Raw genomic sequence first — 105279 nt, 5'->3', positions numbered from 1 at the left:
GGCCGGATATAAGCGTGCAGTCCTCATCCGTGTCCATCTCATGGCTTGCTTGCTCAACGGGACGGGTCCATATAAGGTGGCTTTAGCCCGCGACCATTCCAGCGTGCAGCGGTAGCGTGGAAGTGATGGCTCACCTTCCTCCCAAAGCATCCATGATCGACTAAAAACTAAGCTTTCGAGGTAGGCTTAACCCATGTTTGCTGCTAGGCTCAAAGTATTAGAGCGAATAACGCCGCAGGGACAACATAATGCAGAATGCCCGCATAACGCTTCACCTAAGCAAGCAGCGCATGCAAGTGCGGGTGGATGGCATTCTGCTAGCCGACTCCACCAATACGCTGGAACTCCGCGAACAAGGCTACCCGCCACGCCACTACTTCCCACGTGAAGACGTGCGTATGGACTTGCTTACCACTTCGGAAACGATCACCCATTGCCCGTTTAAAGGGCATACGGTGTACTTTTCGCTGTGTGAGCGACGGGATATTGCTTGGAGTTATGAGGCGCCGATTGAGGGGATGGAAGCTATTGCGGGTAGGGTGGCGTTTTATGAGGAAGTGAGCTGGTGAAGCTTTTCGGCCCGGAGAGGTCAGAGAAATAATTGTCTTTACCATACTTTTTACCGTTGGGCTGTCAAAGTCGTACTATGCTCGGCCACAGAACTACTTAAGTGTGGTGGTAAGTAAGGCATGAATAAGGTCTGAGAGAAAGGTTACTCACCACCAGAAAAAATTTAATGAATTGTAGGGTTATATGGAAATCAAAGAAGCAATTATACATGGTTTTGAGAAAGAGGCACAAAGCTATCAGGTCGAGGTTAAGCCAAGGCTTGAAAACTCCCCTTTAGATGACATGATGAACCATCTGGGTGAAGAGGTTTTAAAAGCATATGGGCGCCGCTCAAATAGCAATGGTACCTTTGATGCAAATGAGACGGCATACCCATTCTCTAAACTTATGAGGGAGTACCATCAAGAAAATTCAGGGTTGGTAGAGTTTTCATTGGAGGCCTGTGAACTTATTGCCGCCCAAATGAGACAGTCATATTTATCAACAGGTGGCTACGCATTTTTTATTCGTTATGAAAACCAAGGCCAAGACTGGCTGCTTGTGTTGATGCTCAAGCTTAAGCCAGGGACTAGTATCAACCCTGATACACTTGAGCTTCTTACAAGCCTTTCTTTTGATATTAGTCATTTGCATGAAGCTGCCAGGATTAATCTTGAAAAATGGGCTGAAGAAGAACAGCCATATCTCTCTTTTATAAAGAAGAGTAATGGGAAAGAGGATGTTACAAAGTATTTTCGTTTGGCACTTGGCTGCACAGAGTATACAGATTCAAAGTTCAATACTGAGCAAGTTGTGGAAGCTCTGGATGCATACTGCCAAGAAAATGATATTGTTGGTGAGGCAAGGCAGGAGGCTAGAAGAAAACTACATGATTATTTTGATGAAAAATATAATTCAGAGGACAAGTCAGTAAATCTGGTCGCGTTATCTGCGATGATTGACGACATTAATCCAGAGAGTTTTTATCATTATATAAAAGATAATGATGTCCCAGTTAGTGATGTTTTTACTCCGACGAAATCTGTTTACGGTAGGCTAAAAAGAATTAAGAGAAAGTTTGGCAATGTTGCAGTAAGTTTTGACGTTGAGGATGTTTTGCGGGATAATGTTGATTATGATGAAGAAAATGAAGTTCTTTATATTAGAAATATTCCTGAATCGCTGATTCAAGAAGTACGCCGGGCTAAGGGCGATGAGTGACAGATTGAAAGACTTACAGCTTGCTGTTAGTGCTGTTCGGCAAAGCGTTGAGCCTGTCAGGTTTGACGCTGCATTTTTGGTACTCTCTCTCTGCCCTGAGAGTAATGGGCAGCTACTTAGAGATGTTAAAAAGAGTGATTTGTGGTCGCGCAGTATAGATGATAAAGAAACGGTGGAGATTTCAAAGCCACCATTGTTTTTCACGAGTATTGATGAACTGCTATTGAAACCGCAGTGGAGAATTAAGCCGCCTTCTAGTGCATATTATTTTCATAATATTGATTGGTTAAGCTCAGAAGAAGAAAAGCACGAAGTTGTAGAGATGTGGAGGTTAGCATCTCGTCTACTTAAATTATTAGGTTCTGTTGCTGATCATTGTGTTAATAAAAGCAATGATATAGAGTTAGTTTTTCTTCACCAAGAAAAGCTAGTTGTGGGTTCCTTTTTTACGTCTGAAGACTTGGTTCGCATCGATTGCTTAGATAGGTTAGAGAGTGATTTTTTAAAATCGGATACACATCGCGATAAAAAAATACAGATCTTTAAGTCTGTTTTGGTTGAGAGGTATAAAGGGCGAGGTCGTGTAGAGTTGGGAGAGTTGCTGAAGAATTTCTCTAATATTTTTAAAAACTTAGAGAACGGATACGATCTTTTTGTTTCTGAGTTTTCGTTTGAGAATGTCAAGTCTGAAGTTGAAAGAGACAAGTTAGAATTTACAACAAGGCTGAATAAGGTTTTTTCTGACATACAGAACCAGTTGTTAGCTGTTCCTGCGGCTTTGCTTTTAGTTGGCAGTCAGATGGAGAAGTTAGATCCCGTTGAGTGGGCTTTGAAAAATGTTGTGATATGGCTTGGCGCAGTTGTTTTTTCTATTCTTATGGAGCTGCTGATTAGAAATCAGAGGAATACCCTTCAAGCCGTTAAAAATGAAATGAATTTGCAAGAATCAATTTTTAAAGAGCATCATATGGCAGTTTATGACAAGTTCAAAGATGTGTACGTTGATCTTTACGGTAGGTTCAGGCATCAAAGGAACCTATTGTGGTTTATCCGTTGCCTAGTGGGAGGAGCATTGGGCTTTACAACCTCAATGCTGTTCGTCTACTCAACAGAAATATCAGTGTCTCTAGCAGTGCTGATTGGCATTGGTGTTAGTCTTATACCGATTGCTTTAGCAGTTATGACTTCAGATCTCCGCTCTCTTAGGAAAAATCAGGTTTAGCGCCATGTGAGAGCTTTAATAGCTACCCCACTGCTGATGCCTACTAGAGCCAGACAAGACGATAAAATATTTACAAAGCATAAAGAATCGTTCTTCTGCCCGTTGAAGAAAAAGTCTAAATATTAATGTTCTAGAATAATCCACTGGAATATAAGGGGATCTGTTAATTGTTATTGGTCTGCATACAGTCTTGTTCTACGTCCTGTCCGTTTTGGCCGAAGGCTGGCACCACTAGAACCAATGGTTTTAACCCCCAACCCCACTAACCCTAACCACCTCCCTCACCACCGCCTCATTCAACACCCCGCGCTTGGCTTCCACCACCGTGAGCCATTCGCGGGCACGGGTGATGCCGGTGTAGACCAGCTCGCGGGTCAGAATGGGGTTTAGGGTGGGCGGTAGCAGTAGGGCGGTGTGCAAGAACTCCGAGCCTTGGGATTTGTGCACCGTCATCGCAAACACGGTTTCCACCGCGTGCAGGCGGGAGGGCAGCACCCAGCGGATGGGCTTTTCGGGGTCGCTGGCGGCACTTGATGAAGGAAAGGCGACTCTCAATAACTTCTGCTGCGGGTTGCGCGGGTCGGGCACGGCCAGGGTGATGCCGATATCGCCGTTCATCAATTTCAGGCCGTAGTCGTTTTGGGTGACCAGTACCGGGCGGCCCTCAAACCAGCCTTTCTCCAGCGTGTAGTCGCTGCCGAACAGCAGCTTTTCGCCGCGCAGCGTGCTGGCGATGCGCTGGTTCAAGCCTTCTACGCCCCAGGGGCCTTTGCGCAGCGCGCACAGCAGTTGGAAGTGGCTGTAGGCGCTGAGCACCTCGCTGGCCCAGGCGTTGTAGACGGCGGGGCTCTCCTCGAAGGATTCCCCCCGTGGACGCTGTGCTTGCAGCACCTTGAGGTAGTGGCGGTAGCCCGTGGGCGGGGCGATGGGCTGGCCCTGGTGGTCGGTGCGGCCTTCGCCGTTGCCTGTAAAGCCGCTGGGGCTGCCGTGAATTACCAGCTTATCCAGCGCGGCGTCGTCACTCATCACCAAATGGTGAATATCCGCGTAGCCGTGGCGCAGCACGGCGGTGACGGCCTGCTGCTTTTCCCGTTCGGTTTGGGCATGGCCCGGCTGGTTGATGGCCTTGGCGAGCTGGCCGATTCCGCTGTGTTCATTGAAGCGGTGGCTGACCCGCAGCATGGTAATGGCCTGGTCCAGCGGTTGGCCTGCGGGGTCGATGAACTCCGCTGGCAGCGGTTGCCCGGTGGCCTGGGCCAGCCATTCGGCGGTGGCCGGGGTGTAGTGGGCGGCTTCCGCGCGGCGGCACAGGTCGCCGAGTACCGAACCGGCCTCTACCGAGGCGAGCTGGTCTTTGTCCCCCAGCAGTATGCACTGGGCATGGGCGGGCAGGGCGCTGAGGGTGGCGGCCATCATTTCGATATCCACCATCGAGGCTTCGTCGATCACCAGTACGTCCAGGGCCAGCGGGTTGGCGGCGCTGTGGCGGAAGTGGCGGGTGTCGGGGCGTGCGCCAAGTAGGCGGTGCAGTGTCGTCACTTCCGTGGGAATCACGATCTCGCTAGTTGCCGCAGAAGGTGAGTGTTCACTTAACAGCGTTGCCAACTCAGCGAGCGGTAACGCATTCACTTGCCCGGCGATGGATTCGTTCAAGCGGGCAGCGGCTTTGCCGGTGGGGGCGGCCAAGCGGATGCGCAGCGGCTGGCTGGGCTGCTTGTCGAGTCGCAGGGTTTGCAGCAGGGCGAGCAGGCGCACCACGGTGGTGGTTTTGCCGGTGCCGGGGCCGCCGGTAATGATGCCGAAGCGGCTGCGGGCGGCCAGGGCGCAGGCGGTTTTTTGCCAGTCCAGGGCGTTGCTTGGCTTGAACAGAATGCTCAGGGCTTGGGGGAGTAACCCAGGGTGACTGGCGTCACCCATCGCCCAATGAATTGGCCTCCCACTTTGGCTTTCTGAGCCTGTGCTTGCTGTGTGGCTAGTGGTTGGCTTGGCTGTCAGAGGAACTGGCCTCCCACCTTGGTTTTCTGAGCCTGTGCTTGCTGTGTGGCTAGTGGTTGGCTCGGTTGTCAGATGAATTGGCCTCCTACTTGTGCTTTCTGTGCCTGTGCCTTCCAGGCGGGCGGCGATGTGTTGGTGCAGGCTTTGTTCGTACTGCCAGTAGCGACGCAGGTAGAGCCGCGTACTGGGCGTGCCGCTGGCTGAGTGAGTGGTTACTACTACCAGCGGCGTGTTGCCGGGGCCTTCGCTGGTGAGCAGCGGGTGGTGCAGGGCGGCTTGCCATTCGCTGAGCGTGAGCGTGGCCAGCACGTCGCTGGGCAGCGGCGGCGGGTCGGTGAGGTCGTCGCCTTCGGGCGGTAGCGAAAGGGCGAAATCCGGCGCGTTGAGCGTGGCGTTGATATCCAGGCACACGTGGCCCCGGCCTAGCTGGTGGCTGGCCAGCGCTGCCGCCAGTAGCAGCAGCGTGGGGGCATCCGGTGCTTCGCTGGCGAGAAAACGCACCAGGGCGCGGTCCAGGTCCCGCAGCCAGCCGCGTGCTACCCAGCGTTCGCATAGGGCCAGCAGTTCCGGGGTGCTGCTCAGTGCAGGGTGAGCGCTGGCGGTGGGCGCATCGCCGAACATGTCGAAGGTGTGGGTGTCGTGCTGGCGGCTCATGCCGTGGCCTCCTGCTGGGTGGCGTGGGGCTCGCCTGCAAACAGGCTGTCCAGGGCTTCGATGAGTTCAACCGGGGCGGGCTCGCCCACCACGCCACGCCCAGGGCTGCGGCTGCCGCGCAGGAATACCGTCATCGAACCGCCCAAGTGCTGGTGCGGGTCGTAATCTGGCAGGCGCGCTTTTAACAGCCGGTGCATGGCGAGCAGGTAGAGTGCGGCCTGCAGGTCGTAGCGTTTGGCGAGCAGCGCGTGGCGCAGGGCCTCGGGTTCGTAGGCGCTGTCGTTGGGGCCCAGGTAGTTCGATTTCCAGTCCAGCACGTAGAAACGCCCTTGATGCTCGAAGGCCAGGTCGATGAAGCCTTTCAGCATGCCGTTGAGGGTGTCGGCATCCAGCGCGGGGCGTTCGATGCCTGGCAGTAAGTGCTTGCTCACCAGCGCATCGATGGCCTGGGTGTTCACCCGCTTGGCGGCAAACCAGAACTCCAGCTCTACCTGGTAGCTTTCCAGCTCATTCAGTGCCACGCTTTGCGGGGTGGGCGCGGCCAGCGGCAGCGGCGTGGTGAGCAGGGCGCTTAGCCAGCCCGCCAGCGGCTCTTGCCACGCCTGCCAGCCGCGTAGCTGTACCCGCCGCCACAGCATGTCGTTGAGGGCTTCTCTATCCTTTGCGGCAGCATCGAAACCTTGCTTGCCTGCCCACTCCAGCAGCCCGTGTAGAAAGGTGCCGGGGCCGGGGCCACGGGGGAATTTGTGCAGGTGATACGCTTCCGGTTGGGATCGTTCTTGAGATAGTTCTTGAGATAGTTCTTGAGGTTCATCCAGCACTTCGAAGGCGGTGGCTTCCTGGGCGGTGGTGGGCTCCAGCGGTGGCAGCACCGGGGCGGTGAGCGTGCCGGAAAGCCGCAGCGCGGAGTAGCTGGCAATCCACCAGTGCTCTTTGGCCGGGCGCGTGGGCGTGCGGGCGTGGCCCAGGGTGGTGCTTTCCGCCACTGGCGTCACGCGATCAGCGGTGGGCTCGGGCGGCGTGCCGAGGTGGATGTCGCTGCCTTCCACCAGGGCATCGAGCGCCTTGGGGAGCGCATCGGGGGAAAGGGCGCTGCCACCGGTCAACAGGTAGCCCAGCGCGCTGTTTTCCAAGCCTTTTAGCGGGGCCAGCCCCAGCCAGGTGGCGTGGCGGGAACGGGTGAGCGCGACGTAGAGTTTGCGCAGGTCTTCCCCCAGCCGTTCGCGGTCGGCGGTGGCGAGTATCGTGTCATCGGCGTCCAGGCTGAGCTGCAGGTTGCCCTCGCTGTCGTGCCAGCGCAGCGGTACGTCTTCGGCTTTCACCGGCCGGTGGTTGGCGATGAAGGGCAGGAACACCAGCGGGTACTCCAGCCCTTTGGATTTGTGGATGGTGACCACCTTGACCAGATCCGCGTCGCTCTCCAGGCGCAGCTTGTGGCTGTCGCCGTGGCTTTCCGGGTCGGCAATGGCATCAAACAGAAAGCGAATCAGCGCGTGTTCGCCGTCCAGCTCGGCGCTGGCCTGTTGCAGCAGTTCGCCCAGGTGCAGCAGGTCGGTAAGCAAGCGCTCACCCTCTTCGAACTCTGCCAGCAGGCGGGCGGGAATCTCGAAATCCACCATGATGCGGCGCACCAGCGGCAGCACGCCCTGGCGCTGCCACAGGCGGTGGTAGTGGCTGAACTGCTCGACCCGCGCTTCCCAGGCCAGCTCGTTCTGCTGCAGGTGGTCCAGCTCGGCAAGGCTGAGCCCCAGCACTGGGGTGGCCAGCGCGGCGCGCAGGTGCGCTTCGGCCTGGCGGGAGCTGGCCAGCGGCTCGGCGCAGGCGCGCAGCCAGCGCTCTACCTGGGCGGCCATGGGCGAGCTGAACACCTTGTCGTGGTCCGACAGGTACACGCTCTTTACCCCTCGGCTGGCCAGCGCCTGACGTATGGCGCGGGCTTCCTGCAGGCCGTTCACCAGCACCGCCATATCGGAAGGCTTGAGCGGGGTGAGCGCGTCGTCGGTCTGAAAGCCGCTTTTGACGTGTTGGCCTGCGTTGAGCAGTTCCGCCATGTACGAGGCGCAGCGTTCGGCCATCTCGGTCTGGTAGGCGGTTTTGGAGAGCGGCTCGTCGGCGGCGAGTGGCCAAAGCGTCATGGCGGGCAGTGGTTGGCCCTGGTGAACGAGCTGTTCACTTCGGCCTTTGGCGTCTACCGGCAGAAACGGCAGCGGGTTGTCGCCGCCTTCTTCGCGGAATAAAAACGCCCCTGCCGGATGTTCATCGGCATAGCGGAAGCAGTGGTTCACCGCCGCTACCATGGCGCGGCTGGAGCGGAAGTTGGTGCCCAGCGTCACGTGGCGGCCTGCGGTGTCTTCGCGGGCTTTCAGGTAGGTGAAGATATCCGCGCCGCGAAAGGCGTAAATGGCCTGCTTGGGGTCGCCGATCAGCAGCATGGCGGCGTCGCGGCGGGGCCTGGCGACTTCATACACCGCGTTGAAGATGCGGTACTGGATGGGGTCGGTATCCTGGAACTCGTCGATCAGCGCCACGGGGAACTGGCGCAGTATCTGCGCGGCCAGCGCCTCCTTGTTGGGGCCTTGCAGGGCGCGGTCCAGGTGGGTGAGCAGGTCGTTGGGGCCCATTTCGGCGCGGCGCTCCTGCTCCCGCTCCAGGCGCACTTTGCACCACTGCACGGCGTGAATCAGCAGGTCGTTGCGTGGCTCGGGCAGCGTGTTGAGCGCGGCGGGCAGCTCGGCCAGCGCTTGCCAGGCTTTCGGGCAGGGTGGCGCGCCCTCTTTCCATATTTCCGCCATGCCGTCCGGGGTCAGGCGTTTCCAGGCGGCGGGGGTGAGCGCGGGGCGCTCTAGGTCGCTGTCGCTCCACTCCCGCAGTGCGCCTAGCCAGTTGGCGCGGCTTTTGGCGTTGAAGCTTTGGCCTTTGAAGGCTTTGCGCTGGGCGGCGTCTTCCAGCGCGGGCACCAGGTCGTCCAGCCATTCGGGCCAGGGGGCTTTCAGGGTGCTGAGCAGGGCGCCGCGCTCGGCGGCGGCGGTGCTCAGCGTGTGGGCTGGCTCGGGGCGTAACGCGCCCAGCGCATCGCTTTCGTGGAGCAGCTTGCGCACGTCCTGGTGCAGGTGGTCGGGGGATTTCCAGTAGCCGGTGATGCTGCCCAGCGCCTCGGCGTCCAGCGGGTAGTAGAAGGTGCGCCAGTAATCGCGCACCACTTCTTGCTCCAGTTCGTGCTGGTCGTTTTCCAGGTTGAGCGAGAACAGGCTGCCGCTATCGAAGGCGTGTTCCCGCAGCATGCGGTAGCACCAGCTGTGGATGGTGGAAACCGCGGCTTCGTCCATCCACTCGGCGGCCAGCTCCAGGCGGCGAGCGCAGGCGGGCCAGGTGGCCTCGGGGTACTGGCTGCGCAGCGCCAGAAGAAGAGAGTCTTCACCCTGATCACGAAATACGGCAGCCGCCTCTACCAGCCGATGGCGAATGCGTTCGCGCAGTTCCTGGGTGGCGGCGTTGGTGAACGTGACCACCAGAATTTCCGGCGGGGTGAGCGGGCGCACGAAGGCGGTGTCGTCCTCGCCGTGCTGCCCGCCCAGCACCAGGCGCACGTAAAGCAGCGCGATGGTGAAGGTTTTCCCCGTGCCCGCGCTGGCTTCGATCAAACGGCTGCCGTGAAGCGGCAGCGTCAGCGGGTTCAGCGGGGCGGGCTGGCTCATTCTTCTTCTCCGAACATCACGGCAGGCGGAAAGCAAAGCGCCTTGGGTGGGTGACCCAAGGCACCGGCACTATATCGCGTCGCCGGGTGCTGGGCAAAAGAGCAAAGCAGCGTTAGAGGCTGGTTTGAAAGACGCTATCGAACTCGCTGGAGAAGTCTTGGGTGGCTGGAAAAATCCCTAATTGTTCAGCGCTCCATGTCACGAGTCTTTTTGACGTCATGAGAAGAACGTCAGAAAGTTCGTTCAACAGGTTAAAGTGCTCTGCTATTTGTGCGTAGTGCGTCGAGTAATCATGAGCGGCAATATTGCGAATGGCACGACAACGCTGCCAGTCGCTGGTGGCGTCCACGACGCCTTGTTTTTCAAACAGCGAAAGGACTTTGAGAAAGCTGTCAGTCGATTCACCTGCCAACAGAGCGCTGTGCCTCATGGCAGACGCAATGGAGTCCTGGAGTTTGGCAAAGCGCTCATTGATAGCGGCCAGGGTTTCAAAAAGGTCGACGTCTTTTTTATGGTCGGCTAACCAATCACCGTCCAAAGGCCATGTAACTTTTTTGCGTGACTGGTGAAGAAACCAAGCGCAACGCTGGATGGCTTCAAGCAGCTGCGACAGATAACGTTGCTGTTCGCTAAGGACATCCTGGCTCATGCCGCCTCCTCGAGCGTTATTGGGCGTGACTGTGCGAGCGCCATGGCTTGAAACGGGGTGGGTTCCGCTGTTTTAACGTAGGTCACGAGATCGAACGGTAGCTGGAGGCGCTGTTCAAGCGCCATTTTGAGTTCAGCGCAGGCAAGTAGCGAAATAGCGGTGGGTGAGATAAGCAGTAAATCGACATCGCCGCCTCGCTTACCATCGTCTAGTCGCGAGCCGAATACATGCACGGCCACCGAAGGCCCAGCAAACTCACGGACGGCTGCCAGAATAAGCTCACGCTGTGATTGAGAAAGACGCATGGGGTCTGCTCCTCGCTGAACGCCAATGTTTTAAAGGTTAGCACTCTATTCCCGATGGCGGATAGTCGCTCACCTGCCCGCAAGTTAGGGCAAAAGAGGGCAGGGTGTGAGGTATCGCTGCCAACTGCTAATCTAGTGGGCTAGCCGCTCTTGGCGATCTGTTGACGCTGGTGAAGGGATCTCATGCTGACCTCGCTTCTGGATAACGATTTCTACAAGATCACGATGCAGAATGCCGTGATCAAACGCTTTCCCTATGCTCACGCCCGTTACGCGTTCATCAATCGCGGGGAGCATGCCTTTCCCGAGGGCTTTGGTGAGGCGCTACGCGGGGAGGTAGACCGCATGGTGGTGCTGTGCTTGACCGAGGAGGAGAAGCGCTATCTGGAAACCACTTGCCCTTACCTGGACCCCACCTATCTCGATTTTCTGGCGGGCTTTCGTTACGACCCCCGCGAGGTGACCATCGAGCAGCAGGGCGGCGAGCTGTCGGTGGTGATCGAAGGGCCTTGGTACCGCACCATTTTATGGGAAGTGCCGCTGATGGCGCTGATCAGCGAGCTTTGGTATCGGCTGCGCGGCGTGGTGGTGTCGGAAGAGGATGAAGCGCTCATCGAGCAGCGCACCCGGGAGAAGATCGAACTCTACCGCCAGCACGGGCTGAAGATTGCCGAGTTCGGCACTCGTCGGCGCTTCTCGTTTGCGGTGCATGACCGGGTGGTGGAAGCGCTGCGCCACTACGGCGGGGAGGCCTTCAGCGGCACCAGCAATGTGCTGCTGGCCATGCGCCACGGGGTGAAGCCCATCGGCACCCACGCCCACGAGTGGTTCATGTTCCACGGGGCGCGTTTCGGTTTCAAAATGGCCAACAGCCTGGCGCTGGAGCACTGGGTGGATGTGTACCGGGGGGATTTGGGCATCGCGCTGACCGATACGTTTACCACGCGGGCATTTTTCGAGAGCTTCGACAAGAAGTTCGCCAAGCTGTTTGACGGGGTGCGCCACGATAGCGGCGACCCGATCGAGTTCGCCGATGCCACCATTGCCCATTACCGGCGCCTGGGAATCGACCCGCTGAGCAAGACCATCATCTTCTCCGATGCGCTTACCCCTGAAAAAGTGGAGCGCATTCGCGCCTTCTGCCAGGGGCGCATTGGCATGGCCTTCGGGATCGGCACCAACTTCACTAACGATATCGGCGTGGCGCCCATGAACATGGTGATCAAGATGGTCGAGGCCCGCCCCGAAGGGCAGGGCTGGCTGCCGGTGGTGAAACTGTCCGATGTGCCCACCAAGAACACCGGCGACCCTGAGATGATTGCGTTGGCGAAGAAAGTCCTCAGCATGGGCCGTTCATAGCCGTGTGGCTTTACTCCTTTTTGCCCTTAACAGCGAAAAAGAGCGGCGCGTAAAGTGATTCGGTCAGTGTGGCAAAAGTGTGCCCGTTGGCCTGCTCGAAAAACAGCCGCTCGAAGCGGGGCCACTGGTGGCTCAAGTACGCGCTTTGCGCGGCTTCGCCGGTGACCTTGTAACCCCCTTCATAGGCGGCTTCGGCGGCAGCAAAGGCGTCGCTGTCTCGGCCTTTCTCCTGCGCTATCTCCGGCGTGCCTTGCTTGGCCAGCCAGGCAAAACCGGCCTGTGGGGCCAGCGGCAGCGGGGTTTGCAGGCCCGCTTGCCAGGCGGCGAGCTGGGTTTCCAAGTGCTGGCGGGCGGTGTCGGCGGCTACGGGTTCCAGCGTGACATGACCGGCTTTGGAAAGTAGCAGGGAGGTCATCGGGCCGCTGAGGTTGCCTGCCAGGTGGGCAACCCAAGGGCGCAGCAGGTGGCTCCAGCGGTACTGGCCGCGCCCGCTGCCCTGGCTGATCAGGCTGCTGCTGAGCAGCAGCAGGCGGCAGCGCTGGCCTGCCTCATCCTGGCGCAGCTCGCCCAGGGGTTCTTCCAACGTGAGGCCGTGGGCCTCGAACTGCACCTGTGCGTCTGGCAGGGCGTGCGGCCACGCCGTGAGCGCTTCTTCGTAGGCGTTGAACAGCTCTTCCATGGGGTCGGCTAGGGCATCGCGCATGCGCTTGCCGAAGGCACCCATGGCCAGTACCCCCTGGCCTTGAAAGCGCTCCAACGCGTCGTGCAGCGCCTCGATACGCGGCTGGCCGTGATCCACCGCGTGGCGCTGGGCGGCAATCAGCTGGTCCTGGAGCTGCCAGTTTTGCAGGCCATCCAGCGCGAAGGGCTCGGCATCCAATTCGGCGATTGCCTCTTGCTCGAAATAGACCCCCAACCGGGTATTGAAGAAGCTGCGCACCGGCTCGCGCAGAAAGCCGCCCAACTGCGCCAGCGAGAGGCTGGTGGGGGCGTTTTCCGGCGCGGGTAGCATGCGCTCCACCGCGGGCGGCGTGCGGGGGGCGTGCACTTCCCGCCATTCGTGGGCGTAGGTGAACAGGCGGCTTGCCGAGTGGTTGAAGTAAGCGCGGCTGAACGGCTGCAGCGGGTGTTCGGTGGTGAGGCTTTCCAGCAGCGGCGGGCCGGTGTGCGTTTGCCAGCCAGTCTCCAAATGATCGCGCAACTGGCCCACCAGTACCGAGGGGGGCAGCGGGGAGTTGTCGATCTGGCTGCGGCCCATCCAGCTGATGTAGAGCTGGTCCCGGGCGGAGAGCAGCGCTTCGAGAAACAGGTAGCGGTCGTCTTCCCGGCGGGAACGGTCGCCGGGACGGTAGTCGCCGCCCATCAGGTCGAAATCCAGCGGCGGCTGGGAGCGGGGGTAGTCGCCGTCGTTCATGCCCAGCAGGCATACCCGCTTGAAGGGGATGGCACGCATGGGCATCAGGGTGGCGAAGTTGACCGCCCCGGCCAAAAAGCGCTGGGAAAGGCTGTGTTCATCGATTTGTGCCAGCCAGTGTTCGCGCACCATGGAGAGCGGCAGCGGGTCGTTGAGTTCCGCCTCCTGGCTGCTTTCCAGCATCTGCTGCAAGCCGTTTTCCAGCCTGGTGAGCATGATGCTTTCCTGGGCATCGTCGGTGAGGAAGAAGGTTTCCAGCAGTGCCCGCAGCCGCGCGACCCAGGTGGCGGCATCGGTGGGTTGGCAGAAGGTTTCCCAGGTGGCGTCGAGCTTCTCCAGCAGCGTGGCCAACGGCCCTGCCAGGCCCGCTTCCAAGCCGCCAATATCATCGAACGGCTCGATGCCTTGCCAGGCGTGTCCGTCGCCCACGGTGTAGCCCAGCAGCAGGCGGCGCAGGCCGAAGGCCCAGGTGTTCTGGCTCAGCCCGCCGGGCAGCTCTAGCCGCTGGCGCTGCTGGGCGTTCAGCCCCCAGCGGATGCCCGCGCCTTCCATCCAGCGCTCCAGCACCGGCAGGTCGCGCTCTTCCAGGCCAAAGCGCTGGCGCAGGGCGGGCACTTCCAGCAGGTCGAGCACATCGCTGACCGTCAGGCGCAGCTCTGGCAGGCGCAGCAGTTTTTCCAGCGCGATCATCAGCGGCAGGCGGTGGCGGCTGGCCTGGTCGGAGAGCGTGTAGGGAATATGCCGCGGGTCGTCCGTGGGCAGCTGGCCAAATACCGCTTCGATGTGCGGGGCGTAGCGGTCGATGTCCGGCACCATGACGATGATATCGCGCGGACGCAGGGCGGGGTCTGCGCTGAAGGCGGCCAGCAGCTGGTCGTGGAGAATCTCTACTTCCCGCTGGGGGCCGTGGGCAATATGAAACACGATGGAGTCATCGGTGGCGGCCAGCGCTGGCCACTGGCCTTGGGTTTCTGCCACCGGGCGCAGCTCGCGGATATCGTCTTGCAGCTGGCTGAGCAGGCAGTGGCGCTCCTCGCCGCTGAACGGCTCGAACATATCGATGCGCAGCGCCTGCTGCTCGAAAAGCGTTTGGTAGTTGCCCGCGTCGTCGTGCTCATCGAGTAGGCGTAGATAGTCGCGGCCCTGCTTGCCCCAGGCGGCCAGCAGCGGCTGGGCGTGCAGGTGCAGGGCATCATCGGCATCGCCGGTGCCCAGTACGTCCAGCGTGTCGGGCATGCCGGTCTTGCGCCGCTGGCGATAGCGCTGGGCGCGCAGCAGGTCTTTGTGTTCGATGATGTCCGCCCAGTAGAACTGGCAGGGGTTGTGCACGCACAGCACGATCTGGCAGCAGCGGGAGAGCGCCGCCAGCGCTTCCAGGGTTTGCTGAGGCAGCGACGAAATACCGAAAATGATCAGCCGACGGGGCAGCCCTGGCGGGCAGGCCTGGCCTTCCAGCTGTTCGGTGGCTTTCAAAAAGCGCTGGTGTACCTGGGCGCGGCTGCTGTTCAGCCCGGCATCGCCTTGGGTGGCGGCCACATCGTCACGCAGGATGCGCCACAGCGCAGGCTGCCAGCACTGGTGCTCTTCCAGCGGGCGGTGTTCGCCTCGGGCGGTAATCAGCACATCGTGGCCGTTGGCCCAGGCGTCCAGCCAGTCGGCGCGGTACACCTGGTACTGGTCGAAGAGATCCGCCAGCCGCTCGGCCAGCTGGTAATGCTTGCGCTGGTCGCGGTCGGTTTCCAGAAACTGCGCCAGTGGTTCGAACACCGGCTGCCCGGCCAGGGTAGGCAGCAGACGCAGCAGCCGCCACACCAGGCGCGATTTATCGAACGGCGAGGTTTCCGGCACGGCGTCGGCATCGTGGGAAACGTGGGTGAGCACCCGGCGGTAGGCCTGCCATAAAAACCGCGCGGGCAGCATCACGTCCAGCGCTGCTGCAATGCCCGCGCCGCCGTTGCCGGGGTCTTCCGCCAAGGCAAGCTTCAGCCACTGCCCAATGCCGTTGCTCTGGACCAGAATGGTTTCGTTCTCCAGCGGCCCCAGCGGGTGCAGGCGCATCCACTCCACCGCCAGCCCCCGCAAGTCCTCCAGCCGATTGGCGTGCACCACCATGAACCCGGGGGTGAGCGAAGTGGGAGAGAGCAGGGCATTGGCAGGCATACGGCGGCGTTCCTTCACGGCAATCGGCGTCACGGGGATGCGGTCACGCTATGGTGCCATAAGTTGGGAGTGCTCGCGTGCATCTGGAGTAGGAACTTTTATATGCCTTGGGTTATCATAAAAGATAACTTTGATGGGGCGGGCTATGGACTGGCAGGTTGAGTTTTACCCAGGTGTGGAAAAAGAAATTCTAGGCATGCCGCCTAAAATACAGGCCAGAATGCTCCGGTTGCTGGAGATGGTAGAGCAGCATGGTGCTCACTTAGGGCCTCCTCACACGGAGTCCATGGGTGACGGCCTGTTTGAGATTCGAGCAAAGGCACAAGAGGGGATTGGCCGTTCCTTGTTCTGTTACGTGCATGGGGAACACATCGTCGTCCTGCACGCATTCGTCAAGAAAAGCCAGAAAACGCCGCGTCAGGCGTTAACATTAGCGCGGACAAGACAGCGCGAGGTGCAGTCATGATGAACTTAAAGGCACTAAAAGAGCAGGCGCTTCAGAACCCTGAGGTGAAGGCGGAATATGAACGTCTGGCACCGGAGTTTGCATTGGCCTCCACGCTTATTTCAATGCGCCAGCGTGCCGGGCTGACTCAGGAAGAGCTTGCCAAACGTCTGGAGACGCAGAAAAGTAACATTAGCCGCCTGGAGCGAGGAAGTAGTAACCCCGGTTGGAAAACGTTGCAGCGCTATGCAGATGCCTGCGGCTTCGAGCTGACGGTACATGTGGAACCACAAAAACAACCCTCCCACTAAACAACCAATCGCTCCCATGACGGCGGCCTTTCGTGCGTCATTGGTTCAAGCCGAAAGTCACCGGAGTCTTCTAAAGCTGCCGATGGGAGGGCGAGCATCATTACCAAAAGGAGCGGCTTACGGCGCTTCTTCTTCCTTGAACGCCTTCAATCCGCCTTCGATATTCACGACTTGGGTATAGCCCAGTTGCTGCAGGGTGTCGGCGGCCAGGGCGCCGCGATTGCCGCCTGCGCAGTGGCACACAATGGGCGTATCTTTATCGGGAATCGCTTCCTGAATGCGCATTTCCAGCGTGCCTCGGCTGATGTTGAGGGCGTTTTCGATATGCCCCTGCTCGTACTCTTCCTTGTCTCGCACGTCCAGCACCACGTGGCCCTGGGCGATGCGCTGTTTGGCATCGCTAGGCGATACCTGGGTGGTACGCTGTTTGGCGGCTTCTGCAAGGCGTAGAAACTCTTCTGAATGATGGGCCATGGGGTGCTCCTGGTAGGTGGCGTTGGAAGGAGTCTCAACGTTGCTCAACCGTCATGGGCATGTCAATAAAATCGTGTATGGTTATTGGCTGCCTGTTGTTCAACGTTGCAAGGAGCTGAGCTTATGTCGGAACCCCGTCCTTCCTCTGATACTGCCGTATCGCCTGCTCGCATTCGAGAGGTGTTCTGGGCCTTTTTGGCGCTGGGGCTTACCTCGTTTGGCGGGCCGGTGGCGCACCTGGGCTATTTTCGCACGGAGTTCGTGGCCCGCCGCCAGTGGCTCAGCGAGAAAGCCTATGCGGATTTGGTGGCGCTGTGCCAGTTCTTGCCGGGCCCGGCCAGCAGCCAGGTGGGGTTTGCCCTGGGCCTGCTGCGGGCAGGCCCCTGGGGGGCGGCCATGGCCTGGCTGGCCTTTACGCTGCCTTCCGCGCTGGTGCTGGCGCTGTTCGCCATGGGGGCGGCGGTGCTGGATGGGCCGATGGCCAGCGGCATCATCCACGGCTTGAAAATCGTCGCGGTGGCCATCGTGGCCCATGCCGTATGGGGCATGGCGCGCAATCTTTGCCCGGATAAAACCCGGGCAGGCATTGCCCTGGCGGCGGTGTTTGCCGTGGCCATGGTCAGCGGCCCGCTAGGGCAGGTGAGTGCGATTGTGCTGGGGGGTATGGCAGGGCTGTTGCTCTGCCGCGAAAGCGCTCAGGGCGAGCTGGCGGATTCGCTGCACTTTGCGGTGTCGCGCAAGGTGGGCTTGATCTCTCTGGGGCTGTTCGTGGCGCTGCTGGTGCTGTTGCCGCTGCTGGCGGGCGGCGCCATGTGGCTGGCGGTGGTGGATGCCTTCTACCGCTCGGGGGCGCTGGTGTTTGGGGGCGGCCACGTGGTGCTGCCGCTGCTGGAAGCCGAAGTGGTGCAGTCGGGCTGGATCACGGCGGATGAGTTCTTGACGGGCTATGGCGCCGCACAGGCCGTGCCGGGGCCGCTGTTCACCTTTGCGGCTTACCTGGGTGCACTGCTGCCTGGGCTGCCCAGCGTGGTTGGTGCAGTGCTGGCGCTGCTGGCGATTTTCATTCCCGGCTTCCTGCTGCTGGTGGGCGTGCTGCCGTTCTGGAACCGTTTTCGCCAATGGGGCAGTGCCCAGGCGCTCATGCGCGGTGCCAACGCGGCCGTCGTGGGGATTCTGGGGGCTGCGCTCTACGACCCCGTCTGGACCAGCGCGGTGGTGGGCCCGTATGAGTTTGCCCTGGCGCTCACGGGCTTTTTGCTACTGACCGTGTGGAAGCTGCCAGCTTGGCTGGTGGTGATCGTGGTGGCCTTGGGTGGGATGGTGATTGCGGCGTGAAGCGCGGCACCTGACATGAACGATTCGCCCCACGAGCGTGGGGCGATCAGGCATTACCTACGTGCACTGCACGCCTATGGTGCAGTGCAGGTGTCGTGCCGAGGTGTGATGGGGAAGTGACGTCGAGGCTGCGGCTATGGCGCCTCCAGCTCTAGGGTGCGACGCAGAACATTGAGTTCGTCAATATTCAGATGCTCCAGCCTTCCGGCGAGCAGGTCGCTGATCTTCTGTACTGGCAAGCCTGCCCGGCGGGCAATTTCTCGGCTTCCCAAGTCTGATACGGCGATCAGACGTGTGATGATGCGCATGAGGCGCGTGCGTTTTTCCAGTTCCCTGACATCGAGGTCAGGGCTGCTTCGCGGAGGATCCTGCACTTCTGCGTGAGCAGTCGAGTATGCCGTACTCATGTGACTCCATGGGTCTGAAATGACAAACACACAATGCCGCCAACTCACGCGCTTTTCAATGCCTATTTAGATGAAAATTTCACGACCATGAGACAGCCCGCAAACGCGCTGGCTCTGGTAAACTATGCCCCTTCCCATTTTTTCAATGAGCCGCAGCCTGCACGCGGCTCGTTCCACTGTTTTTCGCTAGAACAGGCCATGGGCCGAGGAGTTATTGCATGTCGAACAGCGCACCCAAGGTGGGCGTGATCATGGGGTCGAAGTCGGATTGGCCGGTCATGGAGCACGCGGTGGCGATGTTGGAACGGCTGGGTGTTGCCTACGAAACCCGCGTGGTCTCGGCACACCGTACCCCGGACCTGCTGTTCGACTATGCGAAAAGCGCAGCGGAACGTGGCCTTCAGGTCATCGTGGCGGGCGCTGGCGGCGCGGCGCACCTGCCGGGCATGGTGGCCTCGCAAACGGCGCTGCCGGTGCTGGGTGTGCCGGTAGAGTCCAAGGCCTTGAAGGGGCTGGATTCGCTGCTCTCCATTGCACAAATGCCGGGTGGCATTGCCGTGGGCACGCTGGCCATCGGCAAAGCCGGGGCCACCAATGCGGGGCTGCTGGCGGCGCAAATCGTCGGCTTGCAGGACAGCGCCGTGCGTCAGGCCATCGAGGCCTTCCGAGCAGAGCAAACGCAGCTGGTGCTGGATAACCCGGACCCCCGTCCGGATGCGCCTGCGGCCAGCGAATCGGCACAATAGGAAGCCCATCATGAGCGTGCATAGCAATCGCGTAAAACACATTGGCGTACTGGGTGCCGGGCAACTGGGCCGTATGCTGGCGTTGGCGGGCTACCCGCTGGGCAACACGTTTACCTTTCTGGACACCACCGGCAACCCCAGTGCCGGTATCGGTGAGGTGGTGGTCGACCCGGATAATCAGCATCTGGCGGCGTTCCTCGACAAGGTCGATGTGGTGACCTACGAGTTCGAGCACCTGCCCGTGGCGCTGGTGCAGCAGATCGAACAGCACAAGCCGGTCTACCCCAGCAGCCGTGCCATTGCCGTGTGCCAGAACCGCGTGGAAGAGAAGGCGCTGTTCGACCGGCTGGGCATCCCGACGCCGGCTTACCGGGTGGTAGAGAGCGCTGAGCAGCTGCAGGCCGCTGCCACTGAGCTGGGTTGCCCCGTGGTGGCCAAATCCGTCACCGAAGGGTACGACGGCAAGGGCCAGGCGGTGCTGAGAGCGCCAGAGCAGGCCCAGGCCGCCTGGGAGTCGATTGGCCATTCCCGGTTGATCGTGGAAGCCTTCGTCGATTTCGTGCGGGAAGTGTCGCTGATTGCCGTGCGTGGCCGCGATGGGGAAGTGGTGTTTTACCCCATGGCAGAGAACCAGCACGTAGACGGCATTCTGCGCTATTCGGTGGCGCCGCTGCCCGACCTGGACGACAGCGTTCAGCAAACCGCCGATGGCTACATTCGTGCGCTGCTGGATGAGCTGGATTACGTGGGCGTGCTGGCGCTGGAGCTGTTCCAGACCCGCGACGGTAGCCTGCTGGCCAATGAGATGGCCCCGCGGGTGCATAACTCCGGCCACTGGACCATGGACGGCGCGGTGACCAGCCAGTTCGAAAACCATCTGCGGGCCGTACAGGGCTTGCCGCTGGGCTCGACTCAGGCGATTGGCCCCACCTGCATGGTCAACGTGATTGGGCAGGAGGGCGACAACCCCGCGCTGCTGGCGATTCCCCATACCCACCTGCATCGCTACGACAAGGCCGAGCGGGCGGGGCGCAAGCTGGCCCACGTGAACGTCGTGGCGGCCAGCCATGCCGAGCTGCTGGAAAAAGTACGCACCTGCCAGGCACTGCTGCCGGGTGCCCCGGCGGTCGAGTGGAGCTTTGCCGACACGCTCTGAGCCGTGCGTTCGATGGCTGTCATGCTCTCTTCAAAGCCGCCCTTCGAGGCGGCTTTTTCATGTTCGAAGGCTACTTTTGCTGCGTAAACATGCTAAAAGATAAGGCGTGATAAAACGTTTGTATTAATCAATAAGATTGGCCCATAGGCCAACGAAAACGGGGGTTCTATGTCGCCCAGCAAGCCAGCGGCGCCGACAGCAACTGCGTCAGGGTTACGCAGCGGCTACCAGCGCGATCACCATCTCACCCTGCAACAGCTGCGCGGAGAAAAAGTGCGGATGTTGTATGACAACCTTTGGCAACCGGTGCTCAGTAGCGTTTTGGCGGGCGGGTTGCTGGTGGCGGCGATGTGGCCCGTGGTGGAAGGCTGGGTACTGTTGGGTTGGTACACCGCCTTGGTGGTGGTGTCGGGATTGCGTTTGGCGTTGGCTCACCGTTTCAAGCGCTTGCCGATTCAGCAGCAGCAAGGGCACCGGTGGCTGCGCTGGTTTGCCTTGGGGGCCATCGTTTCCGGGGTGGTGTGGGGCAGTACGGGAGTACTGCTGTTCAGCCCTGAATATCCTGGGCAAATTGCGGCGCTGTCGATCGTGCTGGCCGGTATCGCGGCGGGGGGCGTCACGACGCTGTCGTCGGTGTGGTGGGTGGCCACTGGCTTCGTATTGCCCATCCTGTTGCCTTTGAAGTTCCAGTTCATGCTGATGGGAACCTCGCTTTCCGTGTTGATCGGGCTGATGCTGGTGCTGTTTCTGCTGCTGATCCTGATCACCAGCCGCCGCTTGAGCCGAACCATCCATGACAATATCGCCCTGCGCGTTACCATGGCGGCCCGTGAGGCGCAGCTTCGGGAAAGCGAAAACCGCTATCGCTCGATTTTCCAGCACTCCCCTCTAGGTGTTTTGCACTTTGACGACCAGGGGCAGATCACCGACTGCAACAACAAGCTGCTGGAGATCCTGGGCGTCGAGCGTTCTCGGCTGCTGGGCTATCGCATGCTGGACCGTTCAGCCGATCGATACGTCGCCAAGGCTGTGTCGGCAGCCCTGGAAAAAGGCACCGGCTACTACGAGGGTACCTATCGGCTACCCAAAGCCAGTGAGGGAACGCCACTGCGGGCGTTCTTCAACGGTGTGCATGGTATGGGCAACCGGATGGTCGGCGGCGTGGCGATCGTCGAAGACTTCACCGAGCGCAAACGTAGTGAGGAGATCATTTATCGTCAGGCGTACTACGATGCGCTGACGGACCTGCCCAATCGGCGTCTGTTCATCGAACGCATGGAAACGCTGTGCCAGGAGGAGGGCCATGCGCAGCGGGGTGGTTTGGTAATGTTCATGGACATGGACCGCTTCAAGCTGATCAACGACACCCTGGGGCATGCCGCGGGCGATGACCTGTTGGTGCAAGTGGCGCGGCGCTTGGAGTCATGCCTGCGTGACGGTGACATGGCGGCCCGGTTGAGTGGCGATGAGTTCGTGCTGCTGGCGCAGTTTTCAGAGCCTGATCTGGACAAGCTGAGCGCCCTGGCCGAGCAGTACATGCAGCGAGTGAAGCAGGCGCTGTCGGGGGAGTATCGGCTGGAGAGCCGCTGGGTAGAGGTGACCCCGAGTATGGGGTACACCTGCTTTGAAGCGTCTACCTGTGACCATGCCGAAGTGCTCAAGCAGGCCGATACCGCCATGTATCAGGCCAAATTGGCGGGCCGTGCTCAGCTATGCCGCTATCAGCCCTGGATGCGAGAAGCAGTGAATAAACGAGCGGCCGAGCAAACGCCTAACTGGCCAGCTGACCGCTAAGCAATAGCCACAGCGCAATCAGGGCGAAGTGCCCCGGGTACCAGGCCAGCCACAGGCGGCGGGGCATGGCCAGCGCCACGGGCGGTACGCGCTGGGCGGCGCCTGCGGCCAGCATCAGCACCAGAACACAGGTGCCGACGGTAAAGGATTTGGCCATGTCCGATGCGTTCATCTGCCCGGCGATCCAGAGCACCGGAAACGCCGCCAGACCCGCCCACAGCCTTGATTTGAGAGCATCGCGGGTCTCGCTGAGGGCCTGCATGGCAAACATGAACAGCGGAATCAGCAGCAGGCCGTTGTGGCCATACTCCACCCAGAAGCCCAGCAGATACCAGATGGTGACACACACGGCGGCCCCCAGCATCAGCCAGCCCAGGCCCAGCGTCTGTGCCTGATAGTGCTGCCACCCCTGGCGTACCAAGGCACCGAGTGCCAGGCCGCTGGCCAGCGTGAAGCAGACATTCAGGATAAATGCATCCGAGGCCCTAGGCATCATCATGTAGGGCACTTGTGCCGCGATACCGATGATCAGGATACGGCGTGCGTAGCGCAGCGGGTTGCGGGTGTTGAACAGGCCGTGCCAGGCCACCATGGCAGCAAACAGCGGAAAGGCAATGCGCCCAATCGAGGAACCCGCCCAGCCCAGATCCCAGGCATCGGGCAGTACGTAGCGGGTCAGGTGGTCCACGGTCATGGTGAACAGCGCAAGCCACTGACCCCAGGCGGTCCAATGGGACGAGGGGCGCATCGTCTCGGGTAGGCCCGTGGAGGGCGTTGCGTGTGCCGCTGAGTGTTCTGCCATGTTACCTCCTTGTAAAAGCGCATTATGCCATTAAAGACCCGCATTGGCTGAGCAAGTTCGCTGGGCGGCCTCGGGCGCTCAGGGAGCGCTGAAAATCGGTTTGCCCAGTGCCCACACGTGGTCAATGGCCCAGCGCCCTTCGCTCAATACGATGAAATCGGCATCCGAGCCGGGTATCAGGCGGCCTTTTTGGGGAAGCTTCAAGGCATCGGCGGCGGTGGTGGTGGCACATTGCAGGGCGTGCTCCATGCGGATCTGGTGGTCGTTGACACACTCGCCCAACACGTCGAACAGGCTGCTGAGTCTGCCGGGTTTCAGGCCCACGAAACGGCGCTGGTCATCGAACTCCGGCAGCGAAGCGTTGGCATCCGAGGAGAGGCTGAGCTGGCTCGGATCGATCCGCGCTTTCAGTGCCCGCGCTACCGCCTCGGAGGCGGGCACTTCGCCACCGGCCAGCAGCTCGGGGGTGGTGCTGGTGGTGAAGTCGATGCGTCCGCCTTCACGGGCAAAGCGCAGGCCGTCTGCGAACAGTGCGCCGGTACGGTTGATGTGGGTCGGGTAGAACTGCGTGATGGGAATGGCGCTGGTGCTGGACACCTGACGCAGTGGTTCCAGGTGGGAGTCGGCGTCGCCGGTATGAATGAACACGATGCCGGATTTGCCTGCCAGCAGCCCGGCCGTGCGGGCGTCGGAAGCCAGTCGCGTCAGCTCCTGGGTAGTGGGCTGGGAGCCACGGTGGTCGCTGATGGCCACTTCGCCCACCCCGATGAATTCCGGCACGTAGAGAATGTCGCTGGCCACCGTGCCGGTCAGCGTGACCGGAGGCAGCTGATAAGAGCCGGTGTAGGCGTAGGTGCTCAGCCCACCGGCAGCGAGCTCCCGCGCCTTGCCGATCAGGTTGGCGGGGGTGCGGGTAAGGGCATCGGTGCCCAGAGCGCCAATCAGGGTGGTCACGCCTGAAGCGCAGGCGTCTGCCAGGCTGAGTTCTGCAGTGCGGTTGCCAAACCCGCCTTCACCGCCCCCGCCAATGTAGTGCACCAGCGGGTCGACCAGCCCCGGAATCACCCGACGGCCCTCCAGGTCGATGGTCTTGATCAGCGTGCCCAGTTGGTACGCTTCGTTGGCATCCAGCACGGCCGCGATGCGCTGGTCGGCGATCAGCAGGTGGCACAGCCCGCGGGGTTCTGGGGCAAAAAGCTGGGCGTTTTTGACAAGTGTCAGCATGGGCTTTCCGGAAAAGTGATGAGCAAACGTTACGCGCCGACCAAAGGCCGGCGCGTGTAGGCGGGGTGGCGCGGTTCAAGCGCGGCGACCGCCGATCTTACAAGCGTACATCGTAGTTGAAGTAACGGTTCATGATTTCATCATAAGTGCCGTTCTCTTTCACCGCACGCAGGGCGTCGTTGAAGCGTTCGGCGAGGGCCTCGTCACGGGGGCGAAATGCCATGCCCACGCCTTGGCCCAGGATTTCCGCGGGCTCTTTGATGAAGTCGCTGATGCGTTGGAAGTCGCTTTCGGGCGTGTCGATGTCGATGGCGGCTTCGGCAATCGGGTAGTCCATGAACGTCAGGTCCAGGCGGCCTGCCAGCAGGTCGGTGACCACATCGTCCACACCGGTATAGCGGCGAATTTCCAGCACGTCGCCGTAGAGTTCGGTGACATAGTTATCCTGCAGGGTTGCTCGCTGTACGCCGACCGTGAGCCCTTCCAGGCTGGCCCGGTCTTCGATGTCGATATCGTGGGCGTGGGTCGTGATCCAGGCGCTGGGAGTGGTGTAGTAAGCCTCGGAGAACAGCACACGCTGGGCGCGCTCGTCGGTAATCGCCATGGACGACATGATGGCGTCGTAGTTGCGGGCCAGCAGGCCGGGAATGATGCCGTCCCAGTCTTGTTCTACCCAGGTGCAGCTCACTTCCAGGTAGTCGCATACGGCATTGCCCAGCTCGATTTCAAAGCCGGTGAGAGTGCCGTCGGCTTCCCGGTACATGAAGGGCTCGTAGGGAATATCCACACCCAGACGGATCTCGTCGTAGTCCCGGGCCAGTGCGGCAGTGGATACCATGGAAAGTGAAGCACCAGCCGCCAGCACGGCAGCCACGGACAGCGTTGCATAACGCATGGTCAGTCTCCTGAAGCGATGTTAGTTAGGTATGCAGGTGTTGCTTTATGCCAAGCGCCGAAAGGGGCGGCTACAGCATGGGGTACGCCAGGCGTGGGAGTGCCCTGCGTCGATCACGCATGGCAACATGCACGCACAGGGGCGTGTTTCGGCACGGGCGTGCCAAAGAGGGGGCTATTCGTCGAACCACTCGCTCAGGTAGAAGCGGGCAATGGTGCCACGGGTACCTGGGCGTTGCGCATGGGGCGCAGAGGGGAGTAGGCGGTCTGGAGTCATGGTATTGGCGTGCTGCCATGCCTTCCCTGAGAAAGGCATGGCGAGACGGTCAATGCTTACTCTTCGCCAAAGTAGCGAGTGTAGATTTCATCGTAGGTGCCGTCTTCCTGCAGTTCGGCCAGTGCTTCGTTGAAGCGCTCGGCCAGGGCCTGGTCGCGCTGGCGGAAGGCGATGCCGAAGCCGTCACCGAAGTACTCCTTGGGCTCGCTGATGCGCTCGCCTACGACCACGTACTCGGTATCTTCGTTGTTCAGCAGGGTGGACTGGCCGATCGGATAGTCGAGGAAGACGATATCCAGGCGCTGTGCCTGCATGTCCAGCACCATGTCGTCAGCGGTGGAGTAGCGGCTGACGCTGGCGATACGGCCGTATTGGTCGGTCACGTAGTTGTCTTGCAGGGTGCCGCGCTGTACGCCGATGGTCTTGCCGGCCAGTGTCTCTTCGTTGGCGTCACTGAGTTCCAGGCTGGCGGGGGCAAACCAGGCCGACGGCATGGTGATGTAGGGGTCGGAGAACAGCACCTGCTGACGACGCTCGTCGTTGATGGTCATCGACGACATGATGGCATCGTAGTTACGTGACATCAGGCCCGGAATGATGCCGTCCCACTCCTGCTCGATCCACTCGCAGGTCACGCCGATGCGCTCGCACAGAGCGTTGCCCAGGTCGATATCGAAGCCGGTCAGCTCGCCCTCGGGGGTGCGGTATTCCATGGGCTCGTAAGGTACGTCCACGCCGATACGCACGTGGTCGTAATCACGGGCTTGAGCAGAAGACGCAGCAGCCACGGCCAGGCCCAGCAGAGAAACGGTCAGCAGTTTTTTCATTGTAGACTCCAAAGGAAGCAGGTTCACCGGAGGTGATCCCCTTTAAGCTACCCCAGCTTGCGGTTGGCGAAAAGGGGGGTGACCTGAATTAAACCAACGCTTGTTTTACGTTGGCGTACGTTGGATTTTTCGTCATGCTCAGGTTTGTGGCCGCAAATGTGCCAGCAGCCGTTTTTCCAGGTAACGGAAAAAATACAGGATGGCAAAGGTGAGGCACAGATAAATGGCCGCCACGAACAGGAACGCATCGAAGGGGGCATAGAAGCGCGCATAGACGAAGCGTGCGGCCCCGGTCAGGTCCATCAGGGTGACGACGCTGGCAATGGCGCTGGCATGCAGCATGAAGATGACTTCGTTCCCGTAGGCGGGCAGGGCACGGCGAAAGGCGCTGGGCAGGATGATACGGCGCATCATCAGGCTGTTGGACATGCCATAGGCCTTGGCGGCTTCGATTTCACCCCGTGAGGTGGCCTTGATGGCACCCCGGAAAATCTCCGTGGTGTAGGCCGCCGTGTTCAAGGTGAAGGCGATCAGTGCCGGGTAGAAGGCTTCGCGCAGCAGCGGCCACAGGAAGGTTTCCTGAATGCCATCGATGAACACCACCCCGTAGTAGATGATGTAGAGCTGAATGAGCAGCGGGGTGCCACGAAACACATAGGTATACACATAGACCGGCAGGCTGATCCATTTGTGCCGTGAGCTACGCATGATGGCCAGCGGGACAGCCAGGATCAGCCCGGCCACCAGCGAGAGGAACACCAGCTGGGTGGTGGTCACCAGGCCTTCCCAATAGTAGCCTAGGGTGGTGGGGGTGAAGATCAGGTTACCCGCCAGTAAATCGTTGAACCATGCAGAGATGTCCAGCATGTCACTGTCCCCCGAAGCCGATGTCGTAACGTTTTTGCAACCGTGCGAAGACCCACTCGGAGACGCTGGCAATCAACAGATAGGCCGCCGCCACCGGAATCAGGAAGACAAACGGCTCGTGGGTGGCCCGAGAGGCTTCTGCCGCCACCCGCACCATGTCCGTCAGGCCGATCACCGATACCAAGGCGGTGGTCTTGAGCAGCACCATCCAGTTGTTGGAGAGGCCGGGCAGCGCATGACGCATCATCTGGGGAAAGCGGATACGCCGAAACACCAGTGCGTTGCTCATGCCGTAGGCCTTGCCTGCCTCGATCTGGCCATTGTCGACGGCCATGAATGCCCCGCGAAAGGTTTCGCCCATGTAGGCGCCGAAGATGAAGCCGATGGTGAGGACACCGGCCGCGAAGGCGTTGAAGTTGATGTAGATATCGATGTCGTAGCGGTCATAGAGCATATCGCTGATCGCATTGACCCCGATCTGCCCGCCGAAGAACAGCAGCATCATCAGCACCAGGTCGGGCACCCCACGAATCACCGTGGTGTAGACCGTTGCGCTACGGCGCAATAGCCAGTTGCGGGACATTTTGGCGCTGGCGGTCAAGAGCCCCAGCACAATCGCCAGGATCAGCGAGAGGAGGGCCAACTGAACGGTTACGCCTGCGCCTTCCAGCAGGCGGGGGCCATAGCCTTGCAAATCAAGCATCGTGCATGCCTCGCAGGTCAGTATTTGGGCGCCAGAAACTGCTTCAGGCGCGGCGATTGCGGGTTGCCCAGCACGTCATCGGGCGTGCCGGCTTCTTCCACGAGGCCCTGGTGCAGGTAGATCACCTTGCTGGACACGTCCCGGGCAAAGCTCATCTCATGGGTCACCACTACCATGGTGCGCCCTTCGTTGGCCAAATCGCGCATGACCTTGAGCACGTCGCCCACCAGCTCAGGGTCCAGCGCCGAGGTGGGCTCGTCGAACAGCATGACTTCCGGGTCCATGGCCAGCGCCCGGGCGATGGCGCCACGCTGCTGCTGGCCACCGGACATTTGCGCCGGGTAGGCGTTGGCACGCGCGCTGAGGCCGACTCGGTCGAGCAGAGCATGGGCGTGTTCGATGGCTTCTTTCTTGGGTTTACCCAGCACGTGAATCGGCGCTTCGATGATGTTTTCCAGCAGCGTCATGTGGGCCCACAGGTTGAAGCTCTGGAAAACCATGGAGAGCTTGGCGCGCATCTGCACGACCTGTTTCCAGTCGGCGGGTTCGCGGCCATGGCGGGTGGTCTTGAAGCGGATCTGTTCGCCGTGGACGATCAGGTCGCCGTCATCGGGCTGTTCCAGCAGGTTCATGCAGCGTAAAAAGGTGCTTTTGCCAGACCCTGAAGCACCAATCAGGGTGATCACATCACCTTTCTGGGCTTCAAGAGAGAGGCCTTTGAGGACTTCTGTATCGCCGAAGCGCTTTTTGATGTTACGCACTTCAAGGGGAGTCGGCGTAGCGGCCATAACTTAGGCTCCAGTACAGGGTTGCCGCAGCAACAACGAATGAGTGTTCGTGTTTCTGTGCGGCTGGCGCGAAAAAAGGGGCGATTCTATCAGGAGTGCGCCGGAGACGCGTACTTTATCAGGGCGACATTGGTCGTGTTGCCTGAAGAGCACTCCTGATGGCCCCTCTACGTTATTGTTATCTAACTGCCTTTTTCATCAACGGGGCTTTCTGTTGGCTAGAGAGCCGTTCGTTCCGGCGCCACCAGCAAGGCGGCTCGGGCACCTATCTCGACCTGAGCGTTGGGAAACACCACGTGTAGCGGCGTCTCTTCCACCACGAAGTCACCGGCGGTGGCATCCTTGGCCAGGCAGGTGCCGGTATCGAAGCGGCTGAAGTTGGGCACGTCTTCATCGAAACAGAGCGTGAAGTCCTCGGAGTGACGCATCAGTTCATGCTGCACCCGGTAGAATGCCATGGTGCTGGCCGACTGGGAGGGGGGCGTATAGCCGCTGCCCAGCGCACTGATCAACGTGAGCATGGGAGCCAGGGCTTCCATGTCGTTGTGGCCGAACGGGGCGACTTGCCCCAGCTCGAAGGTAAAGGCCTGGGCACCATGGTAGTGCTTGCTGTAGTGAGAAAACGTCCAGCTATGCTGATGCTGGTGCAGCACGGCCTGCATGTCGGCGGCGGCCAACCACTCCCATTGTTCAGGGGCGGTCGCCGACTCGGCGAACGGCTCGACCGCGAAGCGGGTATGCAGGCTGCCGCGGATGGCGGTATGCAGGTCGTAATGCAACCGAGGCAGGGCGTGATGGCGGGCATAGAACGTATCCACGGCTTCCATCAGTTGGCGCGCCCGTTCGGGCTCGTCGCCCTGGTCGGCCAGTTCACGCTTGAACAAGCGATTCAAGTTGGTGGTGATGTAGCGCTGCTGGGCCTTGAGGGCGGGAATGTTGCCCAGAATCACCAGCACGGGAGCGCCCAGTTGCAGGGTGCTGGCTTCCAGAGCGGCCAGCCATTCGCCCAGCAGTTCTACCGGAGCGGTCTCGTTGCCATGAATGGCGGCAGAAAAGACACAGGCCCGGGCATCGGGGCGCAAAATGTTGGGCGTTAGCTCCAGTATGCCCGGTCGGTGCAGATGGTAGCTGCCGCTGGCAAAGCGGCCTATGCGTGGCGACGGGCGTTCATCGTCAAGGGTCCAGTCGAGCCATTGGCCTAGCATGAAAGTGTCCTTGTGCATGGGCATCTACTTGTGTTGCCCTACCTTTACCACGCTCAGCTCGTGTCACAAGGGGTGGCGTCGTGCGCGTGAAAATGGTCGGTGCGAGGATGAAAGTAACCCGTAAAAAAGCGCCCATGGCGTGAGCCACAAGCGCTTTGCAATACCGGGCGGGTAAGGCCGGGAGGTCAGCCCGACCGTTGGCGCTGCATTTCGTCCTGATACTCCTTGGCCAGCGTAGTTTTCTGGGCTTCCTGCAAGCCCCGACCTGCCAGTTGAAACACCTCCTGTTCTTCTTCGTCCAGATGGTGGGTCACCAGATGCTGCAGCTGCTTGGCGTGGGTCAGCCAGTGGCTGGCACTGTAGTCGGTGTCGTCCAGCAGCTCGATCAGCTCATCGATCTCGTGGTGTTCGGCAACGCTGTGGCGCGCTTTTTCCTGGGTGAGGTCGAGGTCCATCATCGGAATATACAGAGCCCGCTCTTCGGCGTTGGCATGGTACTTCAGCTCCGCCCGTACCCGTTGGTAAAGAGAGTCGCGGGCGTCGCTGTCACCGTGGGTCTCTACCAGTTGGGCCAACAGGTCACGCTGAATATCGTGGTCTTTACGCAGTGCTTCGAAAATGGTCATGCCTGGCTCCTTGGCGTTGTACCCGAATGAAACGGCAAACAAGTCGAATACAAAAAAATTAGTGCCGAAGTGGCAAAAGTGCAAGGTGCCCACATCGATGAAATCGATTCAGAGCGTCGAAAACTTTCGCTGATAAGTGGCTGGGGCTGGACTATGGTGTAACCAGTCCTTGCTGCCCGTCTGGGGTAGCGTGTCATCACCTGAAAGGAGTGAGCCATGACGAAGGTATTGGTACTGTATTACTCGATGTATGGGCACATCGACACCCTGGCGGCCGCCGTGGCAGAAGGCGCCGAGGGCGTGGAAGGGGTCGAGGTCACCGTCAAACGCGTACCGGAAACCATGCCGGAAGACGCGTTCAAGAATGCCGGTGGCAAGCAGGACTTCACTACTCCGGAAGCCACACCTGGGGAGTTGGCCGACTACGATGCCATCATCTTCGGCACGCCGACGCGCTTTGGCAACATGGCTGGGCAGATGCGTACCTTCCTCGACCAGACCGGCGGGCTATGGGCGAAAGGCGCACTGCGTGGCAAGGTCGCCAGCGTGTTTACCTCCACCGGCACCGGGGGCGGCGACGAGATGACCATCACGTCGACCTGGACCACCCTGGCCCACCACGGCATGGTCATCGTGCCGATTGGTTACGGCATCGAAGAGCAGTTCGATATCTCGAAGGTCAGCGGCGGCACGCCCTATGGCGCGGCGACGCTGGCAGGCGGCGACGGTTCGCGTCAGCCGGACGACCGCGAGCTGAAAATAGCCCGTTTCCAGGGTAAATACGTGGCTGAAGTCGCTGCCAAACTGACCAGCTAACGCTCAGCGCGCACAGTGTGAACGCCTGCCCCGTTGAGGGCAGGCGTTCGCGCTTTTACAACTAATTTTTATCAACTACCGTTTCAACCACCTTTACCAACCACCTTTACCAACCATTTTTACCAACCACATTGATCAACGACATGGCCAGTGGGGCCTGACGCTAGCCGCGCAGGCGCTCGGCAATGGCCTTGCCTAGGCTTTCCGTGGTGCCCTGGCCGCCCACGTCGCGGGTGAGCACCTGCGGGTTCCCTTCACTGAGCACGGCTTCGATGGCCTCGACCATGGCGTCGGCAGCTTCCTTGTGTCCCAGATGTTCCAACATCATGGCGCCTGACCAGATTTGGCCGATAGGGTTGGCAATGCCCTTGCCCGCAATGTCGGGTGCGCTGCCATGAACCGGCTCGAACAGGCTGGGGAACTTGCCTTCCGGATTGATATTGGCGGAAGGCGCAATGCCGATGGTGCCGGTGCAGGCCGGGCCCAGGTCGGAGAGGATGTCGCCGAACAGGTTGCTGCCCACGACCACGTCGAACCAATCGGGGTGCAGCACGAAGTTGGCCGTGAGGATGTCGATATGGAACTTGTCGACGTTGATATCCGGGTACTGTTTGGCCATCTCGGCGACCCGCTCGTCCCAGTAGGGCATGGTGATCGAGATGCCGTTGGACTTGGTGGCCGAGGTGAGCTTCTTGCGTGGTCGCGTCTGGGCCAGGTCGAAGGCGTATTTCAAGACTCGGTCGACCCCGGTGCGGCTCATCACGGTTTCCTGAATGACGATCTCCCGCTCGGTGCCTTCGAACATCTTGCCGCCGATGCTGGAGTATTCGCCTTCGGTGTTTTCACGCACCACGTAGAAGTCGATATCCCCCGGGGCGCGACCGGCCAGCGGGCTCTTGATGCCCGGCATCAGTTTGCAGGGGCGCAGGTTGATGTATTGATCGAACTGGCGGCGGAACTGCAGCAGCGAGCCCCACAGGGAAATATGGTCAGGCACTTTGTCCGGCCAGCCCACGGCGCCATAAAACAGCGCATCAAAGCCCTTGAGCTGCTCGTACCAGTCATCCGGCAGCATCTTGCCGTGCTCAAGGTAGTAGTCGCAGTTACCGAACTCAAAGGTGGTGAACTCCAGCGCGAGGTCGAAGCGCTGGGCCACCGCTTCCAGTGCGCGAATACCTTCCGGCATGACTTCTGTGCCGATGCCGTCGCCAGCGATGACTGCAATCTGATGGGCCATGGGGCCTCCTTTTTTTATGGTCGTGTGAAAGGCGTACCGTTCATGCAGTGTAGCGGCTGTTGGCGATGAGATATTCAGGCTACTATTCAAGCCATTGTTGCTTTCAGGTATAGAATCCCATGGCTCCACTGGACGATCTGGCGTTTTTTCAGCAGTTGGCTCGAGCGGGCAGCCTGACGGCGACAGCCCGGGAGTTGGGTATTTCCCTCTCGGCGGTGAGTAAACGGCTGAAGCAGCTGGAGGCGCGGCTGGGGGTGTCGCTGGCGGCGCGCACGACCCGCCGCCTGACGCTGACCGCCGAAGGCGAGCGCTATCTTGCCCAGGGCAGCCTGATTCTCGATGAGCTGGACGCCCTGGAGAGTGACCTGCGCGATGCGGCCAGCCAGGGGCTGCAGGGGCGGTTGCGGGTCAATGCCACCTTTGGCTTTGGACGACGCCACATTGCGCCGCTGCTGTCACGCTTCTGCGTTCGGCATCCGGGCATCGAGAGTTGGCTGGAGCTGACCAACTTTCCTCTCAATCTCAGCGACCATGGGTTCGATGTGGGGATTCGCATTGGCGAACCGCCGGATTCACGGCTGGTGGCTCGGCGTATCCTGCCCAATCGGCGCATGCTCTGTGCGTCGCCGAGCTACCTTGCCAGCATGCCCGCCCTGCATACGCCGCAGGATCTGGCGCAGCACCGCTGCCTGTTGATCCGCGAGAACGATAGTGACTTTGCGCTGTGGCGCTTCGAGCAGCGCTCCGCAGCGCGGCGCCAGCAATCGGTCAAGGTCAGTGGCCACCTGGCCAGCAACGATGGCGAAGTGGTGACGCGACTGGCGCTGGATGGCCATGGCGTCATGCTGCGCTCCTGGTGGGATGTCAACGAACACCTGGCCAGTGGCGAGCTGCGGCTGCTGCTGCCCGAGTGGCAGGGCGTACGGGCAGACTTCTATGCGGTGTTCGAGCAGCGCCGCCATACCCCGGCCCGCATCCGTGCGCTGATCGATTTTCTCCAGCAGGAGATCGCAGGCCGGGTGCCTGCGCTGCCTGACGCTGAGTAGGTGCTGTGCAGGCGAGCCTGGCAGAGCCTAGCGGCCGGGACAGCGCTCGTCTTGGACTACATCGATCAGCTCGTCGGTGGGGAAGTCCAGCTCGGCGGCTTGCTGGCGCAGGCGTGCTTCCAGCTCGCTATCCAGCGTGGGTGTGCGTGCCAGAATCCATAGGTAGTCTCGGTTCGGGCCGGAGACCAGCGCCCACTGATAGTCATCATCCAGTGCCAGCACGTTGTAGCCGCCGTAGAACGGGCCAAAGAAGCTCACCTTCAGGCGGCCAACGCTCTCATCGTCGATGAAATAGGCCCGGCCTTCGGCTTCGTCCCAGCTGCCTTCTGCCAGGTTGTAGCCCCGGTTGATGACCCGCACACCGCCATCGTCGCGCAGGCTGTAGTTGGCGGTCACGCAGTCCAGACCGCGCTCGAAGGAGTGGTCCAGGCGAGCGATTTCATACCACTCCCCGAGGTACTGATCGAGTTCGAACCCGGTGACGGCCTCGGTGCCATCGGGGATGCCCGTGCATCCGGCCAGCAGCACGCTTGAGACACAAAGCGCCGATGCCGTTGCCAGTTTCCTTGGCGACAGTAGGGAATAGCGCATGACGACCTCCATGTGAACGGTTCCTTGTAAGCGGTGGGAATATCGCCATTCAATTTAACAGCGAGGCGACGCCACCGCTATGGCGGCGATGACCTGTGGTGAGTTTTATGGGTACGCGGCGAAATAGGCTATGGTTGAACGAAACGTTTGGGTTTGACGACACCCATGCTCGTTTGCAGGCCCACCATGACAAAGGAGTGTTTATGTGGCACCAACAAGAGATTCACCTGCCCGACATGCCGAGAGGCTTCCATCTGATCACTGATGAGATTGCTCGGGCACTGCCGTGCCTCGAAGAGTGCCATCAGGGGCTGGTGCATTTACAGCTTCTGCATACCTCGGCCTCCTTGACCCTGAATGAAAACAGCGACCCGGATGTGCGCCACGATCTGAACGCCTTTCTAAGCCGCCTGGTGCCGGAAGGGCTGGACTACTTTCGACATACCCTGGAAGGGCCGGACGACATGCCTGCCCACGTGGTGTCCAGCCTGCTGGGTACCCAGCTTTGCCTGGCCGTGCGGGATGGGCGTTTGGCGCTGGGCACTTGGCAAGGCATCTGGCTGGGCGAGCATCGCGAACAGGGCGGGCCCAGAAGAATCCTGGCGACCATTACGGGCTGCTGAGCATGGCGCAGCGTTTCTTGCCGTGTATGGACTAATTTGCCATTTTTCTTGCCATTTTGGTGCAGCCGTGAAGAATGATGCACCTTCACTTTTCTCAATCAAGGTCAATTAACCATGGATGCGACACTTTCATCCCTGTTGACGGCGGTCGTGGATCGCAGCAACGGGCTGTTATGGGGCAGTGTACTGATTTACCTGCTCATCGGGGCGGGTCTCTACTTTACCGTAATGACACGGGGAATTCAGATTCGCTATTTTGGCCACATGTTCAAACTGCTGCGCACCTCGCGGCAATCCAATGGCGGGATCTCCTCCTTTCAGGCGCTCTCGACCAGCCTGGCGGCCCGAGTGGGAACGGGGAACCTGGCCGGGGTGGCGGTCGCCATTTATTTCGGTGGCCCAGGGGCGATTTTCTGGATGTGGATGACCGCCATGGTGGGCATGGCGACCAGTTTCGTGGAGTCCACGCTGGCGCAGGCCTACAAGACCGACCACGGCGACAATACCTTCCGTGGCGGCCCGGCTCGCTATATCGAGCGTGGCCTTGGGCTGCGCTGGCTGGCGGTGCTGTTTTCGATCTGCCTGATCATTGCCTTCGGCCTAGCCTTCAATAGCGTGCAGGCCAACTCCATTGCCCAGGCCATGGAGCAGGCGTTTGCCATTCCCACCTGGGCCATGGGGCTGGTGCTGATGGCCGTCGTGGCGCCGATCATCTTTGGCGGCTTGAAGTCGATTGCCAAGGTGGCCGAGCTGGTCGTGCCGCTGATGGCCCTGCTGTATCTGGTGCTGGCGCTGATCGTGGTGGCCATGAATATCGCCGATCTGCCCGCCGCGCTGCTGACCATCGTGCGGAGCGCCTTCGGCATCGAGCAGGCCGCTGGCGGGGCCATGGGCTATGCCATTTCCCAAGCCATCATCAACGGTATTCAGCGAGGCCTGTTCTCCAATGAGGCGGGCATGGGCTCTGCTCCCAACGCGGCGGCCACGGCCAGCACTCGGCCGGATCATCCGGCGGCCCAAGGGTTCATTCAGATGCTGGGGGTCTTCCTGGATACGCTGGTGATCTGTACCGCCACGGCGGCCATCATCATCATGGCTGGCCCGGAACTGCTGGCCAGCGAGGAGAGCAACGGCATCCAGCTGACCCAGATGGCGCTCTCCAGCCATGTAGGCGAGTGGGGCGGCATGTTCATTGCGGTAGCGATTCTGCTGTTTGCGTTCACGTCCGTGATTGCCAACTACTCCTACGGTGAGTCCAACATCGAATACCTGGCTGGCCGCCGGGCACCGCTGGCGGTGATGCTGTATCGTCTGGCCGTGCTGGGCATGATCATGGTGGGCTCGGTGGCCAGCCTGGGAGCCATCTGGAATTTTGCCGACCTCTCCATGGGCATGATGGCGATCATCAACCTGGTGGCCATTCTGATGCTGTCGCCCATTGCCTTTGCGCTGTTCAAGGATTACGACGCGCAGTTGAAGGCGGGCAAGGAGCCGGTGTTCGACCCGAGCCAGTTCCCCAAACTGGCCAACAAGGTGGACCCCAAGGCCTGGCCCAAAAAGCCCTGAACGCGTCATGAAAACGCCCCGCCCGTGTTGCCGCCATGGCCACGGAGCGGGGCTTTTTTAAGGTCATTGCATTCTAGCGAGACAGTGAAGCCATTCCCGGAAAAGTGCGATGAACCTTGTTGATGGCGGATTGTGGGAGGCCAATTTCATTGGGCGACTGTCTGAGCAGGCACCCCTATCAAGCTGGGTGCTGGAATCATCGCGGGCTGAAGCCCCCTCCCACAGCCTGAGTGCCTCCAGGCCAGCCTGTGGGAGGCCAATTTCATTGGGCGACTGTCTGAGCAGGCACCCCTATCAAGCTGGGTGCTGGAATCATCGCGGGCTGAAGCCCCCTCCCACAGCAGTGAGTGCCCCCAGGCCAGCCTGTGGGAGGCCAATTTCATTGGGCGACTGTCTGAGCAGGCACCCCTATCAAGCTGAGTGCTGGAATCATCGCGGGCTGAAGCTCCCTCCCGCAGCACTGAGTGCCTCCAGGCCAGCCTGTGGGAGGCCAATTTCATTGGGCGACTGTCTGGGCAGGCACCCCTATCAAGCTGGGTGCCGGAATCATCGCGAGCTGAAGCTCCCTCCCACAACCTGAGCAAGCACCTTGCCTGAATCACCTTGTGGGAGGCCAATTGATTCACGCGAGTCTGCGTAGAACCTTTTTTTATGGAGCACGATTCGATTTTGTCGAATGAACGGCGGAAAACGTTGCGCTTTTGCTTATTGGAAAGCGCCTTAGAATAGCGCCATCTCTTTAATTTTTGGCAAGGAATCTTACGATGGCAACTCGTACTCTGTTAGTCACGTCTTCCGTTCTGGGTGAAAACGGCCAGTCCAATGCGCTGGCGAACCATTTTCAGCAGCAGGCCGCTGCCCGTGGCGGCGTGGAGGTCAGCCACCGCGACGTGGTGGCCAATGCGCTGCCCCACCTGGACATCGAAGAGCTGGGCGCATGGCAAACCCCGGCTGACGAGCGCAGCGACGCCCAACAAGCACTGGCGGCTCGCTCCGATGAACTGCTGGCCGAGCTGCGTTCCCACGACGTACTGGTGCTGGCGGTGCCGATGTACAACCTGGGGATTCCTTCGCAGCTGAAGGCGTGGTTCGACCGCGTGCTGCGCGCTGGTGAAACGTTCCGCTATACTGAAAATGGCCCGCAGGGGCTGCTGGAAGGTAAGCGCGCCATCATCCTCGCGGCCCGGGGTGGTCAATACGCTGGCACCGAGTTCGATAGCCAGACCCCGCACCTGAAAACCATGCTGGGCCTGATGGGCATCAGCGATGTGGACGTGGTGTTTGCGGAAGGCCTCAACATGGGCGACGCCCAGCGTGATAGCGCACTGAAAGAAGCCTTCCAGGCCATTAATCAACTGGTGGATGGCCTGTAAGCCATCTCACCTTGGAGATCCCGCATTCGAGGTAGCCATGCCGCGTCCCGAGCTGTTGGAACAGATCTATACCATCGTCGATCAGATCCCGGCGGGACGGGTGACCACTTATGGGCGCGTGGCCAGCATGACCGAAGGGGCCACGCCGCGCATGGTGGGGTCTGCCATGCGACACTTGCCCGAGGGGCATCAGGTGCCTTGGCACCGCGTGATTGCGGCATCGCTAACGCTGGCCGACCATGGCGGCGCGGCGCGCCAGCACCAGAAGTTGCGTGACGAGGGCGTGGTGTTCGATGCCAAGGGCAGGGTGCCTGCCCATCTGGTATGGCCGGATTAGCGCAGCCGTTTTGGCATCTCATGCCAGTTGCGACGCTAAGCAGGATGTTCAATAAAAAGCCGCTCCCTGAGGTTCTCTCGAGGGAGCGGCTTTTTTTATCCAGCCATCACGGCGGCCGGGGGCTTACTCTTCCCGTTTGGCGCCGGACTTCAGCGACCAGTCCCGCCAGCGCAGGTCGAAGAGATCCTTGCGGCGGTCCTTGAGGTTGGTCACCGAGCCTTCTGCACGCACTACGGTCAGGCGGGTCAAATCCAGGTCCGAGAAGATGATCATCTCGGTATTGGGCGTGGTTTCGGCCAGCACCGCGTCATGGGGGAAGGCAAAGTCGGAGGGGGTGAACACCGCCGACTGGGCATACTGGATATCCAGGTTCTCGATGGACGGCAGGTTGCCGACGCTTCCGCAGATGACCACGTAGCACTCGTTCTCGATAGCCCGTGCCTGAGCGCAGTGGCGCACACGCAGGTAGCCATTTTTGGTGTCGACCCAGAACGGCACGAACAGAATATCCATGTCCTGGTCGGCCAGCAGGCGCCCCAGCTCCGGGAACTCCACGTCGTAGCAGATCAGGATGCCGACACGGCCGGCATCGGTTTCGAACACCTGCAGGTCGTCGCCGCCTTCGATCACCCAGTCGCGCCGTTCCTGCGGGGTGATATGCAGCTTGGACTGTTTCTCCACCTCGCCGTCCCGATGGAACAGGTAAGCCACATTGTAGAGGCGATCATCCTCGCCCACCTCGATCATCGAACCGCCGACGATATTGATGTTGTAGGACACCGCCATCCGCGACAGCTCGCTCTTGAAACGGTCGGTGAAGCCCGCCAAAAAACGGATGGCGGCGGTCTGGTCTTTCTGGGCGGCGCGATCCTGCAGGCCCATCAGCGGCGTGGTGAACAGCTCCGGGAAAACGGCAAAATCACTTTGGTAATCCGAGAGCGCATCGACGAAATACTCGATCTGCTGAAGCGCTGCTTCCACCGAGGCAAACTCACGCATTTGCCACTGGACTGCCCCCACACGAACCTGCGTCGGGCGGGTATCCAGCACGCTGTCGGCGGGTTCGAAGAGGATGTTGTTCCACTCCAGCAGAGTGGCGTAGCCGCGCGACTGCTCGTCCTCGGGCAGGTACTTGCGCAGTAGGCGCTTGACCTGAAAGTCGTTGGCCAACTGGAAGGAGAGGATCGGGTCGTAGATCTCCTTGCGGGAGACCTTGTCGATGTACTGGGCCGGGGTCAGCTCGCCAGCATGCTGGTGATACTCGGGAATGCGCCCACCGGCGAGAATGGCGCGCAGGTTGTGGGAGCGGCACAGCTCCTTGCGCGCTTCGTACAAACGGCGGCCCAGGCGGTAGCCACGGTAGTCGGGGTGGATCAGGACATCCAGCCCGTACATGGCGTCGCCGTCGGGGTTGTTGAGAATGATTTCCCGATGGCCGATCAGGTCGTCGTACTTGTGTGGGTTAGAGAACTCGTCGTAATCCACTTGTACCGTCAAGGCCACGCCCACCAGCACGCCGTCGTCTTCGATGGCAATCTGGCCGTCAGGAAACTCCTGGATCAGCTTGGCGATGGTGTGCTCGGGCCAGGCGCCACCAATATCATGATACACCGCGTCCATCAGCGACTTCAGTTGTTCGTAATCGTCGCTACTCAGGTTACGCAGATTAAGGTGCAGTTCTTCCAAGGACATAGGTCAGGGGTTCCCATTCAGCGAATGATGTTAGCCCATTGTATCATTGCTGGGCGTTGCTCGTTTTACCGGCCGCCACGCGGCTGACCAGGGGGCGGGTCAAGGTCTGCGCCATGATCACGCCTGCCAGGATCAGCAGTCCGCCAATGAAGTGGAAGCCCGCGACCCGCTCACCCAAAAACGCCATGGCAATCAGAGCGCTGAACAGCGGCATCAGATTGATGAAAATACTCGACTGGTTGGCCCCGATTTGACGGACGGCCCGCATCCACAGGAAGGTCGTGATCACCGAGGCCGGAATGCCCGCGTAGAGAATCAGCCAGACGTTGCTACTATCGACTGGGGTCATGGGACCCATCAGGTACGGTGGTAGCAGGAACAGCACGGCAAAACAGACCTGGGCATAGAGCATTACCCAAGGAGGAAGGTTCATGGCCCAGCGTTTCAACATGACGCCGTACAGCGCATAGCAGGTGGCCGCCACCACCATCAGTGCATCGCCCTGGGCCACCTGGAGTTGCAGCAGCGACAGCGGGTTGCCTCGCCCCAGCAGTACCGTCACGCCAATGAAGGCCAGTACGCCGCCCGCCACGCCGCCCAGCGTGGGGGGCTCACGCAGAATCAGCGCGCTGAGCAGCACCGTCAGCAGGGGTACCATGGCCGCCAGAATGCCCATGTTGGTGGCGGTGGTGGTTTCGGCTGCCACGTAGGCAAGCCCCTGCCACAGGCCCATGCCCAGCAGCCCAAGCAGCGCCAGCTTCAGCCAGTTGCGGCGAATCTCGTCGCGGTGACGCAATACCGCAGGCAGCACGAAAGGGGTCATGACCGCCAGCGCCAGCAGCCAGCGTAAGAAGGCGATGCTGCTGGGCGCAATCGCGCCGACCGTCAACTGGTTGATGGTCATGTTCCCCGACCAGATCAGCACGGTGGCCAGTGGGGGCAAGAAGTAGATCAATGGCATAGCGCATTCCCTTAAAACAATCCCTTATCGTTAGCCGGTTAATGTGACGTGCTTTTCCATGATGAGCAAGGGGGCAACGGTGGTAAAAGGCTGTACGCCGAAGGAACTATGTCATACGCTTGTTTGAATATGAGAGGCTTGTCTTTCTAACAACTCCAAAGGAGCGCCGTGATGCACGCTTATCCGCACCTTTTTCGCCCCTTGACCGTGGGCCACCTGACGCTGCCCAACCGGGTGCTGATGGGCTCCATGCACACCAACCTGGAAGAGGCCCCCAACGGCTTTGCACGTTTGGCGGCGTTCTATGCCGAGCGGGCGCGGGCGGGGGTCAGCTTGATCGTCACTGGCGGCATTGCGCCGAATGCCGAGGGTGCGGTGTTCCAAGGGGCACATGCGCTCACCGAGGCCAGCCAGCTCGAAGAGCACCGCCAGGTGGTGGATGCCGTTCACCAGGCGGGCGGACATCTGTGCATGCAGATTCTGCACGCCGGTCGCTACGCTTACTCCCCTGAGCTGGTGGCGCCTTCGGCGTTGCAGGCACCCATCAATCCGTTCGTGCCCCGTGCGCTGACCAGCGACGAGGTCGAGCAGCAAATTGCCGACTACGTGCGCTGTGCCACGCTGGCCCAGCAGGCGGGCTACGATGGGGTCGAAGTGATGGGCTCCGAGGGGTACCTGATCAATCAGTTCATTTGTCGCCGCACCAACCACCGGGACGATGAGTGGGGCGGTGACTTCGCAGGGCGTATACGCTTTGCGGTGGAGATCGTCAGACGCGTTCGTGAAGCCGTGGGCAACCGCTTCCTGATCATCTTCCGGCTGTCGATGATCGACCTGGTGGAGGAGGGCAGCACTTGGGAAGAGGTCGTGCAGCTTGGCCAGGCCATCGAAGCGGCGGGCGCCAACCTGATCAATACCGGCATTGGCTGGCACGAAGCGCGGGTGCCCACCATCGTCACTAGCGTGCCTCGCGCAGCCTTCAGCGAGGTGACCAAACGGATTCGCAGCGCGCTGTCGATCCCGCTGATCACCACCAACCGCATCAATATGCCCGATGTGGCCGAGCGTCTGCTGGCGTCAGGGCACGCGGACATGGTCTCCATGGCGCGGCCTTTCCTGGCAGACCCTGAATGGGTGCAGAAGGCCGAGGCCGACAAGGCCGAAGAGATCAATACCTGTATCGCCTGTAATCAGGCGTGCCTCGACCATACCTTCATGGGCAAGCTGACCTCTTGCCTGGTCAATCCGCGTGCATGCCACGAAACCGAACTGCCTTTGGTGGCTGCCGAGTCTCCCAAGCGAGTGGCCGTGGTCGGCGGTGGGCCTGCCGGGCTTGCCACCGCCGTGGAAGCCGCCCGCCGAGGTCATCGGGTGGTGCTGTTCGAACGGCGCAGCGAGCTTGGCGGGCAGTTCAACTTTGCGCGCAAGATTCCGGGCAAGGAAGAGTTCAACGAAACGCTGCGCTACTTCCGCGTCATGCTTGAGAAGCACGGCGTGGAGGTGCGCTTGAATACCGAGGCCACGCTGGAGGCGCTGGCTGCCTTCGACGACGTGGTGCTGGCCACCGGCGTGACGCCCCGCGAGCTGACCCTGCCCGGCGCCGACCATCCCAGTGTGTTGAGTTACGCCGAAGCCATCGCGCAGCCCGAGCGCGTGGGCCGCCGGGTGGCCGTGATTGGTGCCGGAGGTATCGGCTTCGATGTGTCGGAACTGCTGGCGCATCATGGCCACCCGGCCCTGGATCTGCAGTCCTGGTGTGAAGAGTGGGGCGTGGACCTCACGGTGAGTGAGCCAGGCGGGCTGAGAGCCCCCACACCGCCCGTCTCGCCACGCAGCATCGTGATGTTGCAGCGCAAAAGCTCCAAGCCGGGTAAAAACCTGGGCAAGACCTCGGGCTGGGTGCATCGTGCGTCGCTTAAACAGCGTGGGGTGCGTACCCTGACCGGCTGCGAGTACCTGAAAATCGACGATGCCGGGCTGCATGTTCGCCAAGGCGAAGAGCCGCAGGTGCTGGCGGTGGACACCATTGTGGTGTGCGCGGGTCAGGAGTCGGTGCGGGACCTGCTGGCGCCTCTGGAGCAGGCGGGCAAACGCGTGCATGTGATTGGTGGCGCAGACGAAGCGGCCGAGCTGGATGCCAAGCGGGCGATTGACCAGGGCACCCGTCTGGCTGCCACGCTGTAGCGGCATTGAGCGCGTGACGTTAATGCTCAAATGACGATAGACTGAAGGTCAACCCTAACGACTAAGCCCTGTTAGGGAATTAAGGCGCAGGTGGCACCCGGCCTGCGCTGCACGACCGCCAGAGAAAAAGGATAATCGTCATGCCCTCGGAGTGTACCCCACGATTTTTAGCCAGTGACAACACCTCGGGTATTTGCCCGGAAGCGATGCAGTACCTGCTGGAAGCCAATCAGGCCGATGACCTGGCCTACGGCAACGACCGCTGGACTGCCCGTGCCGCCGACCGCTTTCGTGAGATGTTCGACTACGATTGCGATGTGTTCTTCGTGTTCAACGGCACCGCTGCCAATTCACTGGCGCTTTCCGCGATGGGGCGCAGCTACCACAGCGTGATTTGTCATGAGTTGGCCCACATCGAAACCGACGAGTGTGGCGGTCCGGAGTTCTTCTCCAACGGGGCCAAGCTGCTCACCTCCCCGGGTGCCAATGGCAAGCTGACTCCCCAAGGGATCGAGGCGCTGGTCACCAAGCGTAGCGATATCCACTACCCCAAACCCAAGGTCGTGTCGCTGACCCAAGCCACCGAAGTGGGTACGGTCTACTCCCGTGAAGAGCTGTTGGCGATTCGCGCCATGGCCGACAAGCATGACCTGCGCCTGCATATGGATGGCGCGCGCTTTGCCAATGCCTGCGCCAGCCTGAAGGCGTCACCGGCCGAGCTGACCTGGCAGGTTGGGGTGGATGCGCTGTGCTTTTCAGGCACAAAGAACGGCCTGGCGTTTGGCGAAGCCATCCTGTTTTTCAACCGGGAACTGGCCGAGGATTTCTCCTACCGCTGCAAGCAGGCGGGCCAGCTCGCCTCCAAGATGCGCTATGTCTCGGCGCCCTGGCTGGGCCTGCTGGAAAGCGGCGCCTGGTTGACCAATGCCGAGCACGCCAACGCCATGGCCCGCTATCTGTCGGAAGGGTTGCAGGCGCTGCCTGGCGTCTCGCTGATGTTCCCCACCGAAGCCAACAGCGTTTTCGTTGAATTGCCTCCGCAAGCCATCGAAGCGTTGAAAGCGCGCGGATGGACCTTTTATACCTTCATTGGTGCGGGCGGCGCTCGCTTCGTGTGCGCCTGGAACACTACCATCGAGCTGCTGGACCAGCTGCTGGCCGACGTCAAATCCGTGCTGGAGTAAGCCGCCAGCAAGGCCCGGTTGTGGTCGTCGCGCCGCCTGCTCAGGCGGCGCGTTGCGTTGTTGGAGAGGATTCTTGTCAGCCCGGTGTTTTCAACGCAACTATTTTGCCTCGCCTTTGCTCATAGCCATATAAGACGCGGATCGTTGCGCTGCGTTGAAGGTTTCGTCATCACATTTTGCTAATGCTGACTACGCTGATAGAGCGACACTTCGCACGGCAGGCGGCCTGGGGGTTTGGGTCAGGCGATGGCTGCCGGGGATGGGCCACAGGAGAGTTCCATGAGCATCTTTGATCACGTTCAAGACCGTTTTGCCCGCGTTCAGCAAGAGGACATGAGCCTGGAGGAGTATCTGGCGCTATGCCGCCGTGATCCCAAGGTGTATGCCAGCGCCGCCGAGCGCATGCTGGAAGCCATAGGCGAGCCTGAGGTGATCGACACGGCGAAAGACCCGCGTCTGTCACGTATCTTTTCCAACAAGGTGATTCGCCGTTACCCCGCGTTTGCCGAATTTCACGGCATGGAAGAGGCCATCGAGCAGATCGTGGCCTACTTCCGCCACGCCGCCCAGGGCCTGGAAGAGCGCAAGCAGATTCTCTACCTGCTGGGGCCGGTGGGCGGCGGTAAATCGTCGCTGGCCGAGCGTTTGAAGCTGCTCATGGAGCGTATCCCGTTTTACGCCATCAAGGGCTCGCCGGTGTACGAATCCCCGCTGGGGCTGTTTTCACCGGAAGAGGACGGCAAGCTGCTGGAGCAGGAGTACGGTATTGCCAGCCGCTACTTGCGCAGCGTCATGTCACCCTGGGCCGCCAAGCGCTTGAAGGAGTACGGTGGTGATATCTCCCAATTCCGCGTGGTGCGGCTCTATCCGTCGCGCTTGAACCAGATCACCATCTCCAAGACCGAGCCCGGTGACGAGAACAACCAGGATATCTCCTCGCTGGTGGGCAAGGTGGATATCCGCCAGCTGGAGCTCTACTCCCAGGACGACCCGGACGCCTACAGCTTCTCGGGCGGGCTGTGCCGCGCCAACCAGGGCCTGATGGAGTTCGTGGAGATGTTCAAGGCACCCATCAAGGTGCTGCATCCGCTGCTGACCGCCACCCAGGAGGGGAACTACAACCCCACCGAAGGCATGGGCGCGATCCCCTTCGATGGCGTCATTCTGGCCCACTCCAACGAATCCGAATGGCAGGCCTTCCGCAACAACCGCAATAACGAGGCGTTCCTCGACCGTGTGTACATCGTCAAGGTGCCTTACTGCCTGCGCGTCTCCGAAGAGATCAAGATCTACCAGAAACTGCTGGAAGACTCGTCCCTGAACGCCGCGCCTTGCGCCCCGGATACGCTGCGCATGCTGGCCCAGTTCTCCGTGCTGTCCCGGCTGAAAGTGCCCGAAAACTCCAGTATCTACTCCAAGATGCGGGTCTATGACGGCGACAACCTCAAGGATACCGATCCCCGCGCCAAGTCCATCCAGGAGTACCGCGACGCGGCAGGCGTCGATGAAGGCATGCAGGGGCTGTCTACCCGCTTTGCCTTCAAGATCCTTTCGCGGGTGTTCAACTTCGACAGCCAGGAAGTGGCAGCCAACCCGGTCCATCTGCTGTACGTGCTGGAGCAGGCGCTGGAGCGGGAGCAGCTGCCATCGGAGGTGTTCGAGCGCTACCTGGGCTTCATCAAGGAGTTTCTGGCCCCGCGTTACGTGGATTTCATCGGCAAGGAGATTCAGACCGCGTACCTGGAGTCCTACAGCGAGTATGGTCAGAACATTTTCGACCGCTATGTGACCTATGCCGACTTCTGGATTCAGGATCAGGAGTACCGCGACCCCGAAACCGGCGAGCTGTTGAACCGCCAGTCGCTGAACGAAGAGCTGGAGAAGATCGAAAAACCGGCCGGGATCTCCAATCCCAAGGACTTCCGTCATGAAGTGGTCAACTTCGTGCTGCGGGCGCGGGCGCAGAACAACGGCATGAACCCTAGCTGGCAGTCCTACGAGAAGCTCAAGGGCGTCATCGAGCACAAGATGTTTGCCAATACCGAGGAGCTTTTGCCGGTCATCTCGTTCAACGCCAAGGCATCCAGGTCCGATCAGAAGAAACACGAGGATTTCGTGGCGCGCATGGTGGACCGCGGCTATACCGAAAAGCAGGTGCGGTTGCTTTCCGAGTGGTATCTGCGCGTTCGCAAGTCCCAGTAGCCAGCCGGTTACGGGGGTGAACCTCACGATGGGCGGGCGCGAATGTTCAGCGCTCCCGCCTGAGGCATCAAGGAGGTCGAATGACCTACTTCATTGATCGCAGACCTAACGCCAAGCACAAGAGCGCGGTCAATCGGCAGCGCTTTCTGGAGCGTTACCGCAAGCATATCAAGCGTTCGGTCGAGGAAGCCGTGAACCGTCGCTCCATCACCGACATGGAGCGCGGCGAGAAAATCTCGATTCCAACCAGGGATATCTCCGAGCCGGTGTTCCAGCACGGCAGCGGCGGCGCCCGCACCATCGTTTCCCCCGGCAACAAGGAGTTTCTGCAGGGGGACAAGATACGTCGCCCCGGTGGGCAGGGCGGCGGTGGTGGCGCGGGTGAAGGCGGGGCGTCCAATCAGGGGGAGGGCAACGACGAGTTTGCCTTCACCCTCAGCCGCGAGGAGTTCCTGGAATTCGTTTTCGACGGCCTGGAGCTGCCACACTTGCAGCGCAAGCCCTTGAAGTCGCTGGAGGAGGTCAAGATGGTGCGGGCGGGGCTGGCCCGTGACGGCGTACCTTCGCGCATCAGCATTACCCGCTCCATGCGCGAAGCCTACGCCCGCCGTATTGCCATGCGCGCGCCCATCAAGCGGGCCTTGAAAGAGGCTGAAGAGGCGCTGGCGGCGGAAGAGCGCAAGGACCCGGTGCTGCGCAACCCGGCCCGGGTGGCGGAGCTCAAGGCCGAGGTGGAGCGGCTGGAGAAGCGCATCGAGGCGATTCCGTTCATCGATACCTACGACCTGCGCTATCACCAGCTGGCCGCCCAGCCGCAGCCATCGAGCCAGGCGGTGATGTTTTGCGTGATGGACGTTTCCGGCTCGATGACCCAGAACCACAAGGATATCGCCAAGCGGTTTTTCCTGCTGCTCTACCTGTTTCTGGAGAAGCACTACGAAAAGGTCGAGCTGGTATTCGTGCGCCACCACACCGCCGCTCGGGAGGTCAACGAGGAGGAGTTCTTCTACTCCCGCGAAACCGGCGGAACCATCGTCTCCAGTGCGCTGACGCTGGTGAACAGGATCATCGAAAAGCGCTACCCGGCAGGCCAGTGGAATCTATACGTGGCCCAGGCCTCCGACGGCGACAACTGGGACGATGACTCCAATATCTGCCGCGACCTGCTGGTCAAGCAGCTGATGCCGCAGCTGCAGTATTACGCCTACGTGGAGATCACCCCCCACGATCATCAGTCGCTTTGGCATGAGTATGAAACCGTGGCTGCCCAGTTTCCCGAGCGTTTTGCCATGCGCCAGATCGTCGATGCCGGGGATATCTATCCCGTCTTCCGTGAGCTGTTCAAGCGCCGCCTGAGCCAGGAGCGCTAACGCGCGTTAAGGAGTGGGCCATGAGTGTTGACCGCAACCCCATTGCAACGGGTTCCGACTGGAACTTTGGTATTCTGGAGCGCTTTGACGAAGAGCTGGCGCGGCTGGCTGACGAGTATCGGCTGGATACCTACCCCAATCAGATAGAAGTGATCACCACCGAGCAGATGATGGATGCCTACGCCAGCGTGGGCATGCCGGTGGGCTATCACCACTGGTCGTTCGGCAAGCAGTTTCTGGCCGTGGAACAGGCCTACAAGCGAGGCCAGATGGGCCTGGCCTACGAGTTGGTGATCAACTCCAACCCCTGTATCGCTTACCTGATGGAGGAGAACACGTTGATGATGCAGGTGCTGGTGATTGCCCACGCCTGCTACGGCCATAACTCTTTCTTCAAGGGCAACTACCTGTTTCGTACCTGGACCGATGCCGAGTCCATCGTCGATTATCTGGTATTTGCCCGCAAGTACATCGCCCAGTGCGAAGAACGCCACGGTTCCCACGCCGTGGAGCAACTGCTGGACGCTTGCCACGCCCTGCAGAATTACGGGGTCGACCGTTACAAGCGGCCTTCGCCCATGTCGGCCGAGGAGGAGGCCAAGCGCCAGGAGGAGCGAGAGGCCTACCTGCAAACCCAGGTCAACATGCTCTGGCGCACCATTCCCGAGCCACCGACAGGTGCAGAGCCGCTACTCGGGGCGCTGCACAGCGACGATGACCCGTTAGGGCTGCACAGTGGCGGGCGCTACCCCTCGGAGCCCCAGGAGAACCTGCTCTACTTCATTGAGAAGAACGCGCCGTTGCTGGCCCCTTGGCAGCGGGAGATCGTGCGCATCGTGCGCAAGCTGGCGCAATACTTCTACCCTCAGCGGCAAACCCAGGTAATGAATGAGGGCTGGGCGTGCTTCTGGCACTACACCCTGATGAACCGGCTCTATGACGAGGGCAAGGTGGACGAAGGGCTGATGCTGGAGTTTCTGCAGTCCCACGCGGCGGTCATCAATCAGCCGGGGTTCGATAGCCCTTACTACAGCGGCCTGAACCCCTATGCGTTGGGCTTTTCGATGTTCATGGATATCAAGCGTATCTGCGAAGACCCCACTGCCGAAGATCGCGAATGGTTTCCGGACATTGCCGGCAGCCCCTGGCGGGAAACGCTGGAGTTCGCCATGCGTAACTTCAAGGACGAGTCGTTCATTCAGCAGTTTCTATCACCCAAGGTGATGCGTGACCTGAAGCTGTTCATGATCGTCGACGACGACCAGTCGGAAATGTTGGAAGTGGCGGCGATTCATGACGAGCGGGGGTATCGGCGGGTGCGCGAAGCGCTATCGACCCAGTATGCGCTATCGGTACGCGAGCCCAACATTCAAGTGGTGGAGGCCGCCATTCGGGGGGATCGTTCCCTGACGCTGCATCACGTTCAGGACCATCGTCGTCCGCTGGCCAGAAGCGTGTATCCGGTGATTCGTCACCTTCAGCAGCTGTGGGGGTTTCCGGTGCACCTGGTGTCGCTGGACGAGGGGCGGGTGACTCGCCGCTACCAGTGGCCGGTAGAAGAAGAGAACAAGGAAAACCATCCCTGAAAACAGTGACCCCGCAGCGAGTGCGGGGTCCAGGGTATCAGCCTTGTGCGATCCAGGACTGGCACCAGCCGTCCGGCTCGACACTGTTTTCCGGGAACAGCTGGCAGCCTTCGGTGCCTTCCACGAAAAACATGCAGTTGGAGCACAGTTCACCCTCTTCGAAAGCCGGGTGGTCGCTGGCGTCGCTGGCATTTTCAACGTAGTTCAGTGCCTGGGCCGTCGGTGAGGACGGGTCCAGACGGGGCAGCTCCTGAGCAAAAGCAGTTTTCGACAGGATACCCGCACCAAACGGCAGGGCAGCAAGCCCCAGCACGCTGTTACGCATGAACTTACGACGGCTCTGATTAGCCATGGTGTCTCCTTATCGTCACGGTCTGACGGTGTGCTACGGTGATCGGGTGGTGGGCCACCTCTATAAAACTCCGACAGCGAAACGCTGCTGGAGATCTCTAGTACATGCTAGCGCAAGCGTGAAATTAGTGCGAATAACCTTATGAAAAGCGCGACAATTGACCACGCTGGCCGGCAAGGCTTGGCCCCGCCGGGCAGGCTGCTATACTCGCTGCGTCGTGCAGTATTCATCTTACCGCCACTCATTTGCGAGGACGCCATGCAAAGCGCAGTCATCCTGATCAATACCGAAAAAGGCCAGATCAAGGCCGTGGCCGAACGCCTGGCCGATGTGGAAGGTATCAGTGAGGTGTACTCCACCTGCGGCCGTTACGATCTGGTGGCCATTGCGCGCACCCGCGATTTCGAAAGTCTGGCCGAGCTGGTGACCGAGCGGTTGAATGCCGTGGAAGGCATCAGCGATACCGAGACGCTGAACGCCATGCAGGTTCACTCACGCCATGACCTGGAAACCATGTTTTCCGTTGGTTGGTAACGCCCCAGAAAGTTGACGAAACGAATGATGAAACGCCGCTGATAAGGCGTCTTGAAAGATAGCAGGGGAGTCCTCCGTTGGCTAAATCACTTTTGCGCTGGCGTCGTCAGGGGCGACGCCTGGGCATTGCCGTGCTGTTCGTGCTGGTCGGTACGGGCTTGTGGGAGTATCAAGGGCGCCAGCACCAGCAAGCTTATACCTGGATGGGCGTACCCACCTGGGAAACGTTGCACCCTACCAGCCTGCACCGTGTACTGCGTAACGATGGCTTTTTAGTGGGGTGGTCGGATGTACGGGTGGGGGCCTTGTGGGTCAGCTACCAGGTAGAGGCCGTGCCTGAGGATATGCGCATTGGCCCCAGGCCCAATTTCCAGCCAGACTGGCGCATGCTGTGGCCGGTGAGTACCGATAGCTATTCCGGCAGCGGCTACGACAGAGGACATTTGGCGCCCAACTACGCCATTGCTGCCGTGCATGGGCGCAGCGCGCAGGTGGACACGTTCTTGATGAGCAACATGCTGCCCCAGCGGCCGAATCTGAATCGCCAGCTCTGGCAGCGGCTCGAAGCCTCCGTCATGGATCACTTTGCCCCACGTTTCGATCGCTTGCAGGTGATTACCGGGCCGGTCTACCCCGAGCGTTTCATGGATAACGTCTTCAATCGCGTGGGCTGGGTGGAAGTACCCGAAGCCTTTTACAAGATCATCGTGGCACCCCACGATGAGACGCCCCTGGCGCTGGCGTTCATCATGCCCCAGGACGTGCAGGGCAATGAGCCGTTGAGCGACTACCTGGTGACCATCGATGAGATCGAAGCCCGCACCGGGCTGAACTTCTTCCCGAACCTCTCACCCCAGCTTGAAGCCGTGCTGGAAGGCGAGCTGCGCACCCAGGGGTGGGCGCTGGAGGAGGTATCTCGTCGTCCAGGCCGGTTCCAGTAGTACGATACGCTGCATGCTGGCAGGCCAAGGCGTTGCCCTGGCCTGCCGCTTGAGCCCAGACACGGCAATGCTCGAACGGCATGGGCTCGATACACATGAAATAGACAGGCAGAAGAGAAATAGTGGGGAAGAAAAGATATCAGAGCAAAAGGGTATCAGAGAACAGAAGCACACAGATGAGGGTTTGCCAAAAGAGAGCGACTGATGAGGGACAGCAAACAGATAGAAACACATTAGATGGGATAATACGAAAGCAAGAGCGATACGGGGGCATCGATGGTGCCCAGGAGAGGACTTGAACCTCCACGACCATACGGTCACTAGCACCTGAAGCTAGCGCGTCTACCAATTCCGCCACCTGGGCGTATCGACTCTTTCACTGCGGTACTGCTTTCACAATACATTCGGCCATTACGTCAGTGTTCGCATGGTGCCCAGGAGAGGACTTGAACCTCCACGACCATACGGTCACTAGCACCTGAAGCTAGCGCGTCTACCAATTCCGCCACCTGGGCGAACACAAACGTACTGCCTTTCTTTCACTGCTTTACTTGCCGCCGCACCGTGCTGATTCATGAAAGGGGATAACATGAAACAGTTGGTGCCCAGAAGAGGACTTGAACCTCCACGACCATACGGTCACTAGCACCTGAAGCTAGCGCGTCTACCAATTCCGCCATCTGGGCAAGTGGCGCGTATGATACCGAGGCTGTGGCTAAATGCAAGCCCCTGGGTGTTTTTTTTAATGTAAAAAACCTGGGTTTGCAGCCCCAAGTGGTTGGGTGATTGAACGGGCGGCGCTATACTGCGCCCATGACCAAACAAAACATGACTTATTTCAACTCATCGTTAGTTGAACACGACGCCCTTCGAGGCGCACATGCCTTTCGCCCGCAGTGCACGCTGCCCGCGCTTTTTGTTCGCCTCCCGCAACCGTTATCAAGGATGTTGATCGCATGAAGTACTGGACGTTGAGTGATGATCCGCACGCCGAGCGCGAGGCGAAGAATTACGATAACCCGGCTCCTAGCCGTGAATACCTGTTGGCTGCCCTGGAAAGCTATGGCAAGCCGATCACCCATGAAAACATGAGCCGCATGTTGGGCATCGAAGACGAAGACCATCTGGAAGCGGTGCGTCGGCGTATGGCGGCCATGGAGCGCGACGGCCAGGTGCTGCGCGACCGCCGAGGCGCCTATGCACTGATCGACAAGCTCGACCTGATCAAGGGCAAGGTGCTGGGCCATCGGGATGGGTTTGGCTTCGTGCTGCGTGATGACGGCAAGAAGCCGGACCTGCTGCTGCCGCCCCGTCAGATGCGTCGCGTCTTCCACGGTGACCACGTATTGGTACGCGTCAGTGGGCGAGACCGTCGCGGTCGAGAGGAAGCCACGATTGCCGAAGTGATTGCCCGTAATACCGAGACCATGGTGGGCGTATACCGCAGCAATACGCCGGAATTCGGGATTCTCATTCCCGAAAACCCGCGGATTACCCAGGAAGTGATCATCCCGCACACCGTTAGTGGTGGTGCCAAGGATGGTCAGGTGATCTCAGCCAGGATCGTCCAGCAGCCTGCCACTCGGGTTCAGCCAGTGGGTGAAGTGATCGAAGTGCTGGGGGAGCGTATGGACCCCGGCATGGAAATCGACATCGCCATCCGCAGCTACGACATTCCCGCCGAGTTTCCGCCGGAGGTAGTGGATCAGATCAGCGAAATCTCCGCTGAAGTGCTGGAAGCCGACAAGCAGCACCGCGTCGATCTGCGCGACCTGCCGCTGGTGACCATCGACGACGAATCCGCCAAGGATTTCGACGATGCGGTGTGTGCCTGGAAGACCAAGTCCGGTAGCTGGAAGCTGGTCGTCGCGATTGCCGACGTTTCTCATTATGTGCGCCCTGGTACCGCGCTGGATGACGAAGCGCGCACCCGCGGCAACTCGGTCTACTTCCCGGGGCAAGTGGTGCCCATGCTGCCCGAGCTGCTTTCCAACGGTCTTTGTTCATTGAATCCGCACGTCGACCGGCTGGTGATGGTGTGCGAAATGAACATTTCCAGGACCGGTGCCATCAGCCGCTACTCCTTCTATGAAGCCGTGATGAATTCCCATGCCCGACTCACCTATAACAAGGTGGCGGCCATGCTGGACGGCGAGAGTGAAGAAGGGGAGGCGCTGCGTCGGGAGCACGCCGAGCTGGTCAAGCCGCTCAAGAACCTGCATGAGCTGTACGGCCTGCTGCGCGCTGCCCGGGAGGAGCGTGGGGCGATCGACTTCGATACCACGGAAACGGCGATCATCTTCAATGAAGAGCGCAAGATCGAGAAGATCGTGCCGCGCAGCCGTAACGATGCCCACAAGCTGATCGAGGAGTGCATGCTGGCCGCCAACGTGGCGACGGCGCGTTTCCTCGACAAGCACGACCTGCCGGCGCTGTATCGTATCCACGAGCGTCCAACGCCTGAGCGGCTCGACAAGCTGCGCCTGTTCCTGAGTGAGCTGGGGCTTTCGGTGGGCGGCGGCGACGAGCCGACGCCTCAGGATTACCAGGCACTGCGGGAAGCGATTGCCGACCGCCCGGATGCCGACATCATCCAGACCGTGATGCTGCGCTCGATGAATCAGGCGGTCTATTCGCCGCAGAACGAGGGGCACTTCGGTCTTGCTTACCAGGCCTATGCCCATTTCACGTCGCCCATTCGGCGCTATCCTGACCTGCTGGTGCATCGGGCCATTCGCTCGGTGATTCGCGGCCCGCGTCAGACCGCCACCGTGGTGCGGGTAGAGGGTGCGCCGGTGGATCCGCCGAGCAAGTGGTGCCCCTACACCTTCGAGCAGATGCTGGAGCTGGGCGAACACTGCTCCATGACCGAGCGGCGGGCCGATGAAGCCACCCGTGACGTGGAGAGCTGGCTCAAGTGCGAATTCATGTCGGACAAGCTGGGCGAAACCTTTGAGGGCACCATCGCCTCGGTGACCCAGTTTGGGCTCTTCGTGCGTCTCGATGACTTCTTTGTGGAAGGGCTGGTGCACGTCACGTCGCTGCCTTCCGACTACTACCACTACGAAGCCGAGAAGCATCGTCTCAAGGGTGAGCGCACCGGCACCACCTATCGCCTGGGGGATGGGCTTACCGTCCAGGTGGCGCGGGTGGACATGGATGATCGCAAGATCGACTTCGGTCTTGCCGATGACAAGCCGCGCCCGCAGCGTCAGCCGCGCAAGCGTCGTAGTGACGGCTCGGGTGCAAAGGGCGCTGGGGCAAAGGCGGCAGCCGGTGAGCAGCCCGCCCGTCGCGGCCCGCGCCGTACGCGCAGTGGCTCACGTAAACCATCTCCGAAAAAGGGTTGAGCATGAAATCGGCGTCGTCTCGACGTGGCCCGCGCCCGGCTACACGCACTCCTGTCCGTACGCCCGATGGGCTGGATCACGTCTATGGAGTGCATGCCCTGGAGAGCCTGCTGGCACGGGGCGAGTCGCCCAAGGAGCTGTGGGTGCAGCAGGGCGCAGGTCAGCGTTTGCAAACGCTGGTGGCCGATGCCCGAGCCAGCGGTGCGGCGGTCAAGGAGCAGCCGCGTGACGTGCTCGATCAGTTGACCCAAGGGGCGGCGCATCAGGGGGTGGTTGCTTTCTGTGCCCCCTTGACGGCAGAAGGAGAGGAGTCCTTGTGGCTCAAGCTCCGCGCCTGGCCGTCTGATACGCCCCCCTTGCTGCTGGTGCTGGATGGCGTCACCGACGTGCATAACTTTGGTGCGTGCCTGCGCAGTGCCGATGCCTCGGGTGCCCATGGAGTGATCGTAGCCAAGGACAAGGCGGCGCCGCTCAACGCCACGGTCAGAAAAGTCGCCTGTGGTGCCGCAGAGGTGGTGCCGGTCTATCAGGTCACCAATCTGGCGCGCACGCTGGCCAGGCTCAAGGAAGAGGGCGTGTGGATCACCGGCACCGCCGGTGAGGCACAGGCCAGCGTATTCGATATCGACTTCACCGGCCCGACCGCGCTGGTGATGGGGGCCGAAGGCAAGGGGTTGCGCCGGTTGACGCGGGAAGCGTGTGATCATCTGGCCAAGCTGCCCATGGCGGGGCAGGTATCTAGCCTGAATGTCTCGGTGGCTGCCGGAATCTGTCTGTTTGAAGCGGTGCGTCAGCGGCAGCTTGCAAGTTAGCCTCCGTCCCACTAGAATGCTTGCGCCCGTTTATACATAAGCGGGCGTTCGTATTGGTAACCCTCTACGACACTGGTTTTATCTGCTTGATGTTCTTTTCAGCCATACGTGGCTTGCCAAGGGCATTTCAGTCAACTCCTTGCTTCCCAGTCGCTGCCAGAGCATATGCTCCGGCACACTCAGGAAGCTGCCAAACCGCAAGGAGATTCCATGCGTCATTATGAAATCGTGTTCATGGTCCACCCGGATCAGAGCGAGCAAGTACCGGCAATGGTCGAGCGCTACACCAGCATCGTCACCGAAAGCGGCGGTACCGTGCATCGTCTGGAAGATTGGGGCCGTCGCCACCTGGCTTACCCGATCAACAAGATCCACAAAGCCCACTACGTGCTGATGAACGTTGAGTGCACCGGCGAGACTCTCGAAGAAATCGAGAACATCTTCCGCTTCAACGACGCCATCATCCGCAGCCTGGTTGTGCGCTGCAAGGAAGCCGTTACCGAAGCTTCTCCGATGATGAAGCCGGCAGAAGAAAAGCGTCCGCGTCGCGAAGAAAAGCCGCGCGCTGAAGCTGAAGAAACTGCCTGATTCTATCCACTGCACGTTTTAAGGAGCTAGTCCATGGCACGTTTTTTCCGTCGCCGCAAGTTTTGCCGCTTCACTGCTGAAGGCGTCAAGCAGATCGACTACAAAGATCTCGACACGCTGAAGGCTTACATCACGGAAACCGGCAAGATCGTTCCGAGCCGTATCACCGGCACCAAAGCACGCTATCAGCGTCAGCTGGCGACCGCTATCAAGCGTTCACGCTACCTGGCACTGCTGCCCTACTCCGATAGCCACCAGTAAGCGTTTAACGTGATGCTGGCACTGGCAAGATGGCTGATGCGCGGAACGCCCTATGCCGTAGGCGGGGCGGCCCTGGCATCGCTGGTGCCCTGGCTGTTTTGGCTGGGCGCCGCCATTGCCGCACTGGTGACCTTGCGCAAGGGTTTTGCCCCTGCGCTGCCGGTCATCATCGCCGCTGCTCTGCCTGCCGGTTTCTGGTGGGCACAAGGTGACGTGATACCACTGGCCAGCGTTCTGCTGGTCACGCTGATGTCCGTCATCCTGCGCGAGCGGATGCGCTGGAGCGAAGCCTTGATCGTGGGCACATTGGCTGCCGCCGTCATGGTTCAGCTGGGCATCTTCAGCCCGCCGGGGGGCACCCAGCTCATGCTGGAGCAGCTGCGGGAGAGCTCTACCGAGATCGACCGTATGCTCACCGAGTTTGCCAACCAGGGCGTCGACACGACGGCCTTGGCTGCCATGGTCATCGGTGGTGTCACGGGGCTGGTCGTGCTGCTGGCCGCCATTATCTGTCTGGCGCTGGCCCGCAGTTGGCAAGCCGGGCTGTATAACCCCGGTGGCTTTCGCGAAGAGTTTCATGCGTTGCGCCTGAGCCCCCGTGAGCTTGCCGTTCTGGTGGTGTTGGGAGTGGCAGGCATGGCGCTTGGTGCGCAGGCGCTGGCGATGCTCTGCTGGGTTCCGCTGCTGATTGCCGGTATTGCGTTGGTGCATGGTTTTATTGGAATAAAGGGGATGAACGGGCTGTGGCTGGTGGCATTTTATGTGCTGCTGATCACGACCTGGCCCACGATTCTCATTGTGCTGCTGTTGGGGCTGATCGATACATTTGCGAACGTTCGCGCACGCCTTGCCCGCAGCAACTGACAAGAGGTTTACGAGATGGAAGTCATTCTGCTCGACAAGATTGGTAAGCTGGGCGGCCTGGGTGACAAGGTCACTGTCAAGCCTGGTTATGGTCGTAACTACCTGGTGCCTTACGGCTTAGCCGTACCGGCCACCAAGGACAACATCGAAGCGTTCGAAGCGCAGCGTGCCGAACTCGAAGCGCAAGCCGCTGAGCGTAAGGCAGAAGCCCAGGCGCGTGCCGAGCAACTCAACGACATCGAACTGTCGTTGGTGTCCAAGGCAGGCGACGAAGGCAAGCTGTTCGGCTCTATCGGTCCTCGTGACCTGGCCGACGCGATCTCCTCTGCTGGAATCGACGTCGCCAAGAGCGAAGTACGCATGCCGCAAGGCCCGATTCGTCAAACTGGCGAATACGACATCGACCTCCACCTGCATGCAGAAGTGGACGCCGTTGTACGCGTGGTCGTTGTCGCCGAGTAATCATACTCGCCAACGCTGACGCCTCAAAGGGCGCGGGTTCTCCCGCGCCCTTTGTCTTTTTAGACCCTTTGTCTTTTTAGACCCTTTGTCTTTTTAGGCCCTGTGGCTCTTTTGGCAAAGGGCGACACAGCAGGCTTATAAAGCCCTCACTTTACGCGGGGGCCAGTGGTGTTATCCGAGCCGCACGGCTAAGATAAGCGCCGTTGGCTATCGGGTAATTGTTAAGGAGCTCGCAATGCAGGACCAGCCTTCTGCTGATCAGGAAACGGCAGCGTTAAAACTGCCACCGCATTCATTGGAAGCGGAGCAGTCGGTGTTAGGCGGGCTCATGCTGGACAACCAGGCGTGGGACAACGTCTCCGAGCGTCTGGTGGCTGACGATTTTTACCGCTATGAACATCGGCTGGTGTTCAATGTGATGACGCATCTGGCCGAGTCGGGCCAGCCGCTGGACGTCGTGACCCTTTCCGAAGCGCTGGAAGCCCGCGACCAGCTGGATACGGTGGGCGGACTGAGTTTCCTGGCCGAGCTGGCGCGCAACACGCCTTCGGCCAGCAACATACGCGCCTATGCCGATATCGTCCGTGAACGTGCCACGCTGCGTAAGCTCATCCGGGCGGCCAACCAGATTGCTGAAGGGGCTTTTTCGCCTCAGGGCAGGCCCGCCGACGAGCTGCTCAACGAGGCCGAGCGGCTGGTGTTCCAGATTGCCGAAGAGCGGCCCAAGACCGGTGGCCCCATTGGCATGAGTGACCTGCTCACCAAGGCCGTGGATCGAATCGATGAGCTGTTCAACCTGAAAGGGGAAATGACCGGCCTTTCCACCGGCTTCCGGGATCTGGATGAGATGACTTCGGGCCTGCAGCCTTCCGATTTGGTCATCATTGCCGGACGCCCCTCGATGGGTAAAACTACCTTCGCCATGAACCTGGTCGAGCATGCGGTCATTTCCAGCGACAAGCCGGTGATGGTGTTCTCCATGGAGATGCCCGCCGAATCGCTGATGCTGCGTGTGCTCTCGTCATTGGGGCGTATCGATCAGACCCGCGTGCGTTCGGGCCAGTTGGAAGATGAAGATTGGCCGCGGCTGACCTCGGCGGTGAACCTGCTGAAAGACAAGCAGCTGTTCATCGATGACACGGCGGCCCTGTCACCCAATGAGATGCGCTCACGGCTACGCCGGGTGGTGCGTGAGCACGGCAATATTGCCCTGATCATGATCGACTATCTGCAGCTGATGCAGATTCCTGGCTTTAACGAAAACCGCACGGGCGAGATCTCGGAAATTTCGCGTTCGCTGAAAGGCCTGGCCAAGGAGTTCCAATGCCCGGTGGTGGCGCTTTCCCAGCTGAACCGCTCGCTGGAGCAGCGTCCCAACAAGCGCCCGGTCATGTCGGATTTGCGTGAATGTGTCACGGGAGACACGCGGGTGATGCTGGCAACCGGAGAGCGCTTGCCGATTGGTGATCTGGTCGGGCAAACGCCGGACGTCATATCGCTGGGTGAAGATGGCAAGCTGCGCCGCTCGACGACGGATTTGGTGTGGTCAGTGGGCACCAAGCCAGTATTCGAGGTTTGTTTGGCTAGTGGACGGCGTATACGTGCAACAGCCAGGCATCGATTGAAAGCGCTATGGGATTGGAAAACGGTGGCCGAGCTCAAGGTGGGGGATCGCATCGCCTTGGCCAGACAGTTAGCGCAGCCTGAGCATCCGGTCGTGTGGGAGGAGCATGCGCTTATCCTGCTGGCCCATTTGCTGGGTGACGGCAGCTATGTCAAAGGGCAGCCGCTGCGCTATACCACCGCTAGTGAAGCGAATAGCGACGTTGTGAAGCGCTGCGCAGAGCAGTTTGGCTCGACGGTGACTCGCCATGCGGGACGCGGCAACTGGCATCAACTCGTCATTGCTGGCAATGGCAATCGCTGGCACGCCCAGGGAGTGGGTGCCTGGTTGAAATCGCTGGGTATCTTTGGGCAGCGCTCTGCAGAAAAATATATTCCAGGTGACATCTTCAGGCTGTCCAATCAGCAGCTCGCGCTGTTCATGCGTCATTTGTGGGCCACCGACGGCAGCATTACGACAGATAAAAATGGGCGCACACGCGTCTATTTTTCTACGGTTAGCCGTCGGCTTATCGATGATGTCAGTGCTCTGCTGCTACGTTTCGGTATTGTGACCCGAATCCGCCATGTCGTGTCAGGAGAGGGGAGTGGTTGGTATACCGCCGACGTGTCGGGAAGCGATCAACAGCAGCGCTTTGCACAGAATATTGGGGCTTTTGGGCATCAGGTGGCGTCGTTAGCACCGCTGAAAGCGGCATCCGTCGTGGCGAACACCAATATCGATACCTTGCCCCAGGAGGTGTTCGAGCATGTCAAACAGGCCATGCTTGCTAAAGGCGTGAGTCACCGGAAAATGGCTGCAATGCGTGGCACATCTTATGGCGGCTCGTCCCATTTTAGCTTTGCTCCTTCCCGGGAAACCCTTGGCAGCTATGCAGATGCGCTGGGCGATGTGGCTTTGGCACAGATTGCCTCCAGCGATCTCTTTTGGGACCAAGTCGTCGAGATACGCCCTTGCGGTGAAGAAGAGGTCTTCGATTTGACCGTCCCCGGTGACGCGTGCTGGCTAGCGGATGGCATCGTGAGCCATAACTCGGGCGCGATCGAGCAGGATGCAGACGTCATTGCCTTCGTGTATCGCGACGAAGTGTATAACCGCGATAACCCGGATAACCAGGGCCTGGCCGAGCTGATCATTGGTAAGCAGCGTAATGGCCCCATTGGAACGGTACACATGGCCTTCATAGGCAAATACACGCGCTTCGAAGATCTGGCGCCGGATAGTTACGGTGAAGCCTTCGGCGATTGACTTGAGGCTGAGGGGGGAGCACGTATAATGCGCTCCCCGTTGGCTGAGTCGTCTGGGTAACCCTCACTGGAAGGGCGGGATGAGAAGCGTGGGTCAATCGCATTGGTAGATAGACAGGAGTAACGCATGGCAGGTGGTTTTAGGCGCGGTAACCGTAAGCGGCTTCCCAAGCTGGAAGGTCGGGGTGAGCTCCAGTCGTTAGAGCGTGAAGGTCCCTTCAAGGAGTGGTTGGGCATGCCCGACCTTTACCGCTACCACCTGGTAGTGGAAGGGGAGCAGTACAGCTACCAGACAGAAGATGCGGAATTACCGGTCACCATTGGCGACAAGGTCGTGTTCCGTTACAAGGAAACCAAAGGGGGCAACTGGATCGATCGCAATTCCCTAGGCAAGGCCATCGACCCCTCGGAATATCAGTAACACGACACACATCTTGACGTTTCGGTCAGGAACTCTTTTCTGTTATTGCCCTCTTAGAGAGATAGTGCCAGGGTAATATGATTGTCATGGGGCAAGGGCATGCTGTGCTCCATGGCAATGACCAATAACAGGAGGGAACCATGGAACTTAAAGAGCTTAAACAGTTCGTCGAACGTCATGACAATTTTGAAATTCGAGTAATCACGCACTCGGGCAGCCGGTTTTATCAGGTCGAGCTTGAAGATGTCGAGGGTGAGCGCCATATGCTGACCCAGCGTGGCAAGCCCATGCTGTTTCGTTCGCTGGACGATGTCTACCTCGAACTCAAGCGGGCAGGTATCCACCGGGCGTATCTTGTGCAGCACGTGCCTCAGGATGAAGTCATTGGTCGCGACGCCCACTACAGCGCGCCGCTGACCTCGCGTATGCCGCTGGTATTCTGACGCCCAGGCATCACTGATTGCGCGAGCGTGACCCGCATTTTTCCCACCATTGGCCCAGCCGAATTCGGCGACGGGCAAAGAACCGATAGCCTGCATCCATGACGGCGCGCAGGCCAGGCAAGCAAGACAGTCTTACCAGCCGCCTGTAGCCCAACACGGCATACAGGGCCCGGCTGGCATCCATCCCCACATACCAGTTTCCCTGCTGATCCTGAAGATGCAGTTGCCCCATCATGGCCTCGAAGCTGAGCCCCAATGCGCCGGGATCGAAATCCTCGTGCTGAATATCGACCAGACGAATGCGCTGGTGGTGGCGATGTTTGGCTAGCCAGGCCACTTCGACGCGACAAAAGGGGCAGTGTCCATCGTCGTAGAGCGTGATCGGTGGTGCGGCATGCAGCGTGGCGAAACGGCTCATAAGGAGCGCTCCTCGTGGGTGTATCCTTGGGTGTGAGCGGCTTGCTCGTAACCGGCGGCAGTGGGGGGCGATGCCAGGAGCTGCTCTACCTGCTGGCGCAGAACGCCACCACCGCGCCTTCAGGGGCCTGGCGAAGGGTAGGCAGGGTCAGGGAAAGCTGGTCACCCAGAATGAGTAGCAAAGGCTTGGACATGAGTTCGCCTGTAGTTATACAAATTATGTTGATAGTATAACTTTATTCCGCGTCTTTGCTGAAAAGTGATAAGATTTAGACCATTGTGAATGATCGACAGCCCCCAGGAGTAAGTGAGATGGCCGACAGCGTTGTAAAGGATCAACCCGGTGAAGGGCGCTTGGCCCACGCGCCAAGCAGTCATCCTCCGGTTGCCCCCGCCAAGGTGGGCGTGGTGCTGGCCAATCTGGGGACGCCCGATGCGACTGACTACTGGTCCATGCGGCGCTATCTCAACGAATTCCTGTCGGATAAGCGGGTCGTGGACTATGCGGGTTGGAAATGGCAACCGCTGCTGCAGCTCATCATTCTGACCAAGCGCCCCTTTACGTCGGGCCATGCCTACAAAAGCATCTGGAACACCGAAAAAGACGAGAGCCCGCTGCTGACCATTACCCGTGCACAAACGGAAAAGATGACCGCCCGGCTGAAAGCGCTGTATGGCGACAGTGTCGAGGTCGATTTCTGCATGCGCTATGGCAACCCTTCCACGGAAAGCGTGCTGAATCGCATGAAAGAGAAGGGCTGCGAGCGCATCGTGTTCTTCCCGCTCTACCCGCAGTACGGCTCGCCCACCACGGCTACCGCCAACGATCAGGCCTTTCGCACGCTGATGAAGATGAAGTGGCAGCCCTACCTGCGCACGGTGCCGGCCTACTTTGAACACCCTGCGTACATCCAGGCGCTGGCCAACTCGGTGCAAGAGGCGTACGACGGCTTTGAAAGCCGTCCCACCAAGCTCGTGGCCAGCTACCACGGTGTGCCGGAACGCTATCTGATGGAAGGCGACCCCTACCATTGCCAGTGCCAGAAAACCACGCGCCTGCTGCGTGAGCGTCTGGGGTTGAGCAAGGAGGAGGTCGATACCGCCTTCCAGTCACAGTTTGGCCCGGAAAAGTGGGTAGGCCCGCAAACCGTGGATCATGTGGCCGAGCTGGCCAGGCAGGGCCACAAGCACATTGCCATTCTGTCACCTGCTTTCTCCTCCGACTGTGTGGAAACCCTCGAAGAGATCAAGGAGGAGATTCACGACAGTTTCATGGAGGCCGGTGGCGAGACGTTCAGCTATATTCCTTGCCTGAATGATCGCGATGATCATATCGATGCCCTGTTGGCCGTGGTCAACAATGAGCTGTTGGGCTGGTTGCCCGTGCCCGCTAAGTAAGATTTCTGCTCGCGCTGACGCCGCTTTGGCCACTGGCCGAGCGGCTTTTTATGCCAGCGAGGTGGCTGGAGTTTTTCGAAGGGCTGGTATAAGGTTTGTGCATATAAAATCACATTTATTCAACGTTTAAGCGGCACATGTCGTACCATGCACCGCTCACGGGAATAGTTTGCGCTTATTTTAGGGAGAGAACGCCGGATGCAATTTGCCGTTTTAATAGGCTTCGTGCTGGCAGCGTCGTCACCGCTGCTCAACCTCTGGTGTAGGGAACGAACCAGCCTGGTGCTGGCGCTATTTCCAGCGCTGATGGCCGCGTGGCTGATTGGCCAGGCCCCGGTGGTGCTGAGTGAAGGGCCGCAGCTGCTGGAGTGGGCGTGGGTGCCGTCGCTGGGGATCAGCCTGAGCTTTTTGCTGGATGGCTTGTCGCTGCTGTTTGGCCTGCTGATTTCCGTCATCGGTACTTGCGTACTGATCTATGCTGGCGGGTACTTGAAAGGCCATCCGGATATTGCCCGCTTCCATCTGGCGCTGGTGGCCTTCATGGCCTCCATGATGGGGCTGGTCATGGCCGATGGCCTGTTGACCCTGTTTGTGTTCTGGGAACTGACCAGTATCACCTCGTATCTGTTGATCGGCTTCAACCATAACGATATCGAGGCCAGAAAGTCGGCTCGCCAAGGCTTGTTCGTGACCGTGGCCGGTGGGCTTGCGCTGATGGCGGGACTGGTCCTGCTGGGTGTGGCCAGCGGCAGCTGGTCGCTGAGCGAGATTCTGCAGTCCGACGACAACCTGCGCGAGCATGCGCTCTATACGCCCATGTTGATCTGCCTGCTGCTCGGTGCGTTCACCAAGTCGGCGCAGTTTCCGTTTCATTTCTGGCTGCCGAACGCCATGGCGGCGCCAACGCCCGTATCGGCTTACCTGCACTCGGCCACCATGGTCAAGGCGGGTATCTACCTGCTGGCGCGCCTGCAGCCCGAGCTGGGCGGTACCGGCATGTGGGTGGGTATTCTCTCGGTGGTGGGTGCGACCACCATGCTGACGGGCGCCTTCCTGGCGATCCACCACACCAATATCAAGAAGCTGCTGGCCTACTCGACGATCATGGCGCTGGGCACCTTGACCATGCTGCTGGGCATTGGCTCCGACTATGCCATGACGGCGTTCGTCACCTTCCTGCTGGCGCACTCCATGTACAAAGGTGCGCTCTTCATGGTGGCGGGTATTCTGGACCATGAAACGGGTACCAAGGATGTCACGGCCATGGGGGGCTTACGGCGAGCCATGCCCGTGACGGCGACGATTGCCTTCGTGGCGGCGCTGTCGTTGGCCGGGGTGCCGCCGCTGTTCGGTTTCATTGGCAAGGAGCTGATGCTGGAGGCTGCCCTGGGCGCCGACAGCGTGCGTCTGATGCTGGTGCTGTTTGCGTTCTTCTCGGCCATTCTGACCATTGCCGTGGCGGCCATCATTGCGCTGCGCCCTTTCTTTGGCGTGCAGCATGCCACCCCCAAGGTCGCCCATGAAGCGCCGTTGAGCATGCTGGTGGGGCCAGCTCTGTTGGCCGGTGGCTCGCTACTGCTGGGGCTGGCGCCCGCGCTGCTGGGGGTGGATGCACTGCTGACCGCAGCGGCCACTTCGGTAGTGGGCGATGCGCTGACGGTTACCCTGTCGCTGTGGCACGGTATCAACGTGGCGCTGATCATGTCGCTGGTGAGCATGGCGCTGGGCTTTTTGCTGTTCAAGCGTTGGGACGATGTGCGCAGTCATTTGGCGCGATTGGCACCGGTCATGCGCTATGGGCCGGAAGCAGGCTATGAAGGCTTCATGAATGGCGTCGTACGCTTCTCCGAGTGGCAGACCCACATTCTGCAGAATGGCTACATGCGTAATTACATTCTGGTGATGCTGGTGGTGTTGATCGGCCTGATCGGTAATTCGATTCTGCTGCGCCACTCGCCCCAGCTGGCGCTGACGCTGGACGTGCGTTTCCATGAAATCATCGTGGTCGGTACCATGGCCATGGGGGCAATTTTTGCCACCATCTCGCGCTCGCGCCTGGGAGCCGTGGTGTCGGTTGGCATCATGGGCTTCTCGATTGCGCTGATCTTCATTCTCTTCAGTGCCCCCGATCTCGGCATCACCCAGCTGCTGGTAGAGACCATGACGGTCATTCTGCTGGTGCTGGTGCTGTTCCGCTTGCCGCGTTACTCCAACCTCTCGACCAGCCTCGAGCGCGTGCGCGATGGGGTCGTGGCAGCTGCCATGGGGGTCATGATCTTCCTGTTGATCATGACGGCATGGAGCATCGACCAGTTCGAAACCATTTCCACGTACATGGTCGAGAACAGCGCGCCACTGGCCCATGGCCGTAACATCGTCAACGTGATTCTGGTGGACTACCGCGCCCTGGATACGCTGGGCGAAATGTTCGTGCTGGCGTTGGCCGCCATTGGTGTCATTGCCATGTTGAAACTGCGTCACGATGGCCCTCAGGGCAAATCAGTAGAGGCGGAGAAGAGCAGCGTCAAGGAGCCCTACGATGGTTAAGTCAGGTACGATCATTCTCAATACGGCGGCACGCTTTTTAATGCCGCTGCAATTGATGTTCTCTATTTTTCTGTTGCTGCGTGGCCATGACGAGCCCGGCGGTGGCTTCATTGCCGGGCTGGTGGCGGCTGGGGCGTTTGCGCTTTATCTGTTTGCTTTTGGTGCCAGCGCCACCCGAGAAGTGCTGCGCATGGTCGACCCCCGCGACCTGGTCGGTGCGGGCCTGCTGTTGGGCATGATCTCGGTGGTGCCCGCCTGGTTCATGGGCGAACCTTTCTTGACCGCACAGTGGTGGACGATCCCAGGCATCGACTTCAAGGCCTCTACGCCGCTGATCTTCGATGTGGGCGTCTATCTGGCGGTGCTGGGTTCCGTCATGGGCATGGTCATGGCGTTAATGGAGGTGGACAAGGATGAGCCTTGAGCTGCATACCCCGGATAACATAGGAGGCTCCCCATGGAACCGTTAATGGCCCTGGCGATTGGTTTGCTGTACGCCACTGCCGTATTCATGATGCTGCGACGTTCGATCGTCAAGCTGGTGATCGGTTTGCTGCTGCTTTCCAACGGCGCCAACTTGTTGATTTTTACCACCGCAGGCATGACCCGTGGCGCGCCACCGCTGATTCCCGAGGGCATGCTGCAGCCATTGGGGCCCGTGGCTGACCCGCTGCCCCAGGCAGTGGTGCTGACCGCCATCGTCATCGCGTTTGGCGTACTGGCATTTGCCGTCGTACTGATTCGCCGTGCCTATGAGATCGTGAAGGCAGATGATTTGGACAAGATGAAGGATACCGACACGTGAGGCCTGAAGTTGCACTTCCCGTTCTGTTGCCTCTGCTTTCGGGGGCGATATCGCTGCTGTTCTGGCGGTCGCGGCCCATGCAGCGCTTTGTGGCCGTTGCTGGCAACGTTGCGCTGCTGGGCGTCAGTCTTTGGCTGTTCGTCGCGGTACTGACAGATGGCTATGTCACCATGCAGATGGGTAACTGGCCTGCGCCCTTCGGCATTACCCTGGTGGCGGACATGCTCAGTGCCGTGATGATCCTGATGACCGGCATCATCGGCTTGGCCATGGGCATCTACTCACTGGCCACCACCGGGCGTGGTCATGAAAAGTTTGGCTACTACCCGCTGATGCATCTGCTGCTGGCCGGTGTGGCCGGAGCCTTCCTGACCGGCGACATGTTCAACCTCTATGTGTGGTTCGAAGTGATGCTGGTGGCGTCGTTTGCCCTACTGATTCTGGGGGGAGAGCGTGCCCAGATGGAAGGTGCCATCAAGTATGTGACGCTGAACCTGTTGGCCTCGGTGATCTTCCTGACCGCGATTGGCTTGCTGTATGGCACGGTCGGCTCGCTGAACATGGCCGACATCGCCCTGCGCATGGATGAGGCCGAGCACAGCGGCATGGTAGAAGTGCTGGCCGTGATGTTCATGGTGGCCTTTGGTATCAAGGCGGCCGCGTTTCCGCTGTTCTTCTGGCTGCCCGCGTCGTATCACACGCCGCCCGTGGCGGTATCGGCGCTGTTTGCCGGGCTGCTGACGAAGGTCGGGGTGTACTCGCTGTTCCGCGTCTTCACGCTGATCTTCGATCAGACCATGGGCTATCTCCAGGACATCATGTTGTGGGGGGCAGTCTTGACCATGGTGACCGGCGTGCTGGGGGCGGCGGCGCAGTATGAGTTCCGCCGTATTCTCTCGTTTCACATCGTCAGCCAGATTGGCTACATGATTCTTGGTCTGGCGCTCTATACCCCGCTGGCCATCGCCGGTGGCGTGTTTGCGATCATGCACAATATCATCGTGAAAACGAATCTGTTCCTGATCAGTGGTATCACGCATCGCTTGCAGGGCACCTACCAGCTCAAGAAGATGGGCGGGCTGTATCGCGAGCGCCCCTGGCTCGCCGTGGCGTTCTTTATCTCGGCTTTCTCGTTGGCGGGCATTCCGCCGCTGTCCGGTTTCTTCGCCAAGTTCGTACTGGTGCGAGCAGGCCTGGAAGCGGGCGCCTATGTGGCCACCGGCATCGCTTTGGCCGTGGGCTTGATGACCCTCTACTCGATGGTCAAGATCTGGAACGAAGTGTTCTGGAAAGCCCTCCCGGAAGAGAACAAGGTGCCTGCAACCCAAACGCCCACGGGCGATGACGGCCGTATGCTCAAGCCGAGCTTGTGGATGATGTATCTGCCGGTGATCGTGTTGGCCATGATGTCGCTGCTGGTGGGTGTGTTCGCCGAGCCCATCATGCAGGTCATGAATCAAGTTGGCGATCAATTGATGAACCCGGCAGGCTACATTGAAGCCGTGCTCGGTGAGTCGGCAAGTGTCATCGATGCGCTGTTGGAAGCAGCAGAGGCAGGTGTGGATCAGGCGAGTGACGTTCAGGAGGATGCTCCATGACCGGTGCAATTTGGAACTTGTTACTTGGCTTGGCCTGGGTACTGTTGAGCGGTGATTTCTCGGGCTTGAACCTGCTGGTAGGCATGGTGTTTGGTTATATTGCGCTGGTGTTGATCGAACCTCAGGTTGAAGCGCTGAAAGGCTACCCTTCGCGAGTGCCGCGCATCATCGGCTTCATTGGCTTCTTCATGAAAGAGCTGGTGCAGGCCAATCTGCGCGTCGCCTTCGACATCCTGACGCCGCCGTGGCACATGCAGCCTGGGGTGATTGCCTTTCCGCTGGCCGCTCGCACGGAAATGGAGATCACCATGGTGGCCAATCTGATTTCGCTGACGCCAGGTACCTTGAGCCTGGACGTCTCCGATGATCGCCGTGTGCTCTATATCCATGCCATGTTCCTGGACGATGAAGATGAACTGAGACGCAGCCTCAAAGAGATGGAGCACCGAGCCCTGGAGTTATTTCGCTGATGGATACCGTGATTTTGATTAGCCAGGTCGTGATGGGCTGTGCCCTGATACTGACCTTCGTGCGCGTGGTGCGTGGCCCTAGCCTGCCGGACCGAGTGGTGGCGCTGGAGCTGTTTTCCACCACGGTGGTGGGGCTGGTAGGGGTATATGCCATACAATCAGGTGTATCGAGCTTTCTGGATGCTGCCATCGTCATTGCGCTGATGGGCTTCCTGGCCGCCATCGGGTTTGCTCGCTTTCTGGAACGTGGAGGGCCGCGGGATGATTGATTTCGTCAAGGGAACGCTGGTTCTGACCGGCGCCAGCTTCATGCTGCTGGCCTCCATTGGTTTGCTGCGGCTGCCCGATTTGTTGACCCGTATGCACGCTACCACCAAGGCGGCTGCACTGGGGGTGATCCTGATCATGCTGGCGGCTGCCATGCACTTTGCCGAAGTAGGGGTGGTGGCGCGGGCATTCGCGATCATCGTCTTTATTTTGATTACCGCCCCCATCGCCGCTCACGTGATTGGCAGGGCGGGTTACTTCGTGGGCTCCCGCCTATGGAGCGGTACGGTAAAGGACGAGCTCAGGCCCAATTATGATCCACTCACCCATGAATTGAAGAGTGGGCTGGAAACCGAGGAAAACGCCAAGCGTCAACCTCGACCAACGGACCCTGATTGACGGCTAATCAACGAGTTAGCTAAAGGCCACCTTCGGGTGGCTTTTTTTCGACGCGGTTTTCGCCCTGGCTGGCCAGAGGCTGCCTCTCAGCTCGGCAAGTACACCGTGAGGTCAAGGCCTGGGAAGCCATCAATGGTAGCTGCGAGTCCAGCTACTGGATCGTGTTCGAACTATTGTGGCGTGACTACTTTCACCGTGCAGCGCAGCTGGAAGGCCCTGCGCTATTCGGCCGCGAGCAGCTCCCCGTGCCTAACGAGGCGTTCAACCGTTGGCGCGATGGCAAGACAGGGGTCCCGTTCATCGATGCGGCGATGATCGAGCTCAAAGGGACCGGATGGATATCCAATCGCGCACGCCAGAACGTGGCCAGTTTCCTGGTCAAGGATCTCGGCGTGGACTGGCGTTTGGGCGCTGGCTGGTTCGAGCACTGTCTGATCGATTACGATGTGGCCAGTAACTGGGGTAATTGGCGCTATATCGCCGGAGTAGGGCGAGATCCCCGGCAGGATCGCTACTTCAACGTGTTGAAGCAGGCAGGACATTATGACCCAAAAGGCCTCTATGTCGCATACTGGCTGCCCGCCCTCGAGTCCTTGCCCTTTGGCCTCGAACGGCACCAGCCTTGGCGCGCGGCGCCTTCCAGGTTCGATCCTCCCTGCGTCATGCCAAGTGAGTGGCACCGCTGGCTGATTGCTGCCGAAGAGTTCGAGGAGACGGATGAGTAAGCAAGCAGGAAGCGTTGTGAGTGAACGCCGATTGGCCTGGGGGCTGGGCCTTGCTGGGCTGATCCCGTTCATTGCGGCGAGTGGCGCAGCATGGTGGGCGCCTACCGCCTGGCAGGTCACGGCGATTTACGGGTTTACTTACTACAGTGCGGTGATTCTGTCATTTCTGGGTGGCGTTCATTGGGGCAGTGCGCTGCAGGTCTCGCGGCTGGGTAACGCCAGGCGCCTGCTGCTGGCCATGGTGCCGAGCCTGATTGCCTGGCCTGCGTTGCTATTCGATGTGGTGACGGGGCTGTGGGTGCTGCTGGCAGGTTTCGTGCTCATCGGGCTTTACGATGTCAGTCGCGATGGCCGTGATGGCTTTCCTCGCTGGTACACGGGATTGCGCTGTGTGCTGACCGGTATCGTGGGGGCTGCCCACGTTGTGGTGCTGTGGCGCCTGATGGCGTGAGGCTGGCATCAGACCCGTTTCTGAGCCATTATCACAGCCACGCCAAGGACAGCCATGAGACGATGACATGTTATTGAAATCCCAGGTATCACCCGCTTTCGTGCCCACCTTCACCTCTGCCTTGATGCTGGCAGCGGCGCTAACGCTGGGAGGGCAAACTGCCCAGGCCAGCCCTCAACTGATGACCGAAGTCGATGCCCGTGCTGCTGAGCAGGTGCAGTACGCCAGCTTCAACCAGTGGCTAAGTGATTTTCGCCGTTACGCCGCCAATCAAGGGATCAGTGAAGCCACTCTGGCCAAAGCGCTGGACGGTGTACGTTATCGCGAGCGCGTGATCGAGCTGGATCGTTATCAGCCCGAGTTCGTCAGGCCCATCTGGCAATACCTCGATAGCGCAGTGTCCAGTACGCGCATTGCCAATGGTCGTGAAAAGTATGCTCAGCATCGCGATACTGCTCAACAGATGCAGCAGCGCTATGGCGTGCCTGCCGAAATCATCGTCGCCATTTGGGGTGTCGAGAGTAACTATGGCAGCAACTTTGGTGATTTCTCGACGCTGGAGTCACTCGCCACTCTGGCCTACGATGGCCGTCGCCGTGACTTTGCCCGCGGAGAGCTTCTGGCAGCGCTGCGTATCATCGAACAGGGCGATATCGCCGCCGATGAGATGCGCGGCTCCTGGGCCGGGGCCATGGGGCATACTCAGTTCATCCCCAGCAGCTTCGAAGCCTATGCGGTGGACGGTGACAACGATGGACGGCGTGACATCTGGGGCAGTATTCCCGATGTCATGGCCTCGACGGCCAACTACCTGGCCCGCGCCGGTTGGCAAGCAGGCCAGCCCTGGGGAGCCGAAGTGGTGCTGCCTGATGCGTTTGACTACTCGCAAACCGAGCGTTTGAGCTCGGCCCAATGGGCCGCGCAGGGCGTACGAGCAGTGAATGGCGATTTGCCTGCTTTCGATAGCGCTGCCGTCATCGTGCCAGCAGGCGCCAGTGGCCCAGCATTCATCGTAGGCCCCAACTTCCGTGCCATTTTGCGCTACAACAATGCGACCAGCTATGCGTTGGCGGTGGCGACATTGGCCGATGCCATTGCCGGGCGTCAGGGCATTACTCAGTCCTGGCCCACTCATGAGGCACCTTTGACGCGCGACGATGTCAGAACGCTGCAACAGCGGTTGAACAACGCCGGTTATTCGGTGGGCACCGCCGATGGCATCATGGGACCCAATACCCAGGCAGGTGTGCGAGCCTTCCAGCGTGATCAAGGGCTGGTGCCAGATGGCTTTGCTACTCAATCGCTGCTCGAGCGACTGCCATAATTCCACTACCCTTTTAATCCAACTATCAAGGATGCGTTGCGATGGTGAATAGATTGCGAAAGGCCATGGGCATGACGGCTCTGGCGAGTGTGCTGATGGCGAGTGCCAGCGTACAGGCTGAGGACAAGGTGTTCGGCTGGGTGGAGAATGCGTTCATCGAGCCTTGGGGCATTGGCGTCAAGGCCAAGCTGGACAGCGGTGCGCTGACCTCGTCGTTGGACGCCCGTGACATCGAGATTTTCGAGAAGGATGGCGAAGACTGGGTGCGCTTTCGCTTAAAGCTGGAGGATCAGGCCAGCGGTGAGACCTTTAGCGACGAAATCGAACGTCCGCTGTATCGTGAGCAAACCGTGCGCGGCGCCGGTGGGCGCGATGAACGCCCCGTGGTGCTGATGGATGTGTGCATGGGCGACACCATCTATGAAGAGCAGTTCAGCCTGCGCGACCGCGAAGAGATGATTTACCCGCTGCTGCTGGGGCGGCGCACCATCAGCCATCTTGGGTTACTGGACGTGCGTAGAACGTTCCTGCAGTCACCGGAGTGTGGGGAGGATGCCGAGTACGTTCCCCACGACCCCGAAGACGATCAAACCTGATCAATAGGGTGAGTCAGAACAGCCGTGCCAGCAGCGCCGTCACGGCGGTTTCTACTCTCAGGATGCGCGGGCCCAGGTGCATGCCCTTGCATCCTGCTGCCAGCAGTTGCTCGACTTCCCATTCGATAAACCCCCCCTCTGGCCCCACGAAAAGTGCACAGGGCTCGTCGATGCCGCGTGGGCAGGCGTCGGGCATGCCAGGGTGAGCGACGAGTCCCCGTCGCTCGTGTAGTACGCCGTTCAGGTGATCTTCCAGAAAAGGGCGAAATCCCTTGCACAGCGTGACCTGCGGGAGCTGCGTGTCGCGTGCCTGCTCCAACCCGAGCAGGAGATGCTGGTGCACCTTTTCTGGGCGTAGCTCCGGCGATTGCCAGTAGCTTTTCTCCACCCGCTGGGTGTGTAGTAGGGTAATCTGTTTCACGCCTAGCGCGGTCACGTGCTCCAGCGTGCGGGCCAGCATGCGCGGGCGTGGCAGGGCCAGTACCAGATGTACCGGTAGCGGGGGCGGTGGAGGCGTTTCCAGCGGGCCCAGGTGGAAGAGGGCACCGCTGTCGCTCAGTTCGATCAGTTCGGCCTTGCCCATGTTGCCTCCCTGAACGCCCACGCTCAGCTGATCCCCCGGCTGAGCACGATGTACGTCGCGCAGGTGCGTCAAGCGGCGGGTGTCGGTCAGGCGGGCTTGTTGGCCGTTCACCTCACTGGGGTCGAGCAAAATCAGATTCATGATGGTCGTCTATTAGTCGTGGGCGGGCCGCGCATCGCGGCACTAATCCGTTAAGCTGGCTTGCATGGGCGTGTGTTGCAGGCACAATAGCAGCCATGGCGACAAAAGCCTTTATCGCGTTTAAGGAGATACGCTGTGCGCGTCATTCGTAAATATGCCAACCGCAGGTTGTACGACACACAACAAAGCCGCTACGTGACGCTGGAAGATTTGCGCCGTCTGATTATCGACGAAGAGCCTTTCCGTGTCGAAGATGCCAAAAGTGGCGAAGACCTCACGCGCACGATTCTACTGTCGATCATTATCGAACAGGAGCAGGCCGATAGTGAAGCGGAAGTGTTCTCCAACGACCTGCTGGCCCAGTTGATTCGCGTGTATGACATGTCGTCACCGCTGCCTCTGGCGCGCTATCTGGAACAGGGCACTCAACTGATGCTGGAGCAGCAGAAGCGCCTTCAGAGCCAGTGGCAGCAGGCCATGCGGCATACGCCCATGGAGTTCATGCGTGAACTGGCCGAGGAGAACATGCGCTTTTGGCAGAACACGCTCAACCAGCCTTCCACCAAGGAAGACGACGACCCAACGGATGGCAAGCCTTAGCTTCACAACAGCGCTGGGTTTCAGACAGCGCTTGGCGCCCCGCTAGCGGCTGCGTTATGGCATAATGCGCCCATCGATGCTCTCCTGTTTTGAGAAGGATACCCATGAAAGTTTTGATGATCGGTGGCGGTGGTCGTGAACATGCCCTTGCCTGGAAGCTTGCCCAATCCCCCCAGGTCGAGCAGGTGTTCGTAGCGCCTGGTAATGCAGGCACGGCCACGGAGCCCAAGCTGAGCAATGTGGCCATTGCCGCAACCGACCTGCCTGCGCTGGTGGCGTTTGCTCAGCAAGAGCAGATCGCCCTGACGGTCGTTGGCCCGGAAGCGCCGCTGGTGGAAGGGGTGGTCGATCAATTTCAGGCAGCGGGCCTGGCCATCTTTGGCCCTACCCAAGGGGCTGCTCAGTTGGAAGGCTCCAAGTCCTTCACCAAGGACTTCCTGGCCCGCCACGCCATTCCCACCGCCGACTACCAGACCTTCACGGCGGTCGAGCCAGCGCTTGACTACCTGGCCCGCATGGGCGCGCCCATCGTCATCAAGGCCGATGGTCTGGCCGCCGGCAAGGGCGTGATCGTGGCCATGAGCGAAGCCGAAGCCGAAGCCGCCATTCGCGATATGCTGGAAGCCAACGCCTTTGGCGATGCCGGTGCGCGGGTCGTCATCGAAGAGTTTCTGGATGGCGAAGAGGCCAGCTTCATTGTCATGGTCGACGGTGAGCATGTCGTGCCCATGGCCACCAGTCAGGATCACAAGCGTGCCTACGATGGCGATACCGGCCCCAATACCGGTGGCATGGGGGCTTACTCACCGGCGCCTGTGGTCACGCCCGAGGTGGATGCCCGCATCATGGAGCAGGTGATCCTGCCTACCGTACGAGGCATGGCTGAAGAGGGCAATGCGTACACGGGCTTCCTGTATGCCGGTTTGATGATCGACGCTGCGGGCCAACCCAAAGTGATCGAATACAACTGCCGCTTTGGTGACCCGGAAACCCAGCCCATCATGATGCGTCTGGTGTCGGATCTGGCGGAGCTTTGTCTGGCGGGCGCTAAAGGCGAGCTGGCAGGCAAGCAGTGTGAATGGGACAGCCGCGCGGCGGTGGGCGTGGTCATGGCGGCGGGCGGTTATCCCGGCAGCTATCGTAAAGGCGATGTGATTCACGGCTTGGCCGATGCCGAACAGGCCCAGTGCAAGGTGTTCCACGCGGGCACTGCCCTGACCGATGAAGGCGAGATCGCCACGGCCGGGGGGCGCGTACTGTGTGTCACGGCGCTGGGCGACAGCGTGTCGGCTGCTCAGCAGCAGGCCTATCAGGGTGTCAAGGCCATCCAGTGGGAAGGCGCCGAGTTCCGCCGTGATATCGCCTTCCGCGCCATTGCCCGGGAAGTGAATCACTAACGACCTCTTTCGTCACCCAAGCAGGAGAGCCGTCATGGAACGCGTTGCTATCGAATTTCCCGCAGACGCGGTGATCCACCGCCATACCCTCTCGGTGCGGGTGACCGACATGAACTACGGCCGCCACCTGGGGCATGATGCCCTGGTGTCGCTGCTGCATGAAGCCAGGGCACAAGCACTGGGTAGCCTGCACTTGCCCGAGTGGGACATGGGCGGCTATCCCAGCGTCGTGGTAGACCTGGCGATACAATATCAGCAGGAAGCGCGCTTCCCGGAGGTGCTGGTCATCGAGACGGCGGTGCCTGAACCGCAGGGCAAGGCACTGACTGTCTATCAGCGTGTCTTGAAGGAAGGCAGCGAGACCGTGGTGGCCACGGCCCGAATCAACAAGCTGCTGCTGGATCTGGGGGCGGGCAAGCCGGTGCCCATTCCTGACGCGGTGAAGCAGACACTCGCCGAGGCAAGGGGTAGCTGATGTCCCGAGAGTATCCCATCATTGCCATCACCGGCTCCTCTGGGGCTGGCACCACCACGGTGCGCCGTAGCTTCGAACGGATGTTTCTAAGAGAAGACGTTCACGCGGCCATGGTGGATGGTGATGCCTTCCATCGCTATACCCGCGATGACCTCAAGCGCATCTTCCGCGAAGAGCCCGAGCGCAAGGATGAGCTTTCTCACTTTGCCGTCGAGGCCAACTTGCTGGATCGTCTGGAAAGCCTGTTCGTCGAGTACGGTGAACACGGCACTGGCACCTATCGGCACTACATCCATGCAGAGGACAAGCAGAAGATCGAAGCCGGTTACCGAGTGGGCACCTTTACCGAATGGCAGGCACTGCCCTGTGGTACCGACCTGCTGTTTTATGAAGGGCTGCACGGCGGGTTGGTGACTCAGGAGTATGACATAGCTCGGCACGTGGATTTGCTGGTGGGCGTTGCGCCGACCATGAACCTGGAGTGGATTCAGAAGATCGATCGTGACACCAAGCTGCGTGGCTACTCACAGGAAGCGGTCATCGACACCATTCTGGGACGCATGGACGATTACGTGCGCTATATCCAGCCGCAGTTTTCGCGTACCCATATCAACTTTCAGCGCGTGCCTACCGTCGACACCTCCAACCCCTTCGAGGTGCAGGATATCCCGACCGATGCCGAGTCTTTCGTGGTGATTCGCTTTCGCGACCCCTCGACCGTGGATTTCCCCTGGCTGCTGGCCATGATCAAGGATGCGTTCATGACGCGGCCCCACACGCTGGTGGTGCCCGGTGCACGCATGTCGTTGGCGGTGGAGTTGATCCTCGCCCCGTTGGTTCGCCACCTGCTGGCTCAGCGCCGTTTCCGATAGGCGCGTTTAGCTGGCTCTTTTGACAATAACGCGCCATACCAAGGAGGCTGCGATGGAGTGCCTGTTTTGTAAAATCATCAACCGCGAGATTCCTGCGGATATCGTCTTCGAAGACGAGCATGTGCTTGCCTTTAACGATATTAGCCCTCAGGCGCCTACGCATCAGCTGATCATCCCTAAAAAGCACATCGCCACGCTCAATGACATTGCGCCTGACGACCTGCCGGTGATCGGCCGCTTGCAATATACCGCTGCCCAGTTGGCCAAACAGCAGGGATTTGCCGAAGACGGCTATCGGGTGGTCATGAACTGTAACGAAATGGGCGGGCAGACGGTCTACCACATCCATATGCACCTGATGGGCGGGCGCCAGTTCACTTGGCCTGCAGGCTAAGTCTAACGCGGGAGGCTCGCTTTGGCGGGCGAAGGGCGCCGTCAAGTGCCTTGGCAAAGTCAGCCATCGCGAGCTAAAGCTCCCTCCCACACCCACCATGCCAGGCACTAGTGGGAGGCCGCTTTGGCGGGCGAAGGGCGCCGTCAGGCGCCCTGGCAAAGTCAGCCATCGCGAGCTAAAGCTTCCTCCCACACCCGCCCTGCCAGGCACTGGGGGGAGGTCGCTTTAGCAGGCGAAAGGCGCCCGCGGTCAAGCGTCGATACGCTTGTACTTCATGCGCTTCGGCGTGTCGTTGCCGACTCGTTTCTTGTGATCTTCTTCGTATTCCGTGTAATTGCCATCGAAGAACACCACTTCCGAGTCGCCCTCGAAGGCCAGGATGTGCGTGGCGATACGATCCAGGAACCAACGGTCGTGGGAGATCACCATGGCGCAGCCGGGGAAGGCCAGTAGGGCTTCTTCCAGGGCGCGCAGTGTCTCGATGTCCAGGTCGTTGGAGGGTTCGTCCAGCAGCAATACGTTGGCACCCTGCTTGAGGGTTTGCGCCAGCTGCAGGCGCCCGCGCTCACCGCCCGACAGCTCATCCAGGCGCTTCTGCTGGTCGTTGCCCTTGAAGTTGAAGCGACCCACGTAGGCACGCGAAGAGACTTCGTAGCCGTTGATGTTGAGAATGTCCTGGCCGTCGGATACCGCTTCCCAGACCGTCTGCTTGTCGTCCAGCGCGTCGCGCAACTGCTCGACGTAGGCGATATCCACGGTTTCACCGATTACCACGTCGCCCGCATCTGGCTGCTCCTTGCCGGTGACCAGCTTGAACAGCGTCGATTTACCCGCGCCGTTACCGCCGACGATGCCGACAATGGCCCCCTGGGGAATGGTAAAGGAGAGGTCCTGGTAGAGCAGCTTGTCATCGAAACGCTTGGTGACGTTGTGGAATTCGATGACCTTGTCACCCAGGCGCGGGCCAGGCGGAATGTAGATTTCGTTGGTTTCGTTGCGCTTCTGGTAGTCGCCGGACTGCATCTCTTCAAAGCGATTGAGACGCGCCTTGCTTTTTGCCTGGCGGCCTTTGGCGTTGCTGCGTACCCACTCCAGCTCCTGCTTGATGGCCTTCTGGCGCGAGGCTTCCTGCTTGGCTTCCTGGGTCAGGCGCTGCTCTTTCTGCTCCAGCCACTGAGAGTAGTTGCCTTCGAAGGGGATGCCCTGGCCACGATCCAGCTCGAGAATCCAGCCCGCCACGTTGTCCAGGAAATAGCGGTCGTGAGTGATCGCCACGACGGTGCCGTTGTAGTCGTGCAGGAAGCGCTCCAGCCAGGCCACCGATTCCGCATCCAGGTGGTTGGTAGGCTCGTCCAGTAGCAGCATGTCCGGGCTGGACAGCAGCAGGCGACAGAGGGCAACACGGCGGCGCTCACCTCCGGAAAGGTTGCCTACCTTGGCGTCCCAGGGCGGCAGACGCAGCGCTTCGGCGGCCACTTCCAGCTTACGCTCGATGTTATGGGCGTCGGCGGCTTCGATGATGTTTTCGAGACGCGCCTGTTCGCTGGCGAGGGCATCGAAGTCTGCATCCGGTTCTGCGTAAGCGGCGTACACGGCATCCAGTTTCTGCTGAGCTTCCTTGAGGGCACCCAGCGCTTCCTCGACGGTATCTCGGACGTTTTTCTCGTCGTCCAACTGCGGCTCTTGGGGCAAGTAGCCCACGTTGATGCCGGGCATCGGACGAGCTTCACCTTCAAACTCTTTATCGACACCGGCCATGATGCGCAGCAGCGTGGATTTACCAGCGCCGTTCAAGCCCAGTACGCCAATCTTGGCCCCCGGGAAAAACGACAGCGAGATATCCTTGAGAATTTGCTTCTTGGGAGGCACGACTTTGCCAACCCGATTCATGGTGAATACGTATTGCGCCATGGAAATCCGTTAGGTTGTGGTAAAAGCGGGGCCAGCGGTGCTGGCTTGGTGTACAGATGATAGTGCCCAGCGCGGCTAAAGGCCAGCCGCACGGTACTGAGTCAGGTGAGCAGGATGAAACGAAAAAACGTACGGAAATGAAAAGTTCTACGCAGACTGGTTTGAATCTATTGGCCCCCCACAGGCAGGTTGGGGTGGCTACTCAGGCTATCCTGAACTCACAGGCCCCACCCCAGCCACTTTGCTGTTGTGGGAGGGGGCTTTAGCTCGCGACGATTCAGGTACCAGTGCCTGCCCAGACAGTCGCCCAATGAAATTGGCCTCCCACAGGCTGGCCTGGAGGCACTCACTGCTGCGGGAGGGGGTTGTTGTGGGAGGGAGCTTTAGCTCGCGACGATTCAGGCACCGGTGCCTGCCCAGGCCGTCGCCCAATGAATTGGCCTCCCACAAGCAGGTTTGGGTGGCTACCCAGGCTATCCTGAATCCATTACGCGCTGAATTAAATGAAAAGGGGCAATCCAATGATTGCCCCCTGTTCGAACGACAGAGCATCTACCCGTAAGGCGCTACTCTTCTTCGTCCCAGTCGTCTTTGATGGCACGCTGCAGGCGTCGCTCTTCTAGCCATGCTTCCACCTGGCGCCGTGCGCGCAGGGTGTCGGCCTTGCTGGGTTTGCTCTTGGCGTATTGATCGTCGTTGACCGCGTCCAGGTTGTCGAAGTCGTCGGCGTCCAGCCCGTCGCTGGTGTAGGTCTCACGATTCAAGGGGTCACGGCTCATGGTATGCCCTCCAACCCAGGCCGGCGCACCGGCATCACAACGGCTCCCTTCCGCAGGGAGCACCTAACGCTAAACAAGCGCCTAGGCGCTATATAACGCCAGTTGGGATGAAGTTCAAGCACAAACTTGCCTTGGCCGCCATTAAATCCCCCAGAGCTACCAAAATCCCCAGAGCTACCAAAATCCCCAGAGCTACCAACAGCAGCATGGCCACAAACGCTATTCGGCCAGCGCCTGCTGCTTTTTCAACGCTGCCAAAGCCAGCTGGGCTTCGACCCGTTCGGTGACGTCTTTCTGCACGCCGATGAAGTACATCAGGTTATCGGCTTCATCATAAACCGGCGTAATCGATAGCTCGTTCCAGAACATCGTGCCGTCTTTACGATAGTTGCGCAGCACTTCGCGAGAGGGGCGGCCATCCTGTAGGGCATCACGAATCGACGCGAGGGCATCCTGATCGCGGTCTTCGTTCTGCAGAAAACGACAATCTCGATACAGGATTTCGTCTGCGCTGTAGCCGGTCAGTCGTTCGAAGCCTTTGTTGACATAAATCAGAATGTTTTCGTCACCTTCCTGCTCTGCAACGACAATGCCATCTTCAGAAGCATCAACAATGCGTTCGAGTAACTCCGGGCTGATCAAGGGAGATCGTTTCATCAATGGATTCCTGTTGCTTCTCGTCATTCTAGCCGTGTCGCTGTTCGTCAGCGCGAGGCGCGTATAGGCAGGGTAGGCGATGCCACTTACCACTGATTACCGCTAGGATAGCAAAAAAACCACGTTACGCCGTGATTCCCGCCCATCATGGCGAGCGTTGCACGGGTTTGCAATCCTTGAAGATCACTCTGCTTCTGGAAGACGCTGAGCGCTTACCATGGCCCCGAGTGCCGTGGCCGCTAGCACCAGCAGCAATAGGCTGCTGCCAAGCCACTGGGCCAGCCCGCCAATCAGGCCGCCCACTGCCAGCATGAGCACTCCTGTGAAAGTGTTGGACAGCGCCACATAGAGTGCTCGGTTGTCCTGACTGGCCATATCGACCAGATAGGTTTTGCGGCCCAGGCGAACCCCATGGTGAATGATCATCAGCAGGGCATAAACGCAGGCGTAGGGCAGTACGCTGCGGGTCCACTCGCCCGGTAGCCAGGCAATGCCCGCGCCTAGGCAGCAACACAGAGCGGTACCGGCGGCAGCATCACGCATGACGCGGCGGCTGGAGTGGTCCGCGCGTTTGCCCCAGATGGGGCTGGCAATCATCGCTGACAACCCGGACACCACCACCATGATGCCTAGCCCGCCCAGCTCACCGCCGCTTTGTTGTTGGCCCAGCAGCGCCAGGTAGGGCAGGGCAAGCGCACTGGAAAGCAATAAGGCCCTGGCCAGATTGAAGTGCAGAAAGGTGCGGTCCTCACGCATCAGGGTGAGACCGAGTTTGATGCTGTCCCAGGCGTTTTCACCGCCTTCTACGGCGCCTGGCACCTCCTTGATGCGCGCTGCGCTGAACGCGTTGAGCAACCATCCCGCCGCCGCGACACATAACAATAGGGCCAGCGCCACGTTACCTGGGCGGTCACCGAACCACAGCAACACACCGCCCGCCGCCAGCGTGGCGGCACCTGCTACGCTGCCACTCCAGCCCATGAGGGTCCCTCGCCTGCGCTTGGCGATGGTCTTGCCAAGGACGTCCTTGGTGGCGATCGATGAGAGCCCTCTCGCTAATGACAGTACCACCAGCACCGCCAGCACCAGAAATCCGCCCAGCGTGCCACTTCCCCAGAGCGCCAGTAGCGCGAGGAACAGTGCGGCCAAGGCTTGAAGAAGCGCTCCGGTGACCCATACCCACTTGCGCTGAGGTTTCAGGCGGATGAAGCCTGCCACGAACAGCTGAGGCAGCAGCGCGCCAGCCTCACGGATGGGGACCAGCAAGCCCACCATCCACACTGGCGCACCGATGATGCCCATCAACCAGGGCAATACCAGCCTTGCACTGGAGAGTTCATCCGCCATCTTGTTACCCAATGCCGCCCATAGATGATGGAAAAAGTTACGCGGCTGCTCCTGGCAAGCGCCCTCGGGGATGTCGGCACACATACGGCTGTCGTCATCGCCCGTCAGCCACTCATAGAGACGCGTTTGTGAAACATCTGGCTGGGCCATGGGGTTCCTTGGCAGTTGCTAATATAAGATGACAGAATGCTTGATCAATATCATAGCGTAATCGACATGATAGTTTAGCTTGTCAGGGAATTGGCCGATAAGGAGTACGCCATGCCGCAGGTCCGGATTCACTACTGCACCCAGTGTCAGTGGCTGCTGCGCAGCGGCTGGTATGCCCAAGAGTTACTGTCCACGTTTGGTGAGCAGCTCGACCAGGTCGCGCTCGTGCCTTCCCATGGGGGCCGGTTTGAAATCTGGTGTGATGACACGCTGCTTTGGGAGCGCAAACGTGACGGCGGCTTCCCGGATATCAAGACGCTCAAACAGCAGGTACGCGATCACATCGACCCTGACCGTGACCTTGGGCACATCGACCGATGAGCCAGGATAGAGCGGCTATTCTGTATGGACTGGGGGCGGTCGCCCTTTGGTCGACGGTAGCGACCGCCTTCAAGCTGGCACTCTCCTGGATGAGCCCGTTAGAGCTAATGTGGCTAGCGGCGTTGGTGTCATGGCTGTTGATGGGCGCGCTGGTAGTTGCTCAAGGGCGCATGCAGCAGGCGCTCAGGTACGGCTGGCGCACGGCCTTATGGGCGGGGCTGATGAACCCCGTCGCGTATTATCTGGTGTTGTTTGCAGCCTACGACCGCCTGCCAGGCCAGGAGGCCATGGCCCTGAACTACACCTGGGCATTGGCCATGGCGTTTCTGGCGGTGCCTCTGCTGGGTCACCCGTTGACGCGAAGAGACATGGTGGCCGGGCTGATCGCCTATGCCGGGGTGTGGGTCATTGCGACGCGTGGACAGGTTTTCAACGTCGCCTTCGAGGATGGTTTAGGCGTTGCGCTGGCGCTTGCCTCAACGTTGTTGTGGGCACTCTACTGGCTACTGAATGCGCGAGATGCCCGGCCGGCGTTAGTGGGGCAGTGGCAAAACTTCAGTGTTGGGTTACCTGTTTTAACAGTTTTGTTACTTTTCGGGCCGGGGTTTCAGTGGCATGGTATGACCGCGCTGGCATCCGGCGTGTACGTGGGATTGTTCGAGATGGGCATTGCCTTCGTGCTCTGGCAGTTGGCGATCCACAAGGTTTCCCGGACTGCCAAGGTGTCTACACTGATCTTTCTCTCCCCGCCGGTCTCTCTGTTGTTGCTCTATATTGTGGTGGGCGAGCCATTACTGAGCTCGACGTTGACTGGTCTATTGCTGATCCTGGTGGGGCTGGCGCTTCAGCAGTGGCCGCGTAAGGAGTTACCTGCCTCTGGTTGAGTGTTTTTTCAGCGTCTTATTGTAAATTTTTGTGACTTTTGTTTTTATGGCTTGCGACTGGCGCTCAGACGTTTAATTTAAGCTAATATCAATTTGCTAAGGTTTTCTTGCTAGACAATACTTAGCCAATTGAGCGGAGCGCGGCAAAAATAAAACGCGATAGATGAGTCAGTGTCGGCGGGTAAGCAGCCAAGGGGGTGACAATGCAAAGTGTCCGCGTTGTTGCAAAGGAAAGGCTACTTGCTCATCTGCAGCGAGAAACGTTCATAAGGGATCCATGGCCATGAAGAACAACGCGACAACACCCACTTTTCTACAACGCGGCTTGCTCCCCGCAGCCGTGGCAACGCTCAGTTGCCTGCCGCTGACTGCGCTGGCTCAAAACCTGCCTTCCACGCTGTACGCGCCGGGCTCGACAGATGTGGTTAGTACCATTCAGCAAACCATCGTCAGCAATCCTCAGGTTAATGCCGCTTGGGCCAACTTTAGTGCAGCGGGTAGCGATGTGCGCGTGGCCAAGGGCAACTACCTGCCTTCCATCGATGTCTCGGCAGGCGTTGGACGCAGGGACCAACAGAACGATGGCCGGGGCAGCTATAACAGTGATTTTGCCGAGCTGACGCTGACCCAGATGGTCTTCGATGGTTTCGCGACGCGCAGTGAAGTGGAGCGTTTGGATCGTACGCGCTTGATTGCCTATTTCGAGCTGCTGGGGGCCAGTGAAAATATTGCCCTGGAAACCTTCCAAGCGTATCTGGATGTCATGCGTTTCCGTGAAATGGTGCGTTTGGCGCAAGATAACTACCGCGAACATCGCCGCGTGTTTTCGCAGATCGAAGAGCGCGCCCTTTCGGGTGCGGGCAGAGGGGTAGACCTGGCGCAAATCAGTGGTCGTCTGGCGCTCGCCGAGTCCAACCTGATGACCGAAGCCTCCAACCTGCATGACGTGACGGCGCGTTATCAGCGCCTGGTCGGCCAGCTGCCGCCTCAGAACATGACGCCTGCGCCCTCACTGGCGGCTGATTTACCCACGGATGTGAGCCAGGCCATTCAGATGGCGTTCCAGGGGAATCCTGAATTCCACGCTGCCATCGAGAATATTGCTGCCCAGCGGGCCGTGCAGAGCGCTGAGCGTGCTGCGTTTATGCCGCGTCTGGATATCCAGGGGCGTACCGGCACCAATAATCAAGACGACGCCATTTCAGGACGTCGCGACGAGCACAGCATCCAGCTGGTCGCGAGCATGAACCTTTACCGCGGTGGTGCTGACAGTGCTGCCTTCGAGGCGGCCACTACCCGTATCGAGCAGGCGGTCAATCAGCGAGAAGTGGCTTGTACCAACGTACGTCAGACCACACAAATTGCTTACAACGATACCCAGCGCATTGGCGAGCAGCTGCGCTATTTGAATGACCATCGCCAGTCCATCGACCGGGTCCGCGGTGCTTATCAACAGCAGTTCGATATCGGTCAGCGCACCCTGCTGGACGTGCTGGACAGCGAAAACGAGTTCTTCGAGGCCAGCCGTGCCTATGCCAACGCAGAGTTTGATCTGACGCTGGCCCAGGCCCGCACCTTGGCCGCCATGGGCCAACTAATGCAAACCCTGGACGTCGTCCGTGACGACATCCCCAGCCTGGCAGAGCTGGGCTACGAAGGCATGGCGCAGAATCCCGAAATGGCGTGTGGTACGGAAGGGCCGCGCGGGTTTACGCTGGAAGACTTCACTCGAGGTATCAGTGCCCAGTTCAGTCACGAGTTAACTAGCCAGTCACCGGTGTACGCGTCAGCAGCCACCTATGTGATGATGCCTGACGTCTAAGCAGTGCCGCTACGGCTGACGGTGTTCCATGGTTTTGAAAACGCCGTCAGTCTAGCTATCCATTATTATCCGGCTCACAAAAGCCCACCGCTGGCGGTCACTTTTTAGTCGTCAGGCATGTATAGTTAAGCGCTTCCCTGAGGATACGAGGTCTGTGTGACACAAACGAAGGTAACGACGACGGACGCAGTAAACTCACTGTCCGGGGAACAGCCAAATGGCGATGAATTGCTGGAGTGCCTCAAGGCAATTGCCTCGTTTCATCAGCATGAAGTCTCTGCAGAAGCATTGCGAGCGGGGTTGCCGCTGGAAGACGGCAAGCTAACGCCTTCTGTGTTTGGCCGGGCAGCCTCCAGAGCTGGGCTGACTGCGCGTATCGTCAAAAGCCCACTCTCAGGGCTCAATCCAGCACTGCTACCTGCTGTGCTGCTACTCGAACCTGGCCGGGCCTGTGTGCTGTTGGCCATTGATCTCAAACAGCAAAAAGCCCGTGTGCTGTTTCCTGAACTGACGGAATCCGAAGTCGAAATCCCTTTAGCGGAGCTCCATGCGGGCTATAGCGGCGATGCTATTTACGTTCGCCCGAAGTTTCTGACGGACAATGCTTCCGAACCAGGCGTCAATAGTAAGAAGCGCCGGGATCAGCACTGGTTCTGGGGCGTAATTCGCGAGAATCGGCGGTTATATCGAGACATCGTGCTGGGGTCGGTGGCCATCAACTTGTTTGCCATCGCCATGCCGCTTTTCGTGCTCAACGTTTACGACCGCGTCGTACCCAATCAGGCGACTGAGACGTTGTGGGTGCTGGCTATCGGTATTTTTATCGTGTTGTGTTTCGATTTGGCGCTGCGACTGATGCGCAGCAGCTTTGTGGATCTTGCTGCCAGCCGCGCGGATGTCAAACTCTCTTCATCGCTCATGGCAAAAGCACTGGGTGTCCGGTTGGAAGAGCGGCCGGCATCGACCGGCGCGTTCACAGCCACCATGCAGTCGTTCGAATCGGTTCGTAATTTTATTGGTTCGGCGACGATTCTGGGGATTGTCGATCTTCCCTTCGTGCTGATGTTTGCGGCCATTATTGCACTGATCAATCCCTGGTTAGTACTGCCGGTATTGATCGGAGCCGTGTTTGTACTGCTATATGCATTGGCCGCGCAAGGCAAGTTGCACGAACTTTCGCAAACCGCTTGGGAGGTCGGTGCTCAACGCAACTCCTTGTTGGTCGAGTCGGTTTCTCAATTGGAAAACGTCAAGGCCCTACGGGCCGAGAGCCGCATTCAACGCCAATGGGAAAAAGCCACAGCGTTTTTGGCTAAAATCGGTAGCCAGCTGAAAATGGTCAGTACGTCGGTATCCAGCGTGGCGCTATGGGCTCAGCATAGCGTCGCGGTCTGCGTGATCATTATCGGTGTCTACCAGATTATCGAAGGTAATCTCACCCAAGGGGGGCTAATCGCGGCCTACATGCTGTCTTCCCGTGCCATGTCGCCCATCAGCCAAACGGCAGCACTACTGGCGCAGTACCATCAGTCTGCTACTACCTTGGAAACGCTCAACACCGTAATGGATAAGAAAAGCGAGCGTCATGAGGGTAAGTCCTACGTCGAAAAACCCAGCTTCGAAGGTAATATCCGTCTCGAGAAAGTCACCCTGCGCTACCCAGAGGAAGAACGCGATGCTCTGCGTGAGGTCTCGATCCACATCAAGGCAGGAGAGAAAGTCGCCCTGCTGGGTCGTATTGGCTGTGGCAAGTCATCTCTCAATAAGCTGATCATGGGGTTCTACCAGCCAACGGCAGGTGCCGTGCTGGTCGACAACGTCGATATCCGCCAGTTGGATCCGCTGCATCTGCGGCGCCATATTGGCTATGTGCCGCAGGATGTCAGTCTGTTCTCGGGTTCCTTGCGCGAGAACATCGTGGCCGGGGGGGGAAATGACCGCGTCGATGACGAAGCGTTGCTCAGAGTGCTAAAGCTGGCTGGCTTGGAGGCGCTGGTAAATGGCCACCCTCACGGTGTGGATTTGCAGGTGGGCGAGCGCGGTCAGGCATTGTCTGGCGGGCAAAAGCAGGCAGTGGCCATTGCCCGAGCCTTGGTGCAGGACCCGCCCATCTTGTTGTTGGATGAGCCGACCAGCTCCATGGACAACGCCAGTGAAGAAGCCTTCAAGGCCAACCTGACCCGCATATCGGCAGGCAAGACCATTCTTGTGGTGACCCACCGCACATCGCTGCTGTCGCTGGTCGATCGCATCATCGTCATGGATGCGGGCAAAGTGGTGGCCGATGGCCCCCGCGATACCGTGGTGGAAGCGCTGCGTAAAGGGCAAATCGGGAGGGCTTCCTGATGACACGCAAGCCTTCCGTGACACCAGAGCAAAAAGGCTTCGATGCGATTGGCCGTTTTTCCGAAAAGGGTCAAAAACCGTTCCGACCTTTCATGGATCGACTGTTCGCCAAACGGGTCACCTCTGCGCACCTGAATCGGGATTGGGCAAGCGACACCGACTGGGCGCGCATGCAGCAAGAGCCTATCCGTGCGCGCCTGTTTCTCTATACGGTACTGCTGACCATCGTAGCCCTGCTGACATGGTCCTATTTCGCCGCCATCGATGAAGTGACCCGAGGCACGGGCCGCGTGATCCCCGCCAGCCAGCTCCAGCGTATCCAATCCTTCGATGGCGGCGTGGTCAATCAGATCATGATTCGCGAGGGGCAGCTGGTCAGCGCGGGAGATGTGCTGATGCAGATCGACCCGACTCGCTTCGTCTCGGATTTCAGGGAAAACCGCGCCCAGCGCTTTGCGCTGGAGGCACGTGCCGAGCGGTTAAGGGCGCTGGCCACCAATTCACCCTTCGAACCCTCCGATGAGCTGCGCGAAGAAGTGCCGCATATCGTCATGCAAGAGCGCGAGGTGTACGAGAGTCGTCGCGAAGAGCTGCGCGAGCAGGAAAACGTACTCAATGACCGTATCCGTCAGCGTCGAGAAGAGCTACGTGAAGCACAGGCACGGCGCGACACGGCTCAGCGTGAAGCGAACATGGCTAGCCAGGAACTGAACCTGACGCGCCCCTTGCTGGCATCCGGTGCGGTGTCGGAAGTGGAAGTGCTGCGTTTGCAGCGGGAAGTATCGCGTGCCACGGGTGAGCGCAACCAGGCAGATGCCTCGGTGTCACGTTTGCAAGCTGCCGTGGAAGAAGCCGAAACCCAGTTGAGGGAGCTGGGGGCCGAGCGTCGCAGCGAGTGGCGTAATGATTTGGCCCAGGCGCTGGGTGATTTGAATGCCCTGCAGCAGTCAGGCACTGGCTTGCAGGATCGCGTCCGGTTGACGGAGATCCGGTCACCAGTAGACGGCATCGTACAGCGTATCCACATCAATACGATCGGTGGTGTCGCTCAGCCGGGCCAGGAAGTCGTGGAAATCGTGCCGACCGATGATCAACTTCTGGTGGAGGCACGCATCGCCCCGCAGGATATCGCCTTCCTGCACCCGGGCCAGCCAGCCACCATCAAGCTCACCGCCTACGACTACGCGATTTATGGTGGGTTGCAGGCCGAACTCGAGCATATCAGCGCCGACACTATTACCGATGATGATGGCAATACCTTCTATCTGGTTCGCGTGCGCAGCCAAGAGAATGAAAACGTAGCCGACCGGCTACAGGTCATACCGGGGATGACCGCACAAGTGGATATCGTCACCGGTAAGCGAACCGTCATGCAGTTCATGCTGAAACCTGTTTTGAGAGCGTGGCGAGATTCCATGGGAGAGCGCTGATGAAACACTGGTTTATAACAACAGACGGGAGTTTGAAGGCGCGCTGGAAAAAAGCGTTTCAGGATGTGGGAGCCCTGACGCCTGACACCTTGGGCCAGCGCGTAGCGCCCAATGATCTTGTATGGCTTTCCACTACCGTGGATAGCTGGCCACTCATGGTTCCTGCCCTGATAGAGCAGGGGGCCATCGTGGTGGTGCTGAGCTATACCCCCGACGACCGTGAGGCGCTAAGGGCATTGGATCTGGGCGCCAGGGGCTATGTGCATACCCTGGCGGCGGCTGATGTGCTGAACCAGGTGGCTCTGGTCGTGACCCATCAAGGTGTGTGGGTTGGGCAAGAGTTATTGGCGAAAGTCCTCGGTGGTACGTTCAAGGCTCTCCAGCAGCGCGTTGACCATGACCGTTATCAACACAGCGACTACCTGCAGCTGCTCACCGAGCGAGAGCGTGGCGTTGCGTTGGCCGTGGCGCGTGGCGCCACGAACAAAGAGGTGGCCCGCCAGTTGGAGATCACTGAACGCACGGTCAAAGCGCATCTGAGCGCTATTTTTCGAAAGCTGTCAGTACGAGATCGGCTGCAGCTGATTCTCAAGTTGGCGCCGGTGGCGGAGCATGCCCCTGACAACGTTGAGTGACCCGCTGTGGCTGCGTTTTTGGGGGCCACATCGTTGCACACCAAAGCGTCCGCTGCCAGTACCTCACCTCGTTCATCACTTATACCCTCACTACTTATGCGAGCCATGACATGTCGGATCACGCCGTTCAGGAAGCACACGTTGCCCGTGAGGCTATCCACTCAGCCTTGCATGCTGCGGGTTCTGACGTGTTGTCACAATGGCAGCGTCAGCATGCCAGCGTAGCTCCTTTCGACTCACTGTTACTGGTCTCGGTAAGCGACGGCTATGCGCGGGCTCAGGTCACGACGCTGACGGTCGATGTCAGCGCACTGCGGGCGGGCCAGTGGGAAGTACTGGTGCCTGCGCTTGAACAAGCGATTACCCGACTGCAGCGCAAATTCGGGCATCCGCTGGTGGGGTGTCGCATCGAGTGGCCTTTCGCCGTGCGTGAAGGCCGTTGGGGGGCCTTCAAGCAGGAACTCATGCGCTATAAGCGTAGCTACTTTCGCAGTGGTTTGGCGTTTGAAGGCAAGCGCGAAGCCAGGCTGCTGCTCAGTGAAATGGAGCTGAATGCCAACGCCTGCCTGTATGGCGGGCACCAGGTGGGCCATGCGCAAATTAACCAAGCCCACCTGGAGCGCTACCTCAAGGCCCGCCACGGCTCTAGCCAGATGCCAAGCTTTGCCGACGAGATGCCCATGTGGAGTTTTGCTACGGCTGGCGTCTTTTTGGCGCTTGGCGGTGAACAGCCGAGCCATCATCTTCTGAGCACGCAGCCCCGCTGCTGGGGGCGTCGTGAAACTCCGCCGTTGACGCCTGCCTCCACCGCTGAACTGATAGCCCGCTCGACGCGCTTTCTGGGTAGGCAGGTACAGGCGAATGGCCGCTATGTGTATGGTTATTTTCCCTGTTTCAATCGTGACATTGGCACCTATAACATCCTCCGCCATGCCAGCAGTACTTATGCGCTGCTGGAAGGTTATGAAAGCTGCCTTACTCAACGGCTTCTTGACGATGAACAGCTCCGCCAGCTGCATGGCCAGATAGACCGCGCGTTGGAGAGCTTGCGCGATCGGGACATCATCGAGCGTGATGGCGCGGCCTATGTGGTCGACACGGGAAACATCATCAAACTAGGGGCTAATGCAGTGGCTATCCTGGCCCTGGTCAAGTATCAGCAGGTGATGGACGATGACCGCTATGCTGCGTTGGCCGACGCGCTGGCGTTGGGGATCGTCCGCATGCAGGAGGCTGATGGCAGCTTCGTGCATGTGCTGAATGCGGCGGATTTATCGCTCAAGGAAAAGAGCCGAATCATCTACTACGATGGCGAAGCGGCCTTTGCGCTGATGCGGCTTTACGGCCAGACTCGTAACCCCCAGTGGCTTGCGTGTGTCGTCAAGGCCTTTGACTATTTTATCGACAACGGCCATGAGCAGGCCCACGATCACTGGCTGGCCTACTGTACCAATGAGCTGGTGATGTACCGCCCCGAGCGCCGCTATTTTGAATTCGCAGTGCGCAACGTAGCAGGGTACATCGACTTCATCCGTGACCGGATCACCACTTTCCCAACGCTGTTGGAACTCTCCATGGCGTTCCACAAGACACTGCTCACGCTGGAGCAGATGCCGGAGCTTGCCGATGTGCTCGATGGCCTGGACATCGATGCGTTCTATCACGCGCTGCATACCCGCGCGAACTACCTGCAAAATGGATTTTTCTGGCCGGAAGTGGCCATGTACTTCAAGGCCCCGCACACCGTGCAGGACGGTTTTTTCATTCGTCATCACAGCTTTCGCGTGCGCATCGACGATGTCGAACACTACCTTTCTGGGCTAGTGGCTTATCAGCAGTTATTACTGGCGGGGCATCAGGCAGGGAGTGCATGACGCACCTGACCGTCGCGGTGCGTAAAGGGGCGCTGATCCTGCTGGCCCTGTTGCTCGGCAGCGACCTGTGGGCGGGCGTGGCACAACAGGATGCCTCGATTGCCAGCGTTTGTCGCACCTTGTCACGTGAGCCCGCGCTGGCCCTTGTGGGGGCAGAGCACGCGCAAGTGGCCCATGAAGTGGGGGCGCATTTTTCCATGCAGGCGTCAGATCAGTACCGTGTCTCCGAGGCTGAGCGGCTTACAGACATTGCCACCCAGCTGCTGGCTGCCGACGTGCTGTTTCGTGAGGTATTGGGTCTGACGCCCCCCTTGCAAAGGCCCCGTTATCAGCAGGCCGACTTTATCATGGTGATTCTGCGTACGGAGCAGGTTCGCGGCGGCCAAGCCTATGACGAAGTAGTACGTAACCCGGCCATTCCCGAATGCCATATTCGCATGGCCCTGGGCGGACGTGTTGAGGCCGCCACTAACCTGACACCAGCCCACGAGCTTTTCCACCTTTATCAAAATGCCCACATGATGTTCAAGCAAGGGTGGGTACACGAAGGGCTGGCACGCTGGTCGGAGTCGCTGCTGAGTGGTGACGTGCAGCCCGGTCCCCCTCTGCCTACGGCTAGTAGCGACCTGGAAAGCATCATGCAGTCGAGCTATGGCGCCGTGACCCTATGGCAACGATTATTTTATCTACTCGACCCCCAAGGCCGTATCTCGCTGCCCAGCTCACTGATGTCGCTGCGCTACCACGATGGCAGCCAGGTAGTGACATTGGAGCATCTTCACGGTAGCCGCTTCGTGGCGCCCCTGTTCGAAGCCCTCCATCAGGCGAGCATTTCCCTGGCTGAACAACAGCAATGGCCCACTTACGGCTGGGCCGAAGCCGAGCAGCGCAGCTTGCAGTATAACCATGCCATTCTGGCGGCTTTATACCGGGCGATATCGGCCTACGCGCCGAAGGAGCATCAGCCTGAAGAGCTGCGTAGGTTCATGCAGCTGATCGATACCATGCTGAAAGAACGGGAGTGAAGGGCTTCATGTCGGCAACCGAAGAGCAGAGAGCTCATCGTCGCCACCTACGCGACCTGATGTGGGCCCTTTTGAGTGAGGTGGTGCGACCATTCCGCTGGCAGGTAGGCGCCATTCTCTTGAAGCAAGTAACAGCGCAGATACTGTTGCTGGCCAGCCTGTTGCTACCTTGGCAGCTGTTACAAGTCTTGATGAGCGGTCAGAGTCGTTTGACCCGCGGATTGCCTGCACAGTTTGGCGATAATGACAAGATGGCGATGCTACTGGCCTTGGCCGTTCTCTGCTTTTGCGCGTTTGCGCTAATGCAGTGGTGGGTCAAGCGCAGCATCTCACGTTTGTTCGACGCCCTTTTGCTTAGGCTCAACAAGACACGCCTGGTAGCCAATCATCGGCCTTTGGGCAGGCGCATGCTGGCCATCGTGATGGGAGCGCTCTCTTCGATGTGCATTGCCCTATTGTTTTGTTTGGTCATTGCCTTTTTGCACCCGGCGCTAGGGTTCCTGGCAGTGGTTTGTGTGGCCATCCTGGGGCTTATCGTGGCGCGTTACTACCGCTTCGAAAAAGTGCCACAGCTTCAGGAAACGCTGCAAAGCAACGTATTGTCGGTCATCAATATCAGCTTTGCGCTTGGCTTTGTCATCCTGGTCATCGACTATCTGTATGGATCGGCGCGCCCCCTGTTCACACTGTTCGTCCTGCTGATTGCGTTGCGCCAAATGATGGCCGCCAGCGTCAACGGCATGGTCAACGCTCTGGGTATCATCAAACACGTTCAGCACATCAACATGCTGTTGCTCCCTCGCGCCCGGCAGGTAGCGATTGGCGAAGCAACGGACTTCCTCAAGCGCTTCGATGCGGCACGATTGGCCCAATGGCTGCCCGGCTGGTTGGCCGAACGTCATCATCTCGCATTCGTCGATATCGTCGAGTGTCGTCTGCTGCACAGTCGTACCGTCGCCCACGTGCTGCTATGCACGCAGCAGGACAGCGCAAGCCCCTCCTACTGGCTGTTGAAATGTTACGTGCCTTCGCGAGAGAACGAAGCGCACCACGAAATTGCGCTGCTCGAAGAGCGCAGTGCGGCGGCGGGAGCAATGCCGTCTGAAGTACCCAAACTGATCGGTCATGGCGACTTGCTTTGGTGCCATTACGTCGCTTTAGACATCGGCAGCCTGCGCCCGCAATGGCTCAACTCGGAAGAACGCAAACCCTGGCTGGCGGCGCTTCGCCAAACGTTACTGCAGACGCCACTGTCACTGAGCCTGATAGCACAGTACCGAGCTACCTTTGCCACGTTGCCAGAACGCATGAGAAGCATTGATACGAACCGCTTTGATTATTTGACGCAGGAAGATCGGCAAGGCTTTCAGATCACGCGATTCCAGGAAAGCTGGCCACAGATGATCGCGCTAGTCGAGAAGGTGCCAGCTGGCCTCACGCTTCAGAACCCCGCCACTGCACGCCTCGCATTGATAAACCAACAACCTCTATTACTCGACTGGCAAGGCTGGAGCCATGATACCCTGGGCGCCCATTGGCCCCTCTCGGCCAAACTCAATGGGGAAGTACTTGCACTGCTGTCGGCAAACTGGCCGCAGCTCACCCAAAGCCCCGAATGGGAAGCGCTGCACTCCCCGGAAGAGGCCACGCTCCACATCGCGCTGGCCGCGCGAGCCCATGAGTTTTGCCACCGCTGCCGCTTCGATAATGACGCTGGCGCTCTCAATATGATGGCGGGTCTGTTAAAGGCTCATGAATCCCTGCGCGCAGACCCGTAACCTCCGTTTCTCGTTTGCTTGACACGCAAATACTGCCCATTCATTGCGTATTGGCCACCGGTACAATAGGCAACCCCGTTGGCCAGCGCTACCTTGTTTACAATGCCGCCAATAGGCTTTTCTGCGTCTGCAGTCAGTCAGCCTCGGCAACCCCTTAATCGAGCGGTGGGTGGAGAACAAGACATGGCAACGGTGATAGCGATTTCAGGTCAAGCATGGGCACGCGACGAAGATGGCAACCTGCGTGAACTGCGCATCGGTGACGTCATTCAGGAGGGGGAAACACTCATTACCTCCGCCGATGGTCGCGTCGAGCTGGACTTTGCCGACGGCACCGGCGCCAACGTGGTAGAGGGCGGCCAGGAAGTCGCCGTTACCCCTGAGCTGAACACAGACGCCATTGTCGCCACCGATGCCAGCGCCCAGGACGACGACCTGGAAGCCCTGCTCGCCGCCCTCGAAGATGAAGACGGTGACCTGCTCGATCTCCTTGATGCCACTGCTGCCGGCGCTGGCGCAGGTGGCGGCGGTGGCGGCGGCAGCAGTTTCGTACGCGTTGCCCGTATCGCCGAAGAAACCGACCCACAAAGCTTCAACACCGACGGCGGCCTGGAAGGTGCCGAATTCGTAGAGTTTGACGGAGGTGCTGCCGCTACCGCTACTGCTGACGATACAGATGCCGACGCGGATGCAGATGCGGATGCCGACGCCGACGCCGACGCCGACGCCGACGCCGACGCCGACGCCGATGTAGATGCAGATGCAGATGCAGATGCCGACGCGGATGCAGATGCCGATGCAGATGCCGATGCGGATGCAGACGCCGATGCTGATGCAGATGCCGATGCAGACGCGGACGCCGACGCGGATGCAGATGCCGACGCCGATGCAGATGCCGATGCCGATGCAGATGCAGACGCGGACGCCGATGCAGACGCCGATGCAGATGCAGATGCAGATGCAGATGCAGATGCCGATGCCGATGCCGACGCCGATGCTGACGCTGATGCCGACGCAGATGCGGATGCCGATGCCGATGCTGACGCAGATGCTGATGCCGATGCCGATGCCGATGCCGACGCTGACGCGGATGCAGATGCCGACGCGGATGCGGATGCGGATGCCGATGCCGACGCAGATGCGGATGCTGACGCAGATGCTGACGCAGATGCCGACGCAGATGCCGACGCGGATGCTGACGCCGATGCTGACGCCGATGCTGATGCCGATGCAGACGCCGATGCAGACGCCGATGCGGACGCCGACGCAGATGCAGATGCGGATGCCGATGCAGATGCAGATGCCGATGCCGACGCGGATGCGGATGCGGATGCCGACGCTGATGCCGACGCTGATGCGGATGCCGATGCAGATGCCGACGCCGATGCGGATGCAGATGCTGACGCCGACGCTGATTCCGATGCCGATTCAGACGCCGATTCAGACGCCGATTCAGACGCCGATGCCGATGCCGATGCCGATGCAGATGCTGATGCGGATGCAGACGCCGATGCGGATGCCGACGCTGATGCCGATTCTGATGCAGACGCGGATGCCGATGCAGATGCCGATGCAGATGCGGATGCAGACGCCGATGCGGATGCCGACGCTGATGCCGATGCTGATGCAGAGGCTGACGCCGATGCAGACGCAGACGCAGACGCAGATGCAGACGCCGATGCCGATTCTGATGCGGACGCTGACGCTGACGCTGACGCGGATTCAGATGCCGACGCAGATGCTGACGCTGACGCCGATGCGGATGCCGACGCTGATGCCGATTCTGATGCTGACGCCGATGCGGATGCCGACGCTGATGCCGATTCTGATGCTGACGCTGACGCGGATTCAGATGCCGACGCCGACGCGGATGCGGATTCAGATGCGGATGCGGACGCCGATGCAGATTCCGACGCAGATGCTGATGCTGATGCTGATGCGGATTCCGATGCAGATGCGGATGCCGACGCCGATGCCGACGCCGACGTAGATATTGACTCTGATATTACTGTCAGCGTCACCGTGGATAACGGCGACGCGACCCTGGACATCAGCGGCACCAGCGCCGACGTTGCCGAAGGCAGCGTGGTGGCGATCACCATCACCGACCAGAACGGCGCGACCGTGACCACCACGGCCACCGTGGGCGCCGATGGCACCTACCTGGTTGAAAACGTCGATGTGAGCGGCCTGACGGACGGCCCGCTGACCATCGATGCGAGCACCACCGACAACAACGGCAACCCCGTTGAGGCCGACACCAGTGCGGTACTGGATGCGGTTGATGCCGATCTGACCGTGGTGGCGACCGTGGATAACGGCGACGCGACCCTGGACATCAGCGGCACCAGCGCCGACGTTGCCGAAGGCAGCGTGGTGGCGATCACCATCACCGACCAGAACGGCAACACCGTGACGGCGACGGCAGTAGTTAACGTGCATGGTGACTACAGTGTTGCAAATGTTGATGTCAGTGATTTAGAGGATGGTGAGCTAACCGTTACAGCCGCCGCTACGGACAACAACGGCAACCCTGTTAATGCCACTACCAACGTTGATCTCGACTTAACGCCACCGCTCCTTGCGTTCGACGATTTGCCAACGAATATTAATAACACCATGCCTGATATTACCGGTACGTCCGATGAAATCGGCGCGACCGTGACCGTGGTGGTGAAGGATGCAAACGGTGTAGAGCAGACGGTAACAGGAGTGGTACAAGAGGATGGCTCTTGGGCAGTAGAGCTGGTGCGTCCATTGGCGGTTGGTAATTATACTGCTGAGGCTTCTGTTAGTGATGCTGTGGGCAACGAAGCCACTGCGGAGGCTGATGCGCCTGGCCTCATTCTGCCATCGGTCTCCATTACCGACTTTGCGCTGCGGGAAGAGGTAGGTGTGGAAGTCACCGAGCTGATTTGGGAGGGAGGGCTTTCCAATAGTCAGTTTGGTGTTACGTCCACTGTGAATAACACTACGTTCGGGCCCGGTGCTAACCTGAGCTCAAATCAAATTTCGCATACGCAGGATCTTACGATCACCAGTGTCGAAGGGAGTAACAGCACTGCACTCATGGCAGTGGGTGATGTTTATTCAGTATCTTATACACAAGTGTCGTACGTACAAAGATGGTGGGGTTGGGAGGAGGTGCGCACCAACATCACCACCGAAATGACCGTCATACGTTCTGACTACTTCTCAGTCACGGGTGAGCCGAAGGATATCTTGATTCTTCAAGGAACTGTGGATGGCCAGCAAGTGTTTCTCGTCATTGACTCGGATGGTGTAATTCCAAACAGGGTAGACTATGTGATTAATGACCAGCAGGACACGGATGTCGGCTTCCGAGAGTTCAGTGTTAACGGCACTGGTATGCCGGGCTCTAGTGTTGAAATCTTCCAGATTGATGACAATGGCGATGAGCAGACGCTTGGCACTACGACAATTGATGCTGACGGTAACTGGAGCTTTGACGTTGGCTCGCTGGTAGGCCGCACCGGGCAACTCAAGGTGAATTCAGTGGATGAGTTTGGCAATGAGTCCACAGATATCAAAGACTTTATCTTTGGAGAAACCAATATTTCCAACACGCTGGAAGGTGGTGAGGGTGACGATCTGATTGTTGGCGGTTTGCAGGATGATACTCTGAGAGGTGGTGATGGTGACGATATCCTCTATGGTGAAGGGGGTAATAACACCCTTATCGGCGGTGCAGGGAATGATATTCTGGTCGGTGGGGATGGTAATGACATCTTCCTTTGGCAGGATGGAGACCAGGGGGAGATAGGTAATCCTGCCGTCGATGTGGTCAGGAACTTTGGCAGTGGTGATAACGTGCTGGATATCGCAGACCTGCTCCAAGGAGAAGAGGATGCCGTCGATCTCAGCGCTTATATCGTAGCCGAGGAAGACGGAGCCGATACGGTGCTCTACCTCAACTCCCAAGGTGGCTTGGGCGGCAATAAGAATAATGCCGATCAAGTGATTCGTCTGGAAGGCAAGTCTTTCAGCGATTTTAGTGCCAGCGATGGTGAGGATCTGATCGCTAAGATGATTGCCAACGGTCAATTGAACATCGATCAATAATTCTCGACCCAACCCAAAGGCCGCCCACGGGCGGCCTTGTTGTATCTACAGTAAGATGACGTTTAACAACCAACCAGCGCGTTGACTGACAGGGGAAGCCGCTATGCTCTATATCAAACGTAACGCCAAGGGGGAGATCGTGACGCTTAGCAAGGAGCCTACGCCCGAGTGTAGCGAGACCATCGCGGCCAATTCGCCAGAGGTGTTTGCCTTTCTGGCCCAGCAAACGGGGCAGTCGGCGCAAATGATAGCGTCTGACCTGGCTTTCGTGAGGGTGGTAGAAGACATGCTGGAGGTGTTGCTGGAGAAGGGCGTGCTGAGCTTTACCGATTTGCCTGCTGCCGCCCAGAGCAAGGTGATGGAGCGTAAGTCGCTTCGCGCAAGGAATGACGTGAACCTGCTAGGGGATGACGATACGCCACTCTGGTAAGGACGTGCCTCAGGCACGCCCTTACCACCATGGTGGGGCCTAGCTGGCTCGAACAGCTGGGCCTGTCACGCCATCTACACCGGTGCGGAACAGGCTTTCCAGCTCCTCCGGGGCGGCCACGCCCTCGGCGATCACCTCAATGCCGAGTGAGTGGCACAGGGTGGCCATGCCGCGCACGATGGTTTGCTGCTCGTGGGAGGTATCGATACCCCGCACCAGGCTGCTGTCCAGTTTCAGGTAGCTCAACCCTACGTCGTGCAGGTCGGCCAACTTGGTGAATTCAGCACCCACGTGTTCGATGCCGAACTGGCAGCCCAGCGGGCGCAGAGCGCTGCATAGCCCGCGCAAGCTGCCAATGGCGTGTGGCGTTAGCGTAGCGGGTACCTCGAAGCAGAGCTTGCGTGCCTGGGCAGGCTGCTTCTCCAATAGCTGTCTCAGCTCATTGACGAACTCGGCGTTGGTAATCGATGCAATCGACAGGTTGATCCCGAGCGACTGCTCGCCGTGGGCCTTGAGCTTGTCAAGTGCCTTGCGCACTACTGCGATATCCAGCGCGGGCTCCATCGAAAAACGCGTGACCCAGGGAATGAAGAGCCCCGCACTTTGCCACTGGTTAGCCAGCTGTAGGCGGGCAGGGCATTCGTAGTGCAACACCTGCTGCTCGGCATCCATGACCGGGAAGTAGGCCAATTGCGGCCCCTGGGCAATGGCGTCGGTCAGGGCCGTGCGCCACTGCGTGTGGTTGCCGAACAGAGAGCCCTGTTCACGCTGCCGCACCACGATATGGGTAGCGCTGCTGGCACTTTCCGCCTCTGCCAGGGCGTCGTCCAGCGTCGCCAGCAGCGGGCCACGTTCATCATGCGGATGGTAGGCTACCACGGCGGTGGCCAGGCCCGGTGTGGCGCTATTGTGGGGCGACGTTACCTGTGCCAGCGCTTCTTCCAGGCGAGGCAGTAGTGCGTGAGGCTCCTCCTCCATGGGTAGTATCAGCAGAAAGTCACTGCCGTTGAGTCGGCCCACCAGGGGCTCTTCCGACGTGCTATCCAGCGCGGCCAACTGCTGGGTGAGCTGCTTGAGCAGGGCATCGGTGGCCTGGTGGCCAAGCTGCTCGTTCAACTGCTCCAGGGCGCGCACGCGCACCATGACCAGCAGCCCCGTGGCGCGAGCTTCTTCACTCTCCAGCAGGGCGCCCAGCTTGCCCATGATCACATCGCGGTTCAGGGCACCGGTCACGCGGTCGTGCTGCAGGTGGCGGCGCAGCTCGTCCAGCTTTTGCCCTTCGTGGCTGAGCATCTGGCGCACGTTGGCCGACAGCACGTTCATGGCCTGGGCCACTTCACGCAGCTCCAGCGTGCGGGGTTCCTTGATGGTGGTGAAGCGGCGCGCGCTGATGTCCTTGGCCTGGGCCACTACTCGTACCAGCGGGTGCTTGATGCCCCGCACCATCACCGTGGCCAGGGTCAGGCTGATCGCCCCCGCCAGCAGGAACCAGCCCGCCAGCTCCAGCATGCTGCGCCATAGCGAGGCGTAGGCAAAACTGTGCTGGCTCTCCAACTCCAGCGTGCCAAACTGTCGCCAGCCATCCTGAATGGTGGCCGTGCCCACGGGCACATCGAACTGCACCAGGCTACGAAACCAGCCGGGCACGTCACCGCTGTACTCACCGGCACGGCGCTCCACCAGCACGTCGCCTTCGGCATCACGCAGCACGATAGAACGGTAGTAACCGGTATCGAACTGCGCTGCAATCAGCAATTCGAGGATCACCAGTTCCTTGTCCAGTTGGCTCATGGAAAGCGCCAGTGCCGTGGCGTTGTCCTCGTTCTTGATGCGCACTTCCTGCTCGATGTAAGCGCGGCTGCTGTTGATGCTGATGGCCAGGCTGCCGACGAACGACAGCAGCAACAGCACGATAATGGCCAGCCAAAGCTGTTTGATCAGCGACATGGTGCCTGTTCCTCTTAGATGAATCCTTGTGATTGCATGCGCTCGATGACGCTGCGCCAGCGAGACAACCGCGCCAGCGGGTCGGCGCGAGACTCGGAGCCGCCGCCTGCCCACAAACCACTGCTATTGAAACTGAAGACCGGGTCCAGGTCGTTACGCTGGGAAGCGGGCGTGATGGAAGGCATCAGGTTATCCAGCACCAGCGGTTCGGCATTGGGCGTCGAGTAGTAGCCCAGCACCATGTGCGCCTGGGTAATCTGACTACGCCCGATCCGCGCGCGTACGTAAATCATGCGAAGCCGGTCACCCGGAACGCCCAACTGCTTTAACGTGATGTATTTGGCAATCGAATAATCTTCACAGTCGCCCTGGCCTTTACCCATGGCTTCCAGGGGCGTGGCCCAGAAGTCTTCCTGGCCCCAGTTGTTGATATCATCTACCCAGCGAATGCGCCGGTTGAAGAAGTCATTCACGTCACGCAGCTGCGTTTGAATATCCTGGCCCTGCAGGCGGTCGAGCAAACTGAACCACTCTTCCAGTACGTTCACGCCGCTTTGGCCGTAAAGCCGTTGCATGGATTGACGCAGCTGCTGAGGGTTGAAGGCGGCCGCAGGAGAGGGCTGAAGCCCCAGCCCAACACCCAGCAACAAGGCGCCTGTGACGGTCAAGAACCGCCGACGTGTCAGGCCATGGGGAGGAGGGAGTGAGTGCAGGGACATGGACGCCATGAGCGTTGGGTAAATAGGCCTTCAGATTACTCGCTGACATGCAAAAACGCTATCCCTGCTGGTCACAAAGCATCAACGTTTTGTTACTGGGCTGCCTGATAGGTGGCTTCCAACATGGGCTCCAGTTCGGGCCAAACGTTGTCGAGAATGATAGGCTGGGCCTCTGCCGTGGGATGAATGCCATCGCTTTGCATCAACTGTGTATTGAGCGCCACATCTTCCAGCAGGAAGGGCACCAGTGAAAGCGCGTACTCATCCGCCAGCGAGTGGAACACGCCGGTAAAGGCATCACGGTATGCCTGCCCGTAGTTGGGCGGAATATCGATGCCCAGCAGCAGTACCTCGGCATCGGCCTGCTGGCTCTGTTCGATCATGCTGGCCAGGTTGGCGCGCATCTGGGCGGGGGGCAGGCCGCGCAGGCCATCGTTGCCGCCCAGCTCCAGCAGAACGATATCCGGCTGACGCTGTCGGAGAATATCGGCGAATCGTTGAGCACCGCCAGCGGTGGTTTCACCGCTGATGCTGGCATTGACCACCTCGGCCTCGCCCTCCAGACGCTGGGCGAGCAGCGCCACCCAGCCTTGCTCTTCTTCGATACCATAGGCAGCGCTCAAGCTATCGCCCATCACCAGCAGTGTGGGCAATGAGTGGGCACTGTCGTCATCATGGCCGTCATCGGCGTGCGCTGGAAGTACGCTCAAGCAGGCCGCCAGCGTAATGGCCGCCAGCATCACGAAGTTTGAGAAGGCCGATTTTGCAAAAGCTGTGTTGAAGAAGCCAGTTTTCAAGAGTGTCGTGTGCATCGCCTGCTGTATAGGTACCATTCGTTGTCGAACCGTTATTAAAGGGAATTCACGCTTCATGTCCTACTCCTCTGACCCTACTTCCAAAGTGCCCAGCGATGCTGCCAACGCGCATCCGCCCATCACCGACACGCTAACGTCAGATAAGGTTCCCCCGGCCATGGCGCCCAACGTGGTGCTACATGCCCATCAGTTGGCAAAACGCGTCGCCAGTGGCGAGCGCTCGCTGACCATTCTGGACAACCTCGATCTCAGCGTGGCCGCCGGGGAAAGCGTTGCCATTCTGGGCAAGAGTGGGGCCGGTAAGTCTACCCTGCTGGGGCTACTGGCGGGGCTGGACACGCCCAACGACGGTGAGCTGACGCTATTTGGTCACCCGTTGAGCCAGCTGGATGAGGATGGCCGTGCCGCGCTCAGGGCCGGACGAGTAGGCTTCGTGTTTCAAAATTTCCAACTGCTGCCCACGCTCAGCGCCTTCGAAAACGTGCTGCTGCCACTGGAGCTGTCGCCACGGGCAGGGGAAACCGCTGCCGCCCAGCAATGGCTGGAACGTGTGGGGCTAGGGGAGCGCACCTCGCATCTGCCCAAGCAGCTGTCGGGGGGCGAGCAGCAGCGCGTGGCGATTGCCCGTGCCTTCGTCACCGACCCGGAGCTGGTGTTCGCCGACGAACCCACCGGCAACCTCGACCCGGATACCGGCGCACAAATCATCGACCTGCTGTTCACGCTGAACCAGCAGGCGGGCACCACGCTGATCCTGGTGACCCACGACCACGCATTGGCGCGCCGTTGCGACCGCTGCCTGCGGCTCACCAATGGCCAGTTGACGCCTTTCGTTCCCGCTCCGGCCACCAGCGAGGAAGGCAATGAGTGACATCAACTGGCGGCTGGCCGCCCGTAGTTTAAAACGTGACTTGCGCGCGTCAGATGTCCGGGCGCTGTTCGTGGCGCTGATGTTGGCGGTGGCGGCATCTACCATGATCGCCTTTTTCCTGGACCGTCTGGAGCGTGGCCTGGAGCGCCAGGCCAGCCAGATACTGGGCGGCGATCTGGTGCTGGAACAGCGCGAGCCCTTCGATGAGCGCCTGCGTACCGAACTCGAAGCGGCGGGCTTTACCCTGAGCGATCAGGTAGACCTGGTGTCGATGATTAGTCGCGGTGAGCGCTTTCAACCGGCCAGCCTCAAGGCCGTCGATGATATCTACCCTCATTATGGCGTCAACCTGGTCGATCTGGGCAACGGCGTCGAACGGCTGGCCTCCGGGCCTGCCGCCGGTGAAGCCTGGGCCGACCCGCGCCTGGCGGAGCTGATCGAGATCCAGATTGGTGATCAGGTACAGGTAGGCCAAACCGAGCTGACCATCACCGGCATCATCGAGCGTGAAGCCGACCAGTCCGCAGGGTTTGGCAACTTCAACCCCCGGCTGATGCTCAATACCGCCGACCTTGATGCCACCGGGCTGGTGCAGCCTGGCTCCCGGGTCGAGTTCGAGCTGCTGGCCGCCGGGCCGCCTGCTGCTCTGGAGCAAGTGCAAGGCTTGCTGGCGGAATTACGCCGGGAGGGCGTGGACGTGCGTGATGTCCGCGTCGACCGGCCGCAGCTGGGCAATGCACTGCAGCGCGCGGAGAGCTACCTGGGGCTGGCAGGGCTGGCAGCGGTGCTGTTGGCCGGGGTCGCGGTGGCCATGTCGACCCGTCGCTATGTCGAACGCCACCTGGACACCGCCGCGCTGCTGCGCTGCTTCGGCGCTAGCCAGCAACAGCTGGTCGTGCTGTTCAGCCTGCAACTGGTGGGGCTGGCGTTGATAGCCTCGCTGCTGGGGGCCATCCTCGGGCTGGTAGGCCAGGCACTGCTGCTGTGGTTATTGAGCAGCTTCCTGCCCATGACGCTGCCTGCCCCCGGCATCATGCCGCTATGGCTGGGTATCTTCACCGCGCTGGCGGTGCTGGTGGGCTTTGCCGGCCCCACCTTGCTGCGCATCAAACAGGTGAGCGCGCTGAAAGTGCTGCGCCGTGAGCTGGACCCACTGCCGCCTGCCGCCTGGCTGGTGGTGGGCGTGGCCAGCTTGGTGTTTGGTGGCCTGCTGTGGCTCTACTCGGGCAGCTTCTCGCTGGCCCTGGCGCTGCTGCTGGGCGGTTCTCTGTTGCTGGCACTGTTGTGGGGCGTCAGTGCCTTGCTACTGAACGGCTTGCTCAAGGCAGTGCAGGGCCTCTCCGGTGCCAGTGAGTGGGGCCAGGCCCTGCGCCTGGGGGGGCGGCAGTTAGCCCGGCGCAAACAGGCCGGGTTGGGGCAACTGCTGGCCTTTTCGGTGACGTTTTTCGCCATGGCCATGATCGTGCTGGTACGTGGTGATCTGCTGACCACCTGGCAAGACCAGCTGCCGGACACCACACCCAACTACTTTGCCATCAATATCCAGCCCAGCGAACGCGAGGCCTTCGAGCAGGCCGTGGCCCCTCGCGTCGAGACCCAAAGCACGCTCTACCCCATGGTGCGCGGGCGCATCAGTGCCATCAACGGGCAAGCCCCTCGGGATGCCGTGCCACCCGATGCCCGTGGCGACAACTCCTTGCGCCGGGAGCTGAACCTCACCTGGCAAGCCACGCTGCCGGAAGGCAATCGCGTGGTGGCCGGGCAATGGTTTCGCACCCCCAGCGAGCCCCAGGGTTGGATGAGTGAAGTCGAAGCCACTGCCTCGGCGGTGGCCAGCACCGTACCCATTTCCGTGGAGGAGGGGCTGGCAGCCCGCCTGGGGCTAGGCGTGGGCGATGAAATGACCTTCACCGTGGGGGGCGATACCATCACCACCCGCATCGACAGTTTGCGCAGCCTGAACTGGGATAGCTTCAACCCCAACTTCTTCGTGATCTTTCCGCCGGGCGTGCTGGAGTCCTTTGGGCATAGCTTCATCACCGCCTTCCACTTGCCAGACGCGGAGCAGGGCCTGGTTCGCCAACTGGTCAGCGACTTCCCCGGCGTCTCGTTGCTCAACGTCGATGCCATCCTGGGTCAGGTGCGGGACGTGCTCACTCAGGTAACGCGGGCAGTCGAGCTGGTGCTGGCCCTGGTGCTGTTGGCAGGGGTGAGCGTGTTGTATGCTGCCCTCACGGCCAGCCGACCGGTACGCGCCCATGAAAGCGGCCTGCTGCGGGTGTTCGGGGCGGGTAATCGGATGATCTCCCGCGTGCAAGGAGCCGAGTACGCCCTGCTGGGCTTTGCCAGCGGGCTGCTGGGCGCCGTGCTGGCCGAGCTGGTCACCGCCGCGCTCTACCTCTACTGGCTCGACCTCACCCCGCGCTTGCATTGGGGCCTGTGGCTAGTGCTGCCCCTGGGCGGCGCGCTGTTGATCGGCATCATTGGTCATCTGCTTTCTTACCAACTGCGCCGCCAAGCCCCCGCCGCCAGCCTGGGGCTGTTGGGAGAAGCGTAGGCAATGAAGGAGTGGCTGCCCCGGCAGCCACTCAAGCCCACTTGAGAGAGGCCCATTCATTGGCTTATAGCCAGAGCAGCCACCCAAGCTATCCTGTGGGAGGCCAATTTATTGGGCGACTGCCTGGGCAGGCACCCAAGCTATCCTGTGGGAGGCCAATTTATTGGGCGATTGCTTGGGCAGGCACCCATATCAAGCTGGGTACTGGAATCATCGCGAGCTAAAGCTCCCTCCCACAAGAGTCTCCCAGCCACAAGAGTCTCCCAGCCACAAGAAGCTTCCAGCCACAGCTGGGCTTATTGGCTATACCAGAGCAGCCACCCAAACCAACTTGTGGGAGGCCAGTTCATTGGCTTATAGCCAGAGTAGCCACTCAAACTATCCTGTGGGAGGCCAATTTTATTGGGCGATTGCTTGGGCAGGCACCCATATCAAGCTGGGTGCTGGAATCATCGCGAGCTAAAGCTCCCTCCCACGAGAGGCTCCCAGCCACAGTGGGGTTATTGGCTATAGCCAGTGCAGCCACCCAAGCTATCCTGTGGGAGGCCAATTTTATTGGGCGATTGCTTGGGCAGGCACCCATATCAAGCTGGGTGCTGGAATCATCG

At 59.8% G+C, this 105279-nt stretch carries 92 protein-coding genes, 3 tRNA genes and 1 pseudogene; 62 read left to right on the top strand and 34 right to left on the bottom strand.

Going from position 1 to position 105279, the window contains the following annotated elements; translation table 11 throughout:
• Positions 1-248: 248 nt before the first annotated feature.
• The 3 genes from CWI66_RS07145 (at position 249) to CWI66_RS07135 (ending at position 2992) form a co-directional block, all read left to right on the top strand.
• Positions 249-569, top strand: coding sequence for a DUF427 domain-containing protein (locus tag CWI66_RS07145; protein ID WP_100731310.1), 321 nt, complete (start codon positions 249-251; stop codon positions 567-569).
• A gap of 184 nt (positions 570-753) precedes the next feature.
• On the top strand, positions 754-1770 hold the full coding sequence (locus CWI66_RS07140) for a nucleoid-associated protein (RefSeq protein WP_100731309.1): 1017 nt from the start codon (positions 754-756) through the stop codon (positions 1768-1770).
• Between the two features lie 4 nt (positions 1771-1774).
• Entirely contained in the window at positions 1775-2992 is a 1218-nt protein-coding gene (locus tag CWI66_RS07135; protein WP_143058124.1) for a hypothetical protein, read from the top strand.
• Positions 2993-3238: 246 nt separating this feature from the next.
• Here the strand turns inward: CWI66_RS07135 and recD are convergent, their stop codons facing one another.
• From recD to CWI66_RS07115, 4 genes are all read right to left on the bottom strand, one after another.
• Positions 3239-5641, bottom strand: a complete 2403-nt coding sequence (gene recD / locus CWI66_RS07130; RefSeq protein ID WP_100731308.1) for an exodeoxyribonuclease V subunit alpha — start codon at positions 5639-5641, stop codon at positions 3239-3241.
• Positions 5638-9336 carry an exodeoxyribonuclease V subunit beta gene (recB, locus tag CWI66_RS07125; RefSeq protein WP_100731307.1) on the bottom strand — a complete coding sequence of 1233 codons (3699 nt, stop codon included), beginning with the start codon at positions 9334-9336 and terminating at the stop codon, positions 5638-5640. Before recB ends, recD begins: the two co-directional genes overlap by 4 nt.
• A 112-nt stretch (positions 9337-9448) precedes the next feature.
• Positions 9449-9985: a hypothetical protein gene (locus CWI66_RS07120; protein ID WP_016916512.1), complete on the bottom strand. Its 537-nt coding sequence runs from the start codon at positions 9983-9985 to the stop codon at positions 9449-9451.
• Positions 9982-10290 carry a nucleotidyltransferase domain-containing protein gene (locus CWI66_RS07115; protein ID WP_016916513.1) on the bottom strand — a complete coding sequence of 103 codons (309 nt, stop codon included), beginning with the start codon at positions 10288-10290 and terminating at the stop codon, positions 9982-9984. The genes CWI66_RS07120 and CWI66_RS07115 overlap by 4 nt, the downstream gene beginning before the upstream one ends.
• Positions 10291-10473: 183 nt before the next feature.
• Here CWI66_RS07115 and pncB point away from each other — a divergent pair, with 183 nt between their 5' ends.
• Positions 10474-11649, top strand: a complete 1176-nt coding sequence (gene pncB, locus CWI66_RS07110) for a nicotinate phosphoribosyltransferase (RefSeq protein ID WP_100731306.1) — start codon at positions 10474-10476, stop codon at positions 11647-11649.
• Positions 11650-11659: 10 nt separating this feature from the next.
• Here pncB and recC read toward each other — a convergent pair whose 3' ends face one another.
• Entirely contained in the window at positions 11660-15223 is a 3564-nt protein-coding gene (gene recC, locus CWI66_RS07105; protein ID WP_100731305.1) for an exodeoxyribonuclease V subunit gamma, read from the bottom strand.
• Between the two features lie 145 nt (positions 15224-15368).
• On the opposite strand from recC, the gene CWI66_RS07100 reads away from it, so the two are divergent.
• Together CWI66_RS07100 and CWI66_RS07095 are read left to right on the top strand one after the other, a co-directional pair.
• Entirely contained in the window at positions 15369-15689 is a 321-nt protein-coding gene (locus CWI66_RS07100) for a type II toxin-antitoxin system RelE/ParE family toxin (protein WP_100731312.1), read from the top strand.
• A complete protein-coding gene (locus CWI66_RS07095) occupies positions 15686-15979 on the top strand; it encodes a helix-turn-helix domain-containing protein (protein ID WP_229800821.1) in 294 nt (97 codons plus the stop codon). The genes CWI66_RS07100 and CWI66_RS07095 overlap by 4 nt, the downstream gene beginning before the upstream one ends.
• Positions 15980-16096: 117 nt before the next feature.
• Here the strand turns inward: CWI66_RS07095 and CWI66_RS07090 are convergent, their stop codons facing one another.
• A complete protein-coding gene (locus CWI66_RS07090) occupies positions 16097-16453 on the bottom strand; it encodes a rhodanese-like domain-containing protein (RefSeq protein ID WP_039175970.1) in 357 nt (118 codons plus the stop codon).
• A 123-nt stretch (positions 16454-16576) separates the two neighbouring features.
• Between CWI66_RS07090 and chrA the strand changes: the two genes are divergently transcribed.
• Positions 16577-17788 (top strand): chromate efflux transporter, encoded by a 1212-nt coding sequence (gene chrA, locus CWI66_RS07085; RefSeq protein WP_100731304.1) that lies wholly within the window; start codon positions 16577-16579, stop codon positions 17786-17788.
• Positions 17789-17922: 134 nt separating this feature from the next.
• Here the strand turns inward: chrA and CWI66_RS07080 are convergent, their stop codons facing one another.
• Positions 17923-18195, bottom strand: a complete 273-nt coding sequence (locus CWI66_RS07080; RefSeq protein ID WP_039181926.1) for an XRE family transcriptional regulator — start codon at positions 18193-18195, stop codon at positions 17923-17925.
• Between the two features lie 218 nt (positions 18196-18413).
• Here CWI66_RS07080 and purE point away from each other — a divergent pair, with 218 nt between their 5' ends.
• From purE to CWI66_RS07065, 3 genes are all read left to right on the top strand, one after another.
• A complete protein-coding gene (gene purE / locus CWI66_RS07075) occupies positions 18414-18941 on the top strand; it encodes a 5-(carboxyamino)imidazole ribonucleotide mutase (RefSeq protein ID WP_100731303.1) in 528 nt (175 codons plus the stop codon).
• A gap of 10 nt (positions 18942-18951) precedes the next feature.
• Positions 18952-20097, top strand: coding sequence for a 5-(carboxyamino)imidazole ribonucleotide synthase (locus CWI66_RS07070; protein ID WP_100731302.1), 1146 nt, complete (start codon positions 18952-18954; stop codon positions 20095-20097).
• Between the two features lie 168 nt (positions 20098-20265).
• On the top strand, positions 20266-21891 hold the full coding sequence (locus CWI66_RS07065) for a diguanylate cyclase domain-containing protein (RefSeq protein WP_100731301.1): 1626 nt from the start codon (positions 20266-20268) through the stop codon (positions 21889-21891).
• Here CWI66_RS07065 and CWI66_RS07060 read toward each other — a convergent pair.
• From CWI66_RS07060 to CWI66_RS07020, 10 genes are all read right to left on the bottom strand, one after another.
• Positions 21869-22693: a TraX family protein gene (locus tag CWI66_RS07060; protein WP_100731300.1), complete on the bottom strand. Its 825-nt coding sequence runs from the start codon at positions 22691-22693 to the stop codon at positions 21869-21871. The genes CWI66_RS07065 and CWI66_RS07060 overlap by 23 nt on opposite strands.
• Before the next feature lie 78 nt (positions 22694-22771).
• Entirely contained in the window at positions 22772-23917 is a 1146-nt protein-coding gene (iadA, locus tag CWI66_RS07055; RefSeq protein ID WP_081135299.1) for a beta-aspartyl-peptidase, read from the bottom strand.
• 97 nt (positions 23918-24014) lie between these two features.
• Entirely contained in the window at positions 24015-24812 is a 798-nt protein-coding gene (locus tag CWI66_RS07050) for a transporter substrate-binding domain-containing protein (protein WP_100731299.1), read from the bottom strand.
• 174 nt (positions 24813-24986) lie between these two features.
• Positions 24987-25127 carry a hypothetical protein gene (locus CWI66_RS17980; protein WP_157808958.1) on the bottom strand — a complete coding sequence of 47 codons (141 nt, stop codon included), beginning with the start codon at positions 25125-25127 and terminating at the stop codon, positions 24987-24989.
• Positions 25128-25144: 17 nt separating this feature from the next.
• A complete protein-coding gene (locus tag CWI66_RS07045; RefSeq protein ID WP_100731298.1) occupies positions 25145-25915 on the bottom strand; it encodes a transporter substrate-binding domain-containing protein in 771 nt (256 codons plus the stop codon).
• Positions 25916-26053: 138 nt separating this feature from the next.
• Positions 26054-26782, bottom strand: a complete 729-nt coding sequence (locus CWI66_RS07040) for an ABC transporter permease (protein ID WP_081135305.1) — start codon at positions 26780-26782, stop codon at positions 26054-26056.
• A 1-nt stretch (position 26783) separates the two neighbouring features.
• Entirely contained in the window at positions 26784-27485 is a 702-nt protein-coding gene (locus CWI66_RS07035; protein ID WP_016916531.1) for an ABC transporter permease, read from the bottom strand.
• 17 nt (positions 27486-27502) lie between these two features.
• Positions 27503-28273, bottom strand: coding sequence for an ABC transporter ATP-binding protein (locus tag CWI66_RS07030; protein ID WP_081135308.1), 771 nt, complete (start codon positions 28271-28273; stop codon positions 27503-27505).
• 218 nt (positions 28274-28491) lie between these two features.
• Positions 28492-29478 carry a succinylglutamate desuccinylase gene (locus tag CWI66_RS07025; RefSeq protein ID WP_100731297.1) on the bottom strand — a complete coding sequence of 329 codons (987 nt, stop codon included), beginning with the start codon at positions 29476-29478 and terminating at the stop codon, positions 28492-28494.
• A 185-nt stretch (positions 29479-29663) separates the two neighbouring features.
• Positions 29664-30104 (bottom strand): hemerythrin domain-containing protein, encoded by a 441-nt coding sequence (locus CWI66_RS07020; RefSeq protein WP_016916534.1) that lies wholly within the window; start codon positions 30102-30104, stop codon positions 29664-29666.
• A gap of 216 nt (positions 30105-30320) precedes the next feature.
• Between CWI66_RS07020 and wrbA the strand changes: the two genes are divergently transcribed.
• On the top strand, positions 30321-30920 hold the full coding sequence (wrbA, locus tag CWI66_RS07015; RefSeq protein WP_016916535.1) for an NAD(P)H:quinone oxidoreductase: 600 nt from the start codon (positions 30321-30323) through the stop codon (positions 30918-30920).
• Between the two features lie 163 nt (positions 30921-31083).
• Here the strand turns inward: wrbA and CWI66_RS07010 are convergent, their stop codons facing one another.
• Complete coding sequence (locus tag CWI66_RS07010) at positions 31084-32157, bottom strand: tartrate dehydrogenase (protein ID WP_016916536.1); 1074 nt, start codon at positions 32155-32157, stop codon at positions 31084-31086.
• Between the two features lie 119 nt (positions 32158-32276).
• On the opposite strand from CWI66_RS07010, the gene CWI66_RS07005 reads away from it, so the two are divergent.
• A complete protein-coding gene (locus CWI66_RS07005; protein ID WP_100731296.1) occupies positions 32277-33203 on the top strand; it encodes a LysR family transcriptional regulator in 927 nt (308 codons plus the stop codon).
• A gap of 27 nt (positions 33204-33230) precedes the next feature.
• Here the strand turns inward: CWI66_RS07005 and CWI66_RS07000 are convergent, their stop codons facing one another.
• Positions 33231-33794 carry a lipocalin family protein gene (locus tag CWI66_RS07000; protein WP_081192811.1) on the bottom strand — a complete coding sequence of 188 codons (564 nt, stop codon included), beginning with the start codon at positions 33792-33794 and terminating at the stop codon, positions 33231-33233.
• Positions 33795-33997: 203 nt separating this feature from the next.
• On the opposite strand from CWI66_RS07000, the gene CWI66_RS06995 reads away from it, so the two are divergent.
• The 4 genes from CWI66_RS06995 to CWI66_RS06980 all read left to right on the top strand — a co-directional run bounded on the left by CWI66_RS06995 (position 33998) and on the right by CWI66_RS06980 (position 37693).
• Positions 33998-34417 (top strand): secondary thiamine-phosphate synthase enzyme YjbQ, encoded by a 420-nt coding sequence (locus CWI66_RS06995; RefSeq protein WP_100731295.1) that lies wholly within the window; start codon positions 33998-34000, stop codon positions 34415-34417.
• A 114-nt stretch (positions 34418-34531) separates the two neighbouring features.
• Positions 34532-35983, top strand: coding sequence for an alanine/glycine:cation symporter family protein (locus CWI66_RS06990; protein ID WP_100731294.1), 1452 nt, complete (start codon positions 34532-34534; stop codon positions 35981-35983).
• Positions 35984-36747: 764 nt separating this feature from the next.
• Positions 36748-37356, top strand: coding sequence for an FMN-dependent NADH-azoreductase (locus tag CWI66_RS06985; RefSeq protein ID WP_016916541.1), 609 nt, complete (start codon positions 36748-36750; stop codon positions 37354-37356).
• Between the two features lie 37 nt (positions 37357-37393).
• Positions 37394-37693, top strand: a complete 300-nt coding sequence (locus tag CWI66_RS06980) for an MGMT family protein (RefSeq protein ID WP_016916542.1) — start codon at positions 37394-37396, stop codon at positions 37691-37693.
• Positions 37694-37816: 123 nt separating this feature from the next.
• Here the strand turns inward: CWI66_RS06980 and CWI66_RS06975 are convergent, their stop codons facing one another.
• Both CWI66_RS06975 and CWI66_RS06970 read right to left on the bottom strand, forming a co-directional pair.
• The gene (locus tag CWI66_RS06975; RefSeq protein WP_100731293.1) at positions 37817-39385 is read right to left on the bottom strand and encodes a bifunctional GNAT family N-acetyltransferase/carbon-nitrogen hydrolase family protein; all 1569 of its coding nucleotides are present in this window, start codon (positions 39383-39385) and stop codon (positions 37817-37819) included.
• Positions 39386-39428: 43 nt separating this feature from the next.
• Positions 39429-40346 (bottom strand): DMT family transporter, encoded by a 918-nt coding sequence (locus CWI66_RS06970; protein ID WP_016916543.1) that lies wholly within the window; start codon positions 40344-40346, stop codon positions 39429-39431.
• A 171-nt stretch (positions 40347-40517) separates the two neighbouring features.
• Here CWI66_RS06970 and CWI66_RS06965 point away from each other — a divergent pair, with 171 nt between their 5' ends.
• From CWI66_RS06965 to CWI66_RS06945, 5 genes are all read left to right on the top strand, one after another.
• Positions 40518-42530, top strand: coding sequence for an NADPH-dependent 2,4-dienoyl-CoA reductase (locus CWI66_RS06965; RefSeq protein ID WP_016916544.1), 2013 nt, complete (start codon positions 40518-40520; stop codon positions 42528-42530).
• A gap of 140 nt (positions 42531-42670) precedes the next feature.
• Entirely contained in the window at positions 42671-43714 is a 1044-nt protein-coding gene (locus CWI66_RS06960) for a threonine aldolase family protein (protein WP_016916545.1), read from the top strand.
• A gap of 279 nt (positions 43715-43993) precedes the next feature.
• A complete protein-coding gene (locus tag CWI66_RS06955) occupies positions 43994-45916 on the top strand; it encodes a PrkA family serine protein kinase (protein WP_100731292.1) in 1923 nt (640 codons plus the stop codon).
• Between the two features lie 80 nt (positions 45917-45996).
• Complete coding sequence (locus tag CWI66_RS06950) at positions 45997-47286, top strand: YeaH/YhbH family protein (RefSeq protein ID WP_081192240.1); 1290 nt, start codon at positions 45997-45999, stop codon at positions 47284-47286.
• A gap of 20 nt (positions 47287-47306) precedes the next feature.
• On the top strand, positions 47307-48872 hold the full coding sequence (locus tag CWI66_RS06945) for a SpoVR family protein (RefSeq protein ID WP_100731291.1): 1566 nt from the start codon (positions 47307-47309) through the stop codon (positions 48870-48872).
• A gap of 37 nt (positions 48873-48909) precedes the next feature.
• On the opposite strand, the gene CWI66_RS06940 is transcribed toward CWI66_RS06945, so the two are convergent.
• On the bottom strand, positions 48910-49224 hold the full coding sequence (locus tag CWI66_RS06940; protein ID WP_100731290.1) for a high-potential iron-sulfur protein: 315 nt from the start codon (positions 49222-49224) through the stop codon (positions 48910-48912).
• A 258-nt stretch (positions 49225-49482) separates the two neighbouring features.
• Here CWI66_RS06940 and CWI66_RS06935 point away from each other — a divergent pair, with 258 nt between their 5' ends.
• Both CWI66_RS06935 and CWI66_RS06930 read left to right on the top strand, forming a co-directional pair.
• Positions 49483-49758, top strand: coding sequence for an Lrp/AsnC family transcriptional regulator (locus CWI66_RS06935; RefSeq protein ID WP_026002022.1), 276 nt, complete (start codon positions 49483-49485; stop codon positions 49756-49758).
• A 77-nt stretch (positions 49759-49835) separates the two neighbouring features.
• Complete coding sequence (locus CWI66_RS06930; protein WP_232710780.1) at positions 49836-50699, top strand: DNA/RNA non-specific endonuclease; 864 nt, start codon at positions 49836-49838, stop codon at positions 50697-50699.
• A 277-nt stretch (positions 50700-50976) separates the two neighbouring features.
• Here CWI66_RS06930 and CWI66_RS06920 read toward each other — a convergent pair.
• From CWI66_RS06920 to CWI66_RS06910, 3 genes are all read right to left on the bottom strand, one after another.
• Positions 50977-51063, bottom strand: a tRNA-Leu gene (locus CWI66_RS06920).
• A gap of 64 nt (positions 51064-51127) precedes the next feature.
• Positions 51128-51214 (bottom strand) — tRNA-Leu (locus tag CWI66_RS06915).
• Between the two features lie 84 nt (positions 51215-51298).
• Positions 51299-51385 (bottom strand) — tRNA-Leu (locus CWI66_RS06910).
• A 270-nt stretch (positions 51386-51655) separates the two neighbouring features.
• Between CWI66_RS06910 and rnr the strand changes: the two genes are divergently transcribed.
• The 9 genes from rnr to CWI66_RS06865 all read left to right on the top strand — a co-directional run bounded on the left by rnr (position 51656) and on the right by CWI66_RS06865 (position 60771).
• Positions 51656-54049, top strand: a complete 2394-nt coding sequence (gene rnr / locus CWI66_RS06905; protein WP_100731287.1) for a ribonuclease R — start codon at positions 51656-51658, stop codon at positions 54047-54049.
• Between the two features lie 2 nt (positions 54050-54051).
• Positions 54052-54861, top strand: coding sequence for a 23S rRNA (guanosine(2251)-2'-O)-methyltransferase RlmB (gene rlmB / locus CWI66_RS06900; protein ID WP_100731286.1), 810 nt, complete (start codon positions 54052-54054; stop codon positions 54859-54861).
• A 210-nt stretch (positions 54862-55071) separates the two neighbouring features.
• Positions 55072-55449, top strand: coding sequence for a 30S ribosomal protein S6 (gene rpsF, locus CWI66_RS06895; RefSeq protein ID WP_016916554.1), 378 nt, complete (start codon positions 55072-55074; stop codon positions 55447-55449).
• 33 nt (positions 55450-55482) lie between these two features.
• On the top strand, positions 55483-55710 hold the full coding sequence (gene rpsR, locus CWI66_RS06890; RefSeq protein WP_009097135.1) for a 30S ribosomal protein S18: 228 nt from the start codon (positions 55483-55485) through the stop codon (positions 55708-55710).
• Positions 55711-55722: 12 nt separating this feature from the next.
• Positions 55723-56574, top strand: a complete 852-nt coding sequence (locus CWI66_RS06885; protein ID WP_081135335.1) for a hypothetical protein — start codon at positions 55723-55725, stop codon at positions 56572-56574.
• Between the two features lie 15 nt (positions 56575-56589).
• Complete coding sequence (rplI, locus tag CWI66_RS06880) at positions 56590-57036, top strand: 50S ribosomal protein L9 (RefSeq protein WP_016916556.1); 447 nt, start codon at positions 56590-56592, stop codon at positions 57034-57036.
• Between the two features lie 100 nt (positions 57037-57136).
• A complete protein-coding gene (locus CWI66_RS06875) occupies positions 57137-59908 on the top strand; it encodes a replicative DNA helicase (RefSeq protein WP_332868177.1) in 2772 nt (923 codons plus the stop codon).
• Positions 59909-60034: 126 nt separating this feature from the next.
• Positions 60035-60328 (top strand): hypothetical protein, encoded by a 294-nt coding sequence (locus CWI66_RS06870; RefSeq protein ID WP_039182003.1) that lies wholly within the window; start codon positions 60035-60037, stop codon positions 60326-60328.
• Positions 60329-60468: 140 nt separating this feature from the next.
• Positions 60469-60771: a DUF6482 family protein gene (locus tag CWI66_RS06865; RefSeq protein ID WP_081135341.1), complete on the top strand. Its 303-nt coding sequence runs from the start codon at positions 60469-60471 to the stop codon at positions 60769-60771.
• 10 nt (positions 60772-60781) lie between these two features.
• Here the strand turns inward: CWI66_RS06865 and CWI66_RS06860 are convergent, their stop codons facing one another.
• Positions 60782-61189, bottom strand: coding sequence for a thiol-disulfide oxidoreductase DCC family protein (locus CWI66_RS06860; protein WP_100731285.1), 408 nt, complete (start codon positions 61187-61189; stop codon positions 60782-60784).
• Positions 61190-61500: 311 nt separating this feature from the next.
• Here CWI66_RS06860 and hemH point away from each other — a divergent pair, with 311 nt between their 5' ends.
• From hemH to rloA3, 12 genes and pseudogenes are all read left to right on the top strand, one after another.
• The gene (gene hemH / locus CWI66_RS06855; protein WP_100731284.1) at positions 61501-62586 is read left to right on the top strand and encodes a ferrochelatase; all 1086 of its coding nucleotides are present in this window, start codon (positions 61501-61503) and stop codon (positions 62584-62586) included.
• 198 nt (positions 62587-62784) lie between these two features.
• Complete coding sequence (locus CWI66_RS06850) at positions 62785-65133, top strand: putative monovalent cation/H+ antiporter subunit A (protein WP_100731283.1); 2349 nt, start codon at positions 62785-62787, stop codon at positions 65131-65133.
• Positions 65126-65557: a Na+/H+ antiporter subunit B gene (locus CWI66_RS06845; RefSeq protein WP_100731282.1), complete on the top strand. Its 432-nt coding sequence runs from the start codon at positions 65126-65128 to the stop codon at positions 65555-65557. Before CWI66_RS06850 ends, CWI66_RS06845 begins: the two co-directional genes overlap by 8 nt.
• Positions 65558-65590: 33 nt before the next feature.
• Complete coding sequence (locus CWI66_RS06840; protein WP_039182023.1) at positions 65591-65938, top strand: Na+/H+ antiporter subunit C; 348 nt, start codon at positions 65591-65593, stop codon at positions 65936-65938.
• The gene (locus tag CWI66_RS06835; RefSeq protein ID WP_100731281.1) at positions 65935-67536 is read left to right on the top strand and encodes a Na+/H+ antiporter subunit D; all 1602 of its coding nucleotides are present in this window, start codon (positions 65935-65937) and stop codon (positions 67534-67536) included. The genes CWI66_RS06840 and CWI66_RS06835 overlap by 4 nt, the downstream gene beginning before the upstream one ends.
• Positions 67533-68006 (top strand): Na+/H+ antiporter subunit E, encoded by a 474-nt coding sequence (locus CWI66_RS06830; protein WP_100731280.1) that lies wholly within the window; start codon positions 67533-67535, stop codon positions 68004-68006. The genes CWI66_RS06835 and CWI66_RS06830 overlap by 4 nt, the downstream gene beginning before the upstream one ends.
• Entirely contained in the window at positions 68006-68275 is a 270-nt protein-coding gene (locus tag CWI66_RS06825) for a monovalent cation/H+ antiporter complex subunit F (protein WP_016916568.1), read from the top strand. The genes CWI66_RS06830 and CWI66_RS06825 overlap by 1 nt, the downstream gene beginning before the upstream one ends.
• Positions 68268-68672 carry a monovalent cation/H(+) antiporter subunit G gene (gene mnhG, locus CWI66_RS06820; RefSeq protein WP_039182037.1) on the top strand — a complete coding sequence of 135 codons (405 nt, stop codon included), beginning with the start codon at positions 68268-68270 and terminating at the stop codon, positions 68670-68672. The genes CWI66_RS06825 and mnhG overlap by 8 nt, the downstream gene beginning before the upstream one ends.
• Before the next feature lie 35 nt (positions 68673-68707).
• Positions 68708-69397 (top strand): annotated as a pseudogene (locus tag CWI66_RS06815) (FAD-binding domain-containing protein); the annotation flags it as partial.
• Between the two features lie 16 nt (positions 69398-69413).
• Complete coding sequence (locus CWI66_RS06810) at positions 69414-69848, top strand: DUF3429 domain-containing protein (RefSeq protein ID WP_100731279.1); 435 nt, start codon at positions 69414-69416, stop codon at positions 69846-69848.
• A 124-nt stretch (positions 69849-69972) separates the two neighbouring features.
• On the top strand, positions 69973-71172 hold the full coding sequence (locus CWI66_RS06805; protein WP_232710783.1) for a lytic murein transglycosylase: 1200 nt from the start codon (positions 69973-69975) through the stop codon (positions 71170-71172).
• 65 nt (positions 71173-71237) lie between these two features.
• Entirely contained in the window at positions 71238-71768 is a 531-nt protein-coding gene (gene rloA3, locus CWI66_RS06800; RefSeq protein WP_100731277.1) for a retropepsin-like aspartic peptidase RloA3, read from the top strand.
• 13 nt (positions 71769-71781) lie between these two features.
• On the opposite strand, the gene CWI66_RS06795 is transcribed toward rloA3, so the two are convergent.
• Complete coding sequence (locus CWI66_RS06795) at positions 71782-72492, bottom strand: 16S rRNA (uracil(1498)-N(3))-methyltransferase (protein WP_100731276.1); 711 nt, start codon at positions 72490-72492, stop codon at positions 71782-71784.
• Between the two features lie 135 nt (positions 72493-72627).
• Here CWI66_RS06795 and phaR point away from each other — a divergent pair, with 135 nt between their 5' ends.
• From phaR to CWI66_RS06770, 5 genes are all read left to right on the top strand, one after another.
• The gene (phaR, locus tag CWI66_RS06790; RefSeq protein WP_016916575.1) at positions 72628-73092 is read left to right on the top strand and encodes a polyhydroxyalkanoate synthesis repressor PhaR; all 465 of its coding nucleotides are present in this window, start codon (positions 72628-72630) and stop codon (positions 73090-73092) included.
• Between the two features lie 104 nt (positions 73093-73196).
• Entirely contained in the window at positions 73197-74489 is a 1293-nt protein-coding gene (purD, locus tag CWI66_RS06785) for a phosphoribosylamine--glycine ligase (RefSeq protein ID WP_100731275.1), read from the top strand.
• Between the two features lie 34 nt (positions 74490-74523).
• Positions 74524-74964, top strand: a complete 441-nt coding sequence (locus tag CWI66_RS06780) for an acyl-CoA thioesterase (protein WP_016916577.1) — start codon at positions 74524-74526, stop codon at positions 74962-74964.
• Positions 74964-75836: a phosphoribulokinase gene (locus CWI66_RS06775; RefSeq protein ID WP_100731274.1), complete on the top strand. Its 873-nt coding sequence runs from the start codon at positions 74964-74966 to the stop codon at positions 75834-75836. Before CWI66_RS06780 ends, CWI66_RS06775 begins: the two co-directional genes overlap by 1 nt.
• Before the next feature lie 52 nt (positions 75837-75888).
• Positions 75889-76230, top strand: coding sequence for a histidine triad nucleotide-binding protein (locus CWI66_RS06770; protein WP_039182057.1), 342 nt, complete (start codon positions 75889-75891; stop codon positions 76228-76230).
• Between the two features lie 249 nt (positions 76231-76479).
• Here the strand turns inward: CWI66_RS06770 and ettA are convergent, their stop codons facing one another.
• From ettA to CWI66_RS06750, 4 genes are all read right to left on the bottom strand, one after another.
• Positions 76480-78141, bottom strand: a complete 1662-nt coding sequence (gene ettA, locus CWI66_RS06765; RefSeq protein WP_016916580.1) for an energy-dependent translational throttle protein EttA — start codon at positions 78139-78141, stop codon at positions 76480-76482.
• Between the two features lie 566 nt (positions 78142-78707).
• Entirely contained in the window at positions 78708-78920 is a 213-nt protein-coding gene (locus tag CWI66_RS06760; protein WP_016916581.1) for a PA3496 family putative envelope integrity protein, read from the bottom strand.
• Between the two features lie 219 nt (positions 78921-79139).
• Positions 79140-79577: a PAS domain S-box protein gene (locus CWI66_RS06755; RefSeq protein ID WP_081192212.1), complete on the bottom strand. Its 438-nt coding sequence runs from the start codon at positions 79575-79577 to the stop codon at positions 79140-79142.
• A 183-nt stretch (positions 79578-79760) separates the two neighbouring features.
• Complete coding sequence (locus CWI66_RS06750; RefSeq protein ID WP_100731273.1) at positions 79761-81074, bottom strand: MFS transporter; 1314 nt, start codon at positions 81072-81074, stop codon at positions 79761-79763.
• A gap of 111 nt (positions 81075-81185) precedes the next feature.
• On the opposite strand from CWI66_RS06750, the gene CWI66_RS06745 reads away from it, so the two are divergent.
• The 11 genes from CWI66_RS06745 to CWI66_RS06695 all read left to right on the top strand — a co-directional run bounded on the left by CWI66_RS06745 (position 81186) and on the right by CWI66_RS06695 (position 97762).
• Positions 81186-81455, top strand: a complete 270-nt coding sequence (locus CWI66_RS06745; RefSeq protein ID WP_016916584.1) for a SelT/SelW/SelH family protein — start codon at positions 81186-81188, stop codon at positions 81453-81455.
• On the top strand, positions 81452-82339 hold the full coding sequence (locus CWI66_RS06740; RefSeq protein WP_100731272.1) for a DMT family transporter: 888 nt from the start codon (positions 81452-81454) through the stop codon (positions 82337-82339). Before CWI66_RS06745 ends, CWI66_RS06740 begins: the two co-directional genes overlap by 4 nt.
• 283 nt (positions 82340-82622) lie before the next feature.
• Positions 82623-84161 (top strand): TolC family outer membrane protein, encoded by a 1539-nt coding sequence (locus tag CWI66_RS06735; RefSeq protein WP_100731271.1) that lies wholly within the window; start codon positions 82623-82625, stop codon positions 84159-84161.
• Positions 84162-84389: 228 nt separating this feature from the next.
• Positions 84390-86507, top strand: a complete 2118-nt coding sequence (locus CWI66_RS06730) for a type I secretion system permease/ATPase (protein WP_254893732.1) — start codon at positions 84390-84392, stop codon at positions 86505-86507.
• Entirely contained in the window at positions 86507-87937 is a 1431-nt protein-coding gene (locus CWI66_RS06725; protein WP_100731269.1) for an HlyD family type I secretion periplasmic adaptor subunit, read from the top strand. The genes CWI66_RS06730 and CWI66_RS06725 overlap by 1 nt, the downstream gene beginning before the upstream one ends.
• The gene (locus CWI66_RS06720) at positions 87937-88572 is read left to right on the top strand and encodes a response regulator transcription factor (protein WP_081135387.1); all 636 of its coding nucleotides are present in this window, start codon (positions 87937-87939) and stop codon (positions 88570-88572) included. Before CWI66_RS06725 ends, CWI66_RS06720 begins: the two co-directional genes overlap by 1 nt.
• A gap of 110 nt (positions 88573-88682) precedes the next feature.
• Positions 88683-90446 (top strand): hypothetical protein, encoded by a 1764-nt coding sequence (locus tag CWI66_RS06715; RefSeq protein ID WP_198517473.1) that lies wholly within the window; start codon positions 88683-88685, stop codon positions 90444-90446.
• Positions 90443-91471, top strand: coding sequence for a hypothetical protein (locus CWI66_RS06710; RefSeq protein ID WP_100731268.1), 1029 nt, complete (start codon positions 90443-90445; stop codon positions 91469-91471). Before CWI66_RS06715 ends, CWI66_RS06710 begins: the two co-directional genes overlap by 4 nt.
• Positions 91472-91479: 8 nt before the next feature.
• Positions 91480-93249 carry an ABC transporter ATP-binding protein gene (locus CWI66_RS06705; RefSeq protein ID WP_232710776.1) on the top strand — a complete coding sequence of 590 codons (1770 nt, stop codon included), beginning with the start codon at positions 91480-91482 and terminating at the stop codon, positions 93247-93249.
• A 183-nt stretch (positions 93250-93432) separates the two neighbouring features.
• Positions 93433-97332 (top strand): retention module-containing protein, encoded by a 3900-nt coding sequence (locus CWI66_RS17975; protein ID WP_198517472.1) that lies wholly within the window; start codon positions 93433-93435, stop codon positions 97330-97332.
• Between the two features lie 103 nt (positions 97333-97435).
• Positions 97436-97762, top strand: coding sequence for a tryptophan synthase subunit beta like protein (locus CWI66_RS06695; RefSeq protein ID WP_081193592.1), 327 nt, complete (start codon positions 97436-97438; stop codon positions 97760-97762).
• A 39-nt stretch (positions 97763-97801) separates the two neighbouring features.
• On the opposite strand, the gene CWI66_RS06690 is transcribed toward CWI66_RS06695, so the two are convergent.
• From CWI66_RS06690 to CWI66_RS06680, 3 genes are all read right to left on the bottom strand, one after another.
• Positions 97802-99709: a bifunctional diguanylate cyclase/phosphodiesterase gene (locus CWI66_RS06690; protein WP_100731266.1), complete on the bottom strand. Its 1908-nt coding sequence runs from the start codon at positions 99707-99709 to the stop codon at positions 97802-97804.
• Positions 99710-99723: 14 nt separating this feature from the next.
• Positions 99724-100428 (bottom strand): transglutaminase-like cysteine peptidase, encoded by a 705-nt coding sequence (locus tag CWI66_RS06685; protein WP_100731265.1) that lies wholly within the window; start codon positions 100426-100428, stop codon positions 99724-99726.
• Positions 100429-100520: 92 nt separating this feature from the next.
• Positions 100521-101240 (bottom strand): arylesterase, encoded by a 720-nt coding sequence (locus tag CWI66_RS06680; RefSeq protein ID WP_081193598.1) that lies wholly within the window; start codon positions 101238-101240, stop codon positions 100521-100523.
• Between the two features lie 58 nt (positions 101241-101298).
• On the opposite strand from CWI66_RS06680, the gene CWI66_RS06675 reads away from it, so the two are divergent.
• Both CWI66_RS06675 and CWI66_RS06670 read left to right on the top strand, forming a co-directional pair.
• Entirely contained in the window at positions 101299-102114 is an 816-nt protein-coding gene (locus CWI66_RS06675; RefSeq protein ID WP_016913268.1) for an ABC transporter ATP-binding protein, read from the top strand.
• Positions 102107-104671 carry an ABC transporter permease gene (locus CWI66_RS06670; protein WP_100731264.1) on the top strand — a complete coding sequence of 855 codons (2565 nt, stop codon included), beginning with the start codon at positions 102107-102109 and terminating at the stop codon, positions 104669-104671. The genes CWI66_RS06675 and CWI66_RS06670 overlap by 8 nt, the downstream gene beginning before the upstream one ends.
• Positions 104672-105279: the final 608 nt, after the last annotated feature.

Origin of the sequence: Halomonas sp. 141 (genome assembly GCF_002810305.1) — a bacterium.
Taxonomy (GTDB): Bacteria; Pseudomonadota; Gammaproteobacteria; order Pseudomonadales; family Halomonadaceae; genus Vreelandella; species Vreelandella stevensii.
Note: the sequence above shows the minus strand (reverse complement) of the source record. Positions and strands in the feature narration are given on the sequence as shown.

Coding starts and splice junctions, on each gene's coding strand:
- rplI (WP_016916556.1), top strand. CDS start 56,590: ATGGAAGTCATTCTGCTCGACAAGATTGGTAAGCTGGGCGGCCTGGGT.
- recC (WP_100731305.1), bottom strand. CDS start 15,223: ATGCCTGCCAATGCCCTGCTCTCTCCCACTTCGCTCACCCCCGGGTTC.
- CWI66_RS06725 (WP_100731269.1), top strand. CDS start 86,507: ATGACACGCAAGCCTTCCGTGACACCAGAGCAAAAAGGCTTCGATGCG.
- pncB (WP_100731306.1), top strand. CDS start 10,474: ATGCTGACCTCGCTTCTGGATAACGATTTCTACAAGATCACGATGCAG.
- CWI66_RS07080 (WP_039181926.1), bottom strand. CDS start 18,195: ATGAGTACGGCATACTCGACTGCTCACGCAGAAGTGCAGGATCCTCCG.
- recB (WP_100731307.1), bottom strand. CDS start 9,336: ATGAGCCAGCCCGCCCCGCTGAACCCGCTGACGCTGCCGCTTCACGGC.
- rlmB (WP_100731286.1), top strand. CDS start 54,052: ATGAAATCGGCGTCGTCTCGACGTGGCCCGCGCCCGGCTACACGCACT.
- CWI66_RS07035 (WP_016916531.1), bottom strand. CDS start 27,485: ATGCTTGATTTGCAAGGCTATGGCCCCCGCCTGCTGGAAGGCGCAGGC.
- CWI66_RS06690 (WP_100731266.1), bottom strand. CDS start 99,709: ATGTCGCTGATCAAACAGCTTTGGCTGGCCATTATCGTGCTGTTGCTG.
- CWI66_RS06795 (WP_100731276.1), bottom strand. CDS start 72,492: ATGAATCTGATTTTGCTCGACCCCAGTGAGGTGAACGGCCAACAAGCC.
- rpsF (WP_016916554.1), top strand. CDS start 55,072: ATGCGTCATTATGAAATCGTGTTCATGGTCCACCCGGATCAGAGCGAG.
- CWI66_RS06745 (WP_016916584.1), top strand. CDS start 81,186: ATGCCGCAGGTCCGGATTCACTACTGCACCCAGTGTCAGTGGCTGCTG.
- CWI66_RS06710 (WP_100731268.1), top strand. CDS start 90,443: ATGACGCACCTGACCGTCGCGGTGCGTAAAGGGGCGCTGATCCTGCTG.
- rnr (WP_100731287.1), top strand. CDS start 51,656: ATGAAGTACTGGACGTTGAGTGATGATCCGCACGCCGAGCGCGAGGCG.
- CWI66_RS06720 (WP_081135387.1), top strand. CDS start 87,937: ATGAAACACTGGTTTATAACAACAGACGGGAGTTTGAAGGCGCGCTGG.
- CWI66_RS06995 (WP_100731295.1), top strand. CDS start 33,998: ATGTGGCACCAACAAGAGATTCACCTGCCCGACATGCCGAGAGGCTTC.
- CWI66_RS06975 (WP_100731293.1), bottom strand. CDS start 39,385: ATGTCCTTGGAAGAACTGCACCTTAATCTGCGTAACCTGAGTAGCGAC.
- mnhG (WP_039182037.1), top strand. CDS start 68,268: ATGATTGATTTCGTCAAGGGAACGCTGGTTCTGACCGGCGCCAGCTTC.
- CWI66_RS06935 (WP_026002022.1), top strand. CDS start 49,483: ATGCAAAGCGCAGTCATCCTGATCAATACCGAAAAAGGCCAGATCAAG.
- CWI66_RS07040 (WP_081135305.1), bottom strand. CDS start 26,782: ATGCTGGACATCTCTGCATGGTTCAACGATTTACTGGCGGGTAACCTG.
- CWI66_RS06670 (WP_100731264.1), top strand. CDS start 102,107: ATGAGTGACATCAACTGGCGGCTGGCCGCCCGTAGTTTAAAACGTGAC.
- CWI66_RS07100 (WP_100731312.1), top strand. CDS start 15,369: ATGGACTGGCAGGTTGAGTTTTACCCAGGTGTGGAAAAAGAAATTCTA.
- CWI66_RS06740 (WP_100731272.1), top strand. CDS start 81,452: ATGAGCCAGGATAGAGCGGCTATTCTGTATGGACTGGGGGCGGTCGCC.
- CWI66_RS06780 (WP_016916577.1), top strand. CDS start 74,524: ATGGAACGCGTTGCTATCGAATTTCCCGCAGACGCGGTGATCCACCGC.
- CWI66_RS06775 (WP_100731274.1), top strand. CDS start 74,964: ATGTCCCGAGAGTATCCCATCATTGCCATCACCGGCTCCTCTGGGGCT.
- CWI66_RS07045 (WP_100731298.1), bottom strand. CDS start 25,915: ATGAAAAAACTGCTGACCGTTTCTCTGCTGGGCCTGGCCGTGGCTGCT.
- CWI66_RS07060 (WP_100731300.1), bottom strand. CDS start 22,693: ATGGCAGAACACTCAGCGGCACACGCAACGCCCTCCACGGGCCTACCC.
- CWI66_RS06845 (WP_100731282.1), top strand. CDS start 65,126: ATGGTTAAGTCAGGTACGATCATTCTCAATACGGCGGCACGCTTTTTA.
- CWI66_RS06760 (WP_016916581.1), bottom strand. CDS start 78,920: ATGAGCCGTGACCCCTTGAATCGTGAGACCTACACCAGCGACGGGCTG.
- CWI66_RS07005 (WP_100731296.1), top strand. CDS start 32,277: ATGGCTCCACTGGACGATCTGGCGTTTTTTCAGCAGTTGGCTCGAGCG.
- CWI66_RS06960 (WP_016916545.1), top strand. CDS start 42,671: ATGCCCTCGGAGTGTACCCCACGATTTTTAGCCAGTGACAACACCTCG.
- CWI66_RS06940 (WP_100731290.1), bottom strand. CDS start 49,224: ATGGCTAATCAGAGCCGTCGTAAGTTCATGCGTAACAGCGTGCTGGGG.
- CWI66_RS06830 (WP_100731280.1), top strand. CDS start 67,533: ATGACCGGTGCAATTTGGAACTTGTTACTTGGCTTGGCCTGGGTACTG.
- CWI66_RS06770 (WP_039182057.1), top strand. CDS start 75,889: ATGGAGTGCCTGTTTTGTAAAATCATCAACCGCGAGATTCCTGCGGAT.
- CWI66_RS07020 (WP_016916534.1), bottom strand. CDS start 30,104: ATGACCATTTTCGAAGCACTGCGTAAAGACCACGATATTCAGCGTGAC.
- CWI66_RS06850 (WP_100731283.1), top strand. CDS start 62,785: ATGCAATTTGCCGTTTTAATAGGCTTCGTGCTGGCAGCGTCGTCACCG.
- CWI66_RS06980 (WP_016916542.1), top strand. CDS start 37,394: ATGCCGCGTCCCGAGCTGTTGGAACAGATCTATACCATCGTCGATCAG.
- CWI66_RS06685 (WP_100731265.1), bottom strand. CDS start 100,428: ATGTCCCTGCACTCACTCCCTCCTCCCCATGGCCTGACACGTCGGCGG.
- CWI66_RS06985 (WP_016916541.1), top strand. CDS start 36,748: ATGGCAACTCGTACTCTGTTAGTCACGTCTTCCGTTCTGGGTGAAAAC.
- CWI66_RS06965 (WP_016916544.1), top strand. CDS start 40,518: ATGCACGCTTATCCGCACCTTTTTCGCCCCTTGACCGTGGGCCACCTG.
- CWI66_RS06970 (WP_016916543.1), bottom strand. CDS start 40,346: ATGCCATTGATCTACTTCTTGCCCCCACTGGCCACCGTGCTGATCTGG.
- CWI66_RS06675 (WP_016913268.1), top strand. CDS start 101,299: ATGTCCTACTCCTCTGACCCTACTTCCAAAGTGCCCAGCGATGCTGCC.
- CWI66_RS07070 (WP_100731302.1), top strand. CDS start 18,952: ATGAGCGTGCATAGCAATCGCGTAAAACACATTGGCGTACTGGGTGCC.
- CWI66_RS07145 (WP_100731310.1), top strand. CDS start 249: ATGCAGAATGCCCGCATAACGCTTCACCTAAGCAAGCAGCGCATGCAA.
- CWI66_RS07050 (WP_100731299.1), bottom strand. CDS start 24,812: ATGCGTTATGCAACGCTGTCCGTGGCTGCCGTGCTGGCGGCTGGTGCT.
- CWI66_RS06755 (WP_081192212.1), bottom strand. CDS start 79,577: ATGAAACGATCTCCCTTGATCAGCCCGGAGTTACTCGAACGCATTGTT.
- CWI66_RS06865 (WP_081135341.1), top strand. CDS start 60,469: ATGGAACTTAAAGAGCTTAAACAGTTCGTCGAACGTCATGACAATTTT.
- CWI66_RS07115 (WP_016916513.1), bottom strand. CDS start 10,290: ATGCGTCTTTCTCAATCACAGCGTGAGCTTATTCTGGCAGCCGTCCGT.
- CWI66_RS06870 (WP_039182003.1), top strand. CDS start 60,035: ATGGCAGGTGGTTTTAGGCGCGGTAACCGTAAGCGGCTTCCCAAGCTG.
- ettA (WP_016916580.1), bottom strand. CDS start 78,141: ATGGCGCAATACGTATTCACCATGAATCGGGTTGGCAAAGTCGTGCCT.
- CWI66_RS06715 (WP_198517473.1), top strand. CDS start 88,683: ATGTCGGATCACGCCGTTCAGGAAGCACACGTTGCCCGTGAGGCTATC.
- CWI66_RS06695 (WP_081193592.1), top strand. CDS start 97,436: ATGCTCTATATCAAACGTAACGCCAAGGGGGAGATCGTGACGCTTAGC.
- CWI66_RS07090 (WP_039175970.1), bottom strand. CDS start 16,453: ATGGCCCATCATTCAGAAGAGTTTCTACGCCTTGCAGAAGCCGCCAAA.
- purD (WP_100731275.1), top strand. CDS start 73,197: ATGAAAGTTTTGATGATCGGTGGCGGTGGTCGTGAACATGCCCTTGCC.
- CWI66_RS07065 (WP_100731301.1), top strand. CDS start 20,266: ATGTCGCCCAGCAAGCCAGCGGCGCCGACAGCAACTGCGTCAGGGTTA.
- rloA3 (WP_100731277.1), top strand. CDS start 71,238: ATGGGCATGACGGCTCTGGCGAGTGTGCTGATGGCGAGTGCCAGCGTA.
- CWI66_RS06680 (WP_081193598.1), bottom strand. CDS start 101,240: ATGCACACGACACTCTTGAAAACTGGCTTCTTCAACACAGCTTTTGCA.
- CWI66_RS07140 (WP_100731309.1), top strand. CDS start 754: ATGGAAATCAAAGAAGCAATTATACATGGTTTTGAGAAAGAGGCACAA.
- recD (WP_100731308.1), bottom strand. CDS start 5,641: ATGAGCCGCCAGCACGACACCCACACCTTCGACATGTTCGGCGATGCG.
- CWI66_RS17975 (WP_198517472.1), top strand. CDS start 93,433: ATGGCAACGGTGATAGCGATTTCAGGTCAAGCATGGGCACGCGACGAA.
- rpsR (WP_009097135.1), top strand. CDS start 55,483: ATGGCACGTTTTTTCCGTCGCCGCAAGTTTTGCCGCTTCACTGCTGAA.
- CWI66_RS06840 (WP_039182023.1), top strand. CDS start 65,591: ATGGAACCGTTAATGGCCCTGGCGATTGGTTTGCTGTACGCCACTGCC.
- wrbA (WP_016916535.1), top strand. CDS start 30,321: ATGACGAAGGTATTGGTACTGTATTACTCGATGTATGGGCACATCGAC.
- CWI66_RS06860 (WP_100731285.1), bottom strand. CDS start 61,189: ATGAGCCGTTTCGCCACGCTGCATGCCGCACCACCGATCACGCTCTAC.
- CWI66_RS06735 (WP_100731271.1), top strand. CDS start 82,623: ATGAAGAACAACGCGACAACACCCACTTTTCTACAACGCGGCTTGCTC.
- CWI66_RS07010 (WP_016916536.1), bottom strand. CDS start 32,157: ATGGCCCATCAGATTGCAGTCATCGCTGGCGACGGCATCGGCACAGAA.
- CWI66_RS06805 (WP_232710783.1), top strand. CDS start 69,973: ATGCTGGCAGCGGCGCTAACGCTGGGAGGGCAAACTGCCCAGGCCAGC.
- purE (WP_100731303.1), top strand. CDS start 18,414: ATGTCGAACAGCGCACCCAAGGTGGGCGTGATCATGGGGTCGAAGTCG.
- CWI66_RS07025 (WP_100731297.1), bottom strand. CDS start 29,478: ATGCTAGGCCAATGGCTCGACTGGACCCTTGACGATGAACGCCCGTCG.
- CWI66_RS06885 (WP_081135335.1), top strand. CDS start 55,723: ATGCTGGCACTGGCAAGATGGCTGATGCGCGGAACGCCCTATGCCGTA.
- CWI66_RS06750 (WP_100731273.1), bottom strand. CDS start 81,074: ATGGCCCAGCCAGATGTTTCACAAACGCGTCTCTATGAGTGGCTGACG.
- CWI66_RS06955 (WP_100731292.1), top strand. CDS start 43,994: ATGAGCATCTTTGATCACGTTCAAGACCGTTTTGCCCGCGTTCAGCAA.
- iadA (WP_081135299.1), bottom strand. CDS start 23,917: ATGCTGACACTTGTCAAAAACGCCCAGCTTTTTGCCCCAGAACCCCGC.
- CWI66_RS06950 (WP_081192240.1), top strand. CDS start 45,997: ATGACCTACTTCATTGATCGCAGACCTAACGCCAAGCACAAGAGCGCG.
- CWI66_RS07120 (WP_016916512.1), bottom strand. CDS start 9,985: ATGAGCCAGGATGTCCTTAGCGAACAGCAACGTTATCTGTCGCAGCTG.
- CWI66_RS06705 (WP_232710776.1), top strand. CDS start 91,480: ATGTCGGCAACCGAAGAGCAGAGAGCTCATCGTCGCCACCTACGCGAC.
- CWI66_RS07030 (WP_081135308.1), bottom strand. CDS start 28,273: ATGGCCGCTACGCCGACTCCCCTTGAAGTGCGTAACATCAAAAAGCGC.
- CWI66_RS06990 (WP_100731294.1), top strand. CDS start 34,532: ATGGATGCGACACTTTCATCCCTGTTGACGGCGGTCGTGGATCGCAGC.
- chrA (WP_100731304.1), top strand. CDS start 16,577: ATGTCGGAACCCCGTCCTTCCTCTGATACTGCCGTATCGCCTGCTCGC.
- CWI66_RS17980 (WP_157808958.1), bottom strand. CDS start 25,127: ATGCCTTTCTCAGGGAAGGCATGGCAGCACGCCAATACCATGACTCCA.
- hemH (WP_100731284.1), top strand. CDS start 61,501: ATGGCCGACAGCGTTGTAAAGGATCAACCCGGTGAAGGGCGCTTGGCC.
- CWI66_RS07000 (WP_081192811.1), bottom strand. CDS start 33,794: ATGCGCTATTCCCTACTGTCGCCAAGGAAACTGGCAACGGCATCGGCG.
- CWI66_RS06825 (WP_016916568.1), top strand. CDS start 68,006: ATGGATACCGTGATTTTGATTAGCCAGGTCGTGATGGGCTGTGCCCTG.
- CWI66_RS07095 (WP_229800821.1), top strand. CDS start 15,686: ATGATGAACTTAAAGGCACTAAAAGAGCAGGCGCTTCAGAACCCTGAG.
- CWI66_RS06945 (WP_100731291.1), top strand. CDS start 47,307: ATGAGTGTTGACCGCAACCCCATTGCAACGGGTTCCGACTGGAACTTT.